94 protein-coding genes and 1 tRNA gene (1 of these 95 cut by a window edge) are annotated in these 114,718 nt (G+C 63.7%); 58 read left to right on the forward strand and 37 right to left on the reverse strand.

The window, feature by feature from the left end:
• From BLS66_RS14960 to uvrA, 3 genes are all read right to left on the reverse strand, one after another.
• Positions 1–717: enolase (locus BLS66_RS14960; RefSeq protein WP_074726197.1), on the reverse strand; the 717-nt coding region annotated here is incomplete at its 3' end.
• A gap of 97 nt (positions 718–814) precedes the next feature.
• Positions 815–1,222, reverse strand: coding sequence for an acyl-CoA thioesterase (locus BLS66_RS14965; RefSeq protein ID WP_032956469.1), 408 nt, complete (start codon positions 1,220–1,222; stop codon positions 815–817).
• The gene (gene uvrA, locus BLS66_RS14970; protein ID WP_049469058.1) at positions 1,222–4,221 is read right to left on the reverse strand and encodes an excinuclease ABC subunit UvrA; all 3,000 of its coding nucleotides are present in this window, start codon (positions 4,219–4,221) and stop codon (positions 1,222–1,224) included. The genes BLS66_RS14965 and uvrA overlap by 1 nt, the downstream gene beginning before the upstream one ends.
• A 317-nt stretch (positions 4,222–4,538) precedes the next feature.
• Between uvrA and rplU the strand changes: the two genes are divergently transcribed.
• From rplU to cgtA, 3 genes are all read left to right on the forward strand, one after another.
• Entirely contained in the window at positions 4,539–4,847 is a 309-nt protein-coding gene (gene rplU, locus BLS66_RS14975) for a 50S ribosomal protein L21 (RefSeq protein WP_005408557.1), read from the forward strand.
• An 18-nt stretch (positions 4,848–4,865) separates the two neighbouring features.
• The gene (rpmA, locus tag BLS66_RS14980; protein WP_005408558.1) at positions 4,866–5,129 is read left to right on the forward strand and encodes a 50S ribosomal protein L27; all 264 of its coding nucleotides are present in this window, start codon (positions 4,866–4,868) and stop codon (positions 5,127–5,129) included.
• 177 nt (positions 5,130–5,306) lie between these two features.
• Positions 5,307–6,359: an Obg family GTPase CgtA gene (cgtA, locus tag BLS66_RS14985; protein ID WP_049469069.1), complete on the forward strand. Its 1,053-nt coding sequence runs from the start codon at positions 5,307–5,309 to the stop codon at positions 6,357–6,359.
• A 228-nt stretch (positions 6,360–6,587) separates the two neighbouring features.
• Here the strand turns inward: cgtA and rpsT are convergent, their stop codons facing one another.
• Positions 6,588–6,857, reverse strand: a complete 270-nt coding sequence (gene rpsT / locus BLS66_RS14990; protein WP_005408560.1) for a 30S ribosomal protein S20 — start codon at positions 6,855–6,857, stop codon at positions 6,588–6,590.
• Between the two features lie 117 nt (positions 6,858–6,974).
• Here rpsT and murJ point away from each other — a divergent pair, with 117 nt between their 5' ends.
• From murJ to BLS66_RS15025, 7 genes are all read left to right on the forward strand, one after another.
• A complete protein-coding gene (gene murJ / locus BLS66_RS14995; RefSeq protein ID WP_074726198.1) occupies positions 6,975–8,579 on the forward strand; it encodes a murein biosynthesis integral membrane protein MurJ in 1,605 nt (534 codons plus the stop codon).
• A gap of 75 nt (positions 8,580–8,654) precedes the next feature.
• On the forward strand, positions 8,655–9,602 hold the full coding sequence (locus BLS66_RS15000; protein ID WP_074726199.1) for a bifunctional riboflavin kinase/FAD synthetase: 948 nt from the start codon (positions 8,655–8,657) through the stop codon (positions 9,600–9,602).
• Positions 9,599–12,430 carry an isoleucine--tRNA ligase gene (gene ileS, locus BLS66_RS15005; protein WP_053462462.1) on the forward strand — a complete coding sequence of 944 codons (2,832 nt, stop codon included), beginning with the start codon at positions 9,599–9,601 and terminating at the stop codon, positions 12,428–12,430. Before BLS66_RS15000 ends, ileS begins: the two co-directional genes overlap by 4 nt.
• Positions 12,430–12,954 (forward strand): signal peptidase II, encoded by a 525-nt coding sequence (lspA, locus tag BLS66_RS15010; protein WP_053506130.1) that lies wholly within the window; start codon positions 12,430–12,432, stop codon positions 12,952–12,954. The genes ileS and lspA overlap by 1 nt, the downstream gene beginning before the upstream one ends.
• 27 nt (positions 12,955–12,981) lie before the next feature.
• On the forward strand, positions 12,982–13,932 hold the full coding sequence (ispH, locus tag BLS66_RS15015; RefSeq protein WP_049466122.1) for a 4-hydroxy-3-methylbut-2-enyl diphosphate reductase: 951 nt from the start codon (positions 12,982–12,984) through the stop codon (positions 13,930–13,932).
• A gap of 182 nt (positions 13,933–14,114) precedes the next feature.
• Positions 14,115–15,998 (forward strand): M61 family metallopeptidase, encoded by a 1,884-nt coding sequence (locus BLS66_RS15020; RefSeq protein WP_074726200.1) that lies wholly within the window; start codon positions 14,115–14,117, stop codon positions 15,996–15,998.
• Positions 15,995–16,660, forward strand: a complete 666-nt coding sequence (locus tag BLS66_RS15025) for a lysoplasmalogenase (protein WP_074726201.1) — start codon at positions 15,995–15,997, stop codon at positions 16,658–16,660. Before BLS66_RS15020 ends, BLS66_RS15025 begins: the two co-directional genes overlap by 4 nt.
• 88 nt (positions 16,661–16,748) lie before the next feature.
• Here BLS66_RS15025 and BLS66_RS15030 read toward each other — a convergent pair whose 3' ends face one another.
• From BLS66_RS15030 to BLS66_RS15050, 5 genes are read right to left on the reverse strand one after another with little or no spacing between them, the layout of a single operon-like run.
• Entirely contained in the window at positions 16,749–17,456 is a 708-nt protein-coding gene (locus tag BLS66_RS15030; RefSeq protein ID WP_049466128.1) for a hypothetical protein, read from the reverse strand.
• Entirely contained in the window at positions 17,453–18,409 is a 957-nt protein-coding gene (locus BLS66_RS15035; protein ID WP_049466130.1) for a hypothetical protein, read from the reverse strand. The genes BLS66_RS15030 and BLS66_RS15035 overlap by 4 nt, the downstream gene beginning before the upstream one ends.
• A gap of 43 nt (positions 18,410–18,452) precedes the next feature.
• Positions 18,453–21,248, reverse strand: a complete 2,796-nt coding sequence (locus BLS66_RS15040; protein ID WP_074726202.1) for a TonB-dependent receptor plug domain-containing protein — start codon at positions 21,246–21,248, stop codon at positions 18,453–18,455.
• 14 nt (positions 21,249–21,262) lie between these two features.
• A complete protein-coding gene (locus tag BLS66_RS15045) occupies positions 21,263–22,231 on the reverse strand; it encodes a FecR family protein (protein ID WP_074726203.1) in 969 nt (322 codons plus the stop codon).
• Complete coding sequence (locus tag BLS66_RS15050; protein ID WP_074726204.1) at positions 22,228–22,755, reverse strand: RNA polymerase sigma factor; 528 nt, start codon at positions 22,753–22,755, stop codon at positions 22,228–22,230. The genes BLS66_RS15045 and BLS66_RS15050 overlap by 4 nt, the downstream gene beginning before the upstream one ends.
• Positions 22,756–22,991: 236 nt before the next feature.
• On the opposite strand from BLS66_RS15050, the gene BLS66_RS15055 reads away from it, so the two are divergent.
• The 3 genes from BLS66_RS15055 (at position 22,992) to BLS66_RS15065 (ending at position 27,093) form a co-directional block, all read left to right on the forward strand.
• The gene (locus tag BLS66_RS15055) at positions 22,992–25,865 is read left to right on the forward strand and encodes an autotransporter domain-containing protein (RefSeq protein WP_074726205.1); all 2,874 of its coding nucleotides are present in this window, start codon (positions 22,992–22,994) and stop codon (positions 25,863–25,865) included.
• A gap of 97 nt (positions 25,866–25,962) precedes the next feature.
• The gene (locus tag BLS66_RS15060) at positions 25,963–26,967 is read left to right on the forward strand and encodes a 2-hydroxyacid dehydrogenase (RefSeq protein WP_074726206.1); all 1,005 of its coding nucleotides are present in this window, start codon (positions 25,963–25,965) and stop codon (positions 26,965–26,967) included.
• A 50-nt stretch (positions 26,968–27,017) separates the two neighbouring features.
• A tRNA-Thr gene (locus tag BLS66_RS15065) sits at positions 27,018–27,093 on the forward strand.
• Positions 27,094–27,097: 4 nt separating this feature from the next.
• Here the strand turns inward: BLS66_RS15065 and BLS66_RS20845 are convergent.
• The 3 genes from BLS66_RS20845 to BLS66_RS15080 form a co-directional block, all read right to left on the reverse strand.
• Entirely contained in the window at positions 27,098–27,508 is a 411-nt protein-coding gene (locus BLS66_RS20845) for a hypothetical protein (protein ID WP_208596527.1), read from the reverse strand.
• Between the two features lie 327 nt (positions 27,509–27,835).
• Positions 27,836–28,171, reverse strand: coding sequence for a hypothetical protein (locus tag BLS66_RS15075; protein WP_074726207.1), 336 nt, complete (start codon positions 28,169–28,171; stop codon positions 27,836–27,838).
• A gap of 13 nt (positions 28,172–28,184) precedes the next feature.
• Positions 28,185–28,820, reverse strand: a complete 636-nt coding sequence (locus tag BLS66_RS15080) for a GyrI-like domain-containing protein (RefSeq protein ID WP_074726208.1) — start codon at positions 28,818–28,820, stop codon at positions 28,185–28,187.
• Between the two features lie 354 nt (positions 28,821–29,174).
• Here BLS66_RS15080 and cyoA point away from each other — a divergent pair, with 354 nt between their 5' ends.
• Genes cyoA through cyoD form a run of 4 tightly spaced genes read left to right on the forward strand, consistent with a single transcriptional unit; the run spans position 29,175 to position 33,191 of the window.
• Complete coding sequence (gene cyoA, locus BLS66_RS15085; RefSeq protein ID WP_014646391.1) at positions 29,175–30,215, forward strand: ubiquinol oxidase subunit II; 1,041 nt, start codon at positions 29,175–29,177, stop codon at positions 30,213–30,215.
• A 2-nt stretch (positions 30,216–30,217) separates the two neighbouring features.
• Positions 30,218–32,215, forward strand: a complete 1,998-nt coding sequence (gene cyoB, locus BLS66_RS15090; protein WP_053462474.1) for a cytochrome o ubiquinol oxidase subunit I — start codon at positions 30,218–30,220, stop codon at positions 32,213–32,215.
• Positions 32,212–32,850, forward strand: coding sequence for a cytochrome o ubiquinol oxidase subunit III (gene cyoC, locus BLS66_RS15095; protein ID WP_049465799.1), 639 nt, complete (start codon positions 32,212–32,214; stop codon positions 32,848–32,850). Before cyoB ends, cyoC begins: the two co-directional genes overlap by 4 nt.
• A complete protein-coding gene (cyoD, locus tag BLS66_RS15100) occupies positions 32,850–33,191 on the forward strand; it encodes a cytochrome o ubiquinol oxidase subunit IV (protein ID WP_049465797.1) in 342 nt (113 codons plus the stop codon). The genes cyoC and cyoD overlap by 1 nt, the downstream gene beginning before the upstream one ends.
• Before the next feature lie 409 nt (positions 33,192–33,600).
• Here cyoD and BLS66_RS15105 read toward each other — a convergent pair whose 3' ends face one another.
• Complete coding sequence (locus BLS66_RS15105; RefSeq protein WP_057493927.1) at positions 33,601–35,658, reverse strand: putative bifunctional diguanylate cyclase/phosphodiesterase; 2,058 nt, start codon at positions 35,656–35,658, stop codon at positions 33,601–33,603.
• A gap of 151 nt (positions 35,659–35,809) precedes the next feature.
• Here BLS66_RS15105 and radA point away from each other — a divergent pair, with 151 nt between their 5' ends.
• From radA to BLS66_RS15125, 4 genes are all read left to right on the forward strand, one after another.
• Positions 35,810–37,186 (forward strand): DNA repair protein RadA, encoded by a 1,377-nt coding sequence (gene radA, locus BLS66_RS15110; RefSeq protein ID WP_049465464.1) that lies wholly within the window; start codon positions 35,810–35,812, stop codon positions 37,184–37,186.
• Between the two features lie 135 nt (positions 37,187–37,321).
• Complete coding sequence (locus BLS66_RS15115; protein ID WP_074726209.1) at positions 37,322–39,178, forward strand: ATP-binding protein; 1,857 nt, start codon at positions 37,322–37,324, stop codon at positions 39,176–39,178.
• 49 nt (positions 39,179–39,227) lie between these two features.
• The gene (locus BLS66_RS15120; RefSeq protein ID WP_074726210.1) at positions 39,228–41,534 is read left to right on the forward strand and encodes a tetratricopeptide repeat protein; all 2,307 of its coding nucleotides are present in this window, start codon (positions 39,228–39,230) and stop codon (positions 41,532–41,534) included.
• 91 nt (positions 41,535–41,625) lie between these two features.
• The gene (locus tag BLS66_RS15125; protein ID WP_074726211.1) at positions 41,626–42,090 is read left to right on the forward strand and encodes a YqhG/Tai3 family protein; all 465 of its coding nucleotides are present in this window, start codon (positions 41,626–41,628) and stop codon (positions 42,088–42,090) included.
• A gap of 100 nt (positions 42,091–42,190) precedes the next feature.
• Here BLS66_RS15125 and BLS66_RS15130 read toward each other — a convergent pair whose 3' ends face one another.
• The gene (locus tag BLS66_RS15130; protein WP_053506424.1) at positions 42,191–42,985 is read right to left on the reverse strand and encodes a cytochrome C assembly family protein; all 795 of its coding nucleotides are present in this window, start codon (positions 42,983–42,985) and stop codon (positions 42,191–42,193) included.
• Positions 42,986–43,107: 122 nt separating this feature from the next.
• Here BLS66_RS15130 and ffh point away from each other — a divergent pair, with 122 nt between their 5' ends.
• From ffh to BLS66_RS15180, 10 genes are all read left to right on the forward strand, one after another.
• On the forward strand, positions 43,108–44,484 hold the full coding sequence (ffh, locus tag BLS66_RS15135) for a signal recognition particle protein (RefSeq protein ID WP_005408591.1): 1,377 nt from the start codon (positions 43,108–43,110) through the stop codon (positions 44,482–44,484).
• Between the two features lie 146 nt (positions 44,485–44,630).
• Positions 44,631–45,707 (forward strand): NAD(P)H-dependent flavin oxidoreductase, encoded by a 1,077-nt coding sequence (locus BLS66_RS15140; protein WP_053506423.1) that lies wholly within the window; start codon positions 44,631–44,633, stop codon positions 45,705–45,707.
• The gene (locus tag BLS66_RS15145; RefSeq protein ID WP_074726212.1) at positions 45,704–46,516 is read left to right on the forward strand and encodes an aminotransferase class IV family protein; all 813 of its coding nucleotides are present in this window, start codon (positions 45,704–45,706) and stop codon (positions 46,514–46,516) included. The genes BLS66_RS15140 and BLS66_RS15145 overlap by 4 nt, the downstream gene beginning before the upstream one ends.
• A 98-nt stretch (positions 46,517–46,614) precedes the next feature.
• Entirely contained in the window at positions 46,615–46,875 is a 261-nt protein-coding gene (gene rpsP / locus BLS66_RS15150; RefSeq protein WP_005415733.1) for a 30S ribosomal protein S16, read from the forward strand.
• 44 nt (positions 46,876–46,919) lie between these two features.
• Entirely contained in the window at positions 46,920–47,432 is a 513-nt protein-coding gene (gene rimM, locus BLS66_RS15155; protein ID WP_053462482.1) for a ribosome maturation factor RimM, read from the forward strand.
• A gap of 8 nt (positions 47,433–47,440) precedes the next feature.
• Positions 47,441–48,199: a tRNA (guanosine(37)-N1)-methyltransferase TrmD gene (trmD, locus tag BLS66_RS15160; RefSeq protein ID WP_049465481.1), complete on the forward strand. Its 759-nt coding sequence runs from the start codon at positions 47,441–47,443 to the stop codon at positions 48,197–48,199.
• A 154-nt stretch (positions 48,200–48,353) separates the two neighbouring features.
• Positions 48,354–48,755 (forward strand): 50S ribosomal protein L19, encoded by a 402-nt coding sequence (gene rplS / locus BLS66_RS15165; RefSeq protein ID WP_005415736.1) that lies wholly within the window; start codon positions 48,354–48,356, stop codon positions 48,753–48,755.
• Between the two features lie 82 nt (positions 48,756–48,837).
• The gene (locus BLS66_RS15170; RefSeq protein WP_053462484.1) at positions 48,838–49,218 is read left to right on the forward strand and encodes a DUF6404 family protein; all 381 of its coding nucleotides are present in this window, start codon (positions 48,838–48,840) and stop codon (positions 49,216–49,218) included.
• Between the two features lie 78 nt (positions 49,219–49,296).
• Positions 49,297–49,731 (forward strand): DUF1801 domain-containing protein, encoded by a 435-nt coding sequence (locus BLS66_RS15175; RefSeq protein WP_074726213.1) that lies wholly within the window; start codon positions 49,297–49,299, stop codon positions 49,729–49,731.
• A 38-nt stretch (positions 49,732–49,769) separates the two neighbouring features.
• Positions 49,770–50,177 (forward strand): DUF1801 domain-containing protein, encoded by a 408-nt coding sequence (locus BLS66_RS15180; protein ID WP_053462486.1) that lies wholly within the window; start codon positions 49,770–49,772, stop codon positions 50,175–50,177.
• Between the two features lie 165 nt (positions 50,178–50,342).
• Here the strand turns inward: BLS66_RS15180 and BLS66_RS15185 are convergent, their stop codons facing one another.
• Positions 50,343–51,803: an MATE family efflux transporter gene (locus BLS66_RS15185; RefSeq protein ID WP_049464911.1), complete on the reverse strand. Its 1,461-nt coding sequence runs from the start codon at positions 51,801–51,803 to the stop codon at positions 50,343–50,345.
• Positions 51,804–51,865: 62 nt separating this feature from the next.
• Between BLS66_RS15185 and BLS66_RS15190 the strand changes: the two genes are divergently transcribed.
• Positions 51,866–52,105 carry a hypothetical protein gene (locus BLS66_RS15190; RefSeq protein WP_053462487.1) on the forward strand — a complete coding sequence of 80 codons (240 nt, stop codon included), beginning with the start codon at positions 51,866–51,868 and terminating at the stop codon, positions 52,103–52,105.
• Between the two features lie 9 nt (positions 52,106–52,114).
• Positions 52,115–52,522, forward strand: coding sequence for an RNA-binding S4 domain-containing protein (locus tag BLS66_RS15195; protein WP_053462488.1), 408 nt, complete (start codon positions 52,115–52,117; stop codon positions 52,520–52,522).
• A gap of 35 nt (positions 52,523–52,557) precedes the next feature.
• Here the strand turns inward: BLS66_RS15195 and BLS66_RS15200 are convergent, their stop codons facing one another.
• The 3 genes from BLS66_RS15200 to mutS form a co-directional block, all read right to left on the reverse strand.
• Positions 52,558–53,160 carry a DUF937 domain-containing protein gene (locus BLS66_RS15200; RefSeq protein WP_049464905.1) on the reverse strand — a complete coding sequence of 201 codons (603 nt, stop codon included), beginning with the start codon at positions 53,158–53,160 and terminating at the stop codon, positions 52,558–52,560.
• Positions 53,161–53,267: 107 nt separating this feature from the next.
• Positions 53,268–54,911, reverse strand: coding sequence for a catalase (locus BLS66_RS15205; protein WP_049464902.1), 1,644 nt, complete (start codon positions 54,909–54,911; stop codon positions 53,268–53,270).
• A 192-nt stretch (positions 54,912–55,103) separates the two neighbouring features.
• On the reverse strand, positions 55,104–57,659 hold the full coding sequence (gene mutS / locus BLS66_RS15210; RefSeq protein ID WP_229301967.1) for a DNA mismatch repair protein MutS: 2,556 nt from the start codon (positions 57,657–57,659) through the stop codon (positions 55,104–55,106).
• Between the two features lie 202 nt (positions 57,660–57,861).
• Between mutS and BLS66_RS15215 the strand changes: the two genes are divergently transcribed.
• From BLS66_RS15215 to BLS66_RS15230, 4 genes are all read left to right on the forward strand, one after another.
• Positions 57,862–59,757, forward strand: coding sequence for a site-specific integrase (locus tag BLS66_RS15215; protein ID WP_074726287.1), 1,896 nt, complete (start codon positions 57,862–57,864; stop codon positions 59,755–59,757).
• Positions 59,758–59,768: 11 nt separating this feature from the next.
• Positions 59,769–60,542, forward strand: coding sequence for a hypothetical protein (locus BLS66_RS15220; protein ID WP_074726215.1), 774 nt, complete (start codon positions 59,769–59,771; stop codon positions 60,540–60,542).
• Positions 60,543–60,676: 134 nt separating this feature from the next.
• Positions 60,677–61,099 carry an ankyrin repeat domain-containing protein gene (locus BLS66_RS15225; RefSeq protein WP_049450022.1) on the forward strand — a complete coding sequence of 141 codons (423 nt, stop codon included), beginning with the start codon at positions 60,677–60,679 and terminating at the stop codon, positions 61,097–61,099.
• 106 nt (positions 61,100–61,205) lie between these two features.
• Positions 61,206–61,802 carry a hypothetical protein gene (locus tag BLS66_RS15230; protein WP_143025178.1) on the forward strand — a complete coding sequence of 199 codons (597 nt, stop codon included), beginning with the start codon at positions 61,206–61,208 and terminating at the stop codon, positions 61,800–61,802.
• 351 nt (positions 61,803–62,153) lie between these two features.
• On the opposite strand, the gene BLS66_RS15235 is transcribed toward BLS66_RS15230, so the two are convergent.
• Positions 62,154–62,501: a helix-turn-helix domain-containing protein gene (locus BLS66_RS15235; protein ID WP_074726288.1), complete on the reverse strand. Its 348-nt coding sequence runs from the start codon at positions 62,499–62,501 to the stop codon at positions 62,154–62,156.
• A gap of 147 nt (positions 62,502–62,648) precedes the next feature.
• Here BLS66_RS15235 and BLS66_RS15240 point away from each other — a divergent pair, with 147 nt between their 5' ends.
• From BLS66_RS15240 to BLS66_RS15250, 3 genes are read left to right on the forward strand one after another with little or no spacing between them, the layout of a single operon-like run.
• Entirely contained in the window at positions 62,649–63,512 is an 864-nt protein-coding gene (locus BLS66_RS15240) for a hypothetical protein (RefSeq protein WP_074726217.1), read from the forward strand.
• A complete protein-coding gene (locus tag BLS66_RS15245) occupies positions 63,509–63,871 on the forward strand; it encodes a hypothetical protein (RefSeq protein WP_074726218.1) in 363 nt (120 codons plus the stop codon). The genes BLS66_RS15240 and BLS66_RS15245 overlap by 4 nt, the downstream gene beginning before the upstream one ends.
• A 45-nt stretch (positions 63,872–63,916) precedes the next feature.
• Positions 63,917–64,411 carry an ABC transporter permease gene (locus tag BLS66_RS15250; protein ID WP_244153001.1) on the forward strand — a complete coding sequence of 165 codons (495 nt, stop codon included), beginning with the start codon at positions 63,917–63,919 and terminating at the stop codon, positions 64,409–64,411.
• A gap of 262 nt (positions 64,412–64,673) precedes the next feature.
• Here the strand turns inward: BLS66_RS15250 and BLS66_RS15255 are convergent, their stop codons facing one another.
• Positions 64,674–65,639 carry an SIR2 family protein gene (locus tag BLS66_RS15255; protein WP_244153002.1) on the reverse strand — a complete coding sequence of 322 codons (966 nt, stop codon included), beginning with the start codon at positions 65,637–65,639 and terminating at the stop codon, positions 64,674–64,676.
• 223 nt (positions 65,640–65,862) lie between these two features.
• Here BLS66_RS15255 and BLS66_RS15260 point away from each other — a divergent pair, with 223 nt between their 5' ends.
• From BLS66_RS15260 to BLS66_RS15270, 3 genes are all read left to right on the forward strand, one after another.
• Entirely contained in the window at positions 65,863–66,342 is a 480-nt protein-coding gene (locus BLS66_RS15260; RefSeq protein WP_143025179.1) for a hypothetical protein, read from the forward strand.
• A gap of 113 nt (positions 66,343–66,455) precedes the next feature.
• Positions 66,456–68,183 (forward strand): ATP-dependent nuclease, encoded by a 1,728-nt coding sequence (locus BLS66_RS15265; protein WP_074726221.1) that lies wholly within the window; start codon positions 66,456–66,458, stop codon positions 68,181–68,183.
• Positions 68,173–69,591, forward strand: coding sequence for a UvrD-helicase domain-containing protein (locus tag BLS66_RS15270; protein WP_074726222.1), 1,419 nt, complete (start codon positions 68,173–68,175; stop codon positions 69,589–69,591). Before BLS66_RS15265 ends, BLS66_RS15270 begins: the two co-directional genes overlap by 11 nt.
• Positions 69,592–70,304: 713 nt before the next feature.
• Here the strand turns inward: BLS66_RS15270 and hxsA are convergent.
• From hxsA to BLS66_RS15295, 4 genes are read right to left on the reverse strand one after another with little or no spacing between them, the layout of a single operon-like run.
• Positions 70,305–70,976, reverse strand: coding sequence for a His-Xaa-Ser repeat protein HxsA (gene hxsA / locus BLS66_RS15280; RefSeq protein WP_143025180.1), 672 nt, complete (start codon positions 70,974–70,976; stop codon positions 70,305–70,307).
• Between the two features lie 2 nt (positions 70,977–70,978).
• Positions 70,979–72,148, reverse strand: coding sequence for a His-Xaa-Ser system radical SAM maturase HxsC (gene hxsC / locus BLS66_RS15285; RefSeq protein WP_074726224.1), 1,170 nt, complete (start codon positions 72,146–72,148; stop codon positions 70,979–70,981).
• Positions 72,135–73,631, reverse strand: a complete 1,497-nt coding sequence (gene hxsB / locus BLS66_RS15290) for a His-Xaa-Ser system radical SAM maturase HxsB (RefSeq protein ID WP_074726225.1) — start codon at positions 73,629–73,631, stop codon at positions 72,135–72,137. The genes hxsC and hxsB overlap by 14 nt, the downstream gene beginning before the upstream one ends.
• Positions 73,618–73,923 carry a hypothetical protein gene (locus BLS66_RS15295; protein ID WP_074726226.1) on the reverse strand — a complete coding sequence of 102 codons (306 nt, stop codon included), beginning with the start codon at positions 73,921–73,923 and terminating at the stop codon, positions 73,618–73,620. Before BLS66_RS15295 ends, hxsB begins: the two co-directional genes overlap by 14 nt.
• A gap of 314 nt (positions 73,924–74,237) precedes the next feature.
• Between BLS66_RS15295 and BLS66_RS15300 the strand changes: the two genes are divergently transcribed.
• On the forward strand, positions 74,238–74,714 hold the full coding sequence (locus BLS66_RS15300) for a BLUF domain-containing protein (protein WP_074726291.1): 477 nt from the start codon (positions 74,238–74,240) through the stop codon (positions 74,712–74,714).
• A 285-nt stretch (positions 74,715–74,999) separates the two neighbouring features.
• On the opposite strand, the gene BLS66_RS15305 is transcribed toward BLS66_RS15300, so the two are convergent.
• From BLS66_RS15305 to BLS66_RS15320, 4 genes are all read right to left on the reverse strand, one after another.
• Positions 75,000–76,733, reverse strand: a complete 1,734-nt coding sequence (locus BLS66_RS15305; protein WP_083348170.1) for a sensor domain-containing diguanylate cyclase — start codon at positions 76,731–76,733, stop codon at positions 75,000–75,002.
• A gap of 183 nt (positions 76,734–76,916) precedes the next feature.
• On the reverse strand, positions 76,917–79,091 hold the full coding sequence (locus BLS66_RS15310; RefSeq protein WP_244153003.1) for a methyl-accepting chemotaxis protein: 2,175 nt from the start codon (positions 79,089–79,091) through the stop codon (positions 76,917–76,919).
• A 254-nt stretch (positions 79,092–79,345) separates the two neighbouring features.
• The gene (locus BLS66_RS15315; RefSeq protein ID WP_074726229.1) at positions 79,346–79,828 is read right to left on the reverse strand and encodes a hypothetical protein; all 483 of its coding nucleotides are present in this window, start codon (positions 79,826–79,828) and stop codon (positions 79,346–79,348) included.
• 315 nt (positions 79,829–80,143) lie between these two features.
• The gene (locus BLS66_RS15320; RefSeq protein WP_083348171.1) at positions 80,144–81,031 is read right to left on the reverse strand and encodes an AraC family transcriptional regulator; all 888 of its coding nucleotides are present in this window, start codon (positions 81,029–81,031) and stop codon (positions 80,144–80,146) included.
• A gap of 49 nt (positions 81,032–81,080) precedes the next feature.
• On the opposite strand from BLS66_RS15320, the gene BLS66_RS15325 reads away from it, so the two are divergent.
• The 5 genes from BLS66_RS15325 (at position 81,081) to BLS66_RS15345 (ending at position 89,288) form a co-directional block, all read left to right on the forward strand.
• The gene (locus BLS66_RS15325) at positions 81,081–82,271 is read left to right on the forward strand and encodes an alpha/beta hydrolase (protein WP_083348172.1); all 1,191 of its coding nucleotides are present in this window, start codon (positions 81,081–81,083) and stop codon (positions 82,269–82,271) included.
• A 1,244-nt stretch (positions 82,272–83,515) separates the two neighbouring features.
• A complete protein-coding gene (locus BLS66_RS21010; protein ID WP_279626483.1) occupies positions 83,516–85,654 on the forward strand; it encodes a methyl-accepting chemotaxis protein in 2,139 nt (712 codons plus the stop codon).
• Positions 85,655–85,709: 55 nt separating this feature from the next.
• Positions 85,710–87,287, forward strand: coding sequence for an EAL domain-containing protein (locus tag BLS66_RS15335; RefSeq protein WP_074726231.1), 1,578 nt, complete (start codon positions 85,710–85,712; stop codon positions 87,285–87,287).
• Positions 87,288–87,367: 80 nt separating this feature from the next.
• Positions 87,368–88,138, forward strand: coding sequence for a GntR family transcriptional regulator (locus BLS66_RS15340; RefSeq protein WP_074726232.1), 771 nt, complete (start codon positions 87,368–87,370; stop codon positions 88,136–88,138).
• A gap of 421 nt (positions 88,139–88,559) precedes the next feature.
• A complete protein-coding gene (locus tag BLS66_RS15345) occupies positions 88,560–89,288 on the forward strand; it encodes a response regulator transcription factor (protein ID WP_074726233.1) in 729 nt (242 codons plus the stop codon).
• 297 nt (positions 89,289–89,585) lie between these two features.
• On the opposite strand, the gene BLS66_RS15350 is transcribed toward BLS66_RS15345, so the two are convergent.
• Together BLS66_RS15350 and BLS66_RS15355 are read right to left on the reverse strand one after the other, a co-directional pair.
• Positions 89,586–89,954, reverse strand: coding sequence for an H-NS histone family protein (locus BLS66_RS15350; protein WP_019659229.1), 369 nt, complete (start codon positions 89,952–89,954; stop codon positions 89,586–89,588).
• A 119-nt stretch (positions 89,955–90,073) separates the two neighbouring features.
• Positions 90,074–91,471, reverse strand: a complete 1,398-nt coding sequence (locus tag BLS66_RS15355; protein ID WP_019659228.1) for a site-specific integrase — start codon at positions 91,469–91,471, stop codon at positions 90,074–90,076.
• A gap of 330 nt (positions 91,472–91,801) precedes the next feature.
• On the opposite strand from BLS66_RS15355, the gene BLS66_RS15360 reads away from it, so the two are divergent.
• From BLS66_RS15360 to BLS66_RS15380, 5 genes are all read left to right on the forward strand, one after another.
• Positions 91,802–92,377: a DUF6624 domain-containing protein gene (locus BLS66_RS15360; RefSeq protein WP_143025181.1), complete on the forward strand. Its 576-nt coding sequence runs from the start codon at positions 91,802–91,804 to the stop codon at positions 92,375–92,377.
• A gap of 204 nt (positions 92,378–92,581) precedes the next feature.
• Positions 92,582–95,428, forward strand: coding sequence for a M16 family metallopeptidase (locus BLS66_RS15365; RefSeq protein ID WP_244153004.1), 2,847 nt, complete (start codon positions 92,582–92,584; stop codon positions 95,426–95,428).
• Positions 95,429–95,714: 286 nt separating this feature from the next.
• Entirely contained in the window at positions 95,715–96,137 is a 423-nt protein-coding gene (locus BLS66_RS20610; protein ID WP_074726235.1) for a hypothetical protein, read from the forward strand.
• Positions 96,134–96,625: a DUF2442 domain-containing protein gene (locus BLS66_RS20615; protein ID WP_074726236.1), complete on the forward strand. Its 492-nt coding sequence runs from the start codon at positions 96,134–96,136 to the stop codon at positions 96,623–96,625. The genes BLS66_RS20610 and BLS66_RS20615 overlap by 4 nt, the downstream gene beginning before the upstream one ends.
• Before the next feature lie 217 nt (positions 96,626–96,842).
• Positions 96,843–97,058 carry an ECs_2282 family putative zinc-binding protein gene (locus BLS66_RS15380; protein WP_074726237.1) on the forward strand — a complete coding sequence of 72 codons (216 nt, stop codon included), beginning with the start codon at positions 96,843–96,845 and terminating at the stop codon, positions 97,056–97,058.
• A gap of 602 nt (positions 97,059–97,660) precedes the next feature.
• Here the strand turns inward: BLS66_RS15380 and BLS66_RS20400 are convergent.
• The 3 genes from BLS66_RS20400 to BLS66_RS15395 form a co-directional block, all read right to left on the reverse strand.
• Complete coding sequence (locus tag BLS66_RS20400; protein WP_083348175.1) at positions 97,661–98,716, reverse strand: hypothetical protein; 1,056 nt, start codon at positions 98,714–98,716, stop codon at positions 97,661–97,663.
• A 109-nt stretch (positions 98,717–98,825) separates the two neighbouring features.
• Entirely contained in the window at positions 98,826–101,441 is a 2,616-nt protein-coding gene (locus tag BLS66_RS15390; RefSeq protein ID WP_244153005.1) for an AAA family ATPase, read from the reverse strand.
• Between the two features lie 223 nt (positions 101,442–101,664).
• Positions 101,665–101,982: a hypothetical protein gene (locus tag BLS66_RS15395; RefSeq protein ID WP_074726239.1), complete on the reverse strand. Its 318-nt coding sequence runs from the start codon at positions 101,980–101,982 to the stop codon at positions 101,665–101,667.
• Positions 101,983–102,239: 257 nt separating this feature from the next.
• Between BLS66_RS15395 and mobQ the strand changes: the two genes are divergently transcribed.
• A complete protein-coding gene (gene mobQ, locus BLS66_RS15400; RefSeq protein ID WP_074726240.1) occupies positions 102,240–103,763 on the forward strand; it encodes a MobQ family relaxase in 1,524 nt (507 codons plus the stop codon).
• Positions 103,764–104,545: 782 nt separating this feature from the next.
• Here mobQ and BLS66_RS15405 read toward each other — a convergent pair.
• From BLS66_RS15405 to BLS66_RS15415, 3 genes are read right to left on the reverse strand one after another with little or no spacing between them, the layout of a single operon-like run.
• Entirely contained in the window at positions 104,546–105,448 is a 903-nt protein-coding gene (locus BLS66_RS15405) for a plasmid partitioning protein RepB C-terminal domain-containing protein (RefSeq protein ID WP_074726241.1), read from the reverse strand.
• Entirely contained in the window at positions 105,445–106,341 is an 897-nt protein-coding gene (locus BLS66_RS15410; RefSeq protein ID WP_074726242.1) for a plasmid partitioning protein RepB C-terminal domain-containing protein, read from the reverse strand. Before BLS66_RS15410 ends, BLS66_RS15405 begins: the two co-directional genes overlap by 4 nt.
• On the reverse strand, positions 106,338–107,906 hold the full coding sequence (locus BLS66_RS15415) for a recombinase family protein (RefSeq protein WP_320204698.1): 1,569 nt from the start codon (positions 107,904–107,906) through the stop codon (positions 106,338–106,340). The genes BLS66_RS15410 and BLS66_RS15415 overlap by 4 nt, the downstream gene beginning before the upstream one ends.
• A 180-nt stretch (positions 107,907–108,086) precedes the next feature.
• Here BLS66_RS15415 and BLS66_RS15420 point away from each other — a divergent pair, with 180 nt between their 5' ends.
• On the forward strand, positions 108,087–108,851 hold the full coding sequence (locus BLS66_RS15420) for a hypothetical protein (protein WP_143025182.1): 765 nt from the start codon (positions 108,087–108,089) through the stop codon (positions 108,849–108,851).
• Between the two features lie 437 nt (positions 108,852–109,288).
• Here BLS66_RS15420 and BLS66_RS15425 read toward each other — a convergent pair whose 3' ends face one another.
• Entirely contained in the window at positions 109,289–109,681 is a 393-nt protein-coding gene (locus BLS66_RS15425; protein ID WP_074726243.1) for a barstar family protein, read from the reverse strand.
• Between the two features lie 359 nt (positions 109,682–110,040).
• On the opposite strand from BLS66_RS15425, the gene BLS66_RS15430 reads away from it, so the two are divergent.
• Both BLS66_RS15430 and BLS66_RS15435 read left to right on the forward strand, forming a co-directional pair.
• Positions 110,041–111,717 (forward strand): ShlB/FhaC/HecB family hemolysin secretion/activation protein, encoded by a 1,677-nt coding sequence (locus tag BLS66_RS15430; protein ID WP_244153006.1) that lies wholly within the window; start codon positions 110,041–110,043, stop codon positions 111,715–111,717.
• Between the two features lie 21 nt (positions 111,718–111,738).
• On the forward strand, positions 111,739–114,718 hold the beginning of the coding sequence (locus BLS66_RS15435) for a hemagglutinin repeat-containing protein (protein WP_244153007.1). Its footprint extends 9,695 nt past the window's final position; only the first 2,980 of its 12,675 coding nucleotides appear in the window; it begins with the start codon at positions 111,739–111,741; its stop codon lies off the right edge, out of view.

Here is a 114,718-nt window from a genome sequence, read left to right on the forward strand (position 1 = left end):
GTCGTACGAGAACAGCACGGTGCGGCTTTCCGGCTCGTACAACATCACGATCGCATCGGCGCCGGTGGCGCACCAGTTGTACCCGGCCACGCCGGCCACGGCGAAGAACGCGTTGCCGTTGCGGGTAATGACCACCGTTTCGGCATCGTCCGCAGCGTTGGGGTCATCGGCCGCCTCGGTGAAGCCCAGTTCGAAGGCTGCGGGAATCTCCGCGGTCTCGGTCCAGTTGCCGAAACCAATGGGGCCACCCAGCGTATCCAGGTAATCGCGCTCGCTGGCCTCACCCTTGCCATAGCGCGAGTAGCAGGCGAGGCGACCGTGCGCGGCATGGTAGTCGCGGGCCTTGGCGTAGCTCTCGCGCATCTGCGCGATGTGTTCCTGCGCGTGCCTGTCCTGCACCTGGTCGCCGATGAAATAGCCCTCGTTGCCAAGGAAACGCATCTCGTTGCCGGCGGTCAGTTCGAAGGCGATCCAGTTGGTGCCGGTGAACTCGTTGTGGTGTTCTTCGGTGGTCTCGCCGATGCAGCCGTCATACGGCTCGATCGGGCACAGCATCGTTGCCACCTGGCCGGCCAGTTCCGGCCGCAGCACGCCCAGGTCGATCTTCAGCAACGGCAGCAGATGCTGGCCGAGCCAGGCCTGGTCGGCGGGGAACACGTCGGTGGGAAAGGGGACCATGCCGGGCAGCAGGTCGCGCAGTTCGGTCTGGTGGATCATGTCAGTCCTTTGATCAGTGTCGGTAGTGCCGGCCGCTGGCCGGCAACCTCATTGCCGCCGAAGCGTGCCGACCAAGGTCGGCACCTACCAGGGTGTGTCAGGTAGAGGCGCTGCGGATCGCCTCGGGCAGCGGCGCGCTCTTGCCGGTCTGGGTATCCATCCAGACCACCACCACGTTGCCGTCGGAATACAGCTTCGACGCGTCCTGCTGGTCGACGATGCGGTGGCCGATGGTCACGCTGCTGTTGCCCAGGCGCTCGACGAACAGCTCGACCAGGATGTCGTTGGGCCACACGATCGGCAGCCGGTAATTGACGTTGGTCGCGGCCACCACCGGTGCGATGCGGTCGGTCATCGACACGCCGTCCACGCCGAGCATCCAGCGCACGCGCGCCTCCTCCAGGTAGGAAATGTACTTGGCGTTGTTGACGTGGCCCATGCTGTCCATGTCGCGCCAGCGCACGCTGATCGGGATGCGGGCCAGGATCTTGTGTTCGCTGCTCATCAGGCGTCCTTCTTCTTGCTGGCAGTTGCGGTCTTGCTGGTCTTGCCGGTGCTCTTGGCGGCCACCGCCTTCTTCGCCACCTTGGCGGGCTTTTCAGGCTTCACCTTGCGCGGCGGGCGGGCGTCGGGCTTGTTGGCCACGGCGGCCGGCTGCTCCGGGCGCGCGCTGGTGGAGGGCAGCATGCGGGCCAGGAACTGGCCGGTGTACGACTGCGGGCAGGCGGCCACGTCTTCCGGCGTGCCGGTGACCAGGATGGTGCCACCGCGATGGCCGCCTTCCGGGCCCAGGTCGACGATCCAGTCGGCGGTCTTGATCACGTCCAGGTTGTGCTCGATCACCACCACCGTGTTGCCCTCGTCGCGCAGCTTGTGCAGCACGCCCAGCAGCGCTTCGATGTCGTGGAAGTGCAGGCCGGTGGTCGGCTCGTCGAGGATGTACAGGGTGCGGCCGGTATCGCGGCGCGACAGCTCCTTGGACAGCTTCACGCGCTGTGCTTCACCACCGGACAGCGTGGTCGCGCTCTGGCCCAGCTTGATGTAGCTCAGGCCGACGTCGACCAGCGTTTCCAGCTTGCGTGCGATCGACGGCACCGGTTCGAACAGCTTCAGCGCATCCTCGACGGTCATTTCCAGCACGTCGTTGATGTTGAAGCCCTTGTACAGGATCTCCAGTGTCTCGCGGTTGTAGCGCTTGCCATGGCAGACGTCGCAGGGCACGTACACGTCCGGCAGGAAGTGCATCTCCACCTTGATCAGGCCGTCGCCCTGGCAGGCCTCGCAGCGGCCACCGCGCACGTTGAAGCTGAAGCGGCCCGGCGAGTAGCCACGTGCACGGGCTTCGGGCACCTGTGCGAACAGTTCGCGCAGGGGCGTGAACAGGCCGGTGTAGGTGGCCGGGTTCGAACGCGGGGTGCGTCCGATCGGCGACTGGTCGATGTCCACCACCTTGTCGAACAGGTCCAGGCCATCGATCTCCTTGTACGGGGCGACCGGGTGCGAGGAGCCATTGATCTCGTTGGCGGCCAGCGAGAACAGGGTGTCGTTGATCAGGGTCGACTTGCCGGAGCCGGACACGCCGGTCACGCAGGTCAGCAGGCCCGACGGAATCGCCAGGTCCACGCCCTTGAGGTTGTTGCCGCTGGCCCCGCGCAGGTGCAGGGTCATCTTCGGGTTCGGCTTGTGCCGGCGCGCCGGGATCTCGATCGCGCGCTTGCCCGACAGGTACTGGCCGGTCAGCGAGCGCGGTGCCTCCAGGATGTCCTGCAGCGTGCCCTGGCCGACGATCTCGCCGCCATGCACGCCCGCGCCCGGGCCGATGTCCAGCACGTAGTCGGCCAGGCGGATCGCGTCCTCGTCATGCTCGACCACGATCACCGTGTTGCCCAGGTCGCGCAGGCGGGTGAGGGTGCCGAGCAGGCGTTCGTTGTCGCGCTGGTGCAGGCCGATCGATGGTTCGTCGAGCACGTACATCACGCCGACCAGGCCGGCGCCGATCTGGCTGGCCAGGCGGATGCGCTGCGCCTCGCCACCGGACAGGGTGTCGGCCTTGCGCTCCAGGGTCAGGTAATCCAGGCCGACATCGACCAGGAAGCCGAGGCGTTCGCCGATTTCCTTGACGATCTTCGCGGCGATCTCGCCACGCCAGCCGGGCAGGCTCAGTTCGCTGAAGAATTTCAGCGCCTCGTCGATCGGCAGCACCACCAGCTCCGGCAGCGGGCGGTCGGCCACGAACACGTTGCGTGCCGCCTTGTTCAGGCGCGCGCCATGGCATTCCGGGCACGGCTGTTCGCTGATGTACTTGGACAGCTCTTCGCGCACCGCCGGCGATTCGGTTTCCTTGTAGCGGCGCTCGAGGTTGGGAATGATGCCCTCGAAGCGGTGCTTGCGCTGGGTGCGGCCACCGGCTTCGGTGAAGTAGGTGAAAGTGATCGCCTCATCGCCGCTGCCGTACAGCACGGCCTGCTGCACGTTCTGCGGCAGCGAGTTCCATGCCGCGTCGACGTCGAACCGGTAGTGCTTGGCCAGCGAGGCGATCAGCTGGAAGTAATAGGCGTTGCGACGATCCCAGCCGCGCACCGCACCGGCGGCCAGCGACAATTCGGGGTGCACCACCACGCGCGAAGGATCGAAGAACTCGGCCATGCCCAGGCCGTCGCAGCCGGGGCAGGCGCCCATCGGTGCGTTGAACGAGAACAGGCGCGGTTCCAGCTCCGGCAGCGAGTAATCGCAGACCGGGCAGGAGTACTTGGAGGAGAACAGCGTCGGCGAAGCGTCGGCACTGTCCAGGCTCTGCACCGAAGCCATGCCATCGCCCAGCTTCAGCGCGGTCTCGAAGCTCTCGGCCAGGCGCTGCTTGATGTCCTCGCGCGGGCGGAAGCGGTCGATCACCGCCTCGATGGTGTGCTTCTGGCGCAGCGCCAGCGGCGGCACCGCGTCGATTTCATGCAGTTCGCCATCCACGCGCACACGCACGAAACCCTGCGCGCGCAGCTGGTCGAACACCTGGGCGTGCTCGCCCTTGCGGTCGCGGATGACCGGCGCCAGCAGCATGTAGCGCTGTTCCGGGTCCAGGGTCAGCACCTGGTCGACCATCTGGCTGACCGTCTGCGCCTCCAGCGGATAGCCGTGGTCCGGGCAGCGCGGGGTGCCGACGCGGGCGTACAGCAGGCGCAGGTAGTCGTAGATCTCGGTGATCGTGCCGACCGTCGAACGCGGGTTGTGCGAGGTCGACTTCTGCTCGATCGAGATCGCCGGGGACAGGCCCTCGATGTGGTCCAGGTCCGGTTTTTCCATCACGCTCAGGAACTGGCGCGCATAGGCCGACAGCGACTCGACGTAGCGGCGCTGGCCTTCTGCATAGATGGTGTCGAACGCCAGCGAGGACTTGCCCGAGCCGGACAGGCCGGTGATCACGATCAGCTTGTCGCGGGGCAGGTCGAGGTCGAGGTTCTTCAGGTTGTGCGTCCGCGCGCCGCGGATGCGGATGAAATCCATCGCCATGGGGGATCCGGTTGTGGGGGCGTTGGCTGGGTGCCGGGCCAGCAGGGAACGGCAATCGGTCAGCCTACCGGGGTGACCAGATGGGGGCAATGGGCCACAATGCCAGCCCGGTGTCTCATCGGGTGAGACAGGCCGTCAGGCAGGGGTCAGATCCCTTTTCACGGCGTGACAGGGGTTCTGGCGCCGTTCCGGTCCCGTCTCCTTCGGCGTTCAGGGGTTGACTTGACCCGCGCCCGCTGATCTGCGTACAATCCCGCTCCTGTCCGCCCTCGATGGCGGCAGCTCAGACCACAATAACTACAGAGGAAGGCCTGGTCATGTACGCAGTACTGGTCACCGGCGGTAAGCAATACCGCGTGGCGCAGGGCGAAAAGCTCCGCATTGAAAAGCTCGAAGTCGAAGTCGGCAGCGAGATCAAGTTTGACAACATCCTGATGCTGGGTGACAGCGACGGCGTGAAGCTGGGCGATGCGCTGAAGGGCGCTGCCGTCACCGCCAAGGTCCTGTCCCAGGGTCGTGCTGACAAGGTCCGGATCATCAAGTTCCGTCGCCGCAAGCACCACATGAAGCGTCAGGGTCACCGTCAGTACTACACCGAAATCGAGATCACCGGCATCGCCGGCTAAGCATCAGGAGAAGCAGTCATGGCACATAAAAAGGGCGTAGGCTCCTCGCGCAACGGTCGCGACTCCAACCCGAAGTACCTGGGCGTCAAGATCTTCGGCGGCCAGGCCATCGAAGCCGGCAACATCATCGTGCGTCAGCGCGGCACCCAGTTCCACCCGGGCACCGGCGTTGGCCTGGGCCGTGACCACACCCTGTTCGCCCTCGTGGACGGCAAGGTGGAGTTCTCGGTCAAGGGCGCCAAGAAGCGTCGCACCGTCAGCATCGTCTCGGCCGACGCCTGATCCAGGCATCGCCGGCACCCGTGCCCCGGCATGGGAGTGCTGCATGAAGAGCCCCGCTTCGGCGGGGCTTTTCGTTAGAGTTGAAGCAAGACCGGCTGGGCCGGGTTGCCGGCCCGCGGCCGGCATGACATTCAAGGCGGCGGCCAGCAGGCCGCGCCCATCGCAGGCATCGAAACAATGAAACTGGTAGACGAAGCAGAAATCGAAGTGTTCGCCGGCAACGGCGGCAACGGCTGCATTGGCTTCCGTCGCGAGAAGTTCATTCCGCTCGGCGGCCCGGACGGCGGCGACGGCGGTGCGGGCGGCAGCGTGTACATCCGCGCCGACGAAAACCTGAACACCCTGGTCGACTTCCGCCATGACCGCATCTTCAAGGCGCAGCGCGGCGAGAACGGCATGGGCCGCCAGGCCTATGGCAAGGGGGGCGAAGACCTGACCATCACCGTGCCGGTCGGCACCGTGATCATCAACGTTGCCACCGATGAGGTCATCGGCGACCTGACCCGGCACGGCGACCGCCTGCTGGTGGCCAAGGGCGGGCGCGGTGGCCTGGGCAACATGCACTTCAAGAGCTCGACCAACCGCTCGCCGCGCCAGGCGCTGCCGGGCGAGCCGGGCGAAGAGCGTACGCTGAAGCTGGAGCTGAAGCTGCTGGCCGATGTCGGCCTGCTGGGCTTCCCCAATGCCGGCAAGAGCACCCTGATCCGTGCCGTTTCGGCGGCAACGCCGAAGGTGGCCGATTACCCGTTCACCACGCTGTATCCGAACCTGGGCGTGGTGAAGGTGGAGAACCACCGCAGCTTCGTGATTGCCGACATTCCCGGCCTGATCGAAGGCGCGGCCGATGGCGCCGGTCTTGGTGCGCAGTTCCTTCGCCACCTGCAGCGCACCCGCCTGCTGCTGCACCTGGTCGACATCTCACCGATGGAAGGCGGCGTGGAAGGCATTTCGCCGGTGGAGCAGGTGCGTGCGATCGAGCGCGAGCTGGAAAAGCACGACCCGGAGCTGCTCAACAAGCCGCGCTGGCTGGTGCTGAACAAGGCCGACCTGATGTTCGAAGACGAGGCGCAGGCCGCGGCCGAGCAGATCGTCGCCGAGCTGGGCTGGAAGGAGCCGTGGTTCCTGGTTTCCGCGCTGGGGCGCGAAGGCACCTTCCCGATCATGAGCCGGATCATGGCCTTCTTCGATCGCCAGAAGGAAGAAGAACAGGAAGCCCGCGACGCGCAGTAGCGTCGACGGCTTGTCGACTGGCGTTGGCAGAAACCCGGCTCCGGCCGGGTTTTTTGTTGGGTAGTGCCGGCCGCCGGCCGGCAATCCCGGTGAACCGCCGGCCAGCGGCCGGCACTACCGGCCGCGCGGGCCCGCTGGGTTCGCCCGGATCGCAGGCAACAAAAAACCCGGCCGAGGCCGGGTTCTTGTCTGCTGCCGCGCCCCGAAGGGCAGGGCGGCAACGCCGGATCAGGCGGCCTTGAGGGCCTTGATGCGGTCGTTCAGGCGGCTCTTGTGGCGAGCAGCCTTGTTCTTGTGGATCAGGCCACGCGCGCTGAAGCGATCCAGGATCGGCTGGGCAACGGCGAAGGCGGCTTCAGCGCCGGCGGCATCGTTGGCGTCCAGCGCCTTGATCACTTTCTTGACAGCGGTGCGCAGCATCGAGCGCTGAGCCACGTTGCGCGCGTTGCGCACGACGGTCTGCTTGGCGCGCTTCTTGGCGGACTTGATATTGGCCACGGTGGTGGTTTCCTGAAAAAATCGGTGTTATGGGAACAGCAAGCTGGCTAGTATGATGGCCCGAGAAATGCACGTCAAGTCGATTGTCAAGAGGGACGCTGAGTGAGTTCACCGAAGATGTTGCGGGGCCTGCTGTCGTTCAGCAGCATGACCATGGTCTCGCGGGTGCTCGGACTTGTCCGTGACCAGGTGATCACCACCACGTTCGGCACCAATGCGGTTACCGATGCGTTCTGGGTTGCCTTCAGGATACCCAATTTCCTGCGCCGGCTGTTCGCCGAGGGGTCCTTCTCCACCGCTTTCGTGCCGGTGTTCACCGAAGTGAAGGAAACCCGCAGCCACGCTGAACTGCGCGAACTGATGGCCCGTACCGCCGGCACCCTGGGCGGGGTGCTGATGCTGGTGACCGCCCTGGCGCTGATCTTCGCACCCCAGCTGGCGGTGGCATTCTCAAGTGGCGCTGATACGGACCCGGTCAAGCAGACCCTGCTGGTCGACCTGTTCCGGCTGACCTTCCCGTTCCTGCTGTTCGTGTCGCTGACCGCGCTGGCCGGTGGTGCGCTGAACAGTTTCCAGCGCTTTGCGATGCCGGCGCTGACCCCGGTCATCCTCAACCTGTGCATGATCGCCGGCGCGCTGTGGCTGGCACCACGGCTGGGCGGCACGCCGGAAAAGCAGATCCTGGCGCTGGGCTGGGCGGTACTGGCCGCCGGCATCCTGCAGCTGCTGTTCCAGCTGCCCTCGCTGAAGGGCATCAACCTGCTGACCCTGCCGCGCTGGGGCTGGAACCATCCGGGGGTGCGCAAGGTGCTGACGCTGATGGTGCCGACGCTGTTCGGTTCGTCGGTGGCGCAGATCAATCTGCTGCTGGATACCCTCATCGCCGCCAAGCTGACCGACGGCTCGCAGTCCTGGCTGTCGCTGGCTGACCGCTTCCTGGAGCTGCCGCTGGGCGTGTTCGGTGTGGCCCTGGGCACGGTGATCCTGCCGGCGCTGGCCCGCCACCACGTCAGCACCGACCGCGAGGGCTTCTCGCGCTCGCTGGACTGGGGCCTGCGCATGACCCTGCTGATTTCCGTGCCGGCCATGCTGGGCCTGGTGCTGCTGGCCGAGCCCCTGATCGCCACGCTGTTCCAGTACCGCCAGTTCACCGCCTTCGATACCCGCATGACCGCCCTGTCGGTATACGGCCTGAGCTTCGGCCTGCCGGCGTTCGCGCTGCTGAAAGTGGTGCTGCCGGCGTTCTATGCGCGGCAGGACACCAAGACCCCGGTGCGTGCCGGCGTGGCCGCGCTGGTGGCCAACATGGTGTTCAACTTCGCGCTGCTGGCGGTGCTGTACCAGGTAATGGTGCCCGACGCGCTGAAGGCGCAGGGCGTGATGACGGCGATCGGCAAGCAGCCGGGCCTGCACCTGGCGCTGGGCATTGCCAGTGCGCTGTCCAGTTACCTGAACCTGGGCCTGCTCTGGTACTGGCTGGGCAAGACCGATGTCTACCAGCGCCGGCCGGGCTGGGGCCGCTATCTGGTGCGGCTGCTGGTGGCCTGCCTGGCCATGGTCGGCGTGCTGCTGGCCCTGCTGCACTGGGTCCCCGACTTCACCGGCATGGACAAATGGCACCGGATCGGCGGCCTGATGCTGCTGGTCGGCGGCGGCGGCCTGACCTATCTGCTGGCCATGCTGGCGATGGGCTTCCGCCCGCGCGACCTGCGCGGTCATTGATCGCGGCGTGTGGCGGCTATACTTCAGGGTTACACCATTGAAGCGGCGGCCCCGACCGGGCCGGAACGAGAGTTGATGAGCAGGCTGTTCAGAAGCGTCGAGGGCGGGGAGCTGTTCCCCAACGGAAGCGTGGTCTGTATCGGTGCATTCGACGGCCTCCACCTGGGCCATCGCGCACTGGTCCGCCACGCCGTTGCCCGCGCGCGCGCCTTGGGTGTGGCCGCAGTGGCCGTGGCATTCGAGCCGCTGCCGCGCGAGTTCTTTGCGCAGGGCACGCCACCGCCGCGGCTGACCCTGGCCCGCAGCAAGGTCGAGATCCTGCACGAGCTTGGCGTCGATGCGGTCGGCCTGCTGCGTTTCGACGCGGCGATGGCGGCGATGCCGGCCGAGGCCTTCGTGCGCCAGCTGCTGGTGCACCGGCTGGGGGCCCGCGAAGTGTGGATCGGTCCGGAGTTCTGCTTCGGCAACCGTCGGCGCGGCGACCTCGCCCTGCTGCAGCGGCTCGGCGCAGAGCTGGGTTTCAGTGCCGGCGAGATCGAAGCGGTCGACCTGCACGGCGAGCGCATTTCCAGTACGCGCATCCGCCAGCTGCTGAAGGACGGCGATTTCGCCCGCGCCAACGACCTGCTCGGCCGTCCGTACACGATCAGTGGGCGGGTGGTGCGCGGGCTCCAGCTCGGCCGTACGCTGGGTTTCCCCACCGCCAACCTGCGCTTCCCGAAGACCCCGGCGCTGTCGGGCATCTACGCGACCTGGGTGCACGGCGTGTTCGACCAGCCGTGGCCCTCGGTGTCCAGCTTCGGCACCCGGCCGACCGTGGACGGCGTGGAGCCGCTGCTGGAAGCCCACCTGTTCGATTTCCAGGGCGACCTGTACGGGCGCCACATCGACGTGGAGTTTGTCGCCAAGCTGCGCGACGAAGAGAAATTCAATGATCTGGCGGCACTGACCGACCAGATGCACCGCGACGCCGAACAGGCGCGCGCCCTCCTTTCCGAACATAGATTGCGAGCCACTGCGTGAGCCAGGACTACAAGACCACCCTGAACCTGCCAGCCACCGAATTCCCGATGCGCGGCGACCTGCCCAAGCGCGAGCCGGGCATTCTGGCGCGGTGGGAAGCGCAGGGGCTCTACCAGCAGCTGCGTGACAACGCCGCCGGCCGCCCGCTGTTCGTGCTGCACGACGGCCCGCCGTACGCCAACGGCCGCATCCACCTGGGCCATGCGGTCAACAAGATCCTGAAGGACATCATCGTCAAGTCGCGCTACCTGGCCGGCTTCGATGCGCCCTATGTGCCGGGCTGGGACTGCCATGGCCTGCCGATCGAGATCGCGGTCGAAAAGAAGTGGGGCAAGGTCGGCACCAAGCTCGACGCGGTTGAATTCCGGCAGAAGTGCCGCGAGTTCGCCGAAGAGCAGATCGACATCCAGCGCGTGGACTTCAAGCGCCTGGGCGTGACCGGCGATTGGGACAACCCGTACAAGACCCTGAGCTTCGACTTCGAAGCCAATGAGATCCGTGCGCTGGCCAAGGTCGTCGCCAACGGTCACCTGGTGCGTGGCGCCAAGCCGGTGTACTGGTGCTTCGACTGCGGTTCGGCACTGGCCGAGGCGGAAATCGAGTACCAGGAAAAGGAATCGCCGGCGATCGACGTGGCCTACGCCGCGCGCGATGCGCAGGCCATCGGCCAGGCGTTCGGCGTGAGCGTGCCGGCCGATGTCGAAGTGGCCGTGCCGATCTGGACCACCACCCCGTGGACGCTGCCGGCCTCGCTGGCGGTGTCGCTGGGCGCGGAGATCAACTATGTGCTGGCCGAAGGCCCGGCGCACAACGGCAAGCGCCGTTGGCTGGTGCTGGCCGCCGCGCTGGCCGAGCGCGCGCTGCAGCGCTACGGCGTCGAGAGCGTGGTGCTGCACGGTGAAACCACCGGTGCGGCGCTGGAGAACCAGCTGCTGGCGCACCCGTTCTATCCGGAGCGCGACATCCCGCTGCTCAATGGCGACCACGTCTCCGACGAGGACGGTACCGGTGCGGTGCACACCGCCCCCGGCCATGGCCAGGAAGACTTCGTGGTCAGCCAGAAGTACGGCCTGCTGGACAAGTACAACGCCGGCCAGGTGACCCCGATCGACGGCCGTGGCGTGTACCTGGAATCGACCCCGCCGGCCGGTGACCTGGTGCTGGCTGGGCAGCACCTGTGGAAGGCGCAGGAGGCCATCGTGGGCGTGCTGCGCGACAACGGTTCGCTGCTGGCCTTCCACCCGATCCGCCACAGCTATCCGCATTGCTGGCGCCACAAGACGCCGGTGGTGTTCCGCGCCACCCCGCAGTGGTTCATCTCGATGGACAAGGCCAACCTGCGCAGCGATGCGCTGGCCGCGATCGACACCGTCGGCTGGTTCCCGACCTGGGGCAAGGCGCGCATCCAGAGCATGGTCGACGGTCGCCCGGACTGGACCATCTCGCGCCAGCGTACCTGGGGCGTGCCGATCGCACTGTTCACCCATCGCCAGACCGGCGAGATCCACCCGCGCTCGGTGGAGCTGATGCAGCAGGTTGCCGACCGCGTCGAAGCCGAGGGCATCGACGTGTGGTATTCGCTGGACGCTGCCGAACTGCTCGGCGCCGACGCGGCCGACTACGAGAAGGTCACCGACATCCTCGACGTCTGGTTCGATTCGGGCGTGACCCATGAAGGCGTGCTCGCCGCGCGTGGCTTCGGCAAGCCGGCCGACCTGTACCTGGAAGGGTCGGACCAGCACCGCGGCTGGTTCCAGTCCTCGCTGCTGACCGGCGTGGCGATCGACAAGCGTGCCCCGTACAAGCAGTGCCTGACGCACGGCTTCACCGTGGACGAGCACGGCCGCAAGATGTCCAAGTCGCTGGGCAACGGCATCGAGCCGCAGGACATCATGAACAAGCTGGGCGCGGACATCCTGCGCCTGTGGATCGCCTCGGCCGACTACAGCAACGAGATGTCGCTGTCGCAGGAGATCCTCAAGCGCAACGCCGACGCCTACCGTCGCCTGCGCAACACCGCACGCTTCCTGCTTGGCAACCTGGACGGCTTCGATCCGGCCCAGCACCTGCAACCGCTCGAGCAGATGGTCGCGCTGGACCGCTGGATCGTGCATCGCGCGTGGGAGCTGCAGGAGAAGATCAAGGCGGCCTACGACGGCTACAACATGGCCGAGATCGTGCAGCTGCTGCTGAACTTCTGCAGCGTGGACCTGGGCTCGCTGTACCTGGACGTGACCAAGGACCGGCTGTACACGATGCCGACCGATTCGCACGGTCGCCGTTCGGCCCAGAGCGCGATGTACCACATCGCCGAAGCGTTCACCCGCTGGGTGGCGCCGATCCTGACCTTCACCGCCGACGAGCTGTGGGGCTACCTGCCGGGCGAACGCGCCGGCCACGTGCTGTTCACCACCTGGTACGACGGCCTGGCGCCGCTGCCGGCCGATGCCCAGCTCAATGCCGCCGACTTCGACCAGCTGCTGGCCGTGCGCGAGCAGGTGGCCAAGGTGCTCGAGCCGATGCGCGCCAACGGCGCGATCGGTGCGGCGCTGGAAGCGGAGATCACCATCGCCGCCAGCGAAGAGCAGGCCGCACGCTGGCAGCCGCTGGCCGATGAACTGCGTTTCCTGTTCATCAGTGGCGACGTGCAGGTGCGCCCGGCGACGACCGACGAGGTGTTCGTCAGCGCCCAGCCGACCACCAAGGCCAAGTGCGTGCGCTGCTGGCACCACCGCGCCGACGTCGGCAGCAACGCCGACCATCCCGAGCTGTGCGGCCGTTGCGTGAGCAACGTGACCGGCGCCGGCGAAGTGCGGAGCTGGTTCTGATGGCCGCGCCCCGTCCGCATCCGAACGCCCTGATCTGGCTGCTGCTGTCGGTGGCCATCATCGGCCTGGACCAGTGGTCCAAGGCCTGGGTGCTGTCCAGCCTGCCGGAGTTCCAGCCGGTGGTAGTCATCGACGGCTTCTGGAACTGGTACCGCACCTACAACACCGGCGCGGCATTCAGTTTCCTGAGCGACGCCGGTGGTTGGCAGAAGTACTTCTTCACCGCGCTGGCCATCGCCATCAGCGGGCTGATGGCCTGGTGGCTGCGCGGCACCGCCCGCGGCAACTGGAAGGCCGCGGTGCCGTATGCGCTGATCATCGGCGGCGCCATCGGCAACGTGATCGACCGCCAGGTGCACGGCCACGTGGTCGACTTCATCCAGTGGTACGTGGGCAGCTACACCTGGCCCTCGTTCAACATCGCCGACTCGGCCATCGTGGTGGGTGCCATCGGCATCGCCCTGTTTGGCCTGTTCGACGGCAAGTCCGCCAAAAAGGCGGATAATGCCAACCCGAAACCGTAAGCCGGCTGCCGCCGGGAGACTGAACTGATGGATGTGCTGCTCGCCAACCCGCGTGGTTTCTGTGCCGGTGTCGATCGTGCGATCGAGATCGTCAAGCGCGCGATCGAAACGCTGGGCGCGCCCATCTACGTCCGCCATGAAGTGGTGCACAACCGCTTCGTGGTCGACGACCTGAAGCAGCGCGGCGCGATCTTCGTCGAAGAGCTCGACGAGGTTCCGGACAACAACACGGTGATCTTCAGCGCGCATGGCGTGTCCCAGGCCGTGCGCCAGGAAGCCGAACGCCGTGGCCTGAAGGTGTTCGACGCCACCTGCCCGCTGGTGACCAAGGTCCACTTCGAGGTTGCCCGCCACTGCCGTGCCGGCCGTGACGTGGTGCTGATCGGCCACGCCGGTCATCCGGAAGTGGAGGGCACCATGGGCCAGTGGAACCGCGAAGCCGGGACCGGCCAGATCTACCTGGTCGAGGATGTCGAGCAGGTCGCCACGCTGCAGATCAACCAGCCGGACAACTTCGCCTACACCACCCAGACCACGCTGTCGGTGGATGACACGCGTGGGATCATCGACGCGCTGCGCGAGCGCTTCCCGGCGATGCAGGGCCCGAAGAACGACGACATCTGCTACGCCACGCAGAACCGCCAGGACGCCGTGCGCGACCTGGCCAAGCGCTGCGACCTGGTGCTGGTGGTCGGTTCGCCGAACAGCTCCAACTCCAACCGCCTGAGCGAGCTGGCCCGCCGTGAGGGCGTGGAGTCGTACCTGATCGACGGCGCGCACGAGATCGACCCGCGCTGGGTGGAAGGCAAGCAGCACATCGGCGTCACTGCCGGCGCCTCGGCGCCGCAGGTGCTGGTCGACGGCGTGCTGGCGCGCCTGGCCGAGCTGGGGGCCAGTGGCGTGTCCGAGCTGGATGGCGAACCGGAATCGATGGTGTTCGCGCTGCCGAAGGAACTGCGGCTGCGGTTGGTCGACTGACCGCGGAAGCGCCTCATCCACGCATGGCGTGGATCTACTGAAACTGCTCTGGTGGGTGCGAACCTGGGTTCGCACGCTTTTTCGCATGCAAGGATGGGCGGCCTGCCCATGACCTTTGGCCATGGGGCAGGGCACGCTACAGGCCTAGCATCGGAGGATTCCCCGCTGTTGGAAGCTGCCTGATGAAGACCCGAGCCCTGGCACTGTCGTTGCTGTTTGCGCTGGCGGCCACGCCCGCGCTGGCGCAGGCCTCGCCGCCGGGGGATGCCGCAGCCGCCGGCCTGCTGCGCATCGATGTCGACGCGCGTGACCTGGCCCGGCGCATCTTCAAGGTGACCGCCACCGTACCGGCCAAGCCCGGCCCGATGACCCTGCTGTACCCGCAGTGGATTCCTGGCAACCATTCGCCCACCGGCCCGATCGACAAGCTGGCCGGCCTGCGCGTGACCGCCAACGGCAAGCCGCTGGCCTGGCAGCGCGACCAGTACAACGTCTATGCCTTCAAGGTGAACGTACCGGAGGGCGTCAGCGAGATCGTCGCCCACTTCGATTTCCTGTCCTCGCAGGGCGGCAGCCAGGGTCGGGTGGTGATGACCCCGGAAATGCTCAACCTGCAGTGGAACGCCAACTCGCTGTACCCGGCCGGCGTCGATGCGCGCCAGCTGCAGGCGCAGGCCAGCGTGACCCTGCCCAAGGGCTGGTCGTTCGCCACCGCTCTGGAGACCGCACGCCGCGACGGCGACACCGTGGTGTTCAAGCCAATCTCCTACGACCACCTGGTCGATTCGCCGCTGTTTGCCGGCGAGCACTACCAGCGCATTGATCTCGATCCGGGCGCGAAGGTACCAGTGCACCTCAACGTGTTCGCCGACGACGCCAAGTCGCTGAAGCCGAGCGAGGCGCAGATCACGATGCACCGCGCGCTGGTGCAGCAGGCCGACAAGCTCTATGGCGCGCGCCACTACAACCACTATGAGTTCCTGCTGGCATTGACCGACCGCCTCGGTGGCATCGGCCTGGAGCATCACCGTTCCAGCGAGAACAGCGCCGACCCGGGTTACTTCACCGAGTGGGACAGCAACGCCTGGATGCGCGACCTGCTGCCGCACGAGTACACCCATTCCTGGAACGGCAAGTACCGTCGCGGCGCCGACCTGGCCACTGCCAACTTCAACGTGCCCATGGGCGACAGCCTGCTGTGGGTGTACGAAGGGCAGACCCAGTTCTGGGGGCAGGTGCTGGCGGCACGCTCGGGGTTGTGGTCGGCTGCGCAGGCGCGCGACATGCTGGCCAATGTGGCCGCGACCTATGACCGTGGCCGCCCGGGCCTGGCCTGGCGTCCGCTGCAGGACACCACCAACGACCCGACCATCGCCCAGCGCCGCACGCTGCCGTATCGCAACTACCAGATGAGCGAAGACTACTACTCCGGCGGCCAGATGCTGTGGCTGGAAGTGGAAGGCAAGCTGCGCGAACTGAGTGGCAACCGCCGCAGCCTGGATGACTTCGCGCGCACCTTCTTCGGCGTCGGCAATGGCGACTGGGACGTCAACCCGTACACCTTCGACGACGTGGTCGCGACCTTGAACGGCATCGCGCCGTACGACTGGGCGACGTTCCTGCGCGGGCGCCTGGACGGCCACGGCGCGTTGACCGGTGGCCTGGAGCTGGCGGGCTGGAAGCTGGCCTACCGCGATACGCCGAACGATGCCTACAAGGCGCAGGAGAAGCGCGCCAAGGCCGCATTGCTGGCGTACTCGCTGGGTGCGACGGTGCTCGACAACGGTACGGTCGGCGACGTGATCTGGGACAGCCCGGCCTTCAACGCCGGCCTGGCGCCTGGCATGAAGGTGATTGCCGTTGGCGGACGCGAGTACAGCAGCCAGCGCTTGAAGGATGCGGTAGCTGCGGCGGCGAAGGACAAGGCGCCGATCGTGTTGCTGGTGAAGCAGTTCGACCGCATCGACGCGATGAACATCGACTACCACGGTGGCCTGCAGTACCCGGTGCTGGAGCGTATCGCCGGCAAGCCTGACCGCCTTGCGGAGCTGTGGAAGGCGCGATGAAGCCGCGCGCCCGCGATGGCGTGATCCTGCTGATGGCGATCCTCGCCATCCTCGGCGCGTTCCTGGACGGTGACGGGCGCTGGCTGCACTGGCTGACCAAGCCCGCGACCACGCTGCTGATCGCGGCCATCGCCTGGCGGGTGTGTGATCCTGCGCAGCCGACCTACCGGCGCGCGGTGCTGGCCGGCATGCTGCTGTCGTGCGTGGGTGACATCGCGTTGATGTTGCCGGTGGATGCGTTCGTGCCGGGGCTGGTGGCATTCCTGCTGGCGCACCTCTGCTACATCGTGGCCTTCCGCGACGGCCTGCGCGCGGGCCGCGGACTGTTCGTCGCCGCCGTGTTGCTGGGCGCCTTTGCCATGCTCAACGTGATGGGCCTCTGGCCGCACCTGCCCGCACCGATGCGCATTCCGGTGCTGGCGTATGTGGTGGTGCTGGCCTCGATGGCGGTGCTGGCCCTGGCACGGCAGTGGCGCCGGCCACCGCCCGCTGCCGTGGAAGCCAGCAGCGCGCGCTGGGCGGCCGCCGGTGCGCTGCTGTTCGTCGCCAGCGATTCACTACTGGCCTGGGACCGCTTCGCCGGCGGCCTGCCACTGGCCAGCCTGCTGGTGCTCTCCACGTACTACGGCGCGCAGTACGCCATCGCCCGCTCGGTGAAATAGCAAAAAGGGGACGGAGGGGATTAAGTCGTTTACAGCACCGTGGCGTAAACGACTTAATCCCCTCCGTCCCCTTTTTTTGGGGCGTTGGCTATCGGTGGCTTACGTTGCCGGGCCGGCCCTGCGCATCGAACGACAGTCGTGCGGACTGGCGATCACCGGCGACCTCGTCCGGCAGCCAGGCCAGGGTGCCGCCCTTGCGCACGATCACATAGACGTGGCCGACGTCACCCGGTGTGCCCATCAATGCGTTGCGCTGTGCCTGCAGCGCCTGCGCCACGCGGGGTACGGCCTCGAAATCGATGTTGGCCAGCGCCGTGCTGCTGCGGCGCAGGGTGATGGTGGGCGCGAAGCGTTGCGGATCGACCGGGTCGCCCTTGCGCCATTGACCACGCTCGAAGTGGTAGCTGTCGACGCGGGTCGGCTGCTGCGGATCGACCAAGTCCAGGTTGATGCGGCCGTCGTCGTAGAAGTGGATGCTGTGGAACACCGTCAGCCGGTGCCCAGCCAGCGCAGGCATCTGTTCCAGTGCCTGGCGGGCGGCCAGCAGGTAGTCCGCATCGAACAACCGGTTGTTGCGTTCGGGCACCAGCGGCGGCCGCGGCTCGGTCATCGGCGCGAGCGACGCGGGCCTCTCACGCGCGGGCGGCATGGCGATCGGCGCGCTTGCGCTGTCGGCCTGCACCGAATGGCCCAGTGTTTCGCCGATCGTCTGCAGCGCACCACCGGCAACGGCGGCGCCGGCCAGCACCAGCAGAACGGCGGAAAACACCACGGACGTGGAAGGCGGCTGCTTCATACACCCTCCAGGCGCACGTTGCTGCGGTCATCCGGGTCGTACAGCAGCGTGACCCGCTCGCGCGGGAGGCTGGCCAGCTCGATCAGCGGGATGAAGCGGCGCACGCGGGCCTGTTGCACGCTGCCTTCGCGGTCGATGTATTCCAGCTGGAACTCCACCTGCGGTTGTTCGTTGAGATAGGTGCCGGTCTGGCGCACCTTCAACACCCGGGCCTCCACGCCGATGCCGCGATACTTCAGCGCGTCACCGCGGGCATCGGCCTGCAGCAGCCGGCCGAGCAGGCGCAGGCCCAGCGCGTAGCCGCACAACACCAGTGGGCACACCAGCAGGGGATGGCCGAAAGACAGGAAGGTCCAGCCCAGGCCCTCGCTCTGCAGCCGATAGGCGACCACGTAGGCACTGGCCACCGCCACGATGCCGATCACCGCACCGACACCACGGCGCCAGAGGCTGCCGACATCCAGCTCCGGTTGCGCCCCCTCCAGCACCACATTGGGAAACGCGCCCGGCGCGCGGCTCAGGCGGGCCTCGATGCGCTTGCCGGCCACGAAACGCTGCAACTGCGGCTTGCTGTCCACCACCAGGAGTTGTTCGCTGATCGGGGTGCCGGACAGGTTCTCGAAGGCCAGCTGCAGTTTCCATTGCGCCAGGCCACGCACCTGCACGCCGGTCTGCTCGGCCTGTTCGATCAATGCGTCGCGCGCTTCACCGTCGGCCAGGATCGAGCGCACGCGGTGCAGGGCACGCGGCGGGCCCAGCAGCAGGTAGTGCAGGAAGGCGAGCAGCAGGGCCAGCCACAGGATCACCGACAGCGCGAGCAGCAGCAGGGCCAGCCAGGGCGCGCTGCGGTCGGCCAGTTGCACCGGCCACGACGTGCCGACGTAGAGGATGCAGGGGAAGGGCAACGCGAAGAACAGCAGGAACGCGCCCCAGAACCAGAGATAGGCCTTCATGGGGTGGTGGGACCGATGGAACAGGTCGCGTAGGGTACTACGCTCAGCGGATCTGCAGCGTCAGCAGGAAATAGCGGCCGAGTGGATCATCCAGCCCCGGCATCTGGCCACCATTGCCGACCAGATAGTTCACCGGTTGCGTGTCGAGCACGTTGTGCACGTCCAGCGCGGCGACCACGCGCGGCCCCAGCCGTCGTGCGAGATGCAGGTTCCAGCGCAGCTGCCGGGGGTTCATGCAGTGGTTCTGCTCGCGCTGTTCCTCCGGGCATTCCGCACCGGGCAGCCAGGCGCGCGTGCGCCCGACCTGGTTGCCGCGCAGGGCAATGTCCCAGCTGCTGTTCTGCCACTGCACATTGAGCACCGCGGCCATCATCGGCGTGACATGGCCGCGCAGGTCCACGGTAGCGTCCTGGCCACGCTCTCGGCGCAGCGCCTGCTGCTTCAGTGCATCGAGCGAGAACAGCCACTGGCCGGTGCTGCCGGTGTCGATGTGGTATTCCCCACGCAGTACAAAGTTGCGCGACGTGGTACGGCCGATGTTGTCGAAGGACAGGCGCAGGTTGTACAGGCGTCCTTCCTCGTCCAGCTCCCAGGTGCTGCGGTTCCACACCGCATCGGCCGGTTGCAGGGCCAGGATTTCATTGCGCAGCTCGACGATGTTGTGGGTCAGCGACAGCGAGAACGTGTCGGTCGGCGTCCAGGTCGCGCCGAGCGAATGGCTGTGCGACCGCTCGGCCTTCAACGCATCGTTCTCCACCACGTCCACGGTGACGCTGCAGCGCCCGTTGCCGCTGCTCTGCGCGCAGTCGGGCAGTGCGCTGGAGGCCGGCAGCTCGATTGCACCGAAGTAGCCCGGGGGCCGCCGTTGTTCGAACAGGCTGGGGGCCCGGTAGCCGCGCCCGCTGGCAAGCAGGAAGGACCAACGGGGCGTGGGGCTCCAGCGCACGCCCACGCGGGGGGAGAAGGCCTGGTAGTCGCCGTCGCGGTCCCAGCGTGCGGCCAGGTCCATGCGCAGCGTGTGCGCCAGGGGCAGGCCGAGCTCGGCATAGGCACCGCCGCTGCGGCGCGACAGGTGGCGCTGTTCCTGCGGCAGGCCCAGCGCCAGGTCGCCCTGGCTCAGCAGGGCGTCGGGATGCGAGGTCCAGCGCTCCTGGCGCAGGTCGATGCCGGTGGCCAGTTGTGCAGCACCGCCGGCCAACGGCACCAACTCGCGCTGCATGCCCCACCAGCCCTGCCACTGCTCGGTACGCCCGCGATTGCGGATCGAGGGGAACAACTGCGCGGCGGTCTCCGCCGGCAGCGAGGTGAAGCCGGGCAGGAAATCCAGCGTCTCCGCCGCGCGCAGCAGCGGTTCGGCACGCACCGTACCCGACGTGGTAAGGGTGACATCGCTGCGCTGTGCGCTGATCCCGGCCTCCCAGCTGCGCCGGCCCTGGTCGCGGCCGATGCCGACGGTGACATCGGCGTCGGTGGCGCGTACATGCGGGCGCACGTTGCCGGCTTCGCGCAGCACGCTGTTGAAGGTGAAGCCATACAGGCCGATGGCAACGGCGGTCGGGCCCAGGTCGAAGCGTTGCCGGTTGTGGCTGGCCCGCGCCTCGGCGTAGGCATAGCGACCTTCACCACGCTCATGGCGATAGCGCAGGTAGGCCGCGGCGGTATCCGAAGCCGGTTGCAGCGAGCGCGGGCGCGCGCTGTCGAACCAGCAGGCACCGTCGCGTCGCTTCAATGGTCCTTCGCAGCGCTTTGCCGGCCAGTAGCGTCCATCGCGGAACGCGCCGATCAGGTACTGCGAGGTTTCCGCATGCCACTCGCGACGATCACCGGCCACGTGCTCGATGCGGTGCAGGTCAATGCCGGCGAACCAGCGGTCCCCCCCTTCGCGCACGCCACCGGTCGCCGCCTGCACGCGATACTGGCCGGCGTCGCCGCGTCCGCTCAGGCCGGTCTGCAGCATGGCCTCAGGGCCGTCGGCCTGGTCGCGCAGGATGATGTTGACCACGCCGGACATCGCGTCGGCGCCATAGATGGCCGAGGCGCCGCCGCGCACCAGTTCGATGCGTTCGACGAAGCTGAGCGGGATGCCGCCCAGGTCGGTGAGGCCGCCCTGTTCCAGCGACACCATGGGATAGCGTGGCAGGCGACGGCCATTGACCAGGAACAGGGTCGCACGCGGGCCCATGCCGTCCAGGCTGGTGGTGGTGGCCGCACCGACCGGCAGGTACTGCGAATCGCCACCCCGCGAGGTGCTCATCGCCGGGTGCCCGTTCATGCCCGGCAAGTGGCGCAGCAGGTCGAACAGGCTGCCGTAACCGCTGCGCAGGATGTCATCGCGGTCGATGATGGTCACCGGCAGCGTGGTCTGCACGGAGGTGCGTGGCAGCCGGCTGCCGGTGACATGGATCGGCGCCAGTTCCACCTGTGGTGGCGCCTCGGCCGCCCTGCGCGGTGCAGGGACGGCGGGCGCGGCGCGCACTGCGGCCGGCGGTGGCGATGGCGGCACGGAGTGGATGCGGCGTATGACGAACCCGCCTGAGGGTGTGCGCAGGATATTCACCGGCATGCCCGCGACCAGCTGCTTCAGGGCTGCGGCCGCATCGCTGTGGCCGCGGGTGCCGGAGGTGCGCAGGCCGTCCAGCTCGCGGGCGTCGAACAGCAGCGCGATGCTGCTCTGCCGTGCCCATTGCTGCAACGCCGGCGCCAGGGGCCCGGCACCCACGTGCAGCTCCAGCGTGCCGGCCTGTTCGGCCGCACCGGCAGGCGGCAGGGCGGCCAGGCTCAGCGAGATGCAGAACAGGCTGCGGAGCAGCCCCGCCTGCAGCGCGCCCGGTACTGCCATCACTGCAAGTCTCCTCAGTACGTGCGGCGCAGTTCCAGCGCGCCATCCGGTCGCATCTGGCCAGCCACCGACCAGCCCAGTTGCAGTGCCGACAGCAGTTCCTGCGCGTCGCCGGCACGGAAGGTGCCACTCACCGCCAGGTTGGCGATCTCGGGATCGGCGATCACCAGCGGCGCGTGGCCATAGCGGTTCATGCGCTCGACCACGATCGACAGGGGCGTGGCATCGAACACCAGCTGTCCCTGCAGCCAGGCTTCGGCAGCCGCATTGGACGACAGTGCCGGGCCGGGCTGGATGCGGCCCGATGGCAGCACCTGCAGCTGCTGGCCGGGTGACAGGGTGTGCTGGGCGCTTCCCGTGCTGACTTCCACCGCGCCTTCCAGCAGCGCGACTTCGACCAGGCCGCTGCGCAGGCGTTCCACCTGGAAGGTGGTGCCGATGTCGCGGATGGTGCTGTCGCCGACGCGCAGCTGCAGCGCCTTGCGCGACGGCGCGACCTGCAGCTGCATCCGGCCCTGTTCCAGCACCAGCTTGCGATGGCGCCAACCGAATCGCGCGTGCAGGGTAGTGCCGGCATCGAGGGTGACGGTGCTGCCATCGGCCAGCGTCTGCTGCCGGGGCTGGTGCGAATCATTGGCGTAGCGCAGCGGCGTGGGGTTGCCGTCGACGGCGACCATCCAGCCGATCCCGATCGTCAGGCAGATGCCTGCGGCAGCGGCCAGCGCTGGCAGCCAGCGACGTCGCGCCGGCCGCGCCGCTCGTGCCGCGGCGGTGCGCAGCCACGGATCGGCGGCCAGTCCTTCGCCCTGCTGGAACAGGGTCTCGGCCTGGATCCAGGCGCTGACATGGGCCGGGTCTTCGGCCAGCCAGTCCTCAAACGACTCGCGCTCGCCCGGCGTACAGTCCGGCGCTTCCAGCCGCGCCACCCAGGCGCTGGCGCGTTCAAACAACAGGGTGTTTTCCCTTGGCCTGGCGTGGCTCATCCGTTGTCCCTGTCGTTGTGCAGCGGATCCGATCCGAGTTCCTGGCGCAGCCCCTGCAGGGCACGGGCGATATGCTTTTCCACGGTCTTGGCAGTAATTCCACAGTGCCGCGCGATCTGCGTGTAGCTCATGCCGGTGATCCGGTTGAGCAGGTACACCTCGCGTGCGCGCTCGGGCAGCTTGAACAGGGCCTGCCGCAGCAGGGACAACATCTGCCCGGACTCGGCCTGGCGCAATGGATCGGGCGACGTGCTGGAAGGCTCGTTGCCGCCATCGTGCTCGGCGAGGGACAGATGCGGCCGCGACTGCGACGAACGGCCGCGATCTGCCAGGCGGTTGCGGGCGATACGATACAGCAGCAACCGCAGCTCGTCGGCGCTGTGCGCGCGATAGCGGATCAGCCGCTCCATGCAGTCCTGCGCGATGTCCTCGGCATCCTCCGGCCCGACACCGCGCGTGCGCAGGAATGCGCACAACGGCGCGCGCTCTTCCCGTACGAACGCAATGAACGCGTCCGCAGGCACGGACAGGTCCGGCGCGCGATGGATCAGAGGAGAGGGGGCGGACAGGGCTGGCCTCGGACGTCGGTGGCGGGTGCGTCTTCGAGTTTTACGCGACGATGACCGGATGGGGAAGAGTGTGCGTGGCCCCTGATTCCATTGTGAATGCATTCATGTTTCGACGTCCGCGCCGCTGGGGGAGATCGCACGGTCCGGACGTTGAACTCCTGACCCGTGTGTTGCGGGTGGAGAGAGACCACATGAAGCACTCGAAGTTGAGCCTGGCCCTTGCGGGCCTGATCGGCATCACCGCCACCACGGCGGTTGATGACGTCATGGCAATGAATTATCACGTGCAGGACGACCGCGTCTTCCTCAGCGGCGGGGTCACCGTCGCCGACGTGGTGGCGCTGCCCGCGCTGCTGGCCAAGGCGCAGGCCGAAGGGCGCCCGATCCGCGAGGTCGTGCTGCGCACATCCAATGGCGGCGCGCTGATCGCCGGCGAGTGGCTGCAGGCGGTGATCCGCACCCAGGGGCTGGACACCATCGTGTCCGGCCACTGCATTTCGTCCTGCTCGATCATGCAGTCCGGCGGCGTCAACCGTTACCTCGGCGGCGATCTGCCGCTGGTCGATTCGGTGCAGATCCATGCCGCCAGCAGCGGTGGCAGGATCACCTACGCACCGTCTGCGCGCATGACCCAGATCTACACCGGCAACTACGGTGGCGGCATGGATGCGGGCCTGCTGCACAAGGCCATGTATGAGGTGGTGCAGCCCAATGGCCTGCTGGTGTTCCGCGACCCGGCGCGCACCACGGGTACCTCGGTCACCTTCGATCCGGATGGCAGCGGCAGCAAGCTGCAGTCGTTCCCGGGCCAGGACATCCGCAGCAACACCATCATCAACACGGCGGGCTACCGCGATCCGGGCGACACCCTGCGTGTCACCAGCAACGTCAGTGGTGACATCAACCCGGGCTACCTGCGCACCGCGCGCCAGCTGCAGGCCTTCGTCGACGACGATTTCGCGCGCTGGAACACCGATTGGGCCAGTACCTACATCAACTATGCGGTGAGCCTGTACAACGTCTCCACGCGCGGTCCGAACGGCATCGGTGCACAGTCGCTGCAGCAGCTGCTTGCCGATCCCGACCTCCAGGACGCGTTGCGCGGACAGCTGCGGCTGGCTGATCTGGATGCCTCGACCCTGGCCAGTTCCGCCGGCGTGATCCGTGTCAGCAATGGCGCCACCTGGCGCACTGCGGAAACCACCGGCGCTGATTTCATGCTGGTCGACAACGGCACCCTCGCACTGGAGGGCGGCGCACTGCGCACTCCCGAGCTGCGGGTGATGCCGGGCAGCATCGTGGTCGGCCATGGTGACATCGCATCGGTGGGCGTGGACACCGACGCGCTGCTGGACGGCACCGGCCCGTCCTACCGCGAAGACGGCTTCAACCGTCTGCGCGTGTTCGGCACGCTGATGCCGCGCGGTGGCGATCTGGTGACCCACGGCTACGTCAACATCATGCCCGGCGGCCAGGTGCTGTTCGACGTCACCGACGCCGGTGGCGCCGGCAGTGGCCGGTTGCGCGTCGGCAGCTTCCACGATGGCGGTGCCGAAGCGGGGGCGCTGGTGATCGCACAGGGCGCACACCTGGCCTTGAACGTCGCCCAGGGCTTCTATCCCGGTGCCTACCGCCGCGACCTGGTGGAGGGGCCGATCTACCAGGGTGGTTTCCAGGATGTCGTGCGGCTCGGCGATGCCGGCTACAGCGCCAGCATCACTGCGGGCGACGTGTTCCGCCCGCGCCACAATTCGCTGCTCAGCTTCAACGTCAACCAGACGGCCGATGGCCTGTGGCTGACCGCCAACCCGGGCTTCGATCAGCTGGGCCTGTTCGCCAACGGCACCTCCGGTGATGGACTGGGGCGCGCGCTGGCAGCCGCATCGGACCGCCAGGACAGTGGCCTGAAGTCGCTGCTCGGCGCGCTTCAGTTCACCGACCGCGATGTGATCGCACAGCAGGCTGGCGCCCTGCGCGGTGATGCACATGCCAGCCTGCGCCTGGCCGACAACGCACTGCTGGGCAGCATCGGCAACGTGGTGCAGCAGCACCAGGCGGCGATGCGCAGTGGCGGCGATGCCGATGGCCTGGCCTCGCAGGCGGCGCAGTCGGTCTCGGCGCAGCCGGGCATGCGCCATGGCAGCCTGTTCAACCAGTTGGCCATGCATCTGGTCGAGCCAGCGGGCGAGGCTGCTGGCGACAGCGGCGTAGCGGGTCGCAGCCGTGGCCTGTGGGCGCGCGGTTTCGCCAGCCATGGCCGCATCGACGCCGAGGGTGGCGTGGCCGGCCTGAGCCATACCGTCGGCGGCATCGTGGTCGGTGCCGACACCCGCGTGGCCGATGACCGCGTGACCCTCGGCGTCAGCGTGGCCGCGGCCGACATGTCGACCAAGGCCAGCGATGGCTCCGGTTTCAGTGGCGACGTGCGCGCGCTGGATGTGGGCGGCTACCTGGATGCGACCTATTCGCGTGGCTACCTGTCGGCGGCCGTGCGCTACACCGACCTGCGCCACGACACCCGCCGCAGCCTGTCGGCCATCGAGGGCCTGCAGCAGCCGTTGCGCGCCCGATACAGCAGCGATGCGATCTCGGCGCGGGTCGAACACGCGTTCTCTTTCACCCGCGGCAAGGGACTGGTGATCCAGCCGCTGCTGCCGGTGGTGGACTACGCGCGGACCTCGGCCACCCGCTTCAACGAAGGGCAGGGCACCGGTGCGCTGGTGGGGCGCAGCGGCAGCCTGGAGAGCATCCGCGTGGGCGCCGGCCTGCAGGTGTTCAGGACCTTCGAGGGCAACAACGGCGAGCGCATCACCCCGCGTGCCCGCGTGGTCTGGCAGAAGGAGCTGGGCGATTCGCAGGCGCGCTATAGCACCGGCTTTGCTGCCGCCCCGGACCTGGTGTTTGGTGCCAGCAGCCAGGCCGTGGGCGAGCAGGTGCTGGCCTGGAACCTGGGCGTGACCAGTCGTGCCAGCGAGCGCCTGTCGATCATGGCCGACTACGTGGGTGAGCGCCGCGACGGGCAGATCCAGAACGGCGTGATGCTGGGCCTGGGCTACAGGTTCTAAGGGGGACTCGGCTCCGGCGACATCCGTATCGCCGGGGCCGTCCCATCAGGGCAGGTGCTGCGGTATGGTCGGCAGGGAACTCCCGCCAGGCCCCTCCATGCAGATCGCCGTTTTCAGTGCCCGCCCCTACGATCGTCGTTTCCTCGACGAGGCCAACCAGCGCGATGCGGCCGGGCAGGGCTTTGCGTTCGTGTACTTCGATGCCGCGCTGGACGTGCATACCGCAGCGCTTGCGCAGGATTGCGTTGCTGTCTGCGTGTTCGTCAACGACCGCCTGGACGCGCCGGTTCTGCACGCGCTGCATGCCTTGGGCGTGCGCGCCGTGCTGCTGCGCTGCGCCGGCTTCAACAATGTGGACCTGGCCGCCGCGAAAGCACTGGACCTGTTCGTCGCGCGGGTACCGGCCTATTCCCCCGAAGCCGTGGCCGAGCACGCGCTGGCGCTGGTGATGACGCTCAACCGGCAGACCCATCGCGCCTACAACCGCGTGCGCGAGGGCAACTTCATGCTGGATGGCCTGCTCGGGCGCACCCTGCATGGGCGCACGGTCGGCATCGTCGGCACCGGCAAGATCGGCCTGGCTACCGCGCGCATCTTCCACGGCATGGGCTGCACCGTGCTGGGGTACGACCCGTATCCATCGGCGGCCTTCGCCGCCGTGGGCGAAGGGGTTGGACTGGAGGAGCTGCTGGCGCGCGCCGATATCGTGTCGCTGCATTGCCCGCTGACACCCGATACCCAGCATCTGATCAATGACGCCTCGCTGGCGCGGATGAAGACCGGCGCGATGCTGGTCAACACCTCGCGCGGCGGGCTGGTGGATACCCATGCGGTGATCCGCGCGCTGAAGTCGCGGCGGCTGGGCCACCTGGCCATCGACGTCTACGAGCAGGAAAGCGCGCTGTTCTTCCAGGACCTTTCCGGCGAGATCATCGACGACGAGGCCTTCCAACGCCTGATGACCTTCCCCAACGTGCTGGTGACCGGCCACCAGGGCTTCTTCACCGTGGAGGCACTGCAGGAGATCTCGGCGATCACGCTGGGGAACCTGCGGGATTTTGCCGGGGGGCGGGCGTGTGCGAACCGGGTGGGGGCGAGCTGAGCGGGGTGGATTGACCGCCGGGGCGCGCAGCCCGTAAAATCGCGGGCTACGCCGGAATAGCTCAGTTGGTAGAGCGGCGCATTCGTAATGCGTAGGTCGCAGGTTCGACTCCTGTTTCCGGCACCAGTTGCTATGAAAAGCCCCGGCCTTGGTCGGGGCTTTTTGTTTGGGCTGTGCTGGCGCGGGCCATGGGCCGGGGCGAGCGTCCGATGGAACGGCGGGCATGTACCTGCTCGGTGAGGCTCATTACCATTGCCGAGGTGGATTGCTTGCGGCGCTGGACCGGGCAACACAGTTTCAATAAACGGGGGATCTCATGAAGAAGATCGTGGTGAGTCTGATTGCGTGCGTCGTTCTTGCCGGCTGTGCAACCCGCCAGATCAGCTCCGAACAGGCGCAACCGGTGCCTGCCGACCGGGTTTTCGCCTTCAATGGGATCGGTGACAGTGCTTCCGGACAGGTAATCGTTACGCGCGACGTCGGCGCGGTTGGTGGGGCGTGCCCGCTTGCACTGTATATCGACGGCACCCTTGCGGCCCATCTGCAGCGGGGAGAGTCTGTCTCGCTGTCTGTTCCCGCCGGCAATCGCATTGTCAGCGCAAGTTTCGCAGGCAAAGGTCTCTGTTCGTGGGGGGGGAATCGGCGCATAGGCGCGAGATTTCCCAAATGGTCACGGCGGGTGGCAGAACCAAGATCCGTCTCGCGTTGGCCCATGATGGCGTGATTCAGATCGGTCCGACCGCGTTCTAGGCGCGCTCCACGCAAGGCGAGCAGGTCCATCAACAGAACGCCCCGGCCCTTGCGGGGGCTTTCTGTTTCTGCCCAAGGAACAGGGTTGGTCGGCAACGTCACCGATGGAAACACGCCTTCATTTGCGTCCAGCGATCACCGGACCCCGTGCCAGCCACCACGCGAGCTGCCGGAGATAACCACCTGCAGCTCCCGCCAATGCGCCGATCAGCAGGCGTGCAAGCGCCTTGGTCCCACGCGAGGCCCGCTCACGCACCCCTGGCAGTGCCGCCACCAGCTGCGCACCCAGCAACAGCACCAGCACGTCCAGCCCCAGCGCGTCCACCACCGGCAACAACGGCAGCAGATCCGGATTGCAGGCCAGCACGATCACCAGCGCGGCACCCAGCACGGCCATCAGGCGGCGCCCGGCGGGCAGGGTGGTCCAGTGCAGCAGTCGGTTGATCAGGTGCATGGCATTCCTTGTGTCATGTGCCGGAATCCTCATCAGGCTTGATCGGCCGCACCGGCTGCCGCAGCACGGTTTTCAACCGCGCCGCGTCGGTCCTGCGCGGGTCGCTCAGGTAGATCTCGTGATGGGGGCCGGCAAAGGTGTAACCCAGTGCGGGCATTACTTCGTCATGCAGGTGCGCCAGGACGGCCCCTTCGTCGTCGTAGGCGCCCACGTGCAAGGTCTGCAGGCTGGGGCCTTCGGCAAGGCGTTCATGGCGGAGGCTCGGCGGGGCATCTCCCAGCTTCGCGCGCGCCTTGCTGATCGCCGCTTGCCACTGCGCAGGCCGGATGTCCTCAGGCGTGCGGATCATCACGGTCCAGGCCCACTCATCCTTGCGCCGCGCGACGAAGCTGGCCGGGTCCTCGGCGCTCCACAGCGCCTCCAGCGGTGGCACCACGTAGTCGCGCCTTTCGGCCTTCAGCGCGAACTTCAGTGCATAGCTCACCGAATACAGCCACTGCACGGCCTGTGCGTAGGCGGGAGCGGTGTTCGGGTCGCCGCGACCATCGACCATCACGTAGGGCAGGGGCGGTACATCGACCGGTACGAACCTGCCGGCGGGCGGTTGATAGAGCGCCCGGTCGCGCTTCCTGAAGTCGATCTTGTCCATCGGGGGCTTCCTCCTGTGCCGAGCATCCCATGCCGGTCACCCGGCCGCACGCTGAACCGGTTCAGGTGACTTTGCCGAACGAGGGCGAACGGCCCCGCGAACGCCCGGGGCCGGGATGCCGCCCTGGGTCATGCGCCCGTCACACCTGCGCGGTGCGACAACGTGTCGCAGCCAGAATCGGGCCTTTCCTGCGCTCGATCAATGTCAATGCCTTTCTTAAATGGTGGGTGACGGCCTAAAATTGAAAGGCTGACTCGACCCCACCTCCCTGCCTGTCTTCCGGACCGGTGGGACCGGCTTTGGCCGGAACAGGCAGGGACGGGGAACGGCATTCCCTCGCAATTGGATCGACCGATGATTCCGTTGAAAACCCTTGGGCGCTGGTTGCGCCCGGGCCTGCTGCTTTCGTTGCTGGTGATGCTCACCGGCTGCGATGCCGTGGCCATCCTCAGTCCGAAGGGCCAGATCGGCCAGGATGAGAAGACCCTGCTGATCACGGCCACCGTGCTCATGCTGCTGGTCGTCATCCCGGTCATCATCATGACCCTGACGTTCGCGTGGAAGTATCGCGCCTCCAACACCAAGGCCCGCTACGAGCCGAAGTGGTCCCACTCGACGGCGATCGAGGTGGTGGTGTGGTCGATCCCGTGCATGATCGTGCTGGTCCTGGCAGTCCTGACCTGGCGCTCGTCGCACGCACTGGACCCGTACCGTCCGCTGGATTCGGACGTCAAGCCGGTCACCATCGAGGCGATCTCGCTGGACTGGAAGTGGCTGTTCATCTATCCGGAAGAGAAGGTGGCGGTCGTCAACGAAATCAAGTTCCCGGTCAACACGCCGCTGAACTTCAAGATCACGTCCGATTCGGTGATGAATGCGTTCTTCATCCCGCACCTGGGCAGCATGATCTACTCGATGGCTGCGATGGAGACCAAGCTCCACCTGATCGCCAACGAGACCGGTGAATTCCCGGGCATGTCCTCGCACTACAGCGGCGCGGGCTTCGCCAAGATGCACTTCACCGCCTACTCGGTCACTGATGCCGAGTACCGCCAGTGGCTGGACCAGGTCCGCGCCGGCGAGCAGACCCTGGACAAGGCCTCGTTCAAGGCGCTGGGTGAAGCACGCAACGCCGAGTGGTATCCGGTCACCTACTTCGGCAAGACCGAAGAAGGCCTGTTCGACTGGGTCATCGCCAAGCACATGGGCGACAACAAGCATTACGGCATGAAGCACTCGCATGCCGGTGCCGCCGCTGCCGATGCCGCCACCCATGAAGCGCACGAGGGCCATGCCCCCAGTGACGCGCATGATTCCAAGGAATCGGGTGAAAACCTGGATGCCAACGAACACGAACACGCAGGCCATGCCGGCCACGCGGGTTCGGGAGAATGAACATGTTGGGAAAACTCTCTCTTGAGTCGATCCCCCACGATCCGATCGTGCTGACCACCCTGGTCGGCGCGATTCTTGGTGGCCTGGGCGTCGTCGCCCTGATCACCAAGTTCAAGCTGTGGGGCTATCTGTGGAAGGAGTGGTTCACTTCGGTGGATCACAAGAAGATCGGCGTGATGTACCTCATCGTCGCCTTCGTCATGCTGCTGCGCGGTTTCTCCGACGCCATCATGATGCGTACCCAGCAGGCCATCGCCGTCGGTGGCTCGGAGGGTTACCTGCCGCCGCACCACTACGACCAGATCTTCACCGCCCACGGCGTGATCATGATCTTCTTCGTGGCGATGCCGCTGATCACCGGCCTGATGAACCTGGCCGTGCCGCTGCAGATCGGTGCGCGCGACGTCGCGTTCCCGTTCGTCAACTCGCTCAGCTTCTGGCTGTTCGTGTCCGGTGCGGTGCTGATCATGCTGTCGCTGTGGATCGGTGAGTTCGCTGCCACCGGCTGGCTGGCGTTCCCGCCGTTGTCGGGCATCGAATACAGTCCAAGCGTCGGCATGGACTACTACATCTGGGGTCTACAGGTCGCTGGCCTGGGTACCACGCTGAGCGGTATCAACTTCTTCATCACCATCCTGAAGATGCGTACCCCCAGCATGAAGCTGATGCAGATGCCGGTGTTCACCTGGACTGCCCTGGTGACCAACGTGCTGATCGTCGCCGCGTTCCCGGTGCTGACCATCACCCTGGTGCTGCTGACCCTGGACCGTTACCTGGGTACGCACTTCTTCACCAATGACGGCGGCGGCAACGCCATGCTGTACATCAACCTGATCTGGATCTGGGGTCACCCGGAGGTGTACATCCTGGTCCTGCCGGCGTTTGGTGTGTTCTCCGAAGTCATCGCGACCTTCTCGCGCAAGGCGCTGTTCGGTTACAAGGGCATGGTCTACGCCACCGCCTGCATCGGCGTGCTGTCGTTCATCGTGTGGCTGCACCACTTCTTCACCATGGGCTCGGGTGCCAACGTCAATGCCTTCTTCGGCATCACGACGATGATCATCTCGATCCCGACCGGCGTGAAGATCTTCAACTGGTTGTTCACCATGTTCCGCGGTCGCGTGCACTTCACCACCCCGGTGCTGTGGACGATCGGCTTCATGGTCACCTTCGTCATCGGCGGCATGACCGGCGTGATGCTGGCGATCCCGGCCATCGACTTCGTGCTGCACAACAGCCTGTTCCTGATCGCCCACTTCCATAACGTCATCATCGGCGGCGTGGTGTTCGGCATGTTCGCCGGCATCACCTACTGGTGGCCGAAGATGTTCGGCTTCCGCCTCAACGAGTTCTGGGGCAAGTGCGCGTTCTGGTGCTGGTTCATCGGCTTCTACGTGACCTTCATGCCGATGTACGTGCTGGGCTTCATGGGCATGACCCGTCGTCTGCAGAGCACCGTCAACCCGGCCTACGAGCCGCTGCTGCTGGTTGCCGCCTGCGGTGCGTTCATCGTCGGCGCCGGCATCCTGTGCCAGATCATCCAGGTGGCCGTGTCGATCCGCGACCGCAAGAAGACCGTCGACCTGACCGGCGACCCGTGGGATGCCCGTACGCTGGAGTGGGAAACCTCTTCGCCGCCGGCCTTCTACAACTTCGCGACCCTGCCGGACGTCACCGAGCTGGACGATTTCTGGGAGCGCAAGCAGCGTGGTGAAGCCTGGCCGAAGCCGGCCAAGTACACCGACATCCACATGCCGCGCAACACCGGCACGGGCGTTGTCATCGGCGCCTTCAGCCTGGTGTTCGGCTTCGCGATGATCTGGCACATCTGGTGGCTGGCCATCGTCGGCTTCGTCGGCATGATCGCCACGTTCATCTACCGCACCTTCGACCAGGACGTGGACTACTGGGTCCCGGCCGCCGAGGTGGAACGCATCGAGAACGCACACCGCAAGCACCTGGAAGCCCAGGGCCTGGTGAAGTCGGAGCTGAAGGCATGAGCACCAATACCTCGACCCTGAGCCACGGGCACGCCGCGCAAGCGGCGGCCCATGGCCATGACGACCACGAGCACCACGACACCGGCGGCAACACCGTCTTCGGTTTCTGGGTGTACCTGATGAGCGACTGCCTCATCTTCGCCTCGCTGTTCGCCACCTACGTGGTGCTGTCCGGCGGTACCGACGGCGGCCCCGGCGCGAAGGACCTGTTCGAGCTGCCGTTCGTGGCGTGGGAAACCGCGCTGCTGCTGACCTCGTCGCTGACCTTCGGCCTGGGCATGATCGCCATGCACCGCAAGCAGGTCGGCCAGATGTTCCTGTGGCTGGCGGTTACCTGGCTGCTGGGCTTCGGCTTCATGTGCATGGAAGTCTATGAGTTCCAGCACCTGATCCATCAGGGCTACGGTCCGGACCGCAGTGCCTTCCTGTCGGCGTTCTTCGCCCTGGTCGGTACCCACGGCCTGCACGTCAGCGCCGGCCTGCTGTGGCTGCTGGTGATGTTCGTGCAGCTGAAGAAGTACGGCCTGACCCCGACCAACAAGACCCGCATGGCGTGCCTGAGCCTGTTCTGGCACTTCCTGGACCTGATCTGGATCGGCGTGTTCTCCGTCGTCTACCTCAATGGAGCGCTGTAATGGCACATGACAACCACGCACACGACCACGGCACCGGCGGCGAAAGCCACGGCAGCGTGAAGTCGTACCTGATCGGCTTCGTGCTGGCGGTGGTGCTGACCGTCATCCCGTTCTGGATGGTGATGTCGGGCGACTTCTCCCGCACCGTCAACGGTGTGGTGATCGCGGTTACCGCGGTGCTGCAGATGCTGGTCCACCTGGTGTTCTTCCTGCACCTGGACCGCTCGTCGGAAAGCCGCTGGAACGTCAACGCTGCGGCCTTCACCATCGTGGTGATCGGCATCATCGTGGTCGGCACCCTGTGGGTCATGCACAACATGAACGTGCACATGATGCACTGACGTCCTGGCGACGTTGCCACGCAGAAAGGCCGCCCTCGGGCGGCCTTTTTGTTGGCGGGTGGAGGGCAGCACGTGCAACGCATGCCAGGGGGTAATGCCGGCCCGGAGATCCACCCCATACGGGCATGGGGTCAGGGCCCTTGCCCGCGGCAAGGGATCCGACCCGGCAGTGCCGGCACAGGGTGGTAGTGCCGGCCGCTGGCCGGCAATTACGCGAAGCCGGCCAGCGGCCGGCTCTACCAAGGGATCCACCCCATGCGGGCATGGGGTCAGAGCCCTTGCCTGTGGCAAGGGATCCGACCCGGCAGTGCCGGCACAGGAGGGTAGTGCCGGCCGCTGGCCGGCAATTGCAGGACGCCGGCCAGCGGCCGGCGCTACCAGAAGATCCACAGCACACGTGCATGGGGTCTCACCCCACCCGGCGCAGGAACTCGTCGGCGTCCATCGGCCGGCCCAGGTGGTAGCCCTGCAGCTGGTCGCAACCCAGCTCGCTCAGGTACTCGCGCTGCGCCTGCGTCTCCACGCCCTCGGCCACCACCTGCAGCTGCAGGGTGCGACCGAGCGCGATGATCGACGAGACGATGGCGGCATCTTCGGCGTTGCATTCCAGGTCGTGCACAAAGGCGCGGTCGATCTTCAGTTCGGTGGCGGGCATGCGCTTGAGGTAAAGCAGGCTGGAATAGCCGGTGCCGAAGTCGTCGATGGCGATATGCACGCCCATCGCGGTCAGGTCGTTGAGGATCGCCAGGCTGGCATCAACGTCCTTCATCGCCGTGGTCTCGGTGATCTCCAGGGTCAGCCGCGCCGGTTCGATCCGGTGCCGCTGCAGCACCTCGCGCACGCTGTCCAGCAGTGCCGGCGAGGCGAACTGCAACGGCGAGAGATTCACTGCCATGGTCCATTCCGCATGCCCCGACTCGTGCCATGCCCGCAGCTGTGCGCAGGCGCGGTCCAGCACCCAGTCACCGATCGGCAGGATCAGGCCGCTGCGCTCGGCAATGGGAATGAACACATCCGGTGCCAGCAGGCCCAGCTCCGGATGCTGCCAGCGCAGCAGCGCCTCGGCGCCGGTGGCCGGTGCGCCGGCGGCAGGGAACTTGGGCTGGTAATGCAGGATCAGTTCGTCGCGTGCGATGGCCTTGCGCAGGTCCTGCAGCAGGCGCAGCTGGCGGTTGGCGCTGAGCTGCATCGACGGGGTGAAGAAGGTGTAGCCGTTCCGCCCGGTTTCCTTGGTGTGGTACATCGCCGCATCGGCGTGGGCCATCAGCTCGCGCTCGTTGCTGGCGTCGTCCGGATACAGGGCGATGCCCAGGCTGGCACTGACCTGCAGTTCAGCCGCATCCAGCGTGAACGGTTCGCCGGCGGCGGCGATGATGCGCTCGGCCACCACCACCGCATCGTCGGGAGTGTCGATGGCCAGCACGATCACGAACTCGTCGCCGCCGAGGCGGGCGAAGGTATCCTGCGGCCGCAGCTGTCCCCCGATGCGCTGTGCCACCGCCACCAGCAGGCGGTCGCCGAGCTGGTGGCCGTAGGCATCGTTGACCGCCTTGAAGCCGTCCAGGTCGCAGAACATCACCGCCACTGCATGGTTGCGCCGCCGCGCCTTCTCGATGGCCTGCTCGATGCGGTCCTGCAGCAGCATGCGGTTGGGCAGCTGGGTCAAGGGATCGTGCAGCGCGGCCTGGATCAGCTTGTCGTTGGCGTGCGCGAGCGAATCGGCCAGCAGCCCGGTGCGCACGCGCATCTGCCGGTCGAACAGCGAGGCGACCAGGGCGATGCCCAGCGTTGCCACCGTGGTGACGATCACCAGCACGGCCAGCCAACGTGTATCGATGCCACCGCTGCCGACCGCGCCACAGACGCTGCCTTCGGGGAAGCGCGCGGCAGCCATGCCGGTGTAATGCATGCCGACGATGGCCAGCCCCATCACCAGCGAAGCGAGCGCGCGCAGCAGCAGGGTGTTGCGCTGCTCGGCGCGCAGGCGGAAGGCGATCCACAGCGCCGCGCCGGCCGCGCCGATGGCCACTGCAATCGAGGCAGCGAACCAGCCGGGGTGATAGTCGATGCCGGGCTGCATGCGCATCGCCGCCATGCCCAGGTAATGCATGGTGGCGATGCCCAGGCCCATCAGCACGGCACCGGCCAGCAGCCGGCGCCAGGGCAGGCTGGGCCGCGACACCAGCCACAGCGCATACGCCGAGGCGCCGATCGAGACCGCCAGCGAGTACAGGGTGATGCCAAGGTCATAGCCCACCGGGATCGGCAGGTCGAAGGCCAGCATGCCGATGAAGTGCATCGACCAGATGCCCAGCCCCATGGCCGCCGCGCCGCCGGCCAGCCACCAGCGCGCCACGCGCCCCTCGGCCGTGGCCAGGCGCCCGGCCATGTCCAGCGCCGTGTACGAAGCAAGAATGGCCACCAGCAGGGAGATGGTGACCAGGCTCTGACTGTAACTGCCAGTCATGTTGAATCCAGTGGGGAAGGGAGGGGGCGCCCGCAAGGCGCACGCCCGCGACCCCTATCGGCGCGGGTGGGCAGGACTTGAGCGGTCGCAGCAGCTGCGACCCGGCTCGGCTATCCTGCCACGCCCGTTCCCGTTGCAGGAAATCACCCCGATGGCAAAAGCCCGTACCGCCTACGTCTGCAATGAATGCGGCGCCGAATTCAGCAAGTGGCAGGGCCAGTGCACCGAGTGCAACGCGTGGAACTCGCTGTCGGAAATCGTGCTGGAAAGTGCGGCGGCGACCAAGGCGCCGGCGTCGCGCCGGGCGGGCTGGGCCGGCAAGGTCGATCCGCCGAAGATCACCGCCCTGAAGGACGTGGAGCAGACCGAGCATCGCCGGGTCACGACCGGCATCGGCGAGTTCGACCGCGTGCTGGGCGGCGGCCTGGTCGAAGGCGCGGTGGTGCTGGTGGGCGGTGACCCGGGCATCGGCAAGTCGACCTTGCTGCTGCAGGCGGTGGCGAAGATGGCGGCCGAACTGCCGGTGCTGTACGTGACCGGCGAGGAATCGCTGGCCCAGGTGGCCGGCCGTGCGCATCGGCTGGAGCTGCCGCTGGACGGGGTCAACGCGCTGGCCGAGACCGGGGTCGAATCGATCCTGCAGCATGCCTCCCGGGCCGGCCCGCGACTGATCGTGGCCGACTCCGTGCAGACCCTGTGGACCGAGAGCCTGACCGCCGCGCCCGGTTCGGTCAGCCAGGTGCGCGAGAGCGCGGCGCGGCTGGTCCGGTTTGCCAAGGAAACCGGCACGGCCGTGTTCCTAGTCGGCCATGTGACCAAGGAAGGTGGCATCGCAGGCCCGCGCGTGCTCGAGCACATGGTCGATGCAGTGCTGTATTTCGAAGGCGAGAGCGGCAGCCGCTTCCGCCTGCTGCGCGCGTTCAAGAACCGCTTCGGTGCGGTCAACGAACTGGGCGTGTTCGCGATGGGCGACAAGGGCCTGAAGGAGGTCTCCAACCCATCGGCGATCTTCCTGTCCGGCGGCAGCACCCATCAGCCGGGCAGCTGCGTGATGGTCACCCGCGAGGGCACCCGGCCACTGCTGGTGGAGGTGCAGGCGCTGGTCGATGCGTCGCCGCTGTCGAATCCGCGCCGTGTCGCGGTCGGCCTGGAGCAGAACCGCCTGGCCATGCTGCTGGCGGTACTGCATCGCCACGGCGGCGTGCTGGTCGGCGACCAGGACGTGTTCGTCAACGTAGTCGGTGGCATCCGCGTGCAGGAGACCGCCGCCGACCTGCCGGTGCTGCTGGCCGTGCTGTCCTCGCTGCAGGACCGGCCGCTGGCGGAAAAGACGATTGCGTTCGGCGAGGTGGGGCTGTCCGGCGAGATCCGCCCGGTGCCCAATGGTGAGGACCGGCTGCGCGAGGCCGCCACCCATGGCTTCAAGCGCGCCATCGTGCCCAAGGCCAATGCGCCCAAGGGCGGTTCGGTGAAGGGGATGGAAGTGATCGCGGTGGAGCGCCTGTCCGAGGCCATCGACGCGGCGTGATGCACGGGGGGCCTGCCTGCGGGGCCTGCCTCTACAAACGACATATACGGCAACGGTCAGGCTGGCTGTGCTAGTTTTTCCCGCTCGACGAAGGCGCCCTCTGGCGCCTTTCCGTGCCCAGGAGTAAACGATTACATGCAGGACACCGCGCTCACCGCCCCCAACGCCGAGATCCGTCGTGCCGGGGTCGATCTCAATGGACTGATGACGGTGCTGGGCAAGCACCTGTATTCCACCCCGGTGGTGGCGCTGCGCGAACTGGTGCAGAACGCGCACGATTCGATCATCCGCCGCCGCATCGAACAGCCCGGCATCGAAGTGCCGTCGCGCATCTCGGTGCAGGTCGATGCCGGTGCCGGCGTGCTGCGCATCATCGATACCGGTGCCGGCCTGACCCGCCAGGAGATCCACGATTACCTGGCCACCGTCGGCGTCGGCTATACCCGTGGCCTGCGCCAGGGCGGCGAGGATGACGAAGGCCTGATCGGCATGTTCGGCCTGGGTTTCCTGTCGGCCTTCGTGCTGGCGCGCCGGGTCAGCGTGCGTACCACCTCGTACCAGACGCCGGATCTGGGGCACCTGTACGTGTCCAGCAATGCCGAGCAGTACACAGTCAGCGAAGTGCCGGCACGCGCGGTCGGCACCGAAGTGGAACTGGAACTGCATCCGGATTTCCTGCCGCTGGCCAACGAGGCGCGCCTGCACGAGGTGCTGGGCCGCTACTGCGCGCTGCTGTCCGAACCGATCTTCATCGGTGCTGCGACCGAAGCGCTCAACCCCGAGCCGCCGCCGTGGCGGGGGCAGGGCGACGTGGCCGTGCACCCGGTGCAGGCACGCCGCCAGGCACTGCAGTTCGCTGCGCGCTTCGAGCACGATTTCGAGCCGATCGTCACCGTGCCGCTGCGTGCCGACGGCAGCAGCGATGCCACCGGCCTGCTGTGGGTGCAGGACGGCGCGACCTATGGCACCAGTGACAACCGCAACCTGTCGGTGTTCGTGCGCGGCATGCTGCTGGATGACGATGCCCGCGACCTGCTGCCGCCGTGGGCCGGCTTCATCGGCGGGGTGATCGAATCCTCGCGGCTGACGCCGACTGCCAGCCGCGAAGACCTGCAGCGCGATGACCACTACCGTGCCGTGCAGCATGCCTTGCTGGAGGCGCTGGTCGACGGCCTGGCCGACGTCGCGCGGCAGCAACCGGAAGCCTGGCGGCGGGTCCTGGCCCGCCACAACGAGGCGCTGCTGGGCGCAGCGCTGTGCGATGACCGCCTGTTCGAACTGCTGATGGAGCATGTGCGCGTGCCGACCTCGCAGGGCGACCTGCCGGCCAGTGCCCTGCCGGCGGGCGGTGCCGTGCATGTCATCCTCGACAACGGCGGTGGCTTCGAAGAGATGCTGTTCCGCGCGATGGGGGTGCCGGTCGCGCATGGCCACCGCTACGCAGTGGTGCCGTTCCTGCGGCGCTGGGCCCAGGCCAAGGGCCTGCGCCTGGTTGAACTCGGCACCGAGCAGGGCAACCGCGCCCTGTTCCGCAGCGATGACAGCCTCGACGAGGCGCAGCTGGCCTGGCTGCGCGAACGGCTGGGCGATGGCGAGCAACTGCTGCCGGCGCGCTTCAGCCCGGAGGCACTGCCGGTGGTGGTGGTGCCCGACCGCGAGGCCGAACTGAAGCAGCGACTGGAGGACGACGAGAACGACAAGCGCGTCTCGATGGCCGCGCTGCGCCTGGCGCGCCAGTTCACCGCGCGCATCGAATCACGCGCGCCGTCGCGGTTGTACCTCAATCTCGACAACCCGGCCGTGCAGGCGCTGTTGCGTGCCCAGCGCGAGGGCCATCCCCAGGCCGCCGCCGCCGCCCGCCTGCTGCGCTCGCTGAAGATCATCGTCGCCGCGCAGGGTCGCCCACTGGCGAGCGCGACGACCACCGCAGGCCCTGACCTCAATGGCGCCTTTACCGATATCGCCGGTGCCCTGCAGCAGATGCTGCGCTGAGCACCGCACCTTCTCATCCAGCCTTCGCTAGACAGGAGCATTCATCCCCATGGACATCTGGAACTGGGTCGAAAAACTGCAGGGTGACCTGCGCCAGGCCGGCCAGGCGCAGAACGCGCACCTGCTGAACCGTCTCGCCGACGAGGTCAGTGAACTGCAGATCGACCGCGTCGACGCGCTGCTGCCCGAGGCGCGTGCGCTGGGCAAGGCGCTGGACAACCCGTGGGTCGACGTCTATGTCGGCCACTGGGCCCTGCGCAACCGCGTCGGCAACCGCGTGGAAGGCGAGAGCGCACTCGGCGAAGCCGTAGCGCTGTTTGAACGGGCACATCGCGAGGACACGCTGGAGTGCCCGCAGTCGATCTGCGTGACCCAGGACCTGGCGGCCTGCTACGGCAACATCGATGGCCCGGGCTGGGTGCCTGAGCGCATCGAGGTGTGCGACGAAACGCTGGGCCGCATCGATCCGAGCTGGGCCTGTTTCCAGTGCCTGAGCTGCGAGAAGGCCGATGCACTGCTCGATGATGGCCGTGGCCAGGAGGCGCTGGATTACCTGCAGGTGCAGGCCGATGCCGTGGAAGCCTGTGGCAAGGAAGTGTTCGACAGCTTCCCGGAGATGCAGATCAAGATCCTGCTCGCTGTTGGCCGCGCCGACGAGGCACTGGCGCTGATCGAGAAGCGCGAGGCCGAAGTGGCAGCCTCCGGGGAGTACGAGCCGGCCAACTGCACGGTGCCGCGTCGCCTGTCCAAGGCCTGGGCGCTGGCCCAGCTGGGCCGCGACGAAGAGGCGCTGCAGCAGCTGGTGCCGTGGAGCGAACTGACCCCGAACTACTGGCGGTTGTGGGCGAACACCGCCGCCGCGCTGTGCCAGCGTGACCCGGCACGCAATACCTGGGATCTGGGTACGCGCTTCAATACGATCATCGAACACTTCGCGCGCGTCGGATCGCATCGCCTGCTGATCGAAGTGGCAGCGTTGAGCCTGGAGCTGGCGCTGCAGCGCGGTGCGCGCTGGGTCGCGCTGCGCCAGCTGGAACTGGCCCGCACCCATCTGGCGCAGCTGCGCCAGGACCGTGGTGCCGAGGCCCTGGTGGCTGGCCTGGCCGCGCGCATCGAGGCATTGCCGGACATCGCGCCGCTGCCGGTGCCGGCTGGCGAGCTGCTGGCATGGCTGGACGCGCAGGGCGAACAGAACCAGGCGCGCGACCCCGAGCGCGAGGCGCAGTGGTTGCTGCAGGCGCATGCCGAGCTGCCCGATGACGAGGCGCTTGCCGAGATGGCGGCCTCGGCGCTGAACGCCTGCGGCGCGCAGGCCGAGGCGCGAGCGCTGCTGTGGCGGTTCGTACGCAGCCATGCGCAGAACGATGGCCCCGCGGCCTACACGCTGATGCGCTGGCTGGCCGAGCAGGGGGACGACGACGGCCTGCGCCAGCTGGCCGAGGTCTACCGCAGCAGCGTGCCGGTGTTCGCGCACTGGTGCGAGGTGCAGCGCGCACGCCGCGTGTCCGACTGGCCGGCGCTGGAGCAGGCGGCCCGATCGCTGCTGGAACTGTCTCCGGGCTCGCACGGCGCGCGCGGCACGCTGGCGCGCATGTACATGGAAACCGGTCGCTTCAGCGAAGCGCAGGCGTGCTATGCACAGCTGGTCGAGCTGCTGGACGAGCCCAATGCCGCGCACTGGGACCACATGAGTGCGGCAAGCGCGGCACGCGACTGGGATGCGGTGCGCCGCTCGGCTGCGGCGCTTGGCATGGAGCTGTCCAGCCACGAGGGCGTGGTCGAGGAACCGTGGGGCTGGGTGATCATCCGCAGCGAAGAGAACGGCGAACCGATGGAGTACTACGCCCGCCGCAGCGGACCGGTGACCGCGCGCATCGTCGAGAATGCGCCGTCCAACCGCGCCCAGCAGGTGGGCGACTGGGTGGTGTTCGACGCCGCGCTGGTGCATCCGGCCCCCGAGGAGGAGGAAGCGCGCGAGCAGTTCATCCCGACCTATGCGCAGGTGCATGTGCTGGAGCGCGGCGGCTTCGCCCGCAGCTGGATGATCGATGGCGCGCACCCGGGCGAAGAGGCCTGGAATGCCTTCGTCGAGGCGGCCGAAGCACAGGGTTGGAAGGTGTGGTCGCACAGCCGCCCGGACTACACCGTCACCGACCCCGATGTGGAAGAGGGCACGCTGCCCGGCCTGCTGTTCACCGTCGCCCAGCCGCAGGACCATGCGCCGCTGGCGCTGCACCGCTTCCTGCAGCAGCACACCGCGACGTGGGCGCATCCGCATTGCTGGCTGCGCCTGGCTGAAGCCTGTGACCAGGATCGCCAGCCGCATCTGGACGTGATCGAGCGTTACGGCCTGTAAGCCGGGTATCGGGTAGTGCCGGCCGCTGGCCGGCAGCACCGGGATATCCTGTGTGCCGGTCAGCGGCCGGCACTACCTCAAGGAGGAATACATGCGGAAGACAGGGATGTTCGTGCTTGCCGGGCTGTTGCTGGCCCCTACCGTGCAGGCCGCGCCGGCCTGCCAGGAACCCGTGGCCGTTGCCCGTGCCTTCTTCGAGGCGACGACCGGCAATGGCGACCTGCTGGAACCGCCACCGGCGCTGGTCAGCCCGGCGTTCGGCAAGGCACTGCGCGGCGAGCGCGCCTGCCAGCAGCGCGAAGAAGGCATCTGCACGATCGATTCCGATCCGTGGCTGGATGCGCAGGACGGCGACATTGAAACCCCGGTGCGTTACCGCTGGAAAGAGGCGTCGGCCACCGCGGGCCAGGTCGAGATGCGCTATGCGGTATGGAAGAAGGCCTACCTGACCCGCCTGCCGATGGTGCGCCAGGGCCAGGGCTGCTGGCAGGTCGATGACATTCTCACCAACAGTGGACGCTCGGTACGGAAGATCCTGGCGCAGCCGATTCCCTGAGCGGCGGCGGCATCCACGCAGGGCGTGGTTCAGTTGCCGGCCAGCGGCCGGCACTACCCGGTGATGTTGGGGTGGGTGCCGACCGTTGGTCGGCACGCTTCTATCGCGAATGCCCGAACACCAGTTCGATCACGAACTGGCTGCCAAAGAACGCCAGCAGCAGCAACAGCATCGCCGCCAGCGTCCAGTGCACGGCCTTCATGCCGCGCCAGCCGTAACGACGGCGTCCGACCAGCAGCACGCCGAACACGATCCACGACAGCACGCTCAGCACGGTCTTGTGCACCAGCTTCTGCGCCAGCAGGTCATCGACGAACAGCACGCCGGTGACCAGGGTCAGGGTCAGCAGCGCGAAGCCGACCGTGATCACCCGGAACAGCAGCGATTCCAGGTCGGCCAGCGGTGGCAGCGCGCGCAGCCACGGCCGGAACTCACGGCGGCGCAGCGCGCGTTCCTGCAGCCACAGCATGATCGCCAGCAGCGCGGCGATGCTCAGCGTGGCGTAGGCCAGCAGCGCCAGCCATGCGTGGCTGGCCAGGCGCCAGCCCAGCACCTTGCTCGGCTCGTGGCCGTAGCCGTGATAGGCCAGCAGCAGTACCGCGGCCAGTGGGAACACCACCACGCCCAGCGCCGACATGCGGCCGCGCGCGCCCACCAGCGAGGTCAGCCAGGCCATGCCCAGGCCGACCAGCGACAGCGCGGCGAAGAAGTGCATGTCCGGCCCGCCCGTGGTACGCATCGCCACCATCACGTGGTAACCGCCATGCAGCAGCATCGCCGGCAGGGCCGGCCACAGCCAGGTGGGCGAGCCGGAGGTTTCATCGCGGCCGAGCGCGCGCACCAGCAGGGCACTGGCAGCCAGGTAGAGCAGGACGGCGATGAGAACGATTGTCATCGTTGCAGTTTCGCATACCCCTGCGGTGGTGGCGACGGCCCCGTCGTCGCAGCCCGGGCAGACAGCCGGACCCGTTATACTGTCGGCCTTATTGTCCCCCGCTTTCAGACAGGTTGCGCCGCATGTTCGAGTCCCTGACCCAGCGCCTTTCCGGCACCATCGAGCGCCTGCGTGGCCGCGGCCGCCTGACCGAGGAGAACATCCGCGAGGCGACCCGCGAAGTGCGCATCGCGCTGCTCGAGGCCGACGTTGCGTTGCCGGTGGTGCAGGCCCTGATCGAGCGCATCAAGGTGCGTGCGGTCGGCCAGGAAGTGCTGAAGTCGCTGACCCCGGGCCAGGCCCTGATCAAGGTGGTGCGCGACGAACTGACCGCGGTCATGGGCGCCGAAGCCAGCGACCTGAACCTCAACGTGCCCGCCCCGGCCATCATCCTGATGGCGGGCCTGCAGGGCGCCGGCAAGACCACCACGGTCGGCAAGCTGGCCAAGCACCTGAAGGAAAAGCGCAAGAAGAAGGTGATGGTGGTCTCGGCCGACGTCTACCGTCCGGCCGCGATCGAGCAGCTGAAGACCCTGGCCGAGCAGGTGGGCGTGCTGTTCTTCCCGTCCAGCGCCGACCAGAAGCCGGAAGCCATCGTCCGCGCCGCCATCGACGATGCCCGCAAGTCGTTCGTCGACGTACTGCTGGTCGATACCGCCGGCCGCCTGGCCATCGACGAAGCGATGATGGCCGAGATCAAGGCCCTGCACGCGGCGGTGAATCCGGCCGAAACCCTGTTCGTGGTCGACGCCATGACCGGCCAGGACGCGGCCAACACCGCCAAGGCCTTCGGCGACGCGCTGCCGCTGACCGGCGTGGTGCTGACCAAGACCGACGGTGACGCCCGTGGCGGCGCCGCACTGAGCGTGCGCTACATCACCGGCAAGCCGATCAAGTTCGTCGGTGTCAGCGAAAAGCCGGAAGGCCTGGACGTGTTCCATCCGGACCGTATCGCCAGCCGCATCCTTGACATGGGCGACGTGCTGTCGCTGGTCGAGCAGGTGGAGCAGCAGGTCGACAAGGACAAGGCGGCCAAGCTGGCCGAGAAGGTCGCCAAGGGCAAGAAGTTCGACCTGAACGACATGCGCGACCAGCTTGAGCAGATGCAGAACATGGGCGGCATCGGCGGCCTGATGGACAAGCTGCCGGGCCTGGGCAACATCCCCGACCATCTGAAGCAGCAGGTCAGCCAGGGCAAGGAAGTGCCGCGCATGATCGCCATCATCAGCTCGATGACCAAGAAGGAACGGCGCAACCCGAACCTGCTCAACGGCTCGCGCCGCGCGCGCATCGCCAAGGGCTCGGGCGTGACCCCGGCCGACGTCAACAAGCTGATGAAGCAGTACATGCAGATGGAAAAGATGATGAGCAAGATGGCCGGCGGCGGCATGAAGGGCATGCTGCGCAGCATGAAGGGCATGATGGGTGCCATGGGCGGCCGTGGCATGCCGTTCCGTTGATGACGGCCCCGGTCGCAGTGTGATGTAGCGCCCGAGCCCACGCTCGGGCGGCGGCGCAAGCGCCGCAGCAGGCGGTCGGGCAACGGGCTCGACGCCACCCCTGTCCCGCGCGCACCATGGTGGCCTGTCCGAAACGATGGGCCGTCATGCAGAGTTCCGCTGTAACTTCCCGCGTCGAGGCGTTCTGCCGGCGCTTTGGCGTATCCGTTCCGATCCTGCTGGCACCGATGGCCGGTGCCTGTCCGGTGCCGTTGTCGGCCGCGCTGGCCAACGCCGGCAGCATGGGCGCGATGGGCGCGGTGTTGTCCTCTTCGGCCGATATCGGTCGCTGGATGGACGAATTTCGCGCCGCTTCGACCGGCCCGGCCCAGGTGAACCTGTGGGTGCCCGATCCCGCACCGACCCGTGATGTGGCCGCCGAGGCCGCCAGCCGCGCTTTCCTCGCGCAGTGGGGCCCGGACGTGCCAGCCAGCGCCGCCGACGCCACGCCTGCCGATTTCGAAGACCAGTTCGCCGCGCTGCTGGCGGCGCGTCCAGCGGTGGCCTCGACCATCATGGGCGTGCTGCTGCCGCGCCACGTGCAGCAGCTGAAGGATGCCGGCATTGCCTGGATCGCCTGCGCGACCACCTTGTCCGAAGCGCGTGCGGCACAGGACGCCGGTGCCGATGCGGTGGTGGCACAGGGCGCCGAGGCCGGTGGCCACCGCGGCGCGTTCGATCCGGCGCTGGCCGAGCGCCAGCTGGTCGGGTTGTTCGCACTGCTGCCGCGCCTGGCCGATCACCTGCAGATCCCGGTCATTGCCGCGGGCGGTATTGCCGACGGCCGTGGCATCGCTGCCGCACTCACCCTGGGCGCCAGCGCCGTGCAGATCGGCACCGCCTTCCTGCGCACGCCGGAAGCAGCGATTGCGTCGGCGTGGGCCGATGGGCTGGCCGCCAGCGAACCGGAAGATACCTGGCCGACGCGTGCGTTCAGTGGCCGCCTCGGCCGCGGCCTGGCGACCCCGTATGTGCGCGCTGCTGCTGCCGAAGGCGCCCCCGCGCCGCGCCCGTACCCGGTGCAGCGTGGCTTGACCGCGCCGATGCGCAGGCAGGCCGTGCAGGAAAATCGCCTGGCGGCGATGCAGGCCTGGGCCGGGCAGTCAGCATGGATGGCGCCGGCACAGCCGGCCGCCGGCGTGCTGCGCGGCATGTGGGAACAGGCGCAGGCACTGCTGCGATGAGGGTCACCTGCAATGGCCAGCCGGCGCAGGTGGAGGACCTGCTGCCGGCGCTGGTGAACTACGGCCACTTCACCTCGCTGCAGGCGCGGGGCGGTGCGGTGCAGGGACTGGACCTGCATCTGGCGCGGCTGTCACAGGCCACGCGTGCACTGTTCGGCAGCGAGCTGGATACGGGGCAGGTACGGGGCTGGATGGCACAGGCGCTGCAGCAGGCCGGCCTGGCCGATGCCTCGCTGCGGGTGACGGTGTACTCGCGCCGGTTCGATTTCCGCAGCCCGCTGGCGGCGGTGCCGGTGGACGTGCTGGTGGCGGTGTCCGCACCGGTGGCCCTGGCCGCGCCCAAGCGCGTGCGCAGCGTGGCCTGGCAGCGCGAAATGCCGCAGATCAAGCATGTGGGCACGTTTGGCCTGTTCGCTGAGCGGCGCGCGGCGATGGCGGAAGGATTCGACGACGTGCTGTTCGTGACCGCCGATGGCGAAGTGAGTGAAGGCAGTACCTGGAACCTGGCCGTGCACGATGGTGAACGGCTGCTCTGGCCGCAGGCGCCGGCCCTGCGCGGTACCGCCGAAGCGCTGCTGAAGCGGCATTGGCCCGATGCGCAGTTGACGCGGCCGTTGGCGCTGGCTGAGCTGGGCAGTGTGAAGGCCGCTTTCGCCTGCAACGCCAGCGGCCTGTGGGCGCTGGAGGCCATTGACGGGCATATCCTGCCCGGCTCGCAGGCGCTGGCTGAACACGGCAGGGCGGTGCTGGCGGCGGTGCCTTGGGACAGATTGGGGTCAGATCCCTTTTGCGGCGCGAAAGGGATCTGACCCCGGGCGAGCTCCCCGGGGTTGGCTCGGCCGGACTCTGCCGCTATAATCGCCCGCTTACCTCGCCATCCTGGCGACTGGGCAATAGGAAAAACACCATGGTCAAGATTCGACTGACCCGCGGCGGCGCCAAGAAGCGTCCGTTCTACCACATCATCGTCACCGACGTGCGCAGCGCGCGCGACGGCCGCAACATCGAGCGCGTTGGCTTCTACAACCCGGTCGCCCAGGGCGCCGAGAAGCGCATCGAGCTGGACCTGGCCCGCGTTGACCATTGGGTCAAGAACGGCGCCCAGCCGACCGACAAGGTCCGCAACCTGATCAAGGAAGCGACCAAGTCCCAGGCCGCTGCGGCCTGATCCTGACGGGCCACGCTTCGGCGTGGCCCTCTTGGTTGAAGCAGATGAAAGATATCGAGCGCCGCATCCTGCTGGGCAGGGTAGTCGGCGCTTTTGGTGTGCGCGGCGAGATCAAGCTCGAGTCCTGGACCGAGCCACGTTCCGCCATTTTCCGTTACCAGCCGTGGATCGTGCGCAGCCCGTCCGGCGTGGAAACCACGCTGGAAGGCGTGCGTGGCCGTGACAGCGGCAAGCACCTGGTCGCCCGTTTCCCCGGCGTCGAGGACCGCGATACCGTCGAAGCGATGCGCGGCACCGAGATCTACGTGGCCCGCAGCGCGTTGCCGCCGCCGAAGCCCGATGAGTACTACTGGGTCGACCTGGAAGGCCTGGACGTGAAGACCACCGAGGGCGTTGCCCTGGGCCAGGTCTCGCACTTGTTCAGCACCGGTGCCAACGACGTGGTGGTGGTCCGTGGCGACCGCGAGCGGATGATTCCGTTCGTGCAGCCGGATTTCGTCAAATCGGTCGATTTCGAGGCCAACCTGGTCGTGGTCGACTGGGATCCCGAGTTCTGAGCCTGAGCATGCGTTTCGACGTCATCACCCTGTTCCCCGAATTCCTCGCCCAGTCCGCTGGGTTGGGCGTGGTCGGGCGTGCGCAGGAGAAGGGGCTGTTCAGCCTGCATGGCTGGAATCCCCGTGATTACGCCGAAGGCAATTACCGCCGCGTGGACGACCGTCCGTTCGGCGGCGGTCCGGGCATGGTGATGCTGATCGAGCCGTTGCAGGCCTGCCTGCAGGCGATCCGTGAGGCTGATCCGACCCCGGCTCCGGTGATCTACCTCAGCCCGCAGGGTGCGCCGTTGACCCAGGCCAAGGTGCGGGAACTGGCGGCGCTGCCGCGCATGGTCCTGCTCTGCGGCCGTTACGAGGGCATCGACGAGCGTTTCCTGGAGGCCAATGTCGACCAGGAGATCTCCCTCGGCGACTACGTGCTGTCCGGGGGCGAGCTGGGCGCGGCGGTGATCATCGACGCCGTGGCCCGCCTGCAGGACGGTGCCCTGAACGATGCGGAATCGGCGGCGCAGGACAGCTTCGAGGGCGACCTCGGCCTGCTCGACTGCCCGCATTACAGCCAGCCGGCCCAGCACCCGCTGGGGGACGTGCCGGAGGTGCTGCGCTCGGGCAACCACGCGGCCATCGCCGCCTGGCGCCGCCAGCAGTCGCTGCTCCGGACCGCCCAGCGGCGCCCGGACCTGCTGGATGAACAGGCACTGGGCAAGGCCGACCGCAAACTGCTGGAGCAGGGCCGCCAGGCCCGGAACCAGAAGGCCAGCCCCTAGCGCAGGGCTGGCTTTATCGGCTATCATGGCCAATTCCCGCCAGCCCCGGTTGGCGCGCGCAGTACCCAAAACAAACGTGCAGCACAGTCCGGTGACTGCATGAGCCTACGTTGTCGATACGACACGCCCACCCGAACAAGAATCGGTGTAACCCATGAGCAAGCTGAACAAGTCCATCGTCGCGGAATTCGAATCCGCCCAGATCACCCGTGAACTGCCGAAGTTCAGCCAGGGCGACACCGTTGTCGTCAACGTGAAGGTGAAGGAAGGCAGCCGCGAGCGCGTGCAGGCCTACGAAGGCGTCGTCATCGCCACCAAGAACGCCGGCCTGAACTCCTCGTTCACCGTCCGCAAGATCTCGCACGGCTACGGCGTCGAGCGCGTTTTCCAGACCCACAGCGCCATCATCGACTCGGTCGAAGTGAAGCGTCGTGGTAAGGTCCGCGCCGGCAAGCTGTACTACCTGCGTGGCCTGGAAGGCAAGGCTGCCCGCATCAAGGAAGACCTGGCTGCCGCTGCTGCCGCCAAGGCTGCCCGTCTGGCCGACAAGGCCTGATAAACAACTTCGGTTGTTGCCGCGACGGCCACCTTCGGGTGGCCGTTTGCGTTTCCGGCATCGCATCGGCCACGATGAATTGATGAATGACATCAACCGGCATTACCCCGCCGTGATCCAGTCGGCGCTGCGCTTCCTGGACGGCAAGGGGCTGGCACGCGGGCAATCGGCGCCGCTGTTGCATCGGCTGCTGTGGCGCGCCGGCATCGCACTGCCGCCGCCGATCCTGGCTGGCTTCGGTACCAACGCGCTGGTGCAGGGCCTGCTGTTCGGGCTGTTCTGGACCGCGCTGATGTGGCTGATGCTGTGGCAGGGCAGCGAACGTCCGCTGGTGCTGTTGCTGGTGGCCGGCCTGTTGGCCGGAGCGCTGTTCGGCATGGTGATGGCGGCGCTGATGCGCTCGCTGCGCCGCCACCGCAAGCTGCCGGACTGGCGCCAGTTCCGGGCGCGGCAGGCCGATTGAGCCGATGGCGCACTGCGCCGTGACCGACGGCTACGGGCCGCGTTAGGCTGCCGCATCATCCCGATGCCCGTACGTGCGATGCCTGCCAAGCGAACCGCACCCGCCGCTGCGCCCACCCTGCTGTCCGGTGGCAACCCGCAGATCGCCAAGGGCGAGGGCGATGCCCCGGTGCGGGCGTACATCGCCGCCATGCCGGACTGGAAACGCCCGATTGGCGCGCGACTGGATGCCCTGATCGAACGGGCCGTACCCGGCGTGCACAAGGCGGTGAAGTGGAACTCGCCGATGTATGCGGTGGCCGTCGGCGCGGGCTGGTTTCTCAGCTTCCATTGCTTCACCCGCTACATCAAGGTGGCCTTTTTCCGCGGCGCTGCACTGACGCCGCCGCCACCGGAGCCGTCCAGGAGCGGCGACACGCGCTACCTGCACATCCACGAATCCGGCCTGTTGGATGAAGCGCAGTTCCTGGACTGGGTGCGCCAGGCCGCCGCGTTGCCCGGCGAGCGCATGTAAGCCCGGCATTCCGATTCCCTTCCCGACGAGAGCCCCTGATGGCCACGCATGCTCCGAACCCTGCCGATGCTGGAACCCCGGCGGCCGAACTGATCGATGCACGCATCGCCGAGTTGGGTGACTGGCGCGGCGAAACGCTGGCACGCGTGCGTGCATTGATCCATGAAGCGCTGCCGGACGTGCAGGAAACCTGGAAATGGCGCGGTACGCCGGTGTGGGAGCACGACGGCATCCTGTGCACCGGTGAGGCCTACAGGAAGGCGGTGAAGCTGACCTTCGCCCACGGGGCGGCGCTGGCGGACCCGAAAGGTCTATTCAACGCCAGCCTGGAAGGCAACACGCGGCGTGCGATCGACATCCATGAAGGCGTGATGCCCGATGCCGCGGCGTTCAAGGCGCTGCTGCGCGCGGCGGCGGCGTTCAACGCGGCGAAGAAGAAGCGGTAGAGCCGGCCGCTGGCCGGCTGTTGCGCGATGCTTCCGGAGAGGTGTGAGGTTGCCGGCCAGCGGCCGGCACTACCGTGTCATTGGCCGGCCCATGAGGTTGCCGGCCAGCGGCCGGCACTACCGTGTCATGGGTTGGTCCGTGAGGTTGCCGGCCAGCGGCCGGCACTACCGTGGCGGCGCGGCATCCGGGTCGGCCACCGGCGATGGCGGGCAGGCCGGAATTTCCGACGGCGTGGCCAGCGCTTCGGCGTGTGACGGCTTGCCCAGCATCCTTGCCTTGCGCCAGCCACCCCAGCGGTAATACGCCAGCGACAGCAGCATCGAGACCAGCGAGCTGACCGGGAAGCTCCACCAGATCGCATCGGCGCCCCAGTACGGCTGCAGCAGCTCGGCGAACGGCACGCGCACGCCCCACAGCGAGCCGGCCAGGATCAGCAGCGGCGGAATCACCGCGCCGGTGGAGCGCACCACGCCGGAGATCACGAAGCTGACGCCGAAGAACAGGAACGAGCCGATCACCACATGGTTGAGGTGACGGGCGATGTCCAGCGCCTGGCTGGCCGGCGGCAGGAACAGGGCCAGCAGCTGGCGATCGAACAGCACCAGCGGCAGGATCAGCGCACCGGTCAACAGGAAATTGAACAGCACGCCCTGGCGTGCAGTGCCGCGCACGCGGTCCCAGCGCTGTGCACCGACGTTCTGTGCGGCCATCGAAGAGCACGCCGCACCGATCGCCATCGCCGGCATCTGCAGGTAGTTCCACAGTTGCAGGGAAGCGCCGTAGCCGGCGGCGGTGTCGGTGCCGTACTGGTTGACCATGGTCATCAGCAGAATCACCGACAGCGAGATCAGCACCATCTGCAGGCCCATCGGCACGCCCTTGACCACCAGCGCCTTGAGGATGGCCATGTCGAGCTTGAACAGGCGCATGTCGGCGCGGCCCAGCCACAGGGTGTGGCGCTTGTGCCGCATGTACAGCAGCAGGCCGGCCAGCGACAGCGTCTGCGCGACCAGCGTGGCCCAGGCCGAGCCGGCGATGCCCAGCGCGGGGAGCGGCCCCATGCCGAAGATCAGCACCGGGTTCAGCACGATGTCCAGCGCCACCGACACCAGCAGGAAACGGAACGGCGTGCGCGAATCACCGGCGCCGCGCAGCGCAGCGGTGAGGAAGGCGAACGCGTACAGCGTCGGCATCGCCAGGAAGATGATCTGCAGGTAGGCCTCGGCCAGCGGCAGCGAGGCGGCCGGCGTGCCCATCGCCGCCAGCAGCGGGTGGGCCATGAACCAGCCAGCGATGGCGATGATCACCGACAGGCCGATGAAGAACGTGGCGCTGGTGCCGACCACGCGGCGTGCCTGCGCGATGTCGCGCGCGCCGATCGCCTGGCCGATCAGGATGGTCGAGGCCATGCCGAAGCCGAACACCGAGCCGATCAGGAAGAACATGATGTTGTTGGCGTTCGCGGTGGCCGTCAGCGCCGCCTCGCCGAGGAAGCGCCCGACCCAGACCGCGTTCACCGAACCGTTCAGCGACTGCGCGATGTTGCCCGCCAGGATCGGCAGGGAAAACAACAGGAGATTGCGGCCGATCGGGCCGGAGGTCAGGTCAAGCGGCGCTTTGGCCATGGAGTGGTGATCGAATCCCGGGAGGCGCACACTAGCACCAAGCCGGTTTGCGGGATGTGGCAATGCATCAACGACTGCAGGTGAAGCGGAGGCTGGCGCTGGCCTTGATCGGCGCCGCGCTGGCCGCATGTTCGACAGGTGACCGGCTGGGCGATGCCCAGGTGCGGCCGACCGACCGTCCCGAGTGCCTGGTCGGCAGCCAGCGCCAGGATCTGTCTGCTGGCGTACCCACGTTGATCGGGGGCAGCGGCTGCCGCACCGACCCCGACAACCCGCGTCCCCTGAACAAGCGAACGGAGTAGTCCCTGCCGATGACCGAGCTTTCCCCGTTGTCGCCCAGCGTCCGCCTGGACATCTGGCTGTGGGCGGCCCGTTTCTTCAAGACCCGCAGCCTGGCCAAGCAGGCGATCGAGACCGGCAAGGTCAGCGTCGCCGGGCAGCGCCCGAAATCCTCACGCGCGGTGCGCGTGGGCGAGCAGCTGCAGGTCGACCGCGGTGAGGAGCATTTCGAGATCCAGGTGCTCGGCCTGAGCGACCAGCGCGGTCCCGCACCCGCGGCGCAGCAGCTGTATGCCGAGAGTGAGGCCTCCAAGGCACGCCGTGCCGAACAGCGCGCGCTGCGCATCGCGGCGCGCGATGGTTTCCAGCCGCCGGAGCACAAGCCGGACAAGCGCGCGCGGCGGTTGATCCGCGCACTCGGCGATATCGACGCGCTGTAGGCCGGCGCCGGGCCGGTGCCCGGCGCGCGCAGCCCTCAGCGCTTGCCGCCCAGCAGGCTGCCGCCGATCTTCAGCAGATCGCCCACCCCGAACTGGCCGTCACCGTCCTGGTCCAGCACGCTGCCAAGCAGGCCGCCGGCGATGCCGCCCTGCTGCTGCACCTGCTGCTTTTCCTGGCCGAGCGCCTGGCTGAGCGAGCCGGCATCGGCCTGGCCGCCACCGAGGCGCTGGGCAAGGAAGGCCATCACGATCGGGGCGAGGATCTGCAGCAGCTGGCTGGTGCGGCCGCTGTCGAGCTGGGTGGCCTGGGCCAGGCCGGTTTCCACCTTCTGCTGGCTGCCACCGAAGATGTGGCCGAGGATGCCGGCGCCGTCGCTGGCGGCACCACCACCACCGCCGCCCAGCACCGAACCGAGCACGCTGCCCAGGTCCAGCCCACTGTGGTTGTTCTGCAGGGCGCCGAGCAGCGCCTGCGCGCCCTGCGGCTGCGAGGCGTTGTTGCCCAGCGCGCCCATCAGCACCGGCAGTGCGGCACTGATCGCGCCGGAGGCCTGGGTATCGCTGATGCCAAGCTGCTGCGACACCTGCTGCAGCGGGGCGCCCTGCAGTTTGGCGAGAAGTTCATCGGTCAGGCTCATCTGCGGAATCCTTGGTTGGGGTGGGGCGTGCCGAAGGTACGATGCGGACCGTTAAAACGGCGACGCCGCCCCACGGGGAGGCGGCGTGCCGTACGCGGGGTGGGCGATCAGAGCTCGATGTCTTCCGCGCCCGGGGTGGCGGCGGGGAACTCCGCTTCCGGCTGCGCCGGCTTGAACGGATCCGACGGCTGGCTGGCCAGTGCCTTCAGGGCCGCAGCGACGCCGGCACCGTAGGCCGGGTCGGCCTTGCTGCAGTTGTCGATGTGGCGCTGCTTGATGAAGTCCGGCGCATCGCCCAGGGCGCGGGCGGTGTTGGCGAACAGGCGGTCCTTCTGTGCCTGGTTGTAGCTGCGGAACAGGGCGCCGGGCTGGCTGAAGTAGTCGGCGTCGTCCTCACGGAAGTTCCAGAAGTCGGCGTCGCCGCGGATCTTCATCGGCGGTTCGCGGTACTGCGGCTGTTCCTGCCACTGGCCGTAGCTGTTCGGTTCGTAATGCGGCAGGCCGCCGTAGTTGCCATCCACGCGCATCGCACCGTCGCGGTGGTTGCTGTGCACCGGGCAGCGCGCGGCGTTTACCGGAATCTGGTGGTGGTTGACGCCCAGCCGGTAGCGCTGCGCATCGGAATAAGCGAACAGGCGTGCCTGCAGCATCTTGTCCGGCGACGGGCCGATGCCCGGCACCAGGTTGCTCGGGGCGAACGCCGACTGCTCCACGTCCTGGTACCAGTTGACCGGGTTGCGGTTCAGTTCGAACTGGCCGACTTCGATCAGCGGGTAGTCGCTCTTCGGCCACACCTTGGTCAGGTCGAACGGATGGATGCGGTAGGTTTCCGCCTCCAGTTCCGGCATGACCTGGATGAACAGCTTCCACTTCGGGAAGTCGCCCTTCTCGATCGCGGCGAACAGGTCGCGGCCATGGCTTTCGCGGTCATGGCCGACCAGGATCTGCGCCTGCGCGTCGGTCAGCGATTCGATGCCCTGCTGGCTGACGAAGTGGAACTTCACCCAGAAGCGTTCGCTGTCGGCGTTGGTGAAGCTGTAGGTGTGCGAGCCGAAACCATGCATGTGGCGGAAGCTGCGCGGAATGCCGCGGTCGCTCATCACCACGGTCACCTGCAGCAGGGCTTCGGGCAGCAGCGTCCAGAAATCCCAGTTGTTGCGCGCGCTGCGCAGGTTGGTGTGCGGGTCGCGCTTGACCGCCTTGTTGAGGTCGGCGAACTTGCGCGGGTCGCGCAGGAAGAACACCGGTGTGTTGTTGCCGACCAGGTCCCAGTTGCCTTCCTCGGTGTAGAACTTCAGTGCGAAGCCACGGATGTCACGCTCGGCGTCGGCGGCGCCACGCTCGCCGGCCACCGTGGTGAAGCGGGCGAACATCTCGGTCTGCTTGCCGACCTTCTCGAACAGCTTGGCGCGCGTGTACCGGGTGATGTCGTGGGTGACGGTGAAGGTGCCGAACGCGCCCGAGCCCTTGGCGTGCATGCGGCGCTCGGGAATGATCTCGCGGTTGAGGTTGGCCAGCTTTTCCAGCAGCCAGACGTCTTCCATCAGTAGCGGCCCGCGCGGGCCGGCGGTCCTGCTGTTCTGGTTGTCCACCACCGGCGCGCCGAAGGCCGTGGTCATCGGCGTGACCGGATCGTCGCCCTGCTTCTGTTTCGGCGTGGTGCTGAGCTCACGCTGCTGCTGGGCGGCGTCTGCAGGCGACGGCGCGGTGTGATACGGGCACTTGGGACTGTTGTTATCGGACTGGCTCATGGCTGGCTCCTGCGGGTGAAGACGTAGGGGAAACATCTTCACTCGACTTTAGCTAGCGCCAGATGAAATGAATAATCGAATGATCCGTTCAGTCTGATAGTTTCTGTCAATTGAAACGAAGAATCAGATTTGCAGAGCCTTTCGGACGGCCGCCCGCGCCGTGGCGGGAGGCCGAGGCCATGCGCGGCAGGGCTAGAGCAGTGCCTTCAGCCGGTACAGCGCTTCCAGTGCCTGCTTCGGGGTCAGCTCGTCCGGGTCGATGGCGGCCAGCGCTTCCTGGGCCTTGTTCGACGGCGCGGCGAACAGGCCGAACTGCTGCGGCGCATCCAGTGCCTGTGGCGCCAGTTCGGCGGCATGGCTTTCACCACCGCGCTGCTCCAGCTCGGCCAGGCGACGCCGTGCCTGTGCCACGGTGGCGCGCGGCAGGCCGGCCAGTGCCGCCACCTGCAGGCCGAAGCTGCGGTTGGCCGGGCCATCTTTCACCGCGTGCATGAACACCAGCGCCTCGCCGTGCTCGACGGCATCCAGGTGCACGTTGGCGATGCCGCTGCGGCCGCCTTCGTGCTGCTCGTCGGCCAGCGCGGTCAGTTCGAAGTAGTGGGTGGCGAACAGCGTGTAGCAGCGGTTCTGGTAGGCGAGGTGGCGAGCCACCGCGTCGGCCAGTGCCAGGCCATCGTAGGTGGAGGTGCCGCGGCCGATCTCGTCCATCAGCACCAGCGAATGGGCGGTGGCGTGGTGCAGGATGTAGCTGGTCTCGGCCATCTCGACCATGAAGGTCGACTGCCCGCGGGCCAGGTCATCACCCGCGCCGATGCGGGTCAGGATGCGGTCGATCGGACCGATCACCGCACGGCTGGCCGGCACGAAGCTGCCGATGTGGGCCAGCAGCACGATCAGCGCGTTCTGCCGCATGTAGGTCGATTTACCGCCCATGTTCGGGCCGGTGATGACCAGCATGCGACGGTCGGGATGCAGGTCCAGGTCGTTCGGTTCGAACGGCTGCTCACGCACCGCTTCGACCACCGGATGGCGGCCACGCTCGATCTTCAGGCAGGGTGCCGTTTCCAGTTCCGGCCGCGACCAGTCCAGCGCCTGCGCGCGTTCGGCGAAGGCGGCCAGCACGTCCAGTTCGCTCAGCGCAGCGGCACACTGCTTCAACGGTTCCAGCTGTTCGCCGAGGGTATCCAGCAGCTGCTCGTACAGGTACTTCTCGCGCGACAGCGAACGGTCGCGCGCCGACAGCACCTTGTCTTCGAACGCCTTCAGTTCTTCGGTGATGTAGCGCTCGGCATTGGTCAGCGTCTGCCGGCGGGTGTAGTGCACCGGCGCACGATCGGACTGGCCCTTGCTGATCTCGATGTAGTAGCCGTGCACACGGTTGTAGCCCACCTTCAGGGTGGGAATGCCGCTGCTCTCGCGCTCGCGCAGTTCCAGATCGACCAGGAACTGGTCGGCATGGGTAGACAGGCGGCGCAGCTCGTCCAGCTCTTCATCGAAGCCGTCGGCCAGCACGCCGCCGTCGCTCAGTTTCAACGGTGGCATCTCGGCGATGGCACTGGCCAGCAGCTGTGCGCATCCGTCATGTTCACCCAGCGCGGCATGCAGGGCCTGCAGGCGCGGTGAATCCAGCGGCGCCAGCACTTCGCGCACCGCCGGCAGCAGGCCCAGGCCATCGCGCAGGGTGGAGAAATCGCGCGGGCGCGCCGAACGCAGTGCGACGCGGGTGAGGATGCGTTCCAGGTCGCCGAGGCGACGGAACTGTTCGCGGATGTCGGCGTCGCTGCCGCGATCGATCAGGGTCTCCACCGCATGGTGGCGCTGCACCAGCACCTCGCGCAGGCGCAGCGGGCGGTGCAGCCACCGGCGCAGCAGGCGCCCGCCCATCGGTGTCACCGTGCTGTCGAGCACGCCCAGCAGGGTATTGCGGGTATCGCCGTCGACGCGCGTATCCAGTTCCAGGTGGCGGCGGGTGGCGGCGTTCATCGCAATCGCCTCGCCGGCGGTTTCCATCGCGATCGAGGTCAGGTGCGGCAGGCGCTGCTTCTGGGTTTCCTCGACATAGCCGAGCAGGGCGCCTGCGGCGGCGGTCGCGCGCGGCTTGTCGTCGATGCCGAAGCCGCTCAGGTCATGCAGCTTGAAGAAGGCCAGCAGCTGGCGGCGGCCACTGTCGGCGTCGAACAGCCAGGGCGCACGGCGACGCACGCCGGTGCGCTGGCGCAGGAACTCCGGCCAGTTCTCCTCGTCCGGCACCAGCAGCTCGGCCGGCTCCAGTCGGGCCAGTTCGGCTTCCAGGGCGTCGTCGGTCTCCACTTCGTTGACCAGGAAGCGGCCACCAGCGAGGTCGGCCCAGGCCAGGCCGTAGCCCTGCTTGGTGCGTGACAGCGCCATCAGCAGGGTGTCACGGCGCTCGTCCAGCAGCGCCTCGTCGGTCACGGTGCCGGGGGTGACGATGCGCACCACCTTGCGTTCGACCAGACCCTTGGCCAGCGCCGGGTCGCCGATCTGCTCGCAGATCGCCACCGACTCGCCCAGCGCCACCAGCCGTGCCAGGTAGCCTTCGTAGGCATGCACCGGAACGCCGGCCATCGGGATCGGCGCGCCGCCGGAGCTGCCACGCTGGGTCAGGGTGATATCAAGCAGCCGCGCGGCCTTGCGCGCGTCGTCGTAGAACAGCTCGTAGAAGTCGCCCATGCGGAAGAACAGCAGCAGGTCCGGATACTCGGACTTGGCTGCGAAGAACTGCTTCATGAGGGGCGTGTGCTCTGCACTGGCCTTCGATGCAGACGGTTTCGCTTTTGAATCAGTGGTTTGCAAGAGAACTTCCTACGGTTTGTAGCGGTCGATCCCGGCAGCTGACGGCAAGTAACGGGGTTCTTCGTTGCGCCGCAGTTGCGGTGATCACTCAAAGAGGATCAAATCGATGTTGCGACGGACAGACGGCGGATCGACCATGGATACGGTTGTTGCGACGCAGGCAGAGGCCCCGCGTCGCCGAGGCATCAAGTTTAAGCTGAGCTACCGCCAAATCTGCGAACTGAGCGTGGCCAAAGGCCCGGTCGAAGGCAAGCAGGGAAGGGTGGTCATCGCCCCTCGACTGCCCGAAGACGCCGGGAAGCCTTACCGCGTCCTGGACGGCAATCAGGGCGCGCCAACGGGCTTTGGCTTCTACGTGGGCACCACCCGCACCACCTATGAAGTCGTGGTCCGTGGCCCAGCCGGGGTTCGTCGGTTCTCCTTGGGCAGCGTCACCGACATCGGCCCGGAGCAAGCCTACGAGCTGGCGCGACGGAAGTTGGCGGTCGTTCGAGAAACGGGCGAGCATCCTTCGAAGGAAGAGGCCCGAACCGAGCAGCTGGCGGAGCTGAAGGGGCTCACGCTGGCGGACTGCTTTGCGGCTTACGTTGAGGACCTGCAGAAGCGCGTTCGCAACAAGAAAGCTAAGCCCGCCAGCATCCGGGCCATCCAAGACAGCTTGGCGCGGTTTGCTCGTCCGGAAGTCGGGCTGGCGGACAAGCCGATCCTTCAGCTGTTGGACAAGGACATCCACCGTGCGTTCGACAGCTTACGGCGATCGTCCATGGTGCGCTCCAACCGGATCCCCACCCCGATGCGCCAAGCGCTGGCTGATCAGCCGGATTGGGCCGCGCTTTCCACGCAACAGCTCGAAGCGTTGGGCGTGACCGGGAAGTACATCCAGCGAGTCAAAGCGGCCGGTTTGGCGTCGACCGAGCACGCGTTCACAGACGCGAAGAGGGCGGTCGACCTGATGCTGAAGCGGGAACGCAAAGCGGCGGCTCAGCAGCAGCGGGAGCCGGTGCTGCGCTACAACCCGTTCCAGGTCATCCACGACGACGACATGTTGCGGGACTCGCAAGCGCTGCGCCGGCATTACGAGCGCGCGGAAGTGCGCAATCCGTTGGGGGACGAGACGCTGCCCACGGTACTGAAGGTGATCTTGGCGCGACGGGACGAGCAGGGTGGCTTGAACGCGACCGGCGCCGACTACTTGCTGCTGACCTTGCTCTGGGGCACCCGCCGCGGCGAGGCCGCTCCCCTGCGCTGGTTTGACCGGTGCTCCCCGGGCGAGCTGCGCCAGTCGGAGGTGTCCTGGGTCTGGTTGGCAGCACCGGATGAGGTCAACCCTTACACGAGGCGGGCAGGCTCTCAGGTCTACCTGTTTGACACCAAGAATGGCGAGGAGCGCTACCTGCCGGTGGCCTACTTTGCTGAAAAGATCTTGCAGCGGCGTTACGACGAGCGCGCGGACGAAACCAAGCTCAAGCAAGACCTGGCGGACGCGGAAGAAGTGTTGGACGCCGCTCGAGCTAGGCGTGCGCGCCGGGATCTGCTGGACCGGCTGGAAAAAGAGGTGGAGAGGGCACGCCGCTCGCGGGCCAAAACCATGTTCGTGTTCCCAGCCCGATCAGATCGCAGCACGACGGGGCACTACTCGGACAGCAAGAGCATCGTGGCAAACGTGCGCCGGGACGCGGGGTTGCTCGATCTGCGGGCAGAGGTGGACATTGGGCTGACCCTCCACGATCTGCGCCGGACGCTCGGCCGTTACGCCGCCCTCCTGTTCGGCGAAAGCCGAATCGTCTCCCAACTGCTCCACCACAGAACGTTGGGGCGAGGTGAGGATCGCATGGCTGCTGTCTCCGAACGCTACACCGAGCAGGAGTGGTCCAAGCTTCGAGAGGCCATGGGCCGGGTTGAAGAGCACATGGTGGCCACGAGTCCCCGTGTTTGGAATCGCTTGAAGGGGACGGATAAGCCTCGGCTGGACGAGTCCGGCGATGCCCCAGTCTCGATTTTCTCAGCAAGAAACCGGCGCGACGCCCAGTAAGGAGCGACTCAATGGAATGCCAGCGTAAAGAAGAGGACTACCTGGAGCAGCGCTCTGCGGCACTGGATGCTGAGCTGAACAAAGCCGCCGCGGGCCTCCCGCCTCCGACCATCAGCAGCAAGGCAGCGGCGCGTTACCTGGGAGTGCACTTCGACACGCTTGGCGAGTGGCGCCGTCGAACGCCTCCGGCCGGGCCGCCTTTCGTCAAAGGTGCCGGCCGCGCTGCTGGAGGGGCCAACGAGCACGTTCGTTACCCTTACATCGAACTCGTTGCTTGGCAGGCCTCACGCGTGGGGCGCAGTGTCAAAGAGCGTCGCCTTATCGACGAACTGGACGCAGCCCAGCAACGGGTCCGTGAGCTGGAAATCGAATTGGCCTTGCGGCAGGCGCGGGACGACGCAAGCAGGTTGCAGAAGAAGCTGGGCCGCATCGCAACGCTGGCCACGCTCGATGACATTGCCCTGGTTCCCCATGAGTGGGCACTGGTGGATGGCCGGGTGGCTGGGCATGTCCTGGTGGTGAGCGACCAAGTGCTCAGCGGTGCGCTTGAACGGGGTGACCTATGGGACGCCACGGTTGAAGCTGCATTGCAGGCGCCTTGGGTCAACGGGGAGACGCGTGAGCCCTACCATGCCGCCTTCGCAAAGGTGTTGCAGGCGGCGATGCGTGAACTCTGCGAAGCGCAAGCCGTCCAGCGAGCCAATGATCTGGAGGCGCGTTGGGCACCAGGGGATGCGATGGGTGTGCCAGTGCGGCCTTTTGCCCGAGACAAAGAAGTGTCGTGACGCGGCAGATGGGCCTGGGGGAGGCGACTAAGGGCACGTTTGACAGACAGCGCGCAGTTGGCCAAAGCCGTAGTCGTAGCGCGTAGCACCCACTTGGATAGGTGATGGTCCTTCAACCTTAGAGAGGAAGAGATATGAACGCACGCATTGCGGCCGCCATGGGCTTCGACGACCTGTACAGCGGAAATGAGGCCTTCCGTGAGCGCTTCGATGAGATGCTGGATGCGGTAAAGGCGCTGCCAGAAAGCCTCCAGGAGCGTGGGCGGTCACTGATGTATCCCCAACTGCACAATGCCTGCGCGATGGGGGATGCCGAACTGGTGACGGCGCTCTTAGCTACTGGCCTGGACCCCGATGCCTATACCTACACAGACGACGATGAGGATCAGCCTCCATTGGTCTGGCTGGCCCGTGACACCGAGCTCGGTTTCGAGGTGAAGCGTCAGATCGCCGAGGCACTCTTTGCTGCAGGGGCGGACGTTCAAGAAGGAGGGGCGGCTGAGGCCGCTCGCTCGGCGGGCGACTATGATTTAGCAGATTACCTACAATCCAGATGATAGTCTCAGAGTTGGAGTCGCAGCAGCTGGGTCGATTTAAATTTTTTTTTATTTAGTTGGGTGGCGTGTCCGAGGTGTGAACCTTGAACGATAAATGGGGCTGAATATGGAAGATGAGAATACTGAGCCGGTAGACATGGGTGCTGAGTGGGAGATTCGCGCAGCACAAGGCAGGCAGATGGCGGGGAAGTGGGCCAAAATAGAGCTGGTGGCAAATTTCCTTGGTAGGTACACCTGGATAGTGGCGGGCATACTTTCAATTGCTGTCGTTGTGTACGGAAAGTATGTCCATTCCCCGCGGACGATACAGGATGCGCAGCTCATTCTCACATTCGCCGGTGGTCTTCAGATCCTCTTGGGTGTCTATGTCGGATTCTGGAAGAGAAATTATCTTAACCGGCTGATAGATAACGAAAAAGAGCATCCGACAGTGTATGTTAGAGAGGTCATGCAGAGCCGGGCCTTTGTCAAGTTGCTAGAAGGTCTGCGCAACTGTGATCCCTGCTCGCTTCAGCAGTGGCGCTCAGATGTTGATGATTTAATATCCAACTACGAACAGGCCGTCATGGAGCAGTCTTCCAAAAAACAAAGGCGAGAGTGGCTGTCTCAGAAAGATATAGCCGAAGGCCTACTGTCTGCCTCATACAATACGTTCTATGGAACTGCTATGGTTCTTGCGGCGGCAGCGCTTCCTCTCATTTAGCTGGCCATGATCTTATCTGCAAGAACAATGGCTACAGCAAGCCATGCGAGAGCAACGGCAATAATTCCTCTAGCTTGGGAGTGCTTCTTCATTTTGGAAAGGTATGCTGAATTTCTAGCCTGTCAAGGCCCCTCGGCTGCATGAGGAGCTATCGCTCTGGAGAATATGCCCTTCGTTAGTAGGTCTAAATCCTGTTGGCAACAACCTGCAGCGGGACCTCGAAGTCAGATCGCAGGAACTGAAGGCTGGGTGAGCGAATGCTGGAGGAGGCGGCTGGCATACAGGCAACGACCCGCATCCGTGGCGTCACCGCGCGCAGGCGACTGAAACCGACAGAACGATCGCTATCGGCTATGTGAAGTCTGCCAAGAGTCGGTCAATGGCTTGCTTCCGCTTGCCGGGTGGGAGCGCGGCGAGCCCTTCGAGGGCTTGAGACAGCTTGGCCTGCTGGGTCTCGCTTTGAACGCCCAGTGCCAAAATCGCGTCGGCCATCGCCGGCGTCGTCGCCAGCAGGTAGGCCGGCGGCACGTCCAGTGCCTGCGCAAGCTCAAACAGTGCTTCCAGGCTCACCGTCATCGACTCGCTTTCATATCGACTGATGCGAGCCGATGCGGTGTCTTTGTCCAGGCCCATCCTGACCCCCACTTCGCGCTGGCTGAAGCCTCGAAGGATCCTGGCTTGGCGCAAGCGCGCGGCCACGATCGCTCGCGGAGTTGTCGGCGTAGTCACAGGCTGAACGGATGCAGTGCAAGCATGCACCGATCATGACGCAAGGCCTACGCCCCGGGTAGACTCTACGTGCCACGTAAGTATGTGGCAAGTCCATCCAAAGGAACGAGGGGCTGTATGAAGAACGGGGCAGTTCTGGCTGGCGCGATCGCGCTGGCCGTATCGACGGGCGCCAGCGCCCAGTCCACGACCGCATCGGGCCTGCTTCGGCAGATCGGTGGGGTCCTTTCTGGAAAGTCTGGGTCACAGGCCAAGGTGTCCCACCCTTTGTACGCCGAGCCGGCCGGGATCTACTGGGACCTGGACGAGGACATCCTTGAGGGTGCGCAGCACCTGCGCGAAGGGCTGTCCTCCACCGGGGCGCAAGGGATCGACATGTGCGACATGGGCCTGTTGGCCATGGCCTATTCCTCCTACCAGTTGCGGCCTGAAAAACGGGAGTGGTGCTTGCGGCAGGCGTGGGTGGCTGCAAAGAGGACGACGGGCAGCAAAGAGGCAGAGCCGCCTGCGGCGGCGATCGAGCAGCGCTTCGGGCCTGCTTTCGACGCCCGGCTGGAGCGGTTCAAAGGGATTCGGCGGTATGCCGTTCGCCCGAACATCAAAGCGCTGGGCGGGGTCAGCTACAACGCGGATCGGGGCGCCATGGAAGTGTTCGTTCCGATGCCGCAGATCTCCGTTGCTGGCTTGAGTGTCACGGGAAAGAATTTCGTCCCTTGGATCCGCAAGACCCCCACCGGCGTGTCCAGCCCGCCGAACGCGGGGCGTTACCGGTTGCTGATCCGGATGGACCCCGCTGAAGCAGCCAACCTCGCGCGGCAGGGCCGCTCGTTCCAGGACGACCGCGTGGTCTTTTCGGTCAATCGGGTGTGGATCGACGGCACGGAGCCCAAGATGGACGTGACCGTCGAGAAGGTGAGCTTGGGCTATCGGAACGAAACGATCGAAGTAGACGTCACCAAGAACCAAGGAGAAGGTGCATGAAGCGTGGAATGGTGGTCGCCGCGGTAGCAGCTGTCGCCTTGATCGCTTGCGGTAAGCCGGAGCCCGGACCTTCGGTAGAGCAGGTGGCGAAGGGTTACGAGCAGTATTTGAACGCGAACTTGGTGGCCGAGCTTGGGCAGCGCGTGGAAGTTCGTGGCTGGGAGGATTTGAACGCCGACTGCAATCCGAGCGGGCCCGAACGAATGACGTGCGTCACGGGTGGCACCCTCGATGTGATCGGTTTCCAAGGCGGTCGCCAACTGAAGGAGGCTCCCGCACCTGTGCCTGCCCGGGCAGACCTGGTGTTTGAAAAGCGGGCAGGGCAGTGGGTGCTCATCGACGCACAGAAGAAGCCCTGACCGGTCCTTGCAACCCGCCCTCGTTTTCGCTCATTTGGAGGTTCCATGAACGCCCATGTCCGCTCTCACTCGACCGCATCCCATATGCAGTGGGGCCTGCTCGCACCCGCAACGGTCCTCCTGGGCGGTGCTGGCCTGCTCGCCTTCGCAGGCGGTGCAGAGATTTCTGGAGAGCTGGGGCTTGCCTGGCAGACTGTGGCGGCGTTCTCCGTTGGCGTTGGCGTGCTGGCGCTCCTCCTGCTGCTTTACGTGCTGGATTGGCGGGCGGCGCGCGTTAGGGCAGCCAGGGCGGCCAACCCCTTCCTGGAACCGAAGCGCGGGGGCTTTTGGAAGGGAGCATTGATGGGCACGTTGGTTGTGGTGGCCGTGCAGATCGGAAGCATCGGGGCGGGGATCTTCTACCCTGGCCTGATCGAGTCGGAACGCAACTTCTTCGTGTCTGTCCCGCCGCTGGCGTTGGCCGCCCTCTACACCGTCTTCCCGATTGCGCCACTGGTGGGCGGGTTGATCGGGCGCATGTGGCGCGCCACCAGCCTGTAGGGCGCGTGTAGGGGCTTCTGACAACCATCAAAGGGGGCTAATGCCCCCTTTTCGGCGGTTCGCGAAAGACGTCGGCGACGATGGCCGCCTACGTCCCTAGATGCTCGATCAGCGCCATCCGGTAGTTCTCACAGTCGTCCCTAAGCCATGATTTGACGGTCGCGATCAGTGCATCGGTGCACATAACGGTTGCTCAGATTGCACCTGCTACTTGCGGTGGTCCGGGACGCCATGGGAGGGCAGCTCTTGCAAGTTGCCCTCGTCAAGCCCATTCCGTAAACGCCAAGATACTATCCATCTGGTTAAGGACTGGATCCTTACCGAGCGCCTTTCTCCAGAAGTTCTCGCGCTCATCTTGCGCGCCAGCCCCCACCCACTCGACAACCCGAACGCTCTTCGGGGAACGCCGCTCGAGCAGCTCGTTGAGGTGGGTGTCCAGCCCCGAGTAGCCGAACAAGATGACCTCTTCGGACTCTGCCAAGGCGAGCTCGAGGTGTTCCCAATAACTCTGTAGCAGGGGTGACGCTGCGATGACCGTGGGCTTATGCTTGACGTGCGTTAGCACAATGTGGGATCCGACTACGTCGTCGTCGCCGCCAAGCTCGCCTTGAGTCAGCTTTCGCACGGTATCGTCTTGATCGACAAAGAGAGGCGATCCATGAAGATGAAGGTAGTAGCCGAACGTCCGCCCCCACTTGCGCTCAAGGTTCTCGGGAGCGAAGCCGTTCGAAAGCATTCCGTCTACTAGGGCGCCGCCATAGCCGTTCAAGACATGCGCCTCAATCATTCGCTGATACAGAAGATTGTCGTAGTTGAGCGTTGCAACGTGTGACTGAGTCTGGTGAAGGAAGGTAGCCAATGGCCCAACGAACTCGATTGGCAGGACAACCTCTCGCTGATGAAATTGAAGCGCCGTCTGGTAAAGAAATTTGCGCACTGCCGCAGGGAAGCGTTGGCCATGTTCACTGAGCCAGTGAGCGCCGCCACGGCTCATCCGATCCAGGAAGTCACAGGATGAGACCACCAACTGAAGAGCGTCCAAATCATCCTCACCGTGAGGGCGCTCGGTGTCTCCATCATCGACCAAGCAGCATCTGACCAGCGCACGCGTTTCTTGGTCGAAGATCCCCACTCCGTCCCAAGCACGGCCGATGGCGTCATCCAAGCTAAAAAGGCCGGGGTCAAGTGCCATTCCCAATCCGTTGCCGAAGATGAGAGTTTTACGCATTTCCTTTGCTCCGTTCGATTGAGGCCGATAGCGCCCCCAAGGGGCCGATATCGGCTCGATCGGACATATCTTTAGCTCGCAACCCCGGTACATACAGCTGAGTCATTGAGGTGTGTTTTCTAGGTAAGCCGGTGATACATTTGGCTTCCTATCCTCCATTGCCCACAACCTGGATTTATCAAGAGCACACACCTAAGCCCATTCAACGTAGTCAAGGATCGATATGACAGCTTTTAGTAATGACCTCAGAGCCGCATTGAAAACGGCGCACAGCATAAGCGAATATCTTCTCAAGGACGATCCAATGAGGGCAGCCTTTAGTCAGGTCCACGGATGGCAGGGAGAAGCTTTCCAAGGGCTCGCGAACCATGAAAGGATCGAGCGGATCGAGGCTGCCCTCGACACTAATGCGGAAAAGGATTCGGACTGGAAGACGGGAGTCGGTCTCGTGAAGTCGGAGACCGGGGTGATCAGTAGAGTTCTGGAGGAAGTTCTTGGGCGATGGCGGCGCGGCAACGGAGGCAATGGTCAGGCCGATCACTTGACGCGTAGAGCAAGAGATCTCCGGCGAGACTCGAAGCGAGGATTGAATCTTCTGAAGATCCTCTTGACCAGTCTGATCGCCATCGTAGGTGCCCTGATACCCGGCATAGCGTCTATTTTGGAGGCTGCCAAAGAAGCAGTGGAGCATTTCACTGCATGACCATCCGTCGACTCAGTTGGCCGTTACGCTCCACAGCCGTCATGTCGCGGAATGGTTTCGCCGTTTGAGTGCCGCGCCAACTGATTCGCTAGAAAAATCATTGGAAATTGTGCATGCCTCGGATCCGGCACATTGCTATTCGCAACTTCCGCTCTATTCATTCCTTGGACTGGTCTCCGTCCGCTGGAGTGAACTGTCTTATTGGTCCCGGTGATAGCGGAAAGTCAACGATATTGGATGCCATTGATCTCTGTCTGGGGGCGCGACGATCTGTTTCATTTGGCGATGCGGATTTCCACGGGCTGAACGTTACAGTCCCAATCATCATTCAGATAACGTTGGGCGCTCTCTCCCCGTCACTCATGGACCTGGATCTTTACGGGGACTTCCTCAGAGGATTCGATGGGACGACTAAGGTCCTCGAAGATGAGCCCGAGGCTGGGTGGGAGACTGTCCTAACACTACAGCTAGTGGTCAATGCAGATCTTGATCCCTCCTGGTCGCTGTTCTCCGACCGCGCCGCTCGCGATGGCATTGAACGAAGCCTCCCATGGAAGGAACGCGCTACGATTGCTCCGGCCAAGATAGGGCAGTTCGCTGCGTCCAATCTCTCCTGGAGTCGCGGATCGGTTTTGAACCGCTTGACGGAGGAGAAGGCCGAATTGGGAGCCCAACTGGCCGCTGCAGGTCGCGACGCACGTAGTAGCTTTGGAACTATTGCCACCCCACGCCTTGCCAAGACCCTGGGAGTGGTGCAGACCACCGCCCAGAGTCTCGGCGTATCTGTCGGCACCACCCCACAAGCACTGCTGGATGCTCACGCCGTGTCCCTAGGCGAAGGGGCAATCGCGCTACATGATGAGCAGGGGATTCCGCTTCGCTCGCTTGGAACGGGATCCTCTCGCCTTCTGGTCGCAGGTCTCCAGCGCGCGGCGGCGATGGCCGCTCCCATCGTTCTTGTCGACGAAGTGGAATATGGCTTGGAGCCTCATCGGCTAATGCGACTGCTGGACTCACTCGGAGCCAAGGAGACCACACCGCCGATCCAGGCCTTCTTGACGAGCCATTCACCAGTAGCGCTGCGCGAGCTATCGGGAGACCAGCTGTTTGTCACACGACGGCATTCCCAGCTCCATTCAGTGACAGTCGCAGGATCGTCTGACGAGATCCAAAGCACTCTTCGGGCCGATCCTGAGGCATTTCTGGCCAAGTCGGTCATCGTCTGCGAGGGCGCAAGCGAAGTTGGGTTTGTCCGAGGGCTGGACCTCTGGGGTGTTGCAGCTGAACAACCGTCGTTCGCTGCTCTTGGGGGCTCTTGTGTCAATGCGGGCGGTGGTACTCCGGACAACGCCTTTGCACGTGCAACAGCATTAATGAATCTCGGCTACCGTGTTCTGGTTTTCATCGACGCGGACAAAGATGCTAAGCCTGGTGTGGCAGAAGCTTTTGCCTCAACACTTGGGGAGCTTGTCACATGGCGCGTTAACCTCACCTTGGAGGATGAGCTCTTCCGGAGCCTGCCCGACACATCCATTGACGCGCTGTTGGCGAAGGCAAAAGAGCTGGTTGGCGAAGACTTGATGGATCAGCACATAAAGACTCGATCTAACGGAAGGTTGGCGCTTGCGAGCATTGAAGCCCAGAGACCTGCATCGGGTTATTCCAGCGAGACTCGAGAGATCTTGGGGGCAGCCTCACGTATCCGCGGTAGCGGATGGTTCAAATCTCTGACTGCCTATCAAGACATCGTCCTTAACATTGTTTCTTCCGGCTATCCATCCGCCGACTCGGGCTTCAAATCGGTTGTGGATCAGCTCTGGAGATTCATGCGTGCCACCTGAGATCGACCTTTATGCCATTCAGCGCGGCTCCATTACCGCGCCCGCCGGATGCGGCAAGACGGAGTTGATCACCAGCTCACTCGCCGCCAGACCTCCAGGCAGACCCGTTTTGATCCTGACGCACACGAACGCAGGCGTTGCGGCCCTGCGTTCTCGCCTGAAAAAGGCAGTAGTTCCGTCAGCATCCTACCGGTTGTCGACGATAGACGGGTTCGCCATGCGGCTCATAGGCAAGTTCCCGAGCCGAAGTGGTCACGCGACCAATCTTTTGGAGCTTAGCAACCCCAGCGCCGACTACCCTGCGATCCGGCAAGCTGCGCTGAACCTGCTAGTCGCCGGCCATCTACTGCAAGCGCTTACAGCTACCTATGACCGACTTTGGGTTGATGAGTATCAGGATTGTAATGCCGCACAGCATGCCTTGGTTATCGGTTTGGCCTCGATGTTGCCAACGTGCGTGCTAGGCGACCCTATGCAAGCCATCTTCGGATTCAGAAACAATCGGCTCGTCAATTGGCAGACTGATGTGCAAGCCGTGTTTCCAGCTTCTGGAGAGCTTGGCACGCCTTGGCGTTGGCGAAATGCGGGGACTGAGACACTCGGGCAATGGTTGCTGCAGGCCCGTGCCGCCTTGGCTGCGGGAGAGCGAGTCGACTTGCGAACCGCACCCGAGCAGGTGATCTGGAAGGGGCTTACGGCGGGCAACGAAGCGATCGAACGGCGGACCGCTGCGATGTCGAATGCACCCGGTCAAGGAACTGTACTCATCATTGGCGATTCGATAAATGTTCAAGGACGTCATGACTTGACCAGCCAAACGCCAGGTGCCGTGGTCGTCGAACGAGTGGATCTTCCTGAGCTAACAGCTTTTGCTCGCTCTTTTGATCTCTGCGGCGCAACGGCACTGCAAGATCTTGTGTTCTTCACTGCGGAGATGATGACCGGAGTTGGCGCGACAGCCCTCCTGAGCCGCGTTGGAAGCCTGCGTGCCAACAGGGCGAAAAATCCCCCTACGATTCCCGAGGCGGCCGCCGTAGCGTTTGAAGGCGATCGCACCTGGAGGCGCGCTTTGGAGCTGGTTAGCGCCCTCGCCAGCAATGGCGACACTCGCGTGTATCGACCGGAACTGCTGCAGTGCTGCCGATCCGCCATGGAGTCAGCACTACGCGGAGAGAAGACATTTCTTGCGGCGGCCCATCATGCTCGAGAGCGAAATCGACATTTGCGCTCCCCAATAGCTAGGCGCGCGGTTGGAAGCACGTTGCTTCTGAAGGGGTTGGAGGCCGACGTGGCAGTCATTCTGGAGCCGGAGAAAATGACTGCCCAACACCTCTATGTCGCCCTGACCAGGGGAGCGAAAGCCGTCGTGGTGTGCTCGTCTACTCCCATCCTGACACCGTGCCAATAGTACGTCGAGGGAACCGGCGATCGTCTGGTGAGCCCTTGCAGGCCTAGCATTGGTTCCACTAGAAGACGAGAACAAGACGAAAGGGTGCGGGCGGACGGCGATTATTGGTGTTTCTGCAGCGAGGGCGAGCCTTCGTCAAAGACTTAGGTGGTCTGTGATCGATGGGATTAGGCTGCCTCTAGGATGGTCGAGATCGAGCTGATCAGGCGCGCTCGCCGTATTACCAGTCTGTAGGAAGAACTGGGCGCTTATGATCGCGCAAAAGGGGACAGTGGATCCCTGACAGCGGTTCGCGAAAGATGCCGGCGACGATGGCCGCCTACGTCCTTCGATGCTCGATCAAAGCCGTCCGATAGTTCTCGCAGGCGTCCCCCAAGCCCGATTGGGCCGCCGCGATCAACGCATCGGTGCTAATGACGGAAGCTTGGTTCCGTTCGACGATCAAAATCGGAAGGGCATCGATGGCCTGTTGCCAGTCGTGCTCCGAGCCTCTGTGCTGCTTGTTGTCGCAATTGTGGTCCATCGTCTCTGCTCCCCTTAAATATGGAAGCATCTAACCATGTGCGCAAAGCTGCGCAAGGTGCACATAGGAGCGGATCTGCAGATGTGTCGAGCCGTTTGCGATTCGGTCCTTAAATGCCACGGGTGTCTCACTCTTCGGAGGCCGGTCGCTTTTTGGCCTCCCGGAGCCGCGGGATCGAGGGTGTTGAGGGCTAGATCCGCACGCCAAGCGCGTCCAGGGTGGGAGTCGTCATCGTTCCGGTGGCCCGGATGCCGTGGGCCAATTGGAACATCCGCAGCGCCGATTGGGTTTCAGGAGTGAGGACACCGTCGATGGCACCTGGATCGTAGCCCTTGGAATAGAGCGCTGCCTGGACGCGCATGATGAGCAGCTTGAGCGCATCGGCGTCCCGTCCCTCCGTGACCGGCTTGTCGTAGGTGCCGGGCTCCAAAGACAGGTTGTTCGTGGATCTCGAGTTTGCTCGGGTGGCTGGATCCAGATTCTGGGTTGGGTAGCTATTCAAATGGCTGCCACCACTGCTGCCCGTGCCAGTGGTTCGCGGGGCTGCTGGGGCCACCGGTGCCGCTGGCGCGGTGTAGCGGGTGGGCGGTGGGGTATAGGTCGACGGTGGCGGGGTGTAGGAGCGATACGAGCTTCCTGACCCGGACGAATGGGAGCGATGGGAACTGTGTGATCGATGGGAGCTGTGGCTGCGGTGCCCTGCATACAGGTTGTGCCGGCCTGCATTCAGCGACGTGCTCAGGACGGTCGCGTATTTCCCGTCCATCTCGGAGAGCCTGGAGAGGTCGGACTGGCCCTTGGGCGGCTCCGTGCCCAAGGTTCCCAAGGTGGCGGCGCCGACGATCATCAGTGCGTTGGACATGATCAGGTTTCCAGGACAGGAGAGATGGACCGGCTGGTCCAAGCCGGTGTGACCCACGAGAAGAAGCCGCCGCACCGCTGCCGAACCGCGCAGCCGTCACAGGCGGGCAGGTAGTCGTTCTTCCAAGGCGAAATGCTCTGCATGGCGTAGGGCCAAAGCGATCGGTCCAACGCGCACAGCGGCAGGTTGTACAGCGAGACCGGAATTCCGCCCTCGGCCAGCAGCCCCACAGCTTCGGACAAGACGTCGCCGTAGTCCGCCGGATCGGCCCAAAGCTCACGCTGATGCGCTTTGGCAAATCCGATGGGCTCGATGCCCATCAGAGCAACGTGTTCGACGAAGGGCAGGTTTCGCCAGATGTAGCGGGCCAGCTGTGCCAGCCGCTCGACCGTGGGCTTGACCAACACGACCCGGATCTCCACCCTCTGCTGGGCGGCTTCCAATGCGTAAAGCCCACGAAGGGTCTGAGCGAACGCACCCTCGCTTTGCACCACGTAGTCGTGCAGGGCATAGCGGTCGCCGTAAAGCGGGATGCCCCAGCTCAGGTTGGGATGGAGGCCTGCAAATTTGGCATGCAGGCCAGGCTCAAGCAGGCGACCGTTGGACAAGATGTGGAGGTGGGTGTTGGGCAGCACGTGCGCGCATTTGGCCACCACGTTGACTAACCCGTCGCCCAGCAGAGTGGGCTCCCCGCCACTGATCGCCAGCGAAGGTTCCTCCGGATCGATGAGGTCAATCAGGTCCAGGAGGTGCCTCACCCGCCAATCGTCTTGAACGTCTCGGGGCGGCTGAGAGCACATCAGGCAGTAGCTGTTGCAGCGCTCGGTGGCGAACAACACATTGCCGGTGTCTCCGCGCCGGTAGCGAATCGCCACCTTCTTCTGCAGGGGATTGAGCTCCAACACATCCCCAGGCTTGCAAACACCCGGCGGACCTTCCAAGTGAACGAGAGGAGCCTCACTGGGTGAGCGCAACCCGCTCGAGGGCAAGACTGCACCCCAAGGCAGGTTTAGCAGCTCATTGCTGGAGTGGTCCGCTGGGACGTCCCTCAGATCCAGTGCCAGGCGCTCCAAGGGAAGCGCTGATCGGGCAAACTCTGCCAGAGACACGACCTTCAGCAGACTGGCTTTCGCCGACGGCGCCAGCTCGGCTCTGGTTTCAAGCGGCAGCATGGACGGCGTCCTCCACCGATGGCTTCGGATTGGCCCAGGAGCGCATCAATCCTTGGATGTTCCGGTCAGCCTTCTCGTAGCGCTCCAGCAGGAAATCAAAGAGCCCCATGTTCCGCCGGCAGAAGTCGCTGCTGGGCCGATGGCCGATGGGATCCCCCTGGCGGGCGTAGTGCTCGATCGGATCAGCCCCGCACATCGGAACAAACGCGCAGTCGGAGCACGTGGGAAGGGCTTCCGCGACGCCGGCGTCGAGCAAGCGGGTCATGGCAGGCGAGGACAGCCATTGGCTGACCGGTTGGCTGACGTGGCCCAAGGCAAAGACATCGTCCCCCATGGCGGCCAGCATGCGTGCCTCGTCCGACGGATAGATCCGCCCGTCATGGTCGTAGATGACGGCGCCCAACCCGGCTCCGGAGGGCGATCGGAGATCGACGTAGCCGTGCCCGAAGGACGTAAAGAGCTGGGAGAGTAGGAGAGACGCGTAGGACTCTTCCATGGCGTAGCCGGCCAGGTTCACCGACAGCAAGTGGTCGAATGCGCGTCGGTAGAAGGCCAGGAAGTCTTCCGTGGGGTAGCCGGTGCGGCGGGCCGTCTTGGTGGCGAATCCGTAGGGGCTCAGGGGACGCAGGGAGATGCTGTGGAATCCCAGCGTCCGGTATTCGTCGATGATGGCCTCAGGGACCTCGAGGCTCTGGCGGGTCAGGGTCGTCAGCGCCGAGACGGCATCGTCTCCCAGCCAACGGCGTCCGCGTTCAATCCCCTCAACAGTCCGCCGGTAGCTGTCGCGGCCGGGCCGGGGGCGATTGGCGTTGTGAAGCCATTCGGGACCGTCCAGTGATGTGGACAGCTTGAAGCGATGTTCGGTCAGAAACGCCAGCTGGTCGTCGGTGAGGTCATTCAGGGTGGATGCCAGCACGAAGCGCAGCGAGCGTCGGGCCGTCCGATTGCGCTCGACGATCCGCCGGGTGATGGCCTTCACTTGCTCAAAATTGAGCAGGGGCTCACCCCCTTGGAATTCGATCGTCAGTTCTTGGCTCGGCCATTCGAACAACCGTTCCACCGCCTGTTCGGCGTGCGCACTTTCCATGTCGAACGCGGTGGCGCTCGTCTCCTGCCGGGACACTTGGCAATAGTTACAGGTGTGATGGCAACGCAGCGACACCACGAAGATGTGCAGAGCGGGTCCACCCATCAGGTAGGACTTTCGGCTTCGAATTTGACTGAGCAGTGGCGCCAAGCTGCTTCGGTCGGACCCGGCGACGGCCAGGTGCCGGGCTTCCAAATCTGCAAAGAGGGCTGAGTTGGTCGGCAACTGGTGGGTCACCAGGCACTGAACGTCCTCCATCTTCATCAGGAGCCAGTCGCCTGCCATGGACGAGACAAAAGCACGGTGTTCGTCCCAGGGAAGGCGTCTGAACCGTAGAGGCAACAGTTCGTAGGCCGATGGGCCGGCGAAAGCCTCTGGGGACCTAAACCTCGACATGGGCGACCACCGGATGTGCCTGGCTTAGGGCTGCGCGAAGCAACTCTTGCTGCAGCCCGTTGGTCTCTGCTCGGACAGCCGCTCGCAGGCGCTCGTCCAGCAAGTCTCGGGAAAACCGGGCCCAGAGGTCCTCTGGCAAATTAGAGCCGTCCAGAGACCACAAGAAAACGGTGAGGTTGGCGCCTTGCCCGCGTATCTCCACCCCAAACTTGTCGGTATAGCGATGCGCCGCGCGAGCGGTCACCTCGTCCGAATACAGTGTGCGATCAATAGTGAATTGCGAGCGTTCCATTGCCCATCCCCCCCCTGGATGGGGGAACTTTGCTCCTGAGACGTCTCGGTTGCAAGCAGGTTGCAGCTGGCTGGCGCGTGGAAAGGGGGCGCCGTCAGCGGAGCCGGGGGCGTCAGGCAGATGAGTATCCCTGATCCTTTCGTGGGAAGTCACTGCGGTTACTGCGCTCGATGGCTTGAACGAGTGAGGCTGGCAAGGGGAAGTGCGCACCTTCCTGAATACCTCAGGATCAGTATCTCAGTTCGAAACCTTCGAGAACACTTTATCATTCAGCTTTGCTAACGTGCTTCGACAATATGGACGAGGAGCGCGCGATGCCTATTAGGGCCGTGGTGTATATCAGCGAAGCCTCGGACCCGCCGATGGGAGACAAGTTGGGATTGCGGGCAGCTAAGCTGGATGATCTTGTGGATGACGCGGTTCGCTTTAATCGAGGCGCAGGCGTTAGCGGAGTTCTCCTTTTTGACGGCGAGCGCTTCCTTCAATACTTGGAGGGGCCGTCAGACGGACTCGACGTTGCGTACTCGCGTGTTCTCGGAGCTTCTAGTCACCATCATATCCAGGAGCTACAAAGAGGCACGGTCGCTGATCGCCGGCTTCCCTTCTGGCCAATGAAGTGGCTCCCCGTAGAGGCAAGCGAGCTTACTTCCACTGCGCTTGCCGATTGGGTCGGCTTCAAGGTGCGAGGGGACGGCGAAGCCATGAACGCAACAGCGATGGATCGGTTTTTGTTGTTGGTCTCTAGAAGTGCAGGGCTCGACCGAAGCCGTGGCATAGAGCACTTGGTCTAAGTTGCCCGCTGGTAATCTCACCGCTCTGGGAAGCCAGCGCTTGGAGAGCATCACTGTTTGGGTGCGCAACAACGTCTCTACAAAGGCAGCTGAAGCACGGTTGCGAACCGAGCTCCAGCATTGGCACGGCACGGCAAAAATGACGTTTTAATCTACAACTTAGACCAGATCCGAAAGGGTGTAATGAAGTCCAGTCATACCATGGCAGCCTTCCGTTCATTCTTTGTGGGGCAGGCGGCAGCTTGGTCTAAGCTAGAGTGTAGGAGGTTACTCTCTGTCTTTTGATCAGCGGCACTTGGATGTAAGTAGCTCGGCCAACTGAGTTGAACCGAGTGGTTGAGATAGGGCGTAGCCTTGGAGCTCATCGCAACCCAGCGATCGTAGCTTGATGATCTGATCTTCGGACTCGGCGCCCTCTGCGACAGTGGTGTAACCGAGGCGCTTTGCCAGCTTGATGATGGCTTGAACCTTCAAACAGGATCGTTCATCGCTGGCAACGTTGTCGATTAGGGACTTGTCTAGTTTCAGCGAGCTCACTGGTAGCTCAGTCAGGTAGCTGAAGTTGCTGTATCCACTGCCAAAGTCGTCGATGGACAGTTTGATCCCCGCGGTGGCCATCAATTTAAGTTGTTCACCAGGCAACGACTGGGCATGTAGCCATTCGCCTTCGGTGATTTCAATCTCAATGTCTTTGCACTCAAGGCCTTTGTCGAGGATCTTGGCTACCAGTTCTTCGGCAATCCCAGGGCGGGCCACGTCACGTGCGGACAAGTTGATGGACAAGCTCAAGGTCAAGCCGTCCTCCCGCCAGCGCTTTAACTGTGTGAGTGCTTGGTCGATAACCCATTCCGATACTTCCCCCATGAGCGCAGTGCGCTCAAACACGGGAATGAACTCCCCCGGGCTTACCGGCCCAAAGTCTGGATGGTTCCAGCGGATAAGGGCTTCAGCGGAAACCGGACAGAGATCAGAAGCTCTGAAGCGGGGTTGGTAGACCAAGTGAAACTCGCCTTCCGACAGTCCGCGCCGAGCGTCCGCTGCGAGGCGGTAGCCTCGCTGGAGAGCTTCGTCTCGTTTTGAAGAGTACCAGCGCTTGGTCGCCTTGGCGGAAATCGCCGAATGCAATCCGATGAGCATCTTTCGAATGACGTCATCCGAGCTGTCATCCCCCATCCGGACCTCGCAGATGCCCGCATGAAACAGTGGAGACATTGGAACACCTGCGGCCATCATAGGCCTAGTCAGACGTGCCTGCAGTTCGTCGACCAGTCGCTCGACAGCCTCACGGCCCGGAAGCGCGACAACGAATGCAAAACGAGTGACACCTACGTGGTAGACCTCGGCAACTCCATCCAGCGCCACCTTGATGCGTACGCCGGCACGGTTGATGAGCGCTTCAAGCGGAGCCATGCCCAAAACCTGCCCAGCTTCGCTTGCGAGTGGGACATCAAGCACATCCACCAGGATGGCGTAACACTGCCGGTTTGGAGTGCGTGCCGCCCAAGAGGTGTAATCAAGGGAGAACTGGTGACGATTCGGAAGCCCGCTGACCGGATCACGCCTTCCCGTCAGTGCTCGAAGCTCGAGCTCATTCATGACTGCTGTGCCGAGTGTTTCCAGCTGGCGCCGTTCTTCTGCCGAAAAGCTCCGCGGCTCGTTGTCCATGATGCACAGCGCTCCAATCGCCACTCCGTTCTTGGTGAAGAGTGGAGCGCCGGCGTAGAACTGTAGGTGTGGCGAGGCTGTCACGAGTGGATTGGAGGCGAACCTTGCATCCGACCTCAGATCCGGCACCACCATTACCTCGGTGGAACCGATGGTGTATGCACATATCGAGTCTCGGATGTGCATCTGGGTCATCGGAAGCCCTTTTCTAGAGACCAGCCTTTGCCGATCCGCTTCCACGAGTGAGACGAACGCTACCGGTGCTTGAAACGCGTGCGAAGCCAGCTCCGTTAGTCGATCCAAGGATGCGCCCGACACATCATCGAGCGCATTCAGACTTCCCAAGGCAGCCATTCGTTCTTCAGAGCGAGTGGGGGACATTAGGTATTTGCCAAGTAATGCGAGTTGCTTGAGTCGACAATACGCCCCAGCAATTGGATAACCAAGGGGGGGCGTTCTTCAGTATGAATCCAAGAAGCGCGGCCCACCTGCCGGCCCCATACGGGGCCGGCGGCGATCAGGGCTGTGCCTTAGGCTCTAGAAGGTTGACCACTCTGCTACGGATCGAGCCTCTTCCCGCGTCCGAATTCCACGCGCCCGAACAGGGGTTAGGCGGGGCTCGTTCGAGGCGGTTGCTTTGATCCTGAAGAGGGAAGCAGCCTTTTCCAGCTCATTTGCTTGCTCGGCCATGGATCGGGCCGCGGCACTAGCCTCTTCCACCAACGCAGCATTCTGCTGGGTTGCTTCATCCATCTGAGCGATGGTTTGATTGACCTGCTCAATTCCAGTGGCTTGCTCAATGCTGGCTTCGGCGATCTGGCGCACGATCTCCCCAGTCTGGGCAGCTGAATTCTTCAGCTCTCTCATGCTGGCGTCCGACCGCCGGGCAATAGCGATTCCAGCCTCAACCCTACCTGTCGACTCATCAATGAGTGCTTTGATGTCCTTGGCGGACGCCGCTGCCCGTTGAGCAAGCGTGCGCACCTCAGAGGCGACCACCGCGAATCCGCGTCCCTGCTCGCCTGCGCGAGCTGCTTCAACTGCCGCGTTCAGTGCAAGAATATTGGTCTGGAAGGCAATGCCGTCAATCAGTGTCACCATCTCACCGATTCGCTGGGACGACGCATTGATTTGTCCCATGACGTCAACCACTTCGCTCACGACACGGGCGGTTGCGGCGACTGCCTCGCCAGCCCCTTCCGAAGCGGCGTTGGCTTGCTGGGCATGCTCAGCGTTCTGGCGCACCGTCGAGGTCAGCTCCTCCATCGATGCGGCGGTTTCCTCCAAATTCGCAGCCTGCGATTCGGTCCTGCGTGAGAGATCACTGTTCCCGGCTGCAATTTCATCGGCCGCTGTGGCTATGGAGGCTGATGCAAGCTGAATTCGCTGGACGATCTCAGTGAGGTTGCCCGCAGTTCGGTTCGCATCGCGCTGCATCGTTGCGAAAACACCCTGGTAGTTTCCGTCAATGCGTTGGGTCAGATCACCTTCGGCCATTGCGCCAAGCACCTTCGAAAGCGCGCTCAAGCTTTCGTCCGCTGTGCTCATCAACCTATTCAGGTCTTCGATCATGACCCGGAAGTCATGCTGATATGCCTGCGCGTTACCTCGAACGCTGAAATCGCCGACGGAGGCGGCTTGAGCTAGTCGCTTGATGTCTCCATTGATCGCTTCCAAGCTAGCCTTCGCTGCGTCCATCGATTCGTGCAGCATCGCCCGAGAGCCAGGCAGACGCTTTGCGTCACGGCGTAGGTTGCCTTGTGCGTACTCGTTCAGCACTTCCATAGCGTCGACAATGGCATCCAAGTGTTCAAAGACCATGGTATTCATGCCCGCTGCCAGGTCGCCATAGACGCCAGGGAAGTCCGTCTGCATGCGGAAGCTGATGTCCTCGCCGGCATGCTTGTGAATCATGGTGCGGGTCTGGTCAGAGAAGCGCTGGAGCATCTCAATCATGCCGTCAGTGGAGCGAAGCATCTGTCCGACCTCGTCAGGACTATCGTCGCTGTGGCGTACATTCAGGTCACCACGCGTTACCGCTTCGATGGAGGCTGAGACCTTTGAAAGGGGGCCAGTCAGGCTGCGTGAGATCAGCCAAGATGCGAGGATTCCAATGATGAGACTCAACGTTCCAAAGGTAGTGAGAAGCCCAGTGGTCCTGGCCGATAGCGCGGCCGCTTCTTCCGCGCCTTCCTTCACTAAGCGATGCTGGAGCGTAGTGAAGTCAGTGAGAGCCGAATTCCGACTGTCGGAGGCAGGCCTGACTTTGGTGACGAGGAGCTGGTTGGCTGCATCGTAGTCGCCGGCACTGATGAGCTGATCCAGTTCCTTGTTAAGAGTGCTGGCTGCGAGGGCGGCGCTGCTCACCCGCTGCCGCATGGATTGCGTCGAGGCGTTGGTGGCCGGCCTTGACGTGAAGGCAGCCCAGCGTTGGTCATACTCTGACGTCAGCTTCTCCAATTTGTCGGTGTCAGTCGCTACATCGACTCCTCTCTTCAGAAGCATGTCCCGGCGAAGCAGCATCATTTCTTTGTTCAGCGCGAGCAGGTCATAGAGCTCACCCATGCGGGTGACACGAACATTGACCGCCGATTCAAACTGTTGGCGCTGCTTGTAGGTGCTGTGCAGAGCGATGCCAAGAATGGTGGCAATCAGGGCCAGCAGGATGACGAAGCCGAGGGTCAGGCGAGGTCCCACTTTCAGGCGGCGCATTGTGTACATTTTGTGAAGTCCCGTAGTCAGTCGATTCCCGACTGCCGGGACGGCTGCGCAGGGGGAGGGCCCGGCAGGCAGTAAGACGTTAACGGCCCGTCGGAGCACTTCTTTAGGCGCCTGAAAGACCGTCCAGCAGAAGCCATGTTCGTGCCAATCTTGAGCGTCTTCTGCGCGTGGGCTTTGCGCCGGTCGGCCCAGCTTCTGACTCGTGCAAGAAGGAGAAGCCCCGCATTAGCGGGGCTTCTGGTTGGTCAGGCAAGCGACCACTTGTGCGGCGCGGCGGGCTTCTGCTTGTAGATGTTTCCACTCAGGTCCACGTGCAGTTCCATCCACTCGCCACCATCTTGGCGGGCGAGCATCTCGAAGTGCTTCGGGTGACGCCTCGGCTTTCCTGTGGTTTCAAATCCAGCCTCAGTTGCGGCAAGGACGGCTACTTCTGCGTCTGTCTGCGTGCTATCGCGATGCCGGGAATTTGGCCCGCCGCCATGGTGGGGCTTTTTGTGTTCAATCTCGGTGCTTTCTTGTCCTTTCCGTGCAATGCGTAGGACCTTGATCTCGGAAGGGCGGCGCTCTCCCTCTAGGTCTACCTCCAGCCCAGGCGACAGGGCAAACGACCCCGCACCTTTTGGCCCCAGGTCCGCGAGGAAGTACTTTCCATCAGACAGTACGGTGAAGCGATGGGCAAAAACGTGCTCGACAACGCCAGATAGCGCAATGAGTTCATGATGCGGCATGCATTTCTCCTAAGAGCGCCCATGCTCGGGCGCTAGGAGGACATGTGTGCCGGACCTGATATCTGCAATGCGCGACGAGAACTGGTTCAGTGGCGGTTGTAGTAACTCTTCCTTGCGAAGATCAAGCGAACGAGCTGGTCAAGGGAGGGGGCCGGCGAGACGCTTCACAAGTCTCTTTAGGCTCAAGGATCACGAATCTACCTCCAGTCTTTGGCTAAGTGTCAGTCTGGTTGAGAACATGCTGGTATGCTGTTTCCCCTCCCAGAGTCGATTGCTTTCGACGACTTAGGAGCGCCAGAAGGACCAAGGCAAAGCTCAGTCTCTCCGAGCACTTTTATCCAGCAGTCTGTACAGCCAGAAGGCTTCTTCTCGCAGAATTCCCTCGCGCAGCCGCAGTGCTGACAATCCGGACACACGTTTTACTTCTCGCCCAAGGTGCGATTGGTCACTGTATCCTGTGCTTGCCGCGATTGAAGCGAGATCAGTGTCATTGTGGCCAGCGTATGCAAAGGCTCGCTCTACTCGCGCGTATAGCTCCAGCTCCCGCTGACTCTGTCCGGTTAGCCGCTTGACATGCCGTTGCCTCTGACGCGTTCCAATGCCTGTCAAGCCATTAGCAAGCTGCCTGGTCAGTCCTTTCAGCCAATCCTGTATACCGGCACGCCCCGGATGCGGTTGTACATCCTTCCACAGGGGTTGAAGAATGGCTTGCAGTGTCTCTAACGGATCATCGCTACTACCAACCTTGGTCAGGGCAGTGCTGGCTTCTAGAGGGAGCACTTCTTCGGCAGGGAGTATTGTGTCCACGTAGTTGTGGAGGCGAACACCCCATAGCTTGGCAAGTGCATCCGGATAGAAGCTAACCGTCAACGCGTGGACCGGTCCAGGTGACCAACTGGCAGTTGGCAGGCGTGATGGTCCGGAGAATGCGAAGACAGGAACTGATTGATGCAGTTGCACTGGGGCCGTGTCCACACCGGCGCCGACCATGTGCAGCTGTCCTTCCAGAATCCATGACAAGGATGACAAAGGCGTAGCGGGATGCATGTTGATCCGCTGCGTGGCAGAGAGCTCCAAGCCGCGTGTATCGCGTTCTACTGCAACGTAGATGCAGCCCGCAAGAGAGGCCAAAGGGAAGGTCAATCGTGCGCCACCTTCCGAAACGGCGACATGTCGCTTGGGTTCTATCTCGTCGATCTTCATTCCTCTGACAATCTCCAGCTCATGCCCCGAACTTGCTGAGCGCCAATTTATGACCAAAACTGTCTTTCAGGGAAAGCTATCACATCGGTTGCGCAGTGCATGGGTGCTGCTGAGCACGTCGGCAAGAGTTTTGGCCCGCCGGGCATTGGGGAGGCCGTTGGTGCCTGAATGGTCGATTCCATTCGAGGTTGGAACTTTGTTCTATCGCCGGCAGTTCAATCATGCTTTCTCATTGAACAATGTCGCGGAAGCCCGTGCCTACTTTGATAGCTGTATCACCTTGCCAGGACCGCCGCCGCCGGTGGATATCCGGCCGGCAGAAGGAGATGAGCCCCGAGGTGAGTGGTTTACACCTCACGGCTACAAAGGCGCGCTGACAATTCTCTACTTCCACGGTGGGGGCTATGCTCTCCACGCAGCCGTTACCCGCAACTTCATCGCGATGCTTTCGCACAAGTTGCAGGTGAGGATCTTCTCTTTGGACTATCGGCTGACCCCTGAGCACCCACATCCCGCTCAGCTTGACGATGCGCTGTCTGAGTATAGAAGCCTGCTGGCGAAGGGCTTGGATCCCGCACAATTAGTCATCTGTGGCGACTCCGCGGGTGGGCACTTGGTGTTGATGACATTGGCTTCATTGAGCGGTTGTGACCTTCCACAGCCGTTGTTGGCAATAGCAATCAGCCCTTGGACCCACATAGGCCGATTGGGCGCAAGTCAGTTTGGCAACGATCAGTACGACATGGTGCAGGGTTACCAGACTCTTCAGTACGGCCAATGGCTCAAGGGCAAGCTTGCTTATGAGGACGAGGAGCTGTCGCCCATGGGTAGAAGTTACGTCGGGACCGCTCCTATTTACATTCAAGCCGGCGACAAGGAGATCTTGGTTGATATGATCCGAACATTCTCTAAGCGCGCTGCCAATCAAGGTGCGAGAGTCCGGCTGGATGTCTGGGCGCACATGACGCACGAGTTCCACGCTTACGGTGACACCGAGCGAGAGAGCCAGGAAGCCATTGATCGTATGCGTCAAGCGATGGATTGGGCATTGGCGCAGTGCCGCCCTGCGGTTCGGAATTTACAAGCGGACCATCAGGTTTCGGCTTTGAAGTCGCGGGAGTCCGCAGCGACTCAGTCGAGCCTGTTTCCGCCCACCGATCAGACTGAAGTTGATACGTTGTTGAGTGAGCAGCCTAGAGATGCCTCTCCACTACAAAGAACGAATGACGTCTCTATCTAAGCTTGCTGTTGAATGATTCCGGCCTGGGTCTGTCCCGTCATGCTTTGGCGGGGGATAGGTTACGCATTAGTGATTTCTTGGTTGAGTGAACGGAGTGGGCGCTCCTGCCCTTGAATGGGAACGGAGATTGCGGTCATTGATCCTCGCGCGCTTAGCCGGGTCCTGCCAGTCTCAGGCTGGCTGAAGTGCCCTCGCTTGGAGGCGCCGGCCGAGTGCCTGTCTTTCGAACCGCTTTGGGGTTCGTAGTTCACCTGACTGGACAGGGCTCGCAGCGCTCGGCGAACCGCCTCGTTGAGCAGGCCGATCCTGTTCTGCAGGAGCATCCCATACTCCGGCGAGCGCCCCCGTGAGGCCGTGGAGAAGGCCGACGGATCCGGGCGGCTGCAGACGACTGTCCCAGTTTGGTTTTCAAAGGTCTTGACCCGTGCGGCCCCATTTCACGGGCCCCCGGGTGCGTGACTAGCTATCCGAGGGGAGGGGCGGCGGAGTACCGCACCGCTGAGCTGCTTTTGGGCCGGTGATCGCCCGGGAGGGGACGCAAGGTGGCTACGACTTGCGTCTAACTTGAAACCAAACTCTCGATAGTAGTCCAGCCCATCAGCGTTCAAGTTCCTGGCCTGGCGAGCCGCTTCGGCAACGGTCGCCCACAATCGCAACTCTGGCGCTCATTGAGGCGAGCTGGCGGCAGGCTTGCTGCGCAGAAGAGCGCATGGGGAGCAGTATGCCAGGCAGACACTTGCTGCTGGCGTTCGTTCGGGCAGGGCGGGGGGTGGTCAATGATCTTGGCTCACCTTAGAGGCGGGTTGAGACTCGGCCCGGCTTAAGAGCGCCGGTGAGCTTAGCGCGCTCCCGTATCCGAGGAGCCCTCCGTCAATGCCGAGACATCCCGCGCGTAGGGGAGAGCAATGAACATTTCGGGCTCTCCCTGTCTAGGGGGAACTTCTTGGTGGTCAAGGTTCATATCCCCAATCTGCGTAAGCAGATCTGGACCAATCATGGACAAACGAAAGATACATGTTCTTGCTCATTTCGATAGCTGGAAGCTATCGAAAAGCAAGTTCTGCCTTCCTTACTTGCCTCTCTTGCGGGTAAAAGCGCCAAGCGTCGCTCAAATGCATTCATTGTGCGCCTAATTGGAAATTATGAGGTGAGGTGATGCGGCCCCGTGGGAGGGCTAAGGTTGTACCGAATGGGGCCGATCACTGGCCCGCTGACGTTGTCGGCCAGGAGTCAACTCCTCCCCCATGAAAGGTGTGAATGTGAAGAATTTCTTGATGCGGTTCAGCGTCGGTACCCGCTTGAGTGCCGCCTTCGCTATCTTGATCGCGGTTGCGATGTCCATCGTTGCGTCCGGTCTTTGGACGCTGTCCCGTGCTGAGCAAAGCATGGACTCGATAGTCAAAGAGAGCATGGAGCGCATTCGACTCTCCAAATCCATGGCTAGCGCGAACATGCAGATCAGTATCTCGTTGCGTGAACTGATCATGCTGCAGGACAAGGATGTCCAGGCATCCTTGATGCGAAAGATCGCCGAGCAGCGGAAGGTGTACGACGAGGCTGGTGATGCCCTCTACGCAACCCCTGCCGACGAGGAAGGGAAGAGGATTCGTGCCGTCATCACCGAAAAGCGACTCGCAGCGCGTCGGGTCAATGACTCAGTTGTCGAGGCGGCCTCTCAGGGCGACGTAGTTCAGGCTACCAAGCTTCTCGCAGAAGGAGATGTGCTCCTCAATGAGTGGCAGGCTGCCATCTTTGCCAACGCGGAGCTTCAGGAGCGCTTGGCGAACGCAAGCTATCGCGAGGCACAAGCCGCGAGCGCCAGCGGTCGCACGATGCTTATCACAGCCGGCGTTCTCGCGATCTTGCTCAGCATCGCGCTGGCAATTGCGATCACACGCAGTTTGACCGTTCCCTTGGAGCAAGCCACAAGAACTGCCGATGCCATTGCATTGGGTGGCATCGAGAACTTGATCAAGGTGGAGGGACGAGACGAGACAGCAGCACTGTTGAGAAGCATGAGCGCGATGCAGGATCGCATCAAGGCTCTCATCGCTGATCAGGAGGAAATGGCCTCTGCTCAGGCCGAAGGGCGGACGTCCCATCGTATTGATAGCTCCCGTCATCCGGGTGCCTTTGGCCAGCTCGCAATTGACACCAACGCCATGGTTGAGCGCTCCAACATGCTGATCGAACAGATCGTCGACATCGCTCAGCATTACGCGATAGGGGACATGAGCGTACGGATGGAGGCTCTGCCCGGAGATCAGACCGCTATCACAGAAGCTATGGAGACCACACGAAGCAATTTGTTGGCGATCAACGAGGAGATTCGTCGTCTTGTTCAAGCCGCGGCATTGGGGGACTTTTCACAACGCGGAACTTCAGATGGCTTTAGTCACAGCTTCCGAGAGATGATCGATAACCTTAACCAGATGTTCGACGTCAGCGACCGAAGCCTTTCGAGTATCGCGAGTCTGCTGGGGGCGGTGGCTCAAGGCGATCTGACCTACCGTGTAGCCGGCCAGTTCAGTGGCGTTTTCGCCAAAATGCGTGATGCCGCGAACTCCTCCTCGGAGCAGCTTGGCAGCATCGTACGAGGCATCCAGGACGGAGCCGGAGTCATTCGGGTGTCCGCCGCGGAAGTGAGCAAGGGAAGCTCGGACCTGTCACGTCGCACGGAGCAGCAGGCGGCGAACCTGGAGGAGACGGCTGCGTCGATGGAGGAGTTGACTTCCACGGTGCGCCAGAACGCGGATCATGCCTTGCAGGCTAGCAAACTCGCTTCGGACGCTGGTGAACTTGCCCTTCAGGGGGGCCGCGCCGTTGATCGGGCAATGGAAAGGATGGAAAAGGTTGAGGGGTCGTCTCAGCGCATCGCAGACATCACCACGGTGATCGATGGGATTGCCTTCCAAACCAACATACTAGCGCTGAACGCGGCCGTGGAGGCTGCTAGGGCAGGGGACCAAGGTCGGGGGTTTGCAGTGGTTGCAAGCGAGGTCCGGACGCTGGCCCAGCGCAGCGCTGAGGCAGCGAAGGAGATCAAGCAACTCATTGATCGCTCGGTCCAGGATGTGGTCGACAGCTCGAACGAGGTCCGGCAGACGGGGGCCACCATCCATCAGGTCGTTGAGAGCGTCCAGCGCGTACGCGACATGATCACGGAGATATCCGCAGCCTCCCAAGAACAGACTGCGGGCATTGAACAGGTTAACCAGGCGGTGATGCAGATGGACGAGGTGACACAGCAGAATGCTGCATTGGTGGAGGAGGCCTCAGCAGCGGCCGGTGCCGTCGAAGACCAGGCTGATGGGCTTGCTCAGGCAGTCGCATTCTTTAAGGTGAATACTGAGTTCCGCCCCCGTTTGGTTCACGCCAGTTGAGTCCGATCCTGCCGGATAACAATCTGTCCGGCGGGTACTAACCCCGGAGTCAGGAATGCGCAAGTCATCCGCTAAGTGGCGATCTTTGCGATGGGCACTTCTCCGTTCAGCGCCTGCTCTTCTGGGGATAGCCGTGGTCGCGAGCACTCTGGCGGCGGCCCAGTTGGCAGTCACGCAGCGGGCAAAAGTTGAACTTGCCGACTATACGGTCGTTCTCTTGGAACACGCTCAAGATGTTGCCCGTGCCGGCGTTGATGGGCTGAACAAGGCGCTGTTGATAGATGCCGCGCCTTGTGGAGATGAGGACTTGGCCGAGCTGCGTCTCATAGCGTTTCACTCCCGCTACATCAAGGATGTTGGGAGATTGAGCAACGGGCAATTGATATGTACAGCAATATGGGGGCGCCTTCCTACGCCTGTAAAGCTTGTCGCTCCGAATCGCCTCGTTCGAGGATATTCGCTCTGGCGGGGCGTAGCCGCCCCTGGCGATGGGCGCATCAAGGTGGACCTCGCGTCGTACGGAAACGCCATTGTGACCACGGCTCCAACAGCGTTTGAGCGAATGGCAGTGCCCATGGAGGGGGGCGGAGCGTTGGTGGTCACGCGAGACGGCAGACACCGGTTTCAATCCTTTGGCGCAGTGCAGGAAATGTCGCTGGGCACGAACGGGGCGTTGACTCCATCTGCCGGGCACGTCGCCACACGCGCCTGCAGCAGTGAGTTCGATATCTGCGTCGTTGCCCAAGCCGCATCCGGCAGCCTATGGAACGATCCTTCTTGGACAGTTACGTCCATCCTTGCGCTGGCTCTGGCTGGAGGAGCAGGGTTAGGGGCTCTACTGAAGGTCTTCCAAGGGCGGCGGGAAGCTCTGGACCTAATGCTGACTCGCGCAATCAGGCACGGAGACATCGACTTGGTCTACCAACCACTGCGACGCTTGTCTGACCGTCAGATGATCGGTGTCGAGGTCTTGGCTCGTTGGCGGACACTGACTGGATCCGATGTTTCGCCCGACACCTTCGTACCCATGGCGGAACACCTGAAACTCGGCACTGAGCTGGCGAAGGTGGTGATCGCGAAAAGCCTAGATGAGATTGGATGGCGCCTACGATGTGGGGACGGCTTCTACGCAAGCATCAACCTGTCTGCCCAGGACATTCTGAGCATCGGACTAAGACAGTTTCTGGTTGCGCAGACAAAGATTTTTGGCGTTTCAGCATCCGCCATAGTCTTAGAGCTGACAGAGCGATCCACTGCCTCTCAGCAGCTGCTGATAGAGGCGCTGCGCGAGCTGGAGCAGGCGGGCTTCCGGGTGTACCTGGACGACTTTGGAACTGGCTACTCAAACTTCGCCTATCTGGCTGACCTTCCTCTCGCAGGGCTAAAGATGGACCGCCGGCTCACCAGAGCTGCAGGCACTCATTCTCCGGCGAGCCATGCCGTTGAAGCCATTTGCGCAATGGCTAAGGCGCTGAAGCTGCCGCTTGTGGCCGAAGGCGTTGAAACCGAGCAGCAGGCGATTGCAATGTGCCGACTCGTTCCAGACGCCGTTGGTCAAGGCTGGCTCTTAGGAAAGCCGTGCGAGGCCGGTGCATTGCCCGCAGGTGAGAAGTTTGAAGAGCGACATCTTTGAAAGTAGGACCCAGGACAACATAGAGCGGCGCTCCTCAGAAGGCCAGCGCGCAATGGAAAGGAAAGAGTAACGAAGTGACAATGTCCGATCGACGCCAGCCCTTCAAAGGCCAACCGAAGCCTCTCTATCATGCGCTCGCGCAGTCAATCACCATTGACATTGAGCGCGGGGCGCATCCAGTGGGAAGTACTCTGCCGTCCGAGAAGAATCTCATGTCAGTTCACGGCGTGAGCCGCCAAACCGTGCGCCGGGCGTTGGCATTGCTTAGGTTCCAAGGCCTGATCGCGTCTCGCCCGGGGGTTGGCTCGATGGTGCTTCCGGCGCCACAGGAAGTGGAGGCATTTCCTCCGATCACTTCGATAGATGGCCTTCGCGAGCTTCTCCGAAGGACAGAGCTTCACCACGTATCTTTGGGCTTGATCACCGTCACTGAGCGCCTCTCGGATGTTCTGGAGTGCCGGCGTGGTATCCAGTTGTCTGAGGCTTGTTTTCTACGAAGGCGGTCAGCTGCTTCACTGCCGGCGGGCGTCGTGCGAGTTTACCTCCATCCGGAGTATGCAGCGGCCCAGATCACCCCGCGGATAGCGCGTGGGCCGATCTATCAGAATCTGGAGCGGATGTACGGCATAGCCGTGACGGAAGTTCGGCAAGACATGACTGCTACGGTTCTCGACAAGGAGACCGCCGATCTGCTTCAAGTGGCGCCAGGTGATCCAGCACTTCAAGTTGTTCGCTTCTACTACTCCACAGCCGGCAACCCTGTCGAAGTGGCCGTCAGTCACTACCCCAGTTCACGCTTTCGACAGAGCATTAGGTATCCGCTGCCCTCGGCAAGTTGGGAGGCAGGGTGAATCATGTTTGGCGTTTCGCTGCGGCCGCGGGGCGCGAGAGCGGCTCGGCCTGGAGGTCCATCCTAAGCCGCTGTCGCGATCCATGACTACTTCGTCTGATGTCGATGAGCCGGCTCAAATCCTTCTCTCGCTGGCATCTGTCCGCGGATCCTCACGAGGGCGCGGTGGTGCCTGCAAGTACTGCTCTTTTCGGTCTGACGGCAGGGCAATTTGCGGCTTCATCCATAAGTGGATGGCGCTGCTTCGAGCAACCCGCAAAGGTGGGGGAAAATTCTCCATGCGACGTCTGGAGCACTCCCTGCATGTGCGGACATGCGGCGCAGGCTGACCGTCGTCATCGGCCAGTTGGCGACGCCCCGGCGTGGTGATAAGAAGGGCTCGCCGCCTCGACGGCTCTTGGACAAACATCAATAGTTGATCAATGACTCTTTCGAACTCTGTGTACTCGGTGTCGTCTCTTTATGGCGTGAGAAGGGTGCTGTTGGTTGAGGCTGACACTGAAAGCGCCGGCATACTTGAGGCTCAACTTCGAAAGGAGGGGTTCCTCGTAGCGGTTGCTGATGACGCAGAACATGCCTTGGACTTGTTCGCCCACTGGCGCCCTCACATAGTGCTTCTAGAGACGACGTCTTCCAGGATGGCTGGTACCGATGTGCTCGCTATGATCCGCGGGAGGGCGAGCACACCTGTGATCATGATTTCTGCGATCGACGATGAGCGGGATAGGCTCGGTGCGCTTCATTGCGGCGCAGATGACTACATCGTCAAGCCATACAGCCCGCGGGAAGTCGTCGCTCGAGTTCATGTGGTGTTGCGTCGAGTTTCGCTTGGATGGGAGGGGGATAGCGTCCTCCAGCAGGGAAGGCTGATTGCAGATGGAGTGGCGGTGAGGGTGCTGGTGGAATCAGAGGCGTCTGGACCGCCGGCTGTCGTCGACTTGACCCCGGCCGAGTTCAACATCGTTTATGCGCTACTGCGGACCCCTTCTAAAGCATTCACGCGTGGAGAGTTGCTGCAAGGGGGGGCTACCGTTGATTCGTCGAGTCGGGTTGTCGACACGCATGTCCACAACATTAGGAGGAAGCTTGAGCATCATGGCATCACCGGAGTGCTGGTGACGGTTAGAGGTGTGGGATACCGCTTCAAATGACGGCCGAACAGTCGCATGGCTAGTAGAGACTCTTATAGATATGAGTTCGCCTCTGACCGAGTGGGCCGGTCGTTGGCCTAAGCAATGCATGATGCTCAGCATGTTGCGCCAATGTCGCTCGGCCAGGCGGTGGGTTAGCCTGAGTGAAGAAGGTCCAGCGAAGACTTTGAAGCTGCTGTGCTAGAGGTGGATTCGCAATGACGCGAATCCACGGAATTTCGATTTCTGGCGAGGGCCACAAGATGGTGGTTAGTAAGCGTTACAGCGTGAAGTCACGTGGAATCATGACGTGCGGACTCATTTGATCAAGAAGTCGCTCGGCGACTTCCCGTTCTGAACCAAAGCAGCGAGCCACTTCGGTTGGCGCCCACGGCCGGACCAAGTCTCACCAGGGTTGGCCGGATTGCGGTACTTAGGGGCGACCTTGCTGCCGGCCGTCTTCTTCGGATTCCGGACTACTCGCTTGCCGGCCTTTTCCGTGGATGGACTTGAAAGCGCCCCATAGAGCTCCTCAATCGTGTAACCGTGGTCTTTAACATACTTGTTGATCTTGGCTCGCATGGCGGCAGCCTTGGGGCGAGTCAGTACTCTGGTTTGCTGTTTCTCTGCTTGAGCGATCAGCGTCTTGAGTTCTTTTGCCGAGAGGTGGCTGACATCGATTGTCATCTGTTCTATCCGAGGTGCAGAAGGGATAGCGTAGTTCGAAATCCGCCTCGATGCGAATGACGACAGCCTATGGCAACGGCACCGCGTCATTCCGCAGCGGCTTGGCCATTGGCAATAGCTTACGGGTAGAACTTTCCCGGGTCGCTCAGCTGTTTCGCGAACTGCCCCCTCTGGTAGGGCGGCAGCTCCACCGGCGGCGCGTAGCGGCTCAGAAGGTCGATTTGCTTCCTTCGGGCGAGTTCCGGCTTCTTATGGAAGTAGGCCTCATGCAGCACCGGCACTCTCTTGCTGATGCTGTGGCCCGTCAGCAAGGCAATGTCCTCGTCGGGAATTCCCTTGTGATGGAGCTCCGTGGCGATGGTGTGCCGAAAGGCGTGCAGCCCAATCCCCTTCCCGAAACCCAAGCTCTTCAGGTAGGTGCTGAACTGGTTGAGCGCCGCTTGGCTGTAGCGCTGGTTCGACTCACCCGTTTTGCGGTTCACGCCGGCGGTCAGGTGGGGGAACAATCGAGGATGGCCACACGCGCGGATATCCTCCACGAAGTCCAGAAAGCCCGCATCAAGCACTTGGGGAGGGATGGGGAGGGTTCGAATGGCAGACTTTCCTTTCAGGCGCTGACGGCTTCGGTTGCGGGTCTTGTGCGCCAAGTCGGGATCGACGGTCTTCTGGATCCGTATGCACCAGACGCCAGCCTCTTGCACTACGTCCGCTAGTTTCAGCTGAGCGATTTCGTTGATGCGCGCCCCTGTGCACAGGCCAAGGATTGGAAGCCACCAGCGGTGGGGGTACTTGCTAGCCCATGGGACATATGTCTCCAGGTCGAAGATGCGCTTGAGTTCTGCATCGTCAAAAAGGCGCTCGGGCTTGTTCGGATCCACGACCAAGTCTTTCTTGATTTCGTCGAAGGCGACCATCGGCGAGGCACCAATGGCCTTGGATTTCTCTAGCTTTTTGAAGAAGGTCGATAGGAAGCGCCGGTGTTTCTCGAGCGTGGCGGGGGCGGGCGGAGCAACGTTGAGTTGCTTTCCACGCGCGACCGCCTGATCGTAGGTAAACCTTCGGTACTCGGGGTCGGACAGCAGACGGTCTGGGGCCCAGCGAATGAGGTCCCACAGCTTGTAGATGTGAGCGTGGTCGATGCGGGTGACTGGTATGTCCCCGCAGGTCATTAGAAGCAGCCGTAGGGTGCGAGAGGTCGCCTCGACGGTCTCTCTGGCCAGGCAGCTGTAGTCGCCGCGATTGCGGATGTAGTCGTCAATTTCTACGGAGAGCGAGCGCCCGGGTGTGCCCGCCGGCAGCGGCTCGGGATACCGGGTGCCGTTCTTCGTTGAGCGTGCGCGGCGGGTGCGCTCATAGGCGGCATTGAGAATCTCTTGGGCCTGGATCGCGGCCTCTCGGCTGGTGACGACCAGCTTTCCGATCCGAAACCTGCCGATGCGGATGTCGGACATCTCCAGCGAGCCGTTGGGGTCGTCCAGGTAGATTTGGAGGGGGCTTGGTGGGGGAGTCAACGGCATTGCGGGCTTCCATCGTTTCGATGGAGGTACAGATAAACCAGCTTCAGCAATCGTCAATGGAAATGGGTCGTGCGCGTACCGACCGTAGGCATCTATTGTGAGCGCCCATTACTGCTTCTTCAGGAAAAGAAAATTACGCAGGAACTGGATGAATTTAATGTATTAAAATCAAAGACTTGACTGGATAAAAATTATGTCGAATCGCAGTCATTACGGTACTGTTTAATTTCTACAAGCTAACAACTCCCTCTGGGATGCTAGTTTAGTTCTGTACGGCTGTTAAACGGCGCGGCCAGTTGATGGCTGAGAAATCACTTAGGAGGTGGAGTTGTGGCGCAACGACTCGGTCCATTGTTAGTGATTACGATCCTCTTCGCGCCGCTGGGAGCCAGCGGTGGGACGCCCACTGACCCCGAGCTGCGCGGTGAGCTTCTGCGGATGAGGGATGCCGATCAGGCGGTGCGGGACCTCCCGCTGACCACGGAGGGCGAGGAGAGGGTGCTCAGTGCCGTCGATGCGGTGCACACCGCTCGGCTGAAGGCGATCGTTGCGGCCCATGGCTGGCCGACCGTGGCGCAGGTGGGCCAGGACGGGGCGGACGCGGCCTGGCTGCTGGCCCAGCATGCCGACAAGGATCCGGCGTTCCAGCGCTCTGTTGCGGAAGCCATGGAGACCTTGGTAGCGACGGGGCAGGTCAAAGCGTCCAATTATGCCTACCTATGGGACCGCACCCACGACCCCCAGCGCTACGGAACGCAGGGGCGTTGTGTGGACAAGGGGCGTTGGGAGCCCCGCGCGGTCGAGGCGCCTGAGAAGCTTGAGCAGCGTCGTGCTCAAATGGGCCTGACGCCCATGGCGGAGTATCAAGCGATGGTCTCCAAGCACTGCGAGCAGTTTGGGCGTTAAGATCGAACCCGCAGTTGGGGCACTGCGCGCGGAGAGGCAGGGGTGAGGCCTGCTTTTCTAACATGGATCTTGGGAGCCCCAAACAACTCCGGTGGGCCAACTTGGTGTCGCAGGGGCTTGCTGGTGGGCAGCTACTTGGCGGGGGATGGACGCATGGGCGTTGTCGTAGGTGGTGCGAAGAGACTGCTTTGGACGGCGCTAGCAGTGGCCGCTTTCACCGTGCCAGTAGCGGCGCGCAATCCGGAAGCGGCGTCGCACGCCCCAGCCGCAGCTCCGCACGCGGTGGACATCCCCTTCGAACGCTTCACACTGCCCAATGGCCTGCGTGTCATCGTGCACACCGATCGGAAGGCGCCGATCGTGGCTGTCCATCTGTGGTATCAGGTGGGCTCCGGAGATGAGCCTGCCGGCCGGACCGGTTTTGCGCACCTCTTCGAGCATTTGATGTTCCGAGGCACCGAGCACTACCGCGACGCCTACTACGGGCCGTTGCAGCGCGTGGGCGCCACCGACGTCAATGCCACGGTTACGCCTGAGCGCACCAACTACATGCAGGTGGTTCCATCCACGGCGCTGGACCTGGCGCTCTGGATGGAGTCCGATCGCATGGGTCATCTGCTGGGTGCCATCGATCAGAAGGCGCTGGATACCGAACGGGGCATTGTCGAAAACGAGAAGCTGCAGCGGCGCGGCGTGCCTTACGGATTCGTATGGGAGCGGCTCTCCCGGTCAAGCTACCCGCCGGGACATCCGTACCATCATTCGACCTTCGGATCCGCACGCGATCTGCAGGCGGCCACGCTTGCCGACGTCCAGGACTGGTTCCAGACTTGGTACGGTCCGAACAATGCGGTGCTGGTGCTGTCAGGCGATGTCGGCGTTGAAGAGGCCAGGAAGAAGGTGGAGTCCTATTTCGGGCATATCCCATCGGCGCCCGAAGTGACAAGGGCTCGCGCGGACGTCGCCAAGCGGGCTTCCACCACCCTGGAAACCTTGTCCGATCAGGTTCCTCAACCACGCGTTCACCGGACATGGAACATCGCGGCTCGTGGAACGTCGGACTTTGATCAGCTGCGGGTGTTGGCTTACATCCTGGGAGGAGGCAATGCCTCCCGGCTGGGCAAGCGCTTGGTGCACTCCGATCAACTTGCCACTGACGTCACGGCAGAGGCAGGGGGGCAGCTCGGATCGCGCTTCATGATCGTCGCCAATGTGCGCGACGGCGTCGATCCGTCGACCGTGGAAACCGCCATCGAGGCGGAGCTTCAGCGTCTGCTGAAGGAGGGCCCCACCCTCGATGAGGTGCAACGTGCTCGGACCGCGATGCGGGCCGAGTTCGTGAAGAGCATCGAGCGTAACGGTGGGATGGACGGAAAGGCAGAAGTGCTCGCCGCCTGTGAGGTATTTGAAGCCGATGCAGGCTGTTATCGGCGGTCCGCCGACGTGGTGGCATCCGCCATGCCCGACCAGCTGGTTCGCGTCGCTCGCCGTTGGCTGGAGCAGGGGGATCACATCCTGACGGTCATTCCAGGGCCCCGCGCTGCGTTCGCTGAGGAGGCCGAGCCGGCTGACGCGGTGCCCCACGCGCAAAGCCTAGGCAAAAGCCATCGCGCTGCAGCACCGGGCGTGAATCGCAGCGCAGGGCCGCCGTTTCCTGAAAGCTATCCGGAGTTGAGATTCCCTGCGATCGAGCGGGCGGCGCTGTCGAACGGCACCCACGTGATCCTGGCTCGACGGGAGGACGTCCCGCTTGTTCGCATGTCGTATCAATTCCCGATGGATCCCGCGGCAACTGCGGGTCTGGCAGACATGGCGTTCAGCATGCTGGCGGAAGGGGCCGGGGAGTACGACGCCCTGGCGTTCGCGGCGCGCGCTGAATCGCTGGGGGCGGAGCTGGGTTCCAGTGTCGACGTGGGCAGCGGCGCGGTGACCCTGATCGGTCTCAGAGACACGCTTGGCGATTCGGTTGCGCTGTACGCGGACATGCTGCGCCGACCGCGTTTTGAGCCGGCAGCAATGGAGCGCATGCGTGCCGCCAAGGTGGGTGCGCTTCGGGAGGAGGCAGCCAACCCACAGCGCTTGGCCACGAGCCTGTTTCCTGCGCTGCTGTACGGGCTCGATCATCCGTACGCCCAGGCCTTCAATGCACCGGGCACCGTGGCCTCCGTGGAGGCTTTGCGCCGCGATGACCTGGTGGAGTTCCACCGTGCCTGGATTCGGCCGGAGCGGGGCACGCTTGTCGTGGTCGGGGATACGACGCTCCACGAACTGATCCCGGTCCTTGAGAGGCATCTGGGCGACTGGCGCGGGTCGGGTGGGATCCCTGAGGTGCGCATCGACGACCGCCTGCCCGCGCAGGCCAGGCCACTGGTGTTTCTGGTCGACAGCCCTGGCGCTCTGCAGGCCACCCTGGTGGCCGGGCAGCTGGTCGCGCCGAGTTCAGACCCCCGGACGTTGGCCTTCGAGGTCGCCAATTCCGTCCTGGGAGGATCGCCAAGTGCGCGCCTCAACATGAATCTGCGAGAGGCCAAGGGCTGGTCCTACGGCGTGATCTCCAGTGCCGCCAATGCCGCGATAGCGCGACCCTGGCGAGTGGTGGCGCCGGTGCAGTCCGACCGCGTAGCGGAGGCCATGGCGGAGATTCAGCGCGAGATTGCGGAGTACGCGGCCGGACCGGCGCCTGCCAGGCAGGACGAGGTTGCACGCTTCCGGGACAGCCAGGTGCGGCGTCTGGCGGGCGGTTTCGAGACGCGGGAGGCAGTCGCGTCGGAGATCGCAGACATCGTGCGGTTCGCCCGGCCAGACGATTGGACCACCCGCCGCAGTAGGGCCCTCCGTCAACTCGATCTCAACGAGGTTCGCACCGCTGCCGCCGCGTTAGATGTCAGCAAATTGACGTGGGTCGTGGCGGGTGACTTGTCCCGTATCGAGGCACCTGTGCGCGCACTGGGTTTGGGAGAGGTAATGGTGATCAATTTGCAGGGTTGGCCTCGGGCATCGCAGCCTGGGAAGGCGGCTGCAATTCCGCAACTCGACAGGTCACGGAGATAGAAATCCCACAGCGGGTCCAGTCGCAAAATTACGAGTGGAGCTCGTGCGGTCCCCGCACTCGCGATTCATGCTTACGGCCTTTGCCAGCTCAAGTTTGCTGTGACTAGCTCGTCGAACGCGGACGACTCTCCAAGTCGCCTTGTTAAGGATCTTGGAATCGAAGTGCAGCTGGTGGCCATTCACTTATGATGGGTCGTTGAGGAGGCTGGCGTCTTTCGCCTCCACTATGAATGATTAATATTTGTGAACCTTGGCGCGCCTTGAAAACCTAACGGATGGGTTTACTATGAAGATCACTAGCCACAACGGACATGACCTCATCATCCAAAGCCGCGATCACTGCGATCCCCATGTGCACATCAAATCGCCGAACTGGGATGTCAGGCTGCGCTTCAGCTTCTGGAAGGATGATGTTGAGTACTGGGACACGCGGCCTGTCAGGAACAAGCCAGCCGCCGCATTGATTGAGTCCTTACGCCGAGCGCTCATGGATCCGCAAGCGCTTAGGCGGGCCAGACGAGAATGGTGGCGTGCCATGGGTAGCACTTGTGTCGAGAACAAGCAGTGGATACTTACCCAGGAGGTGGTATCAGATGTTGAGAATTATGAAGATCCTTCATTGCGAATTATCAAGTCGTCCTTTGATAACGCTCACAACAGAACATTGCTGATTCTAGAGAATGGTGATGAGGTGGAGATAGAATTATGAAAATTCGCGTAAAGTCAAAGATTCACAACGATGTCGAAGTCACTGAGGATGTGTTGAAGCATGGCATGCTTAGTCCCACCAGCTCTCGCTTTGGTGATTTGCATGCTACTGGGTTGAGGATTGAATCGAAGCCGATTCGCTCGTTTGTGATCTCATTTGCCGATCGCACAAGAATTTCTCTTCCCGTAGCTATGTTTCCAGAGTTTTCAGACTTGAAGACTTCTGAGCTGGGTAAGTTGCAATTGGGTTTCGGGGGAAGTGCCATCACGCTCGATGAGCGTGATCTGCATGTTTCGATAGCTGGTCTAGTTAAAGCTAGCTCGCCCATGAGAAATCTCGCTCGAGCTGTAACAGCTTCACTACTTGGTGGCGCCAAGGGTGGAAAGAAGGCAAGCGCTTCCCGAGCAAATGGGGCAAAAGGTGGTCGTCCAAAGAAGCATGAAGCAGTGATGGCCTTAAGCGCGAAGAAGTCTTTGGAAGTGGCGTAGAGATGTTTCAGCATTTTGCTGTTCAGTTTTGCGTAATCCAATTCCGTACTCTTGAACGGCAATAAGCTGACGAGCTGCGCAACTAAGTTAGGAAGAATCTGTACGGTAGGTAAATGAAGGCGGGTACCCATCATCGGCGTCCTTTAATTCTTAGGATTTGCGACGGGGCGGCGATAGCGTGATGTTCGGAACATCCCTCTAGTCTGGAGAGCATCCGATGACCACAGGCACCATTTCCGTCAAGTGCCGTTGCGGTAGCGACAAGTTCAATATTCCGAGCACCCGGCGTCCTTCTGACACGATCTCCTGCGCCAGGTGCGGGGCTACCGGAAGGTATGGGGACGTCATGCGTACCGCCGGGAGCCAGGCAAAAGCCGCAGTGGAGGAGCAGCTCAAGGACGCCTTCAAGAAGGCGGGCTTCAAACTCAAGTGAGGGGCCTCCCAAGTCGGGAAAGCGCGACAGCTTGGGGAAGTTAGAAAAGGTTCTGGGGCCGATGCGGCTGTTGCTGCGTGGCCCGATGCAGGCGTTAGGCGGCACGGCAAGTCAATCTTCTGATTGTTTCTAACTAGGAGTCCAAGTATGCCCATCAAGCCTGGTCCAAAGCCGATTGCAAAGTCCACGGGGAAGCCCGATCAGCGGCGCCGGGATAACAAGGAGACACCCGGCAACACACCCTCTCTCAAGCCTCACAAGCACAAGAAAGGCAGCTAAAGAAGGACGTATTACTTAACGATCGTGCCGCCTAACGTTTCTGGCGCGCTTGCTTCACCACAGCCATTGACACGCCTTGCTGGGGAACGATCGGCTACTAAGCAGGTGATACTCTCGAACTTTTCCGCATGGCCTTGAACAGACCTCCCACTTCCTCGCCCATGCGCAGGCACTTGTCTGTCGCGCTCTGGGCGAGGAGTCCACGCTCAAGTTCGGCCTGGGCGACGTGGGTCTGAAACGGGCTCAATGAGGAGGCCGGTGTGATCATAGATCGCTCTTAGGATGAGGATGAATCGCAGTTCTGCTGAGGTCTAGTTCGGATCTTAGTCGAATCCAAGTTGCTGTCTGAGACGGGCTACGATCATGTCGGCCTCCCCATTTGGCATGGTCTCGGCAGTGAAGGGCACGTGGACGTAGTAGCCTTCACCCTCCTCAAGGGATTTGAGTTCGATTCCCGCCGCAGAGTAGGTTTGAATCATAAGTGCCTTCAGCGGATCGAAGATCGCCAAGCCCTTCCCAGCCTCGCGTTCTTCCCAAACGGTTCGCAGTGCCGCTCTAAGGGCGGGTATCAAAGTGACTAGGTGGGACTTGGCGTAGGCGGGGCACAGCTCCTCTAATGAGTCCGTTGCCTCAATGGCGTCCAAGTGCCCCAGCAGGTAGCCGGCCATCTTGAGCGGCATGGCGATGGGCTCGCCCGCCTCGATCAGGAGTCGGTCAACATCTCCGTGGATGCGATATTGCTTTATCTGCTCTTGGGCACGCGCCAATGAGTATTCCGCCGCCCGGTTGAATTCTTGAGCGTAGCGATGTTTTAACGCTTCAGAGTCACCGATCATCCCCGTCATCCGACAGGCCGCGTATTCTTCCCAGGCGGTGAGGATGGTCTGCAAGAGGGCAAAGTCCACCCATTCGCCCTCCGGCCTAGTCAGCATCAAGCCCGGCATGGCCTCGTCGCGCCACTTCAGCTCGGCCACGTGCCCAAACTCGTGGGCAATAATGTGGAGCGCATCCAGATGATGCTCGTGGGTCGGATCTACCAATGCATCGATGGCATTAGCGTTGTAGACCACGTGCGACATCACTTTGCCATCCCGCCGCACGTTCATTGCTTTAGCTACGGCAATAACATCGCCATTGTTCGTGTATTGCCTAGCGATCGCTGATTCATAGCCCAGGTCAACAGAGGAAAGGGCGGCGTCGAAGTCGTATCCCACCGTAACACCCGCCAAGCGTTCGAGGTCAAGGAACCGCCCACAGGCGATGATGGCGTCGGTCATTTCGTCGCTAAATCTCTGAACGAATTCTTGGTCCTCGGGAAAATTCATGAGAGCCAAGTTAGTGCTTTGAGGGACGGTCGAGGATGGCAGTTCGTCGGTCATGTTGAGGGGTGTCCTTCGGGTTGTCGAAGGTGGAGCAGCTGCGCCCGGCTATTAAATCAGCCTTCCACCGTGCGTGGCCGCTTGATCGGTCAGCTTGAGGCTGAAGCAGTCACGCAGCTGCGGCCTTGTGTGCCCGCTCATCAAAACCTTTGATCCACTCGATCATGGTTTGGACGTCCTTCAACAGTTCATCGGGATCAGGCAGCCAGGCGGGAGTCTCGATTGGCTGGGAATGTTCGAATGCAGAGTATTTTGTCATCATGGCCTCGATCAGTGCGCAATCCTCGGGCGTGATCGCGTTTAATCGCTTGAGCTTATTGAGAGTTTTAATCTCACGGCGATAGCGATTGATGATGCCCGAGCAAAGATCGTCCTCGACTGAGCGTTCAACGAGAATGCGGAAGTTGCTGCAAGCAGCTTTGAGCGCGATAGCCCTTATCTGGCTATCGTATTTCTTGATGGATCCTATTTCGCTGACCATCTTGTTGAAGCCTGACTTGGGTTTGAGTGAAAACGAGTCGATCGTTGCTGGCATGCCCGTATATGCGCCATCGCGTGCAATTGAAGCTACATGAGCTTCCACAGGCGAAAGACCAAAAGAGGGCCGTTGTTCGGCGGCACTCCTCAGTAGCACCATCAGCGATAGTCGGTGGGTAAGAACCACGACTTGGCGGTGTTCTGCTAGATCCACCAACCGCTTTGCAACCGCCTCCTCGTAACGTTGGTCCAACGATGAAATTGGATCATCGAATATCGCAGGAAGGCCTCTATCTGCACCGGTTGCATCGGCCAGGAATGCGGCAAGTGCCACGATCCTCTGCTCTCCTTCGCTCAGGATTTCTCGGTTCTTTATGTGGGACTTGGCGTCTTTTAACTCGATGTAGAAGCTGTAGATGCCTTTTCCCGAGGCCTTGTGGTTCATGCGCACCGGCAGGCTGCTGCCGCCAAGCGCCTGCAACTCCGCGTTGAACCGATCGCAATACCCCTTCGCTAGCTCTGCTTCACCGATCTCATTGCTTTTTATGGTGAGTGACCTGGTAAGGGTGAGCTGAATGGCGGATTTAACAACTGTCAACTTTTTGAGACGCACCACTTCCGCTCGCACGGCTTCAACTTGGCCGCAGAGCCATTCCTTGGCTTTGAGCTCTCGGAGGCGCGCCTCCTTCTGGGCACGTCCGCTTGGATCCAGAAGAGTGGCCAGTGCATCGCGCTGGGCAGTGGTAGCGACTTTCGTATGGTCCAGTGCCTCTGTCCATGCCGACCACTTGATCAACGGGATGCTGGCCATGTCAGTGGCAACACCCAGCGCCTTAAGCCTGGCATTGACCTCTTGGGCAAACGTCGCGGCTTGTGCGCCGTCGAGTCCAGCTGCGGCGCACTGCGATTGCCAGGCAGCGCTTGTCTCCACCACCTCCTTGGGAAGTGCAGCCATCAATGTGGTGAGTGTGTCCTCTGCAGCTTTTGCTTCGGTCTGTAAGGTGGCACTGAGATAGTCGTCAAAGCTGGCTAGTCGCTCCCTTCCATCGGAATTGAGCGATTGCTGGCAAAGGACGCAGCGTGCCCCCTCCTCCACATGAGGGTAGGTGTGGTCGGGGTAGGCCGCCCCCGTTGAATAGGCCTTGGCTGCTTCCCACAATGTCTCCCAAACCGGACCTCCAACCCCCTTCAAAGGCATGCCATTGATGAAGGTAGTCGCGTAGGCGGTAGCAGCTTGTCGCTTGAGGGTCGCGTTCGTTCGAGCGGAGACAATGGCCTTTGACTTCTCATCACTCAGACTTTCTGCCAGTTGAGACGCGCTTTCTTCCAGCTTGGTTAGCCGCTCAAGATCGGTGATTGCTTTCGCATGTGCGACGGCGGGATTGGCCTGGGCAAGTGCTGTTTCGAGCGCAAGCCGCTCCTGAAGCAACGCGTCCGGAAAGGCGCAAGCTTCTACAATTGCCTCATCGTTGAGCGTGGGCTTCAGTTTTTGAAAGAAAACCGAAGCCGAAGTCTGGGCCAACTCCACCGGAATTACGGGAAGTTGGGAGATAAGCTGTGCAGCGCGGGCCTCTAAGCGTTCGCTGACGCGATCGGAGATAGTGATGAGCGCGCCGACAAATCGCATGGAGCGGGGGAGATGGGTGGCCGTGCTTGCCGTATCTCCAAGTTCCAGCGCAGTGGCTGAGTCGAATACTGGCACGGCGGCAAGCTTAGGGTGTGGGCCAGATGCCGCGTGCCAGTCTAGGGTGTTCGTTGCCAGCGTTCCGTCGGTCGCACTCGCTGTGGTGACCGTCACCTGCGCGGAAGCGGCTTCAGTGGCGTTCCCAAATACGTTTCCGTGGATCGCTCCTTTTGCTCTGGCTCCGCAGATGTGTTTCATAAGACGGGCATAGCCAGACTTTCCCGAGCCGTTGGCCCCGTAAACGACGGTCATGTGCCCTTGGGATAGATCCAAGATGGCATTGGTGCCGATGGCGTTTACACCGCGGATGGCGGACAAAGCGTCGATGCGCAGCGCGCCTACGCTCGGAGTTCCCAAAATCACGCCGGGCGCCAGCGCCGGGTGCGGGGTTTCCAATGTTTTAGCTGCCTCCTTCAAACAGTGAGAGGCGAGGGCGTCCATCTCTTGATCTGTCGGCATACGCCGATTACTTACCAGCCCATCTGCTGCCATGCGTAACCAGCTGGGGCGGGAGTTCAGCCAGCTTTCCAAACTTGTGGGCACTGATGAATTGCTCTTTGCCATCGATCACATCCCCTGTGCTTGACGGTGGCCAGGAAGGCGGCCGTCCCCCATGGCTCAATAGTGATCCCCATCACAGCAAGGGGCAAGTGGGCGATCGATTTGCGGTGAAAGCGCTCAGTTGTCCTTCTGGGATGGCGGCGGAATTTTCTGGCGGTTCACTTGCAGCTTCTCAGGTAGTGGGACGCGCTGACCCCCGGTAGCGGCAGCGCTGCGGCCCTCCGGCTCAAGTGGAAGCCTCAGTGCCCAATGAGATGGCTAACAGCCAGGCTGCCCCCAAGTCAGATGCTTGTTCCCGGAGTTTGTTTCGATTCTGAAGATGTATCCGAAGTGCCCCCACCAGCTCTGCATCTTCAAGCGCTTCTGCCCTCGCCAGGAACGCCAGCTCGCCGATGCGAGCGCGCCGTCTGGCTTCATCGCGTTTGGCTTGTTCTTTGGCTTTCGATTCGCGCCGCTGAGTTGCTAACAGCTCGCGCGCTTGGAGCTGTGCGAGCTGCTGCGTAGCGCGCTGGATCCTGTCATGGAAGTGATTGGTCCGCATCATCGAACTCCTTACGTGGGATTTTTGAGTGAAGCAAATAAATAGGTGACGTCAAGGGTTTCAGACGTGCTTGGTCGACTGCGTATTCAAAGCGCTGAGGGGCGTGAAAAATTGTCTCGAAGCAGAAGAGCAAGAGCGCACTTAGGCATCACAAGTGATGCGTGCGCAAAGGGCTTCGCCCCTTGAACCCCAAGCCGCTTTGCGACTTGCCAACGGCAAATTCAAAGGCATAAAGAGCTCAAAGAACTGGAGCTCTCTGCATGGCGATCTACCACACCCGTGTCAAAACCTTCTCCCGTGCCAAAGGCCATTCGGCCGTTGCCGCCGCGGCCTACCGGGCCGGACTCTCGCTCGTCGACGAGCGCACGGGAGCGCGGCACGATTACTCTCGCAGAGGCGGTGTGGTCGAGAGTCGCTGGGTGGTGCCTTTGAAGGCGCCCGACTGGTCGCTCGACGCCGCCAAGCTCTGGCAAGCGGCCGAGGCGGCAGAGAAGCGAAAAGACGCGACCGTGGCCCGCGAGTTTGAGATCGCGCTGCCGCACGAGCTGGATGGGCCTCAGCGCTCGGCCCTGACGGCGGACATCGCCCGTGCATTGGTTGATCGCTACGGCTTTGCAGCACAAGCGAGCATCCACTCGCCGGGCAGCAACGACGGACTCAATTGGCACGCACACATCCTCGCCACTACCCGGCGCTTGGATGCCGAAGGCCTTGCGGACAAAACGCGCGAGCTCGACGGTGGCCCCTCGGGGCGCAGCGAAGTGGAGTGGCTCCGGGCGATGGTGGCCCAGCTGACAAACAAGCATCTCGCCGCGGCTGAGATCGAAGTGTCGGTAGACCATCGAAGCTTGGAAGCACAGGCGGAGGACGCGCTTGACCGGGGAGACATCGTCGCAGCAGCAATTCTGGGACGGCGCCCAACAATCCACCTGGGCCAACAGGCCTCAGCGTTGGAACGACGAGGCGTGGAGACCGATGTTGGAAAAGTCTTGGGCAGCATCGTCGTGGACAATCAGAGAGCCGTGCATCAGGCAGCAATAAGGTTTGAGAGAGCGGCCATGGATACGGACCCGGCCCACGGAAATGCAACGCTGCCATCGAACCGTATTGTGCTGGGGCCGAAATCCGGCGAAAGCTACATCGAGGACGTAAAGGGATTCAGTCGGCGAGGAGTTTTGGCAATTCGCACTCTTCCCAATGCACCCGAACCCTCACTTCAGTCCCTGCTGGAAAGGGCATGGGGACTTTGGCGTGACGTGGTGGCCGCGGGCCTTGAGGGGGCGCTTGGCTCCACACTCGTGCTTCTACGTCGCTTGGACTCGGCCATTGGCAACGGGAGCGTGGGTACATGGGTGCGCAAGGATGTCCAGCGAACGCTAAGGGGCTTGGCCGCAGTGAGGCGACGAGCGATGGAGTGGATGCGGCGGGTGGAGGCTGAACGTCGGGCAGCATCGCTTCTGACGCGCGCCGAGAGGTCGTTGGAGGACTTCGTCGAGCTGCAGCCCCGACCAACAGGCGCTGGACTGGTGACCTGGGCCCGGCGTCGCGGACGTCGTTTGGCAGCAATCGAGCAGCGTTTGGATGCCCTGAGAAAAGCTCGTACAAAGATCGAGGACGGTCAGGAAGAGGCCTGTGCGAATCAGCTGTCAGCCGCCGTGGCAGAGTTGGAAGCCGGCAGCAGGGTAGCCCTGGATCAGTTGGAGGATGCGCTCCACGAAACGGGAGACCCCGCAAAGCTGACTGTATCCACGCAGCAGGCCGCGCCTCGGCCAAGGCTTCACTGACAGGAATGAAGAGCCCCCGCCGTGGCGGGGGCTTTAAACCTTCAATGAAGCGTTGGCCGCTTGGTCGTCGGCGGCTTGGCCGGGGGCCTGATTCCTCGCCGATCGGCAAGCAGTTGGTCCAAAGACGCCAGCTCCTCTTTGACCTCCACGCGCTCCTTCGTTGTGGGCGCGGGCCGTTCCTGCGCTCGTGGTCCGTCGTGGGTGAGGTTTAGCGGGCTTCCACCCGCGCGCTGGCGTAGAACCTCGGCGGCGACCTCCAGGGCCACTCGAACATCTTCTGAGCGCTCTCGTTGGGAACGCTGAGCCGCTCGTTCGATGGTGCCGCTTAAAACGAGCGCGGCGATTCGGGTTTGTGGATCAGTCATGGCTCCTCCGCTGTCGATGCGTGCCCGTCGTCAGTCGACTGAGCTGCAATGTGGATCGGTCCGATCGGGCTTCTCCCTTCGGATCTGCCCAGAATGCGCTCCGCGAGATCAAGGGCGTCTTGAACATCCCCCAAGCGCTCCTCGCGAGTGCGATGGGCGGTGGGATTGAGGGTACCGCTCAGAAGTAGTGCGGCGATTTGGGTTCGTGGGTCTAGCAATGTGCGTCCTCGGTTGGTGTGTGCTCGTAGCCAACCAGCTAAGTGAAAATTAGCAAGGCCACTTAGCAGGGAATTGCGCACAAAATTGCTAGTTAGTCGGAACAGCTCTGCTGTCGCGGTGCTTTCCCTTCAAAGGCAACCCGCGCGGCAACGTGGCGGTCTAATCGCTTGGGAGCTTGCAGCTGAGAGAAGAAGGTGGCTACCCCGCTCTAAGCAGCTTAATGTCGGCTATGCGCTGAAGCTGTTGAAGATGATCCGGCTTGTTCTTGGCAAGCCATCTCACAACCGCAGCGTTGTCCAAGAGGGTCGACCCAATGTGGGTTTTGACGATTTCGAGCTGGAGGCTGGCTGGGCCATAATTCTCCTCCAGCAGCTTCGTATCGGCTTGCAGCGCTGCCAGCTCCCGTTCCAAGCGTTGGAGCGCCTCGATAGGGGCACCGTTGACCGTCTTTGCTGCCAATGGATCTATCAACTGTTCGACCGGCGTGTTTTGGAGAAGCGCGGTTGCAAGCTTGATCGAGTAATCCCCCAAGTTGACCATGGTCTGGGCAGCATCGATCTGCCGGAACGGCTTCATTTTCCGCAGCAACCGAAAGACGCCTGCGGCGGCGGGTTTGTCGGCCAGGATGGCGGTCGCTTCGTCGCAAACGCCATCCAAAAGCCGGAATTTGTCCCGGATGGAGCTGGCCGAGATGTTAAGCACCTGCGACAGCTGTTCCACGGAAACCCCGCGCTCTGCTGCCCTGAGGATCATTCGGTGCTCTTGGACAACCGAAAGGCGGTTCACCTGCTTGTTGTAAGTGTAGCCTTCGTCGTCGGTTGAGATGAGGCAGGGGGCCACGGTTGCTCCCAGTTCCTTCAGAGCCTCCAAGCGCATTCGCCCATCCAGGACCAAGAACCGCCCGGCGGCGCCCCGGTCCAGGGTAACCACGATGGGTTCGACCAATCCCACCGTCCTGACCGAGCTCACGATCTGCTGATACTTGACGGAGGCTTTGGTTCCCGTGGGCATGGCCACGCTGTAATGGAGCTGCGCCAGCTGGATGTCCACGCAATCCTTCTCAAAGCCCAGGCGTACGCCCGAAGGTTGCTTTTTGCTCATCGGGCCAACCCTCTGCGGGGCAGCAGGTCAGCCAGTGGTTGCGGGACGCTGGTCAGCCCTTCTGATTGGAGAACTCCGCAGAACTCTTTCGAGGCAAACAGCTCTTTGAAGATCTGGCGGGCCAGGAGGAGCGATTGCTGCGTGAACTCGGCCTTCTTCTGGATGCGTTGATGCATCTCCACGTCCCGTTTGTAGAGCTTGGCAAGGTCCTCGGGAGTCAGCTTCTTTCGCGGTGTGCCGTGAGCATAGGAGTTTGTTCCCTTCTTTCCGCTTCTAGCTCGATGAGCCAAGATATTTCGGACGACGGTCACCTTCTTTCCCTTAAGCTCACCGGCCTCGTAGGCGTCCATCAGCAACTGTTGCGCATCGCGATCATTTGCCCGGGAGATGTTGACTGCAAGGGCCAAGGAAATGTGGCCGGCCTCTGCGGCAGCGAGCAGACGTCGCTCTCCGCGCTCCATGAGGTTGGCCACGCTGTTCACCCAGGACGGAGTGCAGCCCAGCTTGGTGGCTATCTCCGGATCTGAGTAACCGCGCTCTCTGAGCACCTGGACCTGTTCCATGGTCTCGGCCGCCCTGGGCGTGCGGCGGGCGACGTTCTCCACGATGCTCATGACGTGGCCGGTATGCTCATCCACGTCCAAGATCAGGGCGGGGATCTCGCGGTGGCCCAACAACTTGCAGGCCTCAAGGCGGCCTTGGCCGCAGATCAGTGCATAGGGGAGGGACGTTTCATCAGGAGAAGCCTTGCGAACGCTAACCGGGCGCTTAAGTCCCACCGTTTCGATGCTTCGGGTGATGCCACGGTGGATTCGTTGGTTTCTGACACGCGGATTCGCGACGTGGATTTCGGCAATGGGGATCATCTGTACGCTTGTGCTTTTGTTCGTCATGCGGCCTCCAGCAATGCGGCCCGACCGGCCAAAGCGAAGAACTCCTCCAGTGTGTCCATCCGGTAGGCATCCAAGGAGAAGCCGTTGTCCTCCATGGAGGGCATGCCATCGGGGGTGAAGTCGATGGAAGGAAGCACGTAGAAGTCATGGGCATGACGGTTACCGGGATCCATCCGGATCACTACGGTCAAATGCGGCGTCAGGCTAGCATCCAGTCGGATGCGCCAGCGGTTGGAGCCGGCGGGTGTGGGCTTGCATCGTGCGATGACGACGGATGTGAGGAGCTCACCGTTCACCCGTAGCAGGCCGGTATCCCGGTATGGCTCGACCCACCCACCCTGTTGGGCTATGCCATCCACCACCAACTGGACCATCTCGGGATGCCGCTGCCGAAGGGCGCGGTTGATCTCCAAGTAGGCGTAGTCGCGTTTGGGGGAGTAGCCAACCAAGCTATAGGCCCGGAGCAGGCTACCAAACCGATGACGAAAGGCGCTGCTGGAGGGGACGCCCTCTTCTTCGTCGATCAGCATCCCTGACAGCGCACCATGCCGCTCGAGCAGCGACCGCAGGGCGTCCAGCATCTGGTCGTCGTCCAAGTGGACCGAACGTGCCGCTATGACTGCTTGAACGCGCTCGAACAGATCAAGCGGAACAATGGCTTCAAACGCATGTTCCTTTCGCACCCACGCTTCCGGCGGGTTCTGAACGTGTTGCAGCTTCAGCTTGAACGAGGTCCGGTTGTAGACGTTGTGGCCGACGTATTTCTCATTCGTCAGTATTTGATGGATCGTCCCTCTGCTCCAGGGGCCACCCACTTCATTGGGGATGCCTTCTCGGTTCAGAACGGAGGCGATGACCCGTTCGGGCATAGCGTCCTTTAGAAACAGCCCATAGATCCGCAAGACGGTGGCGACTTCTTGCGCGGGCCCGGGCACCAGGATCACACGATCGGTCTGGATGCTCTTTTGCTCTCCCCGAGCGAGCACCGCCTTGGGCTGGAGGTGCTCGTCCACGAGTTGTCGGCGCAAGCCGTATCCCGGCGTGCCTCCTTGTCGGAACCCGTGTCGCACGATGTTGCATGCCCCTTTGAACACCTTGTCAGATAGCTCTCGGCTGTATTCGGCGGCCATGCTGCGCTTGAGGCCAATCATGATGGTGGATGGCAACGAGCCATCGTTCTTGAACGCTTCCGCGCAATAGATGACCGGCACACCATGGCTCTTACAGGCGTGAACGTAAGCGGCGGCCTCGTCGGGGTCGGGGAAGCGCCCCCAACGGCTCACGTCGTAGACCAAAATAGCGTTGAAGCCAGGGGAGGGGAGCTTCACATCCCGGAGAAGGGCTTGAAGAGCGCTCCGACCTTTCAGGTTTAGTCCACTCTTGCCTGAGTCCTCGTAGGTCTGGACGATCTCCATGCCGTGCGCCTTGGCATATTCGGCAATTGCCGCGGCTTGGTTCTCCGTGGAGTAGCGCTGATGCTCGGTAGACATGCGCACATACTGGGCAACCGGAATGAGCCGATCGGGGGGCTGAGTAGCATCGGACACTGCGTGGTGCGAAAACACGGTCAGCGCTTCCCATGTAAGACTATGTATTCAGCGACCGTAGGCGGGTAGATTGACGGTCTTGTGACCGTTTGAGTTCTTGGCTGAACCCGTCCGGTTAGTGACGGATCAGAAGAAGGCCAGGTTCTAGGGCGCAGACCATGTATCGTGGACAAACAGATGGTCATTCCGAGAGAGCGGATGGACGACATCGAAGATGAGAACGGCGGGGATTACCCCCGCTATCATGAAGAGATCGAAGCCAGTGAGTTGGTGGCCGGCCTGATGAGTCTGGCTCTGCTCAGCGACGATTTGGCAATGGTTAGCCAAGCCTACAACGTGGCTGCTGTGGACAAATTCATCATGGGGTTGGAGATGCAATTCCTGCGCAGCCGCTATGATGAAGAGACTCCGCGCGAAAATCGGGGTGGCATGTTCTTATCTGCCCAAACCGAGATGTGGATCTTCGCCGCCTACGAGCTTGTCCGGTCCTGGCGGGAGCGGGCGAAGCTGGCGATTAAGCTTGCCGAGAATGGTGGGTTGGACGTCAAGATCTCTCACCTCGTTGGGAAGCCAGATTGGGATTACGGAAGCCAGATGGTGGCCCGCCAACTCAGTCAGGTCCGTGATGAGCCTGCGCTCGTTGCAAGACTTAAGGACGATCTGCGCCGGAGCCATATCCCATTCCACTTGATCGAGTGGGTGAGGGTTCAGCTGGCAAAGCATCAAGAGCCCGGTAACGCTAAGTCTTTTGTTCGCTCGCATCCGATGATGGATCGAAACACGGGGTCGCTTAATTATCAGCTGACTCAGGGGCCTTTGATCTTGGCCACCATGAGCAGACGCGAATTGGCAGACGCGCTTCGGGACCTCAACGATCCGTCGGTCCCTTCAGAAGAGGACATCGCGTCTTTCAATAATTTCCGAAAGGCAAGAGCGGTGAGCATTGATACACCAGGAGAGTGACTCCGCCGCAGGTCCACGGGGGAACATCTGGCGACGGCAATGAGAGGATTACGCTGAGAGTGCTGGACCCGAAGGCGGACGGGTGTGACCTGGATGGTGTAAGTCTCGCGGGGCTGGGTGGGATCGCACGCCAAAAGGCCTCGCAGCCCCCTGTTGCGACTGCGTTGCGACGGACCAGTGATCTCGGGGCTGGCGTCGAAGATCCTTGCTGCACAAGGCTCTTGATGACTAAGATCTTCTTTTAGTCGTTTTGCTTCATCAGCGGGGTATGTTCGGCGGACTTGTCTTTGGACATGGGACTCGTGGATCAGGGCATCCGGCCGCGCCGGGCGGCAGCGGCAGCGGCAGCGGAGCGGGTACAGGGCTGTCCATGGTAACTGCTGGGGCCGGCGGGCGCCGCTGCGGTTGGCGGCCATTGCCCGTGGGGAGGCACGCAGTCAGGCGGGAACCAGGGTGATCTGCCAGTGGCTGGCGATGATCTGCATGACGATCTCGAAATAGGTGGGGCCTTCGCCCTGTTGCAGGGCCTGCAGCTGGCGGGCGATGGCCTGGGTATTGAAGCTGCCCGGTGTGTCCAGCTTTGCCTGCAGCCATTGGCGGGTGGTCTCCATGCCCAGCGCCGTGCGGCTGTGGGCAATATCGCGCCAGATCAGCGTGGCCTGTGCCTGCCCGGCCAACGCGCCATAGCCGCCATGCAGCAGATCGTCCAGCGCGTCCAGGCTCGGCCCGAGCTGCCAGGCTTCGCCGGCCATGAACACGCGGTTGATCTCTGCGTACAGGCTGGCGATGTCATTGATGGCGCTGCCTTCGATCTGTAGGAGAATGGTCATGTGCCAACTGTAGGGTCAGCGGGTGAAAGCCGGCGTGGGACCGGGGTTCGTGCCATGCCCTGAGCGCGCATGCGTCCTGGCCCTTTGCGGCGTGTTTCCCCGCAGCCGACTGAATCTGCAATCTTCCCTATAGAAGTTTCCGTGGCGGCCGATACCCTTTGCGCCTTTCCGCGCTTCGCGCGGCGGCGCGCTGTCGCGTATGCGTCGGCAGACCCGAATCAGGCCGGCACGTCGACACCCTGTTCTTTCCGGACAGGGTGCCTGATGGTCGGCATCACTATCAGGAAAAGAGTGTGCAGTCAGGGAAGAAGCAGGCACGGCAGGTGTGCCGTGGTGGTGGGTGGGTGGTGCTGCTTGGCATGAGCTTCGGTGTTGCCGCCCAGCAGGCCGGTGATCCCGCCGCGCAGGAACTGCTGCGGCAGCAGGAACGCGAACGCGTGCTGCGCGAGCAGCAGGAGCAACGGCTGGATGTCCGCCTGGAGCGGGGCGCGCAGAAGGAGGGCGATCGCCTGCCGACGCAGGAGCACCCCTGCGTACGCATCGATCGCATTGTGCTGGAAGGCGAGGACAGCCAGCGCTTCGGCTGGGCACTGGCGGCCGCTGACCCGGTGGGCGATCCAGCCACCGGTCGTTGCCTGGGGACCGAAGGCATCAACGTGGTGATGAAGCGCGTGCAGAACGCAATCATCGCCCGGGGCTATGTGACCACGCGGGTGCTGTCGGCACCGCAGGATCTCAACCAGGGCGCGCTGACGTTGTCGGTGGTGCCGGGCCGGTTCCGCGAGGCCGTGTTCTCCGACCCGCAGGGCCGGCACCCGGCCCTTGCCAATGCGCTGCCGATCCGCAGCGGCGGCCTGCTCAACCTGCGCGACATCGAGCAGGGGCTGGAGAACCTGCAGCGCGTGCCGACCGTCAGCGCCGACATCAAGATCGCGCCGGCCGACGGCGAGGGCGCGGCGCCGGGCCAAAGCGACCTGCAGATCGACTGGACGCAGCGTTCACCGGTACGCGCCAGCGTCACCCTGGACGATGCCGGCAGCCGCGGGACCGGCAAGCTGCAGGCCAACGCGACGCTGTCGCTGGACAATCCGCTGGGTCTGAACGAGCTGTTCTACGTCAGTGCTGGCCGTGGCGTGTTCAACGGCCGCGGCAAGGACACCGACAGCTGGACCGCGCACTACGACGTGCCCTACGGCTACTGGCTGTTCGGTGCTACTGCCAGCGCCTACGACTACAGCCAGAACGTGGTCGGTGCCTTTGAACGCTACGAATACAGTGGCCGCAGCCGCAACGCCGAAGCGCGGGTCGACCGGCTGCTGCTGCGCAATGCCAAGGTCAAGTTCAGTGCCTACGCGCGCGGCTGGCAGCGCGAGTCGAAGAACTACATCGACGATACCGAGATTGAAGTGCAGCGCCGCCGCACCGCTGGCTGGGAACTGGGCCTGACCCACAAGCAGTTCATCGGCACTGCCACGTTCGATGCCAGCGTGGCCTACCGGCGTGGCACGGGCGCCTTCCACGCCCTGCACTCGCCGGAAGAGATGGCACAGCAGTGGGATCCGACGCTGCCGCTGGAAGGCACCTCGCGGATGAAGCTGATCACCGCCGATGCGCAGTTCAACGTGCCGTTCCAGCTGGGCAAGCAGCGCCTGCGCTACACCGCCGCATGGCGGGCGCAGTGGAACCGCACGCCACTCTCGCCACAGGACCGCTTCGCCATCGGCGGCCGCTATACCGTGCGCGGTTTCGACGGTGAAAGCTCGCTCAGCGGTGAGCGCGGCTGGTCGCTGCGCAATGATCTTTCGCTGGGCATCGGCGGTGGCCAGGAGTTCTACGTGGCTGCCGACTACGGTCGTATCGGCGGCCCATCCGCGCAGTGGCAGTCCGGCCGCGACCTGGCGGGCATGGCGCTGGGCCTGCGCGGCGGCTGGCAGCAGCTTTCCTGGGATGGCTTCGTCGGCTCGGCGTTGCACAAGCCCGCCCATTTCCCCACCGACTACACCACGTTCGGCTTCAGCCTGGCCTGGCGCTACTGAGCCGCCACAAGGACACGTGACATGAACACTATCTATCGTCTGGTTTTCAACCGCGCGCTGCGCGTCTGGCAGGTGGCTTCGGAACTGGTGAAGGGCGGCGGTGGCCTGGTCGGCCATGTGCCGGGCCGGCAGAGCGCTGCGCTGTCGCCGCTGGGCTTCGCGCTGATGTGCTCACTGGGCTGGGTCAGCCTGGCAACCCCCGCGCTGGCGCAGTCCGATGCGCGCATCAGTTCCGATCCGAATGCGCCCGGCCGCGAACGGCCGACGGTAGTGACGGCACCCAATGGCGTGCCGATGGTGAACGTCACCACGCCGTCGGCGGCGGGTGTGTCGCGCAACCGCTATTCGCAGTTCGACGTAGGCCGCGAAGGCGTCATCCTCAACAACGCCCGCGGCCAGGTGCAGACGCAGCTGGGCGGCTGGGTGCAGGGCAACCCGTGGCTCGCCACCGGCAGTGCACGGGTCATCCTCAATGAAGTGAATGGTCCGGCCAGCCGGCTCAACGGCTATGTGGAAGTGGCCGGGCAGCGCGTCGAAGTGATCATTGCCAACCCGGCCGGCATCCAGGTCAACGGCGGCGGCTTCCTCAATGCCAGCCGGGTGACCCTGACCACTGGCACGCCGATGTTCACGGGTGCCGGTGCACTGGAGGGCTACCGCGTCACCGGCGGCGCGATCCAGATCGATGGCGATGGCCTGGACACCAGCCGTGCCGATTACACCGACCTGATCACCCGTTCGTTGCAGGTCAACGCCGGCATCTGGGCCAATCAGTTGCAGGCGACGCTGGGCAACAACGTGGTCAGTGCCGACCACAGCCAGGCCAGTGCGACCGCGGCCAGCGGCGAGGCACCGACCTTCGCTCTGGACGTTGGTGCACTGGGCGGCATGTTCGCCAACAAGATCTGGCTGGTCGGCAACGAGCACGGCGTGGGCGTGCGCAATGCCGGCAGCATTGGCGCGCAGGCCGGCGAGCTGGTGGTGACGGTGGATGGTCGCCTGGAAAACACCGGCGCCCTGCAGTCGCGGCAGAACGTGCGCGTGCAGGCCAGTGGCGATCTTGCCAATGGCGGCACCATCGCGGCCTCGCGTGAGGTGGCAATCACCTCCGGCGGCACGCTGGACAACAGCAGCGGCACGCTCAATGCGCAGCGCCTGCAGCTGCAGGCGCAGGGGTTGCGCAACCAGGGTGGTGCGATCGAACAGACCGGCGTGCAGGCCCTGGCGCTCAGGGCTGACGCAGCCAGCAACCGCAGCAACGGCCTGTTGGGCGCACTGGATGCGGTAGCATCAGGTGGCAATGAGGGCCGCCCTGGCGGCGGCGCGTCGCCGGGCAGCGGTGGCGGAACGCCCGGAACCGGCACGCCGGGAACCCCGGGAACCGGAGGCGGCAATGGAGGCTCGACCGGTACCTCGACGTCGCCGGAGCTGCCGCTGGCCGAGGGCCTGATCGCCATCACCGGCATGCTGGACAACGACGGCGGCAGCATCAGCAACGGCGGCACGGTGTCACTGGCCGCCCGCAACGGTCTCGACAACAGCGGCGGTCGCCTGGGAGTGAGCGCGCTGCAGGCCGGGGGTGAGCTGCGCAATGACGGCGGCACGCTGCAGGTGCATGGCGATGCCGTGCTGCAGGTGGGCCTGTTGTCGAACCAGAAGGGTGCGCTGAGCGTGGCCGGCGGCCTGCGGCTGGATGCGCAGTCGCTCGACAACCGCGGGGGTGAACTGCGGCACGCCGGCAAGACGGCATCGTCGTGGACGGTGCAGGGCCTGTTCAACAACGACGGTGGCCTGCTGGCCACCAATGCCACGCAGCTGGCGTTGCGCGCAGGCCGGGTCGGCAATGCCGGTGGCCGTATGGAACATGCCGGCGAGGGTGGCCTGCAGCTGGATACGGGCGACTGGGCCAGCACTGGTGGGCGTCTGAGCACCCTCGGCCGCCTGCAATGGACGGCCGGCAACGTCGATCTGCGCAACGGTTCGCTCAGTGCGGCCGGGTTCGATATCGTCGCCGGGACGCTGGACAACCGGGGCGGCAGCCTGCTGTCGCTCGGTACCGGTGCCAGTTCGGTGAAGGCCACGGCGCTGGACAACAGTGCCGGCGGCACGCTGGCCGGCAATGGTGATCTGGGGCTTACCGCGATCACGCTGGACAACAGTAGGGGGCTGGTGCAGCAGTCCGGCACCGGCAGCCTGCGGGTGCAGGCCAAAACCCTGCATGGCAGCGAAGGACGCCTGCTCAGCAACGGCGCGCTGGTGCTGTCCGGCGGCGAGCTGGACGTGAGCGGCGGGACGACGTCGGCGCAGCGCGTGCAGATCCAGGCCGATGTGTTGCGCAACCGCCAGGGCCAGATCGTTGCGCAGGGAACGCAGGCGTTGGCACTGGACGTGCGCGATGCGCTCGACAACCAGGAAGGCCAGATCGTCGGCAACGGCGGCCTGCGCATCGACGCCGGTCGCATCGACAACCAGAAGGGCACGCTGCAGTCGGCCGGTACACAGGGCGTGGCGCTGACGGTGCGCGGCACCCTGGACAACAGCGGCGGCGGCATCTCCGGCAACGGCCAGGTGCAGCTGCAGATTGGCAGCCTGGTCAACCAGGGCGGCAAGGTGCTGGCGGCAGGCAGCGGCGCGCTGCAGGTGCAGGCCCGCGAGCGGCTGGACAACAGCAACGGCGGCCGCCTGGCCGGTACCGGTGATCTGCAGCTGCAGGCGGCACAGCTGGACAATCGCAGTGGTGCAATCGAACACGCTGGCGGCGGCACGTTGCAGATCCGCGCCGACAGCCTGCAGGGTGCGGCGGGCCGCATTCTCAGCCAGTCGTCGCTGGTGCTTGAGGGCGGCGACCTGCTGCTCGGGGCCGGCAGCACTACCCAGGCCGAGCGCATTGCCATCGATGCGCAGCGCCTGGACAACGCCGGGGGCAACCTCAGTGCGACCGGCAGCGACGCGCTGCGGCTGCACGTAGCGCAGCGCGTGGACAACAGTGGCGGTACGATCG

Source organism: Stenotrophomonas pavanii (genome assembly GCF_900101175.1).
GTDB lineage: Bacteria > Pseudomonadota > Gammaproteobacteria > Xanthomonadales > Xanthomonadaceae > Stenotrophomonas > Stenotrophomonas pavanii.

What these genes read in the sequence shown, in the direction of transcription:
- BLS66_RS15060 (WP_074726206.1), top strand. Translation starts at nt 25,963, where the DNA reads ATGCAGATCGCCGTTTTCAGTGCCCGCCCCTACGATCGTCGTTTCCTC.
- BLS66_RS15025 (WP_074726201.1), top strand. Translation starts at nt 15,995, where the DNA reads ATGAAGCCGCGCGCCCGCGATGGCGTGATCCTGCTGATGGCGATCCTC.
- rpsP (WP_005415733.1), top strand. Translation starts at nt 46,615, where the DNA reads ATGGTCAAGATTCGACTGACCCGCGGCGGCGCCAAGAAGCGTCCGTTC.
- cyoB (WP_053462474.1), top strand. Translation starts at nt 30,218, where the DNA reads ATGTTGGGAAAACTCTCTCTTGAGTCGATCCCCCACGATCCGATCGTG.
- rimM (WP_053462482.1), top strand. Translation starts at nt 46,920, where the DNA reads ATGAAAGATATCGAGCGCCGCATCCTGCTGGGCAGGGTAGTCGGCGCT.
- BLS66_RS15390 (WP_244153005.1), bottom strand. Translation starts at nt 101,441, where the DNA reads ATGGCAAAGAGCAATTCATCAGTGCCCACAAGTTTGGAAAGCTGGCTG.
- hxsC (WP_074726224.1), bottom strand. Translation starts at nt 72,148, where the DNA reads ATGCTGCCGCTTGAAACCAGAGCCGAGCTGGCGCCGTCGGCGAAAGCC.
- BLS66_RS15300 (WP_074726291.1), top strand. Translation starts at nt 74,238, where the DNA reads ATGCCTATTAGGGCCGTGGTGTATATCAGCGAAGCCTCGGACCCGCCG.
- cyoA (WP_014646391.1), top strand. Translation starts at nt 29,175, where the DNA reads ATGATTCCGTTGAAAACCCTTGGGCGCTGGTTGCGCCCGGGCCTGCTG.
- BLS66_RS20845 (WP_208596527.1), bottom strand. Translation starts at nt 27,508, where the DNA reads ATGGGCCGCAAGGGTGCCGTCGATATACAGTGCAAGCGGGCACGCCCC.
- BLS66_RS15190 (WP_053462487.1), top strand. Translation starts at nt 51,866, where the DNA reads ATGCATCAACGACTGCAGGTGAAGCGGAGGCTGGCGCTGGCCTTGATC.
- cgtA (WP_049469069.1), top strand. Translation starts at nt 5,307, where the DNA reads ATGAAACTGGTAGACGAAGCAGAAATCGAAGTGTTCGCCGGCAACGGC.
- BLS66_RS15405 (WP_074726241.1), bottom strand. Translation starts at nt 105,448, where the DNA reads ATGAGCAAAAAGCAACCTTCGGGCGTACGCCTGGGCTTTGAGAAGGAT.
- BLS66_RS15215 (WP_074726287.1), top strand. Translation starts at nt 57,862, where the DNA reads ATGGATACGGTTGTTGCGACGCAGGCAGAGGCCCCGCGTCGCCGAGGC.
- BLS66_RS15315 (WP_074726229.1), bottom strand. Translation starts at nt 79,828, where the DNA reads ATGCCGCATCATGAACTCATTGCGCTATCTGGCGTTGTCGAGCACGTT.
- BLS66_RS15410 (WP_074726242.1), bottom strand. Translation starts at nt 106,341, where the DNA reads ATGACGAACAAAAGCACAAGCGTACAGATGATCCCCATTGCCGAAATC.
- BLS66_RS20610 (WP_074726235.1), top strand. Translation starts at nt 95,715, where the DNA reads ATGAAGATCACTAGCCACAACGGACATGACCTCATCATCCAAAGCCGC.
- BLS66_RS15320 (WP_083348171.1), bottom strand. Translation starts at nt 81,031, where the DNA reads ATGAAGATCGACGAGATAGAACCCAAGCGACATGTCGCCGTTTCGGAA.
- BLS66_RS15170 (WP_053462484.1), top strand. Translation starts at nt 48,838, where the DNA reads ATGAATGACATCAACCGGCATTACCCCGCCGTGATCCAGTCGGCGCTG.
- BLS66_RS15115 (WP_074726209.1), top strand. Translation starts at nt 37,322, where the DNA reads ATGCAGGACACCGCGCTCACCGCCCCCAACGCCGAGATCCGTCGTGCC.
- BLS66_RS15200 (WP_049464905.1), bottom strand. Translation starts at nt 53,160, where the DNA reads ATGAGCCTGACCGATGAACTTCTCGCCAAACTGCAGGGCGCCCCGCTG.
- BLS66_RS15055 (WP_074726205.1), top strand. Translation starts at nt 22,992, where the DNA reads ATGAAGCACTCGAAGTTGAGCCTGGCCCTTGCGGGCCTGATCGGCATC.
- BLS66_RS15245 (WP_074726218.1), top strand. Translation starts at nt 63,509, where the DNA reads ATGAAGCGTGGAATGGTGGTCGCCGCGGTAGCAGCTGTCGCCTTGATC.
- rplS (WP_005415736.1), top strand. Translation starts at nt 48,354, where the DNA reads ATGAGCAAGCTGAACAAGTCCATCGTCGCGGAATTCGAATCCGCCCAG.
- BLS66_RS15230 (WP_143025178.1), top strand. Translation starts at nt 61,206, where the DNA reads ATGGAAGATGAGAATACTGAGCCGGTAGACATGGGTGCTGAGTGGGAG.
- rpmA (WP_005408558.1), top strand. Translation starts at nt 4,866, where the DNA reads ATGGCACATAAAAAGGGCGTAGGCTCCTCGCGCAACGGTCGCGACTCC.
- BLS66_RS15325 (WP_083348172.1), top strand. Translation starts at nt 81,081, where the DNA reads ATGACCAAAACTGTCTTTCAGGGAAAGCTATCACATCGGTTGCGCAGT.
- BLS66_RS15265 (WP_074726221.1), top strand. Translation starts at nt 66,456, where the DNA reads ATGCCTCGGATCCGGCACATTGCTATTCGCAACTTCCGCTCTATTCAT.
- BLS66_RS15180 (WP_053462486.1), top strand. Translation starts at nt 49,770, where the DNA reads ATGGCCACGCATGCTCCGAACCCTGCCGATGCTGGAACCCCGGCGGCC.
- BLS66_RS15080 (WP_074726208.1), bottom strand. Translation starts at nt 28,820, where the DNA reads ATGGACAAGATCGACTTCAGGAAGCGCGACCGGGCGCTCTATCAACCG.
- mutS (WP_229301967.1), bottom strand. Translation starts at nt 57,659, where the DNA reads ATGAAGCAGTTCTTCGCAGCCAAGTCCGAGTATCCGGACCTGCTGCTG.
- radA (WP_049465464.1), top strand. Translation starts at nt 35,810, where the DNA reads ATGGCAAAAGCCCGTACCGCCTACGTCTGCAATGAATGCGGCGCCGAA.
- murJ (WP_074726198.1), top strand. Translation starts at nt 6,975, where the DNA reads ATGTTGCGGGGCCTGCTGTCGTTCAGCAGCATGACCATGGTCTCGCGG.
- BLS66_RS15045 (WP_074726203.1), bottom strand. Translation starts at nt 22,231, where the DNA reads ATGAGCCACGCCAGGCCAAGGGAAAACACCCTGTTGTTTGAACGCGCC.
- BLS66_RS15430 (WP_244153006.1), top strand. Translation starts at nt 110,041, where the DNA reads ATGAGCTTCGGTGTTGCCGCCCAGCAGGCCGGTGATCCCGCCGCGCAG.
- BLS66_RS15130 (WP_053506424.1), bottom strand. Translation starts at nt 42,985, where the DNA reads ATGACAATCGTTCTCATCGCCGTCCTGCTCTACCTGGCTGCCAGTGCC.
- cyoC (WP_049465799.1), top strand. Translation starts at nt 32,212, where the DNA reads ATGAGCACCAATACCTCGACCCTGAGCCACGGGCACGCCGCGCAAGCG.
- BLS66_RS20615 (WP_074726236.1), top strand. Translation starts at nt 96,134, where the DNA reads ATGAAAATTCGCGTAAAGTCAAAGATTCACAACGATGTCGAAGTCACT.
- rplU (WP_005408557.1), top strand. Translation starts at nt 4,539, where the DNA reads ATGTACGCAGTACTGGTCACCGGCGGTAAGCAATACCGCGTGGCGCAG.
- BLS66_RS15345 (WP_074726233.1), top strand. Translation starts at nt 88,560, where the DNA reads ATGACTCTTTCGAACTCTGTGTACTCGGTGTCGTCTCTTTATGGCGTG.
- BLS66_RS15205 (WP_049464902.1), bottom strand. Translation starts at nt 54,911, where the DNA reads ATGAGCCAGTCCGATAACAACAGTCCCAAGTGCCCGTATCACACCGCG.
- uvrA (WP_049469058.1), bottom strand. Translation starts at nt 4,221, where the DNA reads ATGGCGATGGATTTCATCCGCATCCGCGGCGCGCGGACGCACAACCTG.
- BLS66_RS15350 (WP_019659229.1), bottom strand. Translation starts at nt 89,954, where the DNA reads ATGACAATCGATGTCAGCCACCTCTCGGCAAAAGAACTCAAGACGCTG.
- cyoD (WP_049465797.1), top strand. Translation starts at nt 32,850, where the DNA reads ATGGCACATGACAACCACGCACACGACCACGGCACCGGCGGCGAAAGC.
- BLS66_RS14965 (WP_032956469.1), bottom strand. Translation starts at nt 1,222, where the DNA reads ATGAGCAGCGAACACAAGATCCTGGCCCGCATCCCGATCAGCGTGCGC.
- trmD (WP_049465481.1), top strand. Translation starts at nt 47,441, where the DNA reads ATGCGTTTCGACGTCATCACCCTGTTCCCCGAATTCCTCGCCCAGTCC.
- BLS66_RS15000 (WP_074726199.1), top strand. Translation starts at nt 8,655, where the DNA reads ATGAGCAGGCTGTTCAGAAGCGTCGAGGGCGGGGAGCTGTTCCCCAAC.
- BLS66_RS15120 (WP_074726210.1), top strand. Translation starts at nt 39,228, where the DNA reads ATGGACATCTGGAACTGGGTCGAAAAACTGCAGGGTGACCTGCGCCAG.
- BLS66_RS21010 (WP_279626483.1), top strand. Translation starts at nt 83,516, where the DNA reads ATGAAAGGTGTGAATGTGAAGAATTTCTTGATGCGGTTCAGCGTCGGT.
- BLS66_RS15355 (WP_019659228.1), bottom strand. Translation starts at nt 91,471, where the DNA reads ATGCCGTTGACTCCCCCACCAAGCCCCCTCCAAATCTACCTGGACGAC.
- BLS66_RS15140 (WP_053506423.1), top strand. Translation starts at nt 44,631, where the DNA reads ATGCAGAGTTCCGCTGTAACTTCCCGCGTCGAGGCGTTCTGCCGGCGC.
- BLS66_RS15395 (WP_074726239.1), bottom strand. Translation starts at nt 101,982, where the DNA reads ATGATGCGGACCAATCACTTCCATGACAGGATCCAGCGCGCTACGCAG.
- hxsA (WP_143025180.1), bottom strand. Translation starts at nt 70,976, where the DNA reads ATGTCCAACGCACTGATGATCGTCGGCGCCGCCACCTTGGGAACCTTG.
- BLS66_RS15380 (WP_074726237.1), top strand. Translation starts at nt 96,843, where the DNA reads ATGACCACAGGCACCATTTCCGTCAAGTGCCGTTGCGGTAGCGACAAG.
- BLS66_RS15335 (WP_074726231.1), top strand. Translation starts at nt 85,710, where the DNA reads ATGCGCAAGTCATCCGCTAAGTGGCGATCTTTGCGATGGGCACTTCTC.
- BLS66_RS15305 (WP_083348170.1), bottom strand. Translation starts at nt 76,733, where the DNA reads ATGGCTGCCTTGGGAAGTCTGAATGCGCTCGATGATGTGTCGGGCGCA.
- BLS66_RS15185 (WP_049464911.1), bottom strand. Translation starts at nt 51,803, where the DNA reads ATGGCCAAAGCGCCGCTTGACCTGACCTCCGGCCCGATCGGCCGCAAT.
- BLS66_RS15105 (WP_057493927.1), bottom strand. Translation starts at nt 35,658, where the DNA reads ATGACTGGCAGTTACAGTCAGAGCCTGGTCACCATCTCCCTGCTGGTG.
- BLS66_RS15195 (WP_053462488.1), top strand. Translation starts at nt 52,115, where the DNA reads ATGACCGAGCTTTCCCCGTTGTCGCCCAGCGTCCGCCTGGACATCTGG.
- lspA (WP_053506130.1), top strand. Translation starts at nt 12,430, where the DNA reads ATGGCCGCGCCCCGTCCGCATCCGAACGCCCTGATCTGGCTGCTGCTG.
- BLS66_RS15020 (WP_074726200.1), top strand. Translation starts at nt 14,115, where the DNA reads ATGAAGACCCGAGCCCTGGCACTGTCGTTGCTGTTTGCGCTGGCGGCC.
- BLS66_RS15175 (WP_074726213.1), top strand. Translation starts at nt 49,297, where the DNA reads ATGCCTGCCAAGCGAACCGCACCCGCCGCTGCGCCCACCCTGCTGTCC.
- BLS66_RS15075 (WP_074726207.1), bottom strand. Translation starts at nt 28,171, where the DNA reads ATGCACCTGATCAACCGACTGCTGCACTGGACCACCCTGCCCGCCGGG.
- hxsB (WP_074726225.1), bottom strand. Translation starts at nt 73,631, where the DNA reads ATGTCGAGGTTTAGGTCCCCAGAGGCTTTCGCCGGCCCATCGGCCTAC.
- BLS66_RS15145 (WP_074726212.1), top strand. Translation starts at nt 45,704, where the DNA reads ATGAGGGTCACCTGCAATGGCCAGCCGGCGCAGGTGGAGGACCTGCTG.
- BLS66_RS15125 (WP_074726211.1), top strand. Translation starts at nt 41,626, where the DNA reads ATGCGGAAGACAGGGATGTTCGTGCTTGCCGGGCTGTTGCTGGCCCCT.
- ffh (WP_005408591.1), top strand. Translation starts at nt 43,108, where the DNA reads ATGTTCGAGTCCCTGACCCAGCGCCTTTCCGGCACCATCGAGCGCCTG.
- BLS66_RS20400 (WP_083348175.1), bottom strand. Translation starts at nt 98,716, where the DNA reads ATGACCGACGAACTGCCATCCTCGACCGTCCCTCAAAGCACTAACTTG.
- BLS66_RS15035 (WP_049466130.1), bottom strand. Translation starts at nt 18,409, where the DNA reads ATGAAGGCCTATCTCTGGTTCTGGGGCGCGTTCCTGCTGTTCTTCGCG.
- BLS66_RS15225 (WP_049450022.1), top strand. Translation starts at nt 60,677, where the DNA reads ATGAACGCACGCATTGCGGCCGCCATGGGCTTCGACGACCTGTACAGC.
- BLS66_RS15030 (WP_049466128.1), bottom strand. Translation starts at nt 17,456, where the DNA reads ATGAAGCAGCCGCCTTCCACGTCCGTGGTGTTTTCCGCCGTTCTGCTG.
- BLS66_RS15310 (WP_244153003.1), bottom strand. Translation starts at nt 79,091, where the DNA reads ATGCGCCGCCTGAAAGTGGGACCTCGCCTGACCCTCGGCTTCGTCATC.
- BLS66_RS15240 (WP_074726217.1), top strand. Translation starts at nt 62,649, where the DNA reads ATGAAGAACGGGGCAGTTCTGGCTGGCGCGATCGCGCTGGCCGTATCG.
- BLS66_RS15040 (WP_074726202.1), bottom strand. Translation starts at nt 21,248, where the DNA reads ATGGCAGTACCGGGCGCGCTGCAGGCGGGGCTGCTCCGCAGCCTGTTC.
- BLS66_RS15260 (WP_143025179.1), top strand. Translation starts at nt 65,863, where the DNA reads ATGACAGCTTTTAGTAATGACCTCAGAGCCGCATTGAAAACGGCGCAC.
- BLS66_RS15250 (WP_244153001.1), top strand. Translation starts at nt 63,917, where the DNA reads ATGAACGCCCATGTCCGCTCTCACTCGACCGCATCCCATATGCAGTGG.
- BLS66_RS15420 (WP_143025182.1), top strand. Translation starts at nt 108,087, where the DNA reads ATGGACGACATCGAAGATGAGAACGGCGGGGATTACCCCCGCTATCAT.
- BLS66_RS15425 (WP_074726243.1), bottom strand. Translation starts at nt 109,681, where the DNA reads ATGACCATTCTCCTACAGATCGAAGGCAGCGCCATCAATGACATCGCC.
- BLS66_RS15255 (WP_244153002.1), bottom strand. Translation starts at nt 65,639, where the DNA reads ATGCGTAAAACTCTCATCTTCGGCAACGGATTGGGAATGGCACTTGAC.
- mobQ (WP_074726240.1), top strand. Translation starts at nt 102,240, where the DNA reads ATGGCGATCTACCACACCCGTGTCAAAACCTTCTCCCGTGCCAAAGGC.
- BLS66_RS15295 (WP_074726226.1), bottom strand. Translation starts at nt 73,923, where the DNA reads ATGGAACGCTCGCAATTCACTATTGATCGCACACTGTATTCGGACGAG.
- BLS66_RS15340 (WP_074726232.1), top strand. Translation starts at nt 87,368, where the DNA reads ATGTCCGATCGACGCCAGCCCTTCAAAGGCCAACCGAAGCCTCTCTAT.
- ispH (WP_049466122.1), top strand. Translation starts at nt 12,982, where the DNA reads ATGGATGTGCTGCTCGCCAACCCGCGTGGTTTCTGTGCCGGTGTCGAT.
- BLS66_RS15220 (WP_074726215.1), top strand. Translation starts at nt 59,769, where the DNA reads ATGGAATGCCAGCGTAAAGAAGAGGACTACCTGGAGCAGCGCTCTGCG.